General features: G+C 72.0%; 95 protein-coding genes, 1 tRNA gene and 1 pseudogene (1 of these 97 running past the window's edge). 46 read left to right on the forward strand and 51 right to left on the reverse strand.

Annotated elements, in window-relative coordinates; genetic code table 11:
* A partial coding sequence (locus IH00_RS39490) for a class E sortase (RefSeq protein ID WP_031071988.1) occupies positions 1–436 on the forward strand: 436 nt, incomplete at its 5' end.
* 156 nt (positions 437–592) lie between these two features.
* On the opposite strand, the gene pknB is transcribed toward IH00_RS39490, so the two are convergent.
* The 6 genes from pknB to IH00_RS0110495 form a co-directional block, all read right to left on the reverse strand.
* Positions 593–2,611: a Stk1 family PASTA domain-containing Ser/Thr kinase gene (pknB, locus tag IH00_RS0110470; RefSeq protein WP_031071989.1), complete on the reverse strand. Its 2,019-nt coding sequence runs from the start codon at positions 2,609–2,611 to the stop codon at positions 593–595.
* A 145-nt stretch (positions 2,612–2,756) separates the two neighbouring features.
* Positions 2,757–4,217, reverse strand: a complete 1,461-nt coding sequence (locus IH00_RS0110475; RefSeq protein ID WP_031071990.1) for a peptidoglycan D,D-transpeptidase FtsI family protein — start codon at positions 4,215–4,217, stop codon at positions 2,757–2,759.
* Positions 4,214–5,644, reverse strand: a complete 1,431-nt coding sequence (locus IH00_RS0110480) for an FtsW/RodA/SpoVE family cell cycle protein (RefSeq protein WP_031071991.1) — start codon at positions 5,642–5,644, stop codon at positions 4,214–4,216. The genes IH00_RS0110475 and IH00_RS0110480 overlap by 4 nt, the downstream gene beginning before the upstream one ends.
* A 27-nt stretch (positions 5,645–5,671) precedes the next feature.
* Entirely contained in the window at positions 5,672–7,162 is a 1,491-nt protein-coding gene (locus IH00_RS0110485; RefSeq protein WP_031071992.1) for a Stp1/IreP family PP2C-type Ser/Thr phosphatase, read from the reverse strand.
* A 138-nt stretch (positions 7,163–7,300) separates the two neighbouring features.
* Complete coding sequence (locus tag IH00_RS0110490; protein WP_031071993.1) at positions 7,301–7,819, reverse strand: FHA domain-containing protein FhaB/FipA; 519 nt, start codon at positions 7,817–7,819, stop codon at positions 7,301–7,303.
* A 10-nt stretch (positions 7,820–7,829) separates the two neighbouring features.
* A complete protein-coding gene (locus IH00_RS0110495; RefSeq protein ID WP_031071995.1) occupies positions 7,830–8,645 on the reverse strand; it encodes an FhaA domain-containing protein in 816 nt (271 codons plus the stop codon).
* Positions 8,646–9,335: 690 nt separating this feature from the next.
* On the opposite strand from IH00_RS0110495, the gene IH00_RS0110500 reads away from it, so the two are divergent.
* A tRNA-Leu gene (locus IH00_RS0110500) sits at positions 9,336–9,419 on the forward strand.
* A gap of 159 nt (positions 9,420–9,578) precedes the next feature.
* Here the strand turns inward: IH00_RS0110500 and IH00_RS0110505 are convergent.
* The gene (locus IH00_RS0110505) at positions 9,579–10,028 is read right to left on the reverse strand and encodes a MarR family winged helix-turn-helix transcriptional regulator (RefSeq protein ID WP_031071998.1); all 450 of its coding nucleotides are present in this window, start codon (positions 10,026–10,028) and stop codon (positions 9,579–9,581) included.
* Between the two features lie 192 nt (positions 10,029–10,220).
* On the opposite strand from IH00_RS0110505, the gene IH00_RS0110510 reads away from it, so the two are divergent.
* The 3 genes from IH00_RS0110510 to IH00_RS0110520 all read left to right on the forward strand — a co-directional run bounded on the left by IH00_RS0110510 (position 10,221) and on the right by IH00_RS0110520 (position 13,176).
* Positions 10,221–11,774, forward strand: coding sequence for a DUF2252 domain-containing protein (locus IH00_RS0110510; protein ID WP_078887675.1), 1,554 nt, complete (start codon positions 10,221–10,223; stop codon positions 11,772–11,774).
* Between the two features lie 253 nt (positions 11,775–12,027).
* Positions 12,028–12,792: a J domain-containing protein gene (locus tag IH00_RS0110515; protein ID WP_107064443.1), complete on the forward strand. Its 765-nt coding sequence runs from the start codon at positions 12,028–12,030 to the stop codon at positions 12,790–12,792.
* Positions 12,793–12,831: 39 nt separating this feature from the next.
* Complete coding sequence (locus IH00_RS0110520; RefSeq protein ID WP_031072005.1) at positions 12,832–13,176, forward strand: rhodanese-like domain-containing protein; 345 nt, start codon at positions 12,832–12,834, stop codon at positions 13,174–13,176.
* Between the two features lie 288 nt (positions 13,177–13,464).
* Here the strand turns inward: IH00_RS0110520 and IH00_RS0110525 are convergent, their stop codons facing one another.
* The 6 genes from IH00_RS0110525 to paaA all read right to left on the reverse strand — a co-directional run bounded on the left by IH00_RS0110525 (position 13,465) and on the right by paaA (position 18,350).
* On the reverse strand, positions 13,465–14,646 hold the full coding sequence (locus tag IH00_RS0110525) for an acyl-CoA dehydrogenase family protein (RefSeq protein WP_031072007.1): 1,182 nt from the start codon (positions 14,644–14,646) through the stop codon (positions 13,465–13,467).
* Positions 14,647–14,732: 86 nt separating this feature from the next.
* Positions 14,733–15,794: a 2Fe-2S iron-sulfur cluster-binding protein gene (locus IH00_RS0110530; protein WP_031072008.1), complete on the reverse strand. Its 1,062-nt coding sequence runs from the start codon at positions 15,792–15,794 to the stop codon at positions 14,733–14,735.
* The gene (gene paaD / locus IH00_RS0110535) at positions 15,795–16,295 is read right to left on the reverse strand and encodes a 1,2-phenylacetyl-CoA epoxidase subunit PaaD (protein ID WP_031072010.1); all 501 of its coding nucleotides are present in this window, start codon (positions 16,293–16,295) and stop codon (positions 15,795–15,797) included.
* Positions 16,296–16,318: 23 nt separating this feature from the next.
* Entirely contained in the window at positions 16,319–17,053 is a 735-nt protein-coding gene (gene paaC / locus IH00_RS0110540; RefSeq protein ID WP_031072012.1) for a 1,2-phenylacetyl-CoA epoxidase subunit PaaC, read from the reverse strand.
* A complete protein-coding gene (gene paaB / locus IH00_RS0110545; RefSeq protein ID WP_031072014.1) occupies positions 17,050–17,337 on the reverse strand; it encodes a 1,2-phenylacetyl-CoA epoxidase subunit PaaB in 288 nt (95 codons plus the stop codon). The genes paaC and paaB overlap by 4 nt, the downstream gene beginning before the upstream one ends.
* Positions 17,334–18,350, reverse strand: a complete 1,017-nt coding sequence (paaA, locus tag IH00_RS0110550; RefSeq protein ID WP_052411304.1) for a 1,2-phenylacetyl-CoA epoxidase subunit PaaA — start codon at positions 18,348–18,350, stop codon at positions 17,334–17,336. The genes paaB and paaA overlap by 4 nt, the downstream gene beginning before the upstream one ends.
* 128 nt (positions 18,351–18,478) lie before the next feature.
* On the opposite strand from paaA, the gene IH00_RS43940 reads away from it, so the two are divergent.
* The 3 genes from IH00_RS43940 to IH00_RS0110565 are packed head-to-tail and all read left to right on the forward strand — an operon-like array spanning position 18,479 to position 21,293.
* Positions 18,479–19,393 carry a DUF5819 family protein gene (locus IH00_RS43940; protein WP_031072018.1) on the forward strand — a complete coding sequence of 305 codons (915 nt, stop codon included), beginning with the start codon at positions 18,479–18,481 and terminating at the stop codon, positions 19,391–19,393.
* A complete protein-coding gene (locus tag IH00_RS0110560) occupies positions 19,390–20,619 on the forward strand; it encodes an HTTM domain-containing protein (protein ID WP_031072020.1) in 1,230 nt (409 codons plus the stop codon). The genes IH00_RS43940 and IH00_RS0110560 overlap by 4 nt, the downstream gene beginning before the upstream one ends.
* Positions 20,616–21,293 (forward strand): TrmH family RNA methyltransferase, encoded by a 678-nt coding sequence (locus tag IH00_RS0110565; RefSeq protein ID WP_031072021.1) that lies wholly within the window; start codon positions 20,616–20,618, stop codon positions 21,291–21,293. Before IH00_RS0110560 ends, IH00_RS0110565 begins: the two co-directional genes overlap by 4 nt.
* A 56-nt stretch (positions 21,294–21,349) precedes the next feature.
* Here IH00_RS0110565 and paaN read toward each other — a convergent pair whose 3' ends face one another.
* Positions 21,350–23,044, reverse strand: a complete 1,695-nt coding sequence (gene paaN, locus IH00_RS0110570; RefSeq protein ID WP_031072024.1) for a phenylacetic acid degradation protein PaaN — start codon at positions 23,042–23,044, stop codon at positions 21,350–21,352.
* A gap of 123 nt (positions 23,045–23,167) precedes the next feature.
* On the opposite strand from paaN, the gene IH00_RS0110575 reads away from it, so the two are divergent.
* Together IH00_RS0110575 and IH00_RS0110580 are read left to right on the forward strand one after the other, a co-directional pair.
* Positions 23,168–24,700 carry a 3-hydroxyacyl-CoA dehydrogenase gene (locus IH00_RS0110575; RefSeq protein ID WP_234334813.1) on the forward strand — a complete coding sequence of 511 codons (1,533 nt, stop codon included), beginning with the start codon at positions 23,168–23,170 and terminating at the stop codon, positions 24,698–24,700.
* Positions 24,697–25,290, forward strand: a complete 594-nt coding sequence (locus tag IH00_RS0110580; protein ID WP_031072028.1) for a TetR/AcrR family transcriptional regulator — start codon at positions 24,697–24,699, stop codon at positions 25,288–25,290. The genes IH00_RS0110575 and IH00_RS0110580 overlap by 4 nt, the downstream gene beginning before the upstream one ends.
* A 120-nt stretch (positions 25,291–25,410) precedes the next feature.
* On the opposite strand, the gene IH00_RS0110585 is transcribed toward IH00_RS0110580, so the two are convergent.
* On the reverse strand, positions 25,411–25,923 hold the full coding sequence (locus IH00_RS0110585) for an Lrp/AsnC family transcriptional regulator (RefSeq protein WP_031072032.1): 513 nt from the start codon (positions 25,921–25,923) through the stop codon (positions 25,411–25,413).
* Positions 25,924–26,120: 197 nt separating this feature from the next.
* Between IH00_RS0110585 and pdhA (IH00_RS0110590) the strand changes: the two genes are divergently transcribed.
* From pdhA (IH00_RS0110590) to IH00_RS0110620, 7 genes are all read left to right on the forward strand, one after another.
* Positions 26,121–27,254, forward strand: coding sequence for a pyruvate dehydrogenase (acetyl-transferring) E1 component subunit alpha (gene pdhA / locus IH00_RS0110590; RefSeq protein WP_031072033.1), 1,134 nt, complete (start codon positions 26,121–26,123; stop codon positions 27,252–27,254).
* Positions 27,254–28,282 carry an alpha-ketoacid dehydrogenase subunit beta gene (locus IH00_RS0110595; RefSeq protein ID WP_031072036.1) on the forward strand — a complete coding sequence of 343 codons (1,029 nt, stop codon included), beginning with the start codon at positions 27,254–27,256 and terminating at the stop codon, positions 28,280–28,282. Before pdhA (IH00_RS0110590) ends, IH00_RS0110595 begins: the two co-directional genes overlap by 1 nt.
* On the forward strand, positions 28,282–29,769 hold the full coding sequence (locus IH00_RS0110600) for a dihydrolipoamide acetyltransferase family protein (RefSeq protein WP_031072037.1): 1,488 nt from the start codon (positions 28,282–28,284) through the stop codon (positions 29,767–29,769). The genes IH00_RS0110595 and IH00_RS0110600 overlap by 1 nt, the downstream gene beginning before the upstream one ends.
* A gap of 65 nt (positions 29,770–29,834) precedes the next feature.
* Complete coding sequence (locus IH00_RS0110605) at positions 29,835–30,677, forward strand: NTP transferase domain-containing protein (RefSeq protein ID WP_031072039.1); 843 nt, start codon at positions 29,835–29,837, stop codon at positions 30,675–30,677.
* Positions 30,650–31,987: a molybdopterin molybdotransferase MoeA gene (locus tag IH00_RS0110610; RefSeq protein WP_078887689.1), complete on the forward strand. Its 1,338-nt coding sequence runs from the start codon at positions 30,650–30,652 to the stop codon at positions 31,985–31,987. Before IH00_RS0110605 ends, IH00_RS0110610 begins: the two co-directional genes overlap by 28 nt.
* Entirely contained in the window at positions 31,984–33,066 is a 1,083-nt protein-coding gene (locus tag IH00_RS0110615; RefSeq protein WP_234334814.1) for a potassium channel family protein, read from the forward strand. The genes IH00_RS0110610 and IH00_RS0110615 overlap by 4 nt, the downstream gene beginning before the upstream one ends.
* 92 nt (positions 33,067–33,158) lie before the next feature.
* Positions 33,159–34,139 carry an NAD(P)H-quinone oxidoreductase gene (locus IH00_RS0110620; protein WP_031072045.1) on the forward strand — a complete coding sequence of 327 codons (981 nt, stop codon included), beginning with the start codon at positions 33,159–33,161 and terminating at the stop codon, positions 34,137–34,139.
* Positions 34,140–34,366: 227 nt separating this feature from the next.
* Here the strand turns inward: IH00_RS0110620 and IH00_RS0110625 are convergent, their stop codons facing one another.
* The 5 genes from IH00_RS0110625 to IH00_RS0110645 form a co-directional block, all read right to left on the reverse strand.
* Positions 34,367–34,909 carry a bacterial proteasome activator family protein gene (locus tag IH00_RS0110625; RefSeq protein ID WP_031072046.1) on the reverse strand — a complete coding sequence of 181 codons (543 nt, stop codon included), beginning with the start codon at positions 34,907–34,909 and terminating at the stop codon, positions 34,367–34,369.
* Positions 34,910–34,999: 90 nt separating this feature from the next.
* Positions 35,000–37,855, reverse strand: a complete 2,856-nt coding sequence (locus tag IH00_RS0110630) for an FtsX-like permease family protein (protein WP_031072048.1) — start codon at positions 37,853–37,855, stop codon at positions 35,000–35,002.
* A complete protein-coding gene (locus IH00_RS0110635) occupies positions 37,852–38,637 on the reverse strand; it encodes an ABC transporter ATP-binding protein (protein ID WP_063835348.1) in 786 nt (261 codons plus the stop codon). The genes IH00_RS0110630 and IH00_RS0110635 overlap by 4 nt, the downstream gene beginning before the upstream one ends.
* Positions 38,638–38,822: 185 nt before the next feature.
* Positions 38,823–39,518, reverse strand: a complete 696-nt coding sequence (locus IH00_RS0110640; protein ID WP_052411307.1) for a PadR family transcriptional regulator — start codon at positions 39,516–39,518, stop codon at positions 38,823–38,825.
* Between the two features lie 1,138 nt (positions 39,519–40,656).
* The gene (locus IH00_RS0110645) at positions 40,657–42,279 is read right to left on the reverse strand and encodes a protein kinase domain-containing protein (RefSeq protein ID WP_031072054.1); all 1,623 of its coding nucleotides are present in this window, start codon (positions 42,277–42,279) and stop codon (positions 40,657–40,659) included.
* Between the two features lie 435 nt (positions 42,280–42,714).
* Between IH00_RS0110645 and IH00_RS0110650 the strand changes: the two genes are divergently transcribed.
* A complete protein-coding gene (locus IH00_RS0110650; RefSeq protein ID WP_052411328.1) occupies positions 42,715–44,367 on the forward strand; it encodes a protein kinase domain-containing protein in 1,653 nt (550 codons plus the stop codon).
* A gap of 233 nt (positions 44,368–44,600) precedes the next feature.
* Here the strand turns inward: IH00_RS0110650 and IH00_RS0110655 are convergent, their stop codons facing one another.
* Positions 44,601–45,617, reverse strand: a complete 1,017-nt coding sequence (locus tag IH00_RS0110655) for a phosphotransferase (protein ID WP_031072058.1) — start codon at positions 45,615–45,617, stop codon at positions 44,601–44,603.
* A gap of 108 nt (positions 45,618–45,725) precedes the next feature.
* A pseudogene (locus IH00_RS40095) lies at positions 45,726–46,023 on the reverse strand (response regulator); the annotation flags it as partial.
* Between the two features lie 388 nt (positions 46,024–46,411).
* On the opposite strand from IH00_RS40095, the gene pdhA (IH00_RS0110665) reads away from it, so the two are divergent.
* From pdhA (IH00_RS0110665) to IH00_RS0110685, 5 genes are all read left to right on the forward strand, one after another.
* Complete coding sequence (gene pdhA, locus IH00_RS0110665) at positions 46,412–47,563, forward strand: pyruvate dehydrogenase (acetyl-transferring) E1 component subunit alpha (protein WP_031072061.1); 1,152 nt, start codon at positions 46,412–46,414, stop codon at positions 47,561–47,563.
* A gap of 2 nt (positions 47,564–47,565) precedes the next feature.
* Positions 47,566–48,546 carry an alpha-ketoacid dehydrogenase subunit beta gene (locus IH00_RS0110670; RefSeq protein WP_031072063.1) on the forward strand — a complete coding sequence of 327 codons (981 nt, stop codon included), beginning with the start codon at positions 47,566–47,568 and terminating at the stop codon, positions 48,544–48,546.
* Between the two features lie 29 nt (positions 48,547–48,575).
* Positions 48,576–49,997 (forward strand): dihydrolipoamide acetyltransferase family protein, encoded by a 1,422-nt coding sequence (locus IH00_RS0110675; RefSeq protein ID WP_052411329.1) that lies wholly within the window; start codon positions 48,576–48,578, stop codon positions 49,995–49,997.
* 78 nt (positions 49,998–50,075) lie between these two features.
* Entirely contained in the window at positions 50,076–50,717 is a 642-nt protein-coding gene (locus IH00_RS0110680; protein ID WP_031072067.1) for a GntR family transcriptional regulator, read from the forward strand.
* Positions 50,714–52,036: an MFS transporter gene (locus IH00_RS0110685; RefSeq protein ID WP_039946713.1), complete on the forward strand. Its 1,323-nt coding sequence runs from the start codon at positions 50,714–50,716 to the stop codon at positions 52,034–52,036. The genes IH00_RS0110680 and IH00_RS0110685 overlap by 4 nt, the downstream gene beginning before the upstream one ends.
* A gap of 117 nt (positions 52,037–52,153) precedes the next feature.
* On the opposite strand, the gene IH00_RS0110690 is transcribed toward IH00_RS0110685, so the two are convergent.
* The gene (locus tag IH00_RS0110690; protein WP_031072072.1) at positions 52,154–52,978 is read right to left on the reverse strand and encodes a maleylpyruvate isomerase family mycothiol-dependent enzyme; all 825 of its coding nucleotides are present in this window, start codon (positions 52,976–52,978) and stop codon (positions 52,154–52,156) included.
* A gap of 140 nt (positions 52,979–53,118) precedes the next feature.
* Here IH00_RS0110690 and IH00_RS0110695 point away from each other — a divergent pair, with 140 nt between their 5' ends.
* Entirely contained in the window at positions 53,119–53,919 is an 801-nt protein-coding gene (locus tag IH00_RS0110695; RefSeq protein WP_031072075.1) for a carbon-nitrogen family hydrolase, read from the forward strand.
* Here the strand turns inward: IH00_RS0110695 and IH00_RS40100 are convergent.
* Complete coding sequence (locus tag IH00_RS40100) at positions 53,822–54,907, reverse strand: helix-turn-helix domain-containing protein (protein WP_078887677.1); 1,086 nt, start codon at positions 54,905–54,907, stop codon at positions 53,822–53,824. The two genes, IH00_RS0110695 and IH00_RS40100, sit on opposite strands and share 98 nt — an antisense overlap.
* Before the next feature lie 106 nt (positions 54,908–55,013).
* On the opposite strand from IH00_RS40100, the gene IH00_RS0110705 reads away from it, so the two are divergent.
* The 4 genes from IH00_RS0110705 to IH00_RS0110720 all read left to right on the forward strand — a co-directional run bounded on the left by IH00_RS0110705 (position 55,014) and on the right by IH00_RS0110720 (position 59,873).
* Positions 55,014–56,042, forward strand: coding sequence for a saccharopine dehydrogenase family protein (locus IH00_RS0110705; protein WP_031072079.1), 1,029 nt, complete (start codon positions 55,014–55,016; stop codon positions 56,040–56,042).
* Positions 56,043–56,116: 74 nt separating this feature from the next.
* Entirely contained in the window at positions 56,117–56,278 is a 162-nt protein-coding gene (locus tag IH00_RS42705) for a thioredoxin domain-containing protein (protein WP_158827767.1), read from the forward strand.
* Between the two features lie 42 nt (positions 56,279–56,320).
* The gene (locus IH00_RS0110715) at positions 56,321–57,961 is read left to right on the forward strand and encodes a recombinase family protein (RefSeq protein ID WP_031072080.1); all 1,641 of its coding nucleotides are present in this window, start codon (positions 56,321–56,323) and stop codon (positions 57,959–57,961) included.
* A 34-nt stretch (positions 57,962–57,995) separates the two neighbouring features.
* Entirely contained in the window at positions 57,996–59,873 is a 1,878-nt protein-coding gene (locus tag IH00_RS0110720; protein WP_031072083.1) for an NHL domain-containing thioredoxin family protein, read from the forward strand.
* A 106-nt stretch (positions 59,874–59,979) separates the two neighbouring features.
* Here IH00_RS0110720 and IH00_RS0110725 read toward each other — a convergent pair whose 3' ends face one another.
* The 5 genes from IH00_RS0110725 to IH00_RS0110745 all read right to left on the reverse strand — a co-directional run bounded on the left by IH00_RS0110725 (position 59,980) and on the right by IH00_RS0110745 (position 65,550).
* Positions 59,980–60,351 (reverse strand): hypothetical protein, encoded by a 372-nt coding sequence (locus tag IH00_RS0110725; protein WP_031072085.1) that lies wholly within the window; start codon positions 60,349–60,351, stop codon positions 59,980–59,982.
* 70 nt (positions 60,352–60,421) lie between these two features.
* The gene (locus IH00_RS0110730) at positions 60,422–60,649 is read right to left on the reverse strand and encodes a DUF6458 family protein (RefSeq protein WP_031072088.1); all 228 of its coding nucleotides are present in this window, start codon (positions 60,647–60,649) and stop codon (positions 60,422–60,424) included.
* A gap of 81 nt (positions 60,650–60,730) precedes the next feature.
* The gene (locus IH00_RS0110735) at positions 60,731–62,329 is read right to left on the reverse strand and encodes a hypothetical protein (protein ID WP_158827769.1); all 1,599 of its coding nucleotides are present in this window, start codon (positions 62,327–62,329) and stop codon (positions 60,731–60,733) included.
* Positions 62,330–62,520: 191 nt separating this feature from the next.
* A complete protein-coding gene (locus IH00_RS0110740) occupies positions 62,521–64,119 on the reverse strand; it encodes a hypothetical protein (RefSeq protein WP_158827771.1) in 1,599 nt (532 codons plus the stop codon).
* Positions 64,120–64,254: 135 nt separating this feature from the next.
* Complete coding sequence (locus tag IH00_RS0110745) at positions 64,255–65,550, reverse strand: M18 family aminopeptidase (protein ID WP_031072094.1); 1,296 nt, start codon at positions 65,548–65,550, stop codon at positions 64,255–64,257.
* Between the two features lie 101 nt (positions 65,551–65,651).
* Between IH00_RS0110745 and IH00_RS0110750 the strand changes: the two genes are divergently transcribed.
* Positions 65,652–65,903 carry a hypothetical protein gene (locus tag IH00_RS0110750; RefSeq protein WP_052411308.1) on the forward strand — a complete coding sequence of 84 codons (252 nt, stop codon included), beginning with the start codon at positions 65,652–65,654 and terminating at the stop codon, positions 65,901–65,903.
* Positions 65,904–66,050: 147 nt separating this feature from the next.
* On the opposite strand, the gene IH00_RS0110755 is transcribed toward IH00_RS0110750, so the two are convergent.
* Positions 66,051–67,877 carry an acyl-CoA dehydrogenase gene (locus IH00_RS0110755; protein ID WP_031072099.1) on the reverse strand — a complete coding sequence of 609 codons (1,827 nt, stop codon included), beginning with the start codon at positions 67,875–67,877 and terminating at the stop codon, positions 66,051–66,053.
* A gap of 356 nt (positions 67,878–68,233) precedes the next feature.
* Here IH00_RS0110755 and IH00_RS0110760 point away from each other — a divergent pair, with 356 nt between their 5' ends.
* The 4 genes from IH00_RS0110760 to IH00_RS0110775 all read left to right on the forward strand — a co-directional run bounded on the left by IH00_RS0110760 (position 68,234) and on the right by IH00_RS0110775 (position 71,923).
* Complete coding sequence (locus IH00_RS0110760; protein ID WP_031072101.1) at positions 68,234–68,686, forward strand: SseB family protein; 453 nt, start codon at positions 68,234–68,236, stop codon at positions 68,684–68,686.
* A gap of 61 nt (positions 68,687–68,747) precedes the next feature.
* The gene (locus tag IH00_RS0110765; protein ID WP_031072102.1) at positions 68,748–69,218 is read left to right on the forward strand and encodes a GNAT family N-acetyltransferase; all 471 of its coding nucleotides are present in this window, start codon (positions 68,748–68,750) and stop codon (positions 69,216–69,218) included.
* A gap of 609 nt (positions 69,219–69,827) precedes the next feature.
* Entirely contained in the window at positions 69,828–70,808 is a 981-nt protein-coding gene (locus IH00_RS0110770) for a pirin family protein (RefSeq protein ID WP_031072104.1), read from the forward strand.
* A gap of 65 nt (positions 70,809–70,873) precedes the next feature.
* Positions 70,874–71,923 (forward strand): AI-2E family transporter, encoded by a 1,050-nt coding sequence (locus IH00_RS0110775; RefSeq protein WP_031072106.1) that lies wholly within the window; start codon positions 70,874–70,876, stop codon positions 71,921–71,923.
* A 161-nt stretch (positions 71,924–72,084) separates the two neighbouring features.
* Here the strand turns inward: IH00_RS0110775 and IH00_RS0110780 are convergent, their stop codons facing one another.
* Entirely contained in the window at positions 72,085–74,247 is a 2,163-nt protein-coding gene (locus IH00_RS0110780; protein ID WP_052411309.1) for a SpoIIE family protein phosphatase, read from the reverse strand.
* A 124-nt stretch (positions 74,248–74,371) separates the two neighbouring features.
* Here IH00_RS0110780 and aspS point away from each other — a divergent pair, with 124 nt between their 5' ends.
* A complete protein-coding gene (aspS, locus tag IH00_RS0110785; RefSeq protein WP_031072110.1) occupies positions 74,372–76,192 on the forward strand; it encodes an aspartate--tRNA ligase in 1,821 nt (606 codons plus the stop codon).
* 62 nt (positions 76,193–76,254) lie between these two features.
* Here the strand turns inward: aspS and IH00_RS0110790 are convergent, their stop codons facing one another.
* Together IH00_RS0110790 and IH00_RS0110795 are read right to left on the reverse strand one after the other, a co-directional pair.
* Positions 76,255–77,115 carry a DNA-binding protein gene (locus IH00_RS0110790; RefSeq protein WP_031072112.1) on the reverse strand — a complete coding sequence of 287 codons (861 nt, stop codon included), beginning with the start codon at positions 77,113–77,115 and terminating at the stop codon, positions 76,255–76,257.
* A 293-nt stretch (positions 77,116–77,408) separates the two neighbouring features.
* Positions 77,409–77,843: an ATP-binding protein gene (locus IH00_RS0110795; RefSeq protein ID WP_031072114.1), complete on the reverse strand. Its 435-nt coding sequence runs from the start codon at positions 77,841–77,843 to the stop codon at positions 77,409–77,411.
* 156 nt (positions 77,844–77,999) lie between these two features.
* Between IH00_RS0110795 and IH00_RS0110800 the strand changes: the two genes are divergently transcribed.
* Both IH00_RS0110800 and IH00_RS0110805 read left to right on the forward strand, forming a co-directional pair.
* Positions 78,000–78,878, forward strand: a complete 879-nt coding sequence (locus tag IH00_RS0110800; RefSeq protein ID WP_031072115.1) for a helix-turn-helix domain-containing protein — start codon at positions 78,000–78,002, stop codon at positions 78,876–78,878.
* Positions 78,875–79,084 (forward strand): DUF397 domain-containing protein, encoded by a 210-nt coding sequence (locus IH00_RS0110805; RefSeq protein WP_031072118.1) that lies wholly within the window; start codon positions 78,875–78,877, stop codon positions 79,082–79,084. The genes IH00_RS0110800 and IH00_RS0110805 overlap by 4 nt, the downstream gene beginning before the upstream one ends.
* 1,070 nt (positions 79,085–80,154) lie before the next feature.
* Here the strand turns inward: IH00_RS0110805 and IH00_RS0110810 are convergent.
* Together IH00_RS0110810 and IH00_RS0110815 are read right to left on the reverse strand one after the other, a co-directional pair.
* Positions 80,155–80,784: a hypothetical protein gene (locus tag IH00_RS0110810; RefSeq protein WP_031072119.1), complete on the reverse strand. Its 630-nt coding sequence runs from the start codon at positions 80,782–80,784 to the stop codon at positions 80,155–80,157.
* A 17-nt stretch (positions 80,785–80,801) separates the two neighbouring features.
* On the reverse strand, positions 80,802–81,923 hold the full coding sequence (locus tag IH00_RS0110815) for an alkene reductase (RefSeq protein WP_031072121.1): 1,122 nt from the start codon (positions 81,921–81,923) through the stop codon (positions 80,802–80,804).
* A 66-nt stretch (positions 81,924–81,989) separates the two neighbouring features.
* Here IH00_RS0110815 and IH00_RS0110820 point away from each other — a divergent pair, with 66 nt between their 5' ends.
* Positions 81,990–82,379, forward strand: coding sequence for a MerR family transcriptional regulator (locus IH00_RS0110820; protein WP_031072122.1), 390 nt, complete (start codon positions 81,990–81,992; stop codon positions 82,377–82,379).
* 797 nt (positions 82,380–83,176) lie between these two features.
* Here the strand turns inward: IH00_RS0110820 and IH00_RS40110 are convergent.
* The 5 genes from IH00_RS40110 to metG all read right to left on the reverse strand — a co-directional run bounded on the left by IH00_RS40110 (position 83,177) and on the right by metG (position 91,130).
* Positions 83,177–83,647 (reverse strand): barstar family protein, encoded by a 471-nt coding sequence (locus IH00_RS40110; RefSeq protein ID WP_158827773.1) that lies wholly within the window; start codon positions 83,645–83,647, stop codon positions 83,177–83,179.
* Positions 83,644–88,239, reverse strand: coding sequence for a putative T7SS-secreted protein (locus tag IH00_RS0110830; RefSeq protein ID WP_031072126.1), 4,596 nt, complete (start codon positions 88,237–88,239; stop codon positions 83,644–83,646). The genes IH00_RS40110 and IH00_RS0110830 overlap by 4 nt, the downstream gene beginning before the upstream one ends.
* Complete coding sequence (locus IH00_RS0110835) at positions 88,240–88,884, reverse strand: hypothetical protein (RefSeq protein ID WP_031072128.1); 645 nt, start codon at positions 88,882–88,884, stop codon at positions 88,240–88,242. It abuts the gene before it with no gap.
* Complete coding sequence (locus IH00_RS37215) at positions 88,881–89,369, reverse strand: SseB family protein (RefSeq protein ID WP_234334815.1); 489 nt, start codon at positions 89,367–89,369, stop codon at positions 88,881–88,883. Before IH00_RS37215 ends, IH00_RS0110835 begins: the two co-directional genes overlap by 4 nt.
* A gap of 144 nt (positions 89,370–89,513) precedes the next feature.
* On the reverse strand, positions 89,514–91,130 hold the full coding sequence (metG, locus tag IH00_RS0110845; protein ID WP_031072132.1) for a methionine--tRNA ligase: 1,617 nt from the start codon (positions 91,128–91,130) through the stop codon (positions 89,514–89,516).
* Positions 91,131–91,252: 122 nt separating this feature from the next.
* Between metG and IH00_RS0110850 the strand changes: the two genes are divergently transcribed.
* Positions 91,253–91,906, forward strand: coding sequence for a response regulator transcription factor (locus tag IH00_RS0110850; protein WP_031072134.1), 654 nt, complete (start codon positions 91,253–91,255; stop codon positions 91,904–91,906).
* A gap of 173 nt (positions 91,907–92,079) precedes the next feature.
* A complete protein-coding gene (locus tag IH00_RS0110855; RefSeq protein ID WP_234334816.1) occupies positions 92,080–93,168 on the forward strand; it encodes a sensor histidine kinase in 1,089 nt (362 codons plus the stop codon).
* Here IH00_RS0110855 and IH00_RS0110860 read toward each other — a convergent pair.
* Positions 93,165–94,811, reverse strand: a complete 1,647-nt coding sequence (locus tag IH00_RS0110860) for a VWA domain-containing protein (RefSeq protein ID WP_031072137.1) — start codon at positions 94,809–94,811, stop codon at positions 93,165–93,167. The genes IH00_RS0110855 and IH00_RS0110860 overlap by 4 nt on opposite strands.
* Positions 94,812–95,044: 233 nt before the next feature.
* On the opposite strand from IH00_RS0110860, the gene IH00_RS0110865 reads away from it, so the two are divergent.
* The gene (locus IH00_RS0110865) at positions 95,045–97,099 is read left to right on the forward strand and encodes a PhoX family protein (protein WP_031072139.1); all 2,055 of its coding nucleotides are present in this window, start codon (positions 95,045–95,047) and stop codon (positions 97,097–97,099) included.
* A gap of 12 nt (positions 97,100–97,111) precedes the next feature.
* Here IH00_RS0110865 and IH00_RS0110870 read toward each other — a convergent pair whose 3' ends face one another.
* From IH00_RS0110870 to IH00_RS0110890, 4 genes are all read right to left on the reverse strand, one after another.
* A complete protein-coding gene (locus IH00_RS0110870; RefSeq protein WP_031072141.1) occupies positions 97,112–98,089 on the reverse strand; it encodes a hypothetical protein in 978 nt (325 codons plus the stop codon).
* The gene (locus IH00_RS0110875; protein ID WP_031072143.1) at positions 98,089–99,564 is read right to left on the reverse strand and encodes an APC family permease; all 1,476 of its coding nucleotides are present in this window, start codon (positions 99,562–99,564) and stop codon (positions 98,089–98,091) included. Before IH00_RS0110875 ends, IH00_RS0110870 begins: the two co-directional genes overlap by 1 nt.
* A 143-nt stretch (positions 99,565–99,707) precedes the next feature.
* Entirely contained in the window at positions 99,708–101,621 is a 1,914-nt protein-coding gene (locus IH00_RS0110880) for an FUSC family protein (RefSeq protein WP_031072144.1), read from the reverse strand.
* Positions 101,622–102,108: 487 nt separating this feature from the next.
* The gene (locus tag IH00_RS0110890; protein WP_052411311.1) at positions 102,109–103,065 is read right to left on the reverse strand and encodes an endonuclease/exonuclease/phosphatase family protein; all 957 of its coding nucleotides are present in this window, start codon (positions 103,063–103,065) and stop codon (positions 102,109–102,111) included.
* Positions 103,066–103,202: 137 nt separating this feature from the next.
* Between IH00_RS0110890 and IH00_RS0110895 the strand changes: the two genes are divergently transcribed.
* Complete coding sequence (locus IH00_RS0110895; protein WP_031072149.1) at positions 103,203–103,616, forward strand: hypothetical protein; 414 nt, start codon at positions 103,203–103,205, stop codon at positions 103,614–103,616.
* 207 nt (positions 103,617–103,823) lie between these two features.
* On the opposite strand, the gene IH00_RS0110900 is transcribed toward IH00_RS0110895, so the two are convergent.
* Positions 103,824–104,909 (reverse strand): LLM class flavin-dependent oxidoreductase, encoded by a 1,086-nt coding sequence (locus tag IH00_RS0110900; protein ID WP_031072151.1) that lies wholly within the window; start codon positions 104,907–104,909, stop codon positions 103,824–103,826.
* Positions 104,910–105,110: 201 nt separating this feature from the next.
* On the opposite strand from IH00_RS0110900, the gene IH00_RS0110905 reads away from it, so the two are divergent.
* Positions 105,111–106,370 carry a bifunctional cobalt-precorrin-7 (C(5))-methyltransferase/cobalt-precorrin-6B (C(15))-methyltransferase gene (locus IH00_RS0110905; RefSeq protein WP_052411312.1) on the forward strand — a complete coding sequence of 420 codons (1,260 nt, stop codon included), beginning with the start codon at positions 105,111–105,113 and terminating at the stop codon, positions 106,368–106,370.
* Positions 106,367–107,116: a precorrin-4 C(11)-methyltransferase gene (cobM, locus tag IH00_RS0110910; protein WP_031072155.1), complete on the forward strand. Its 750-nt coding sequence runs from the start codon at positions 106,367–106,369 to the stop codon at positions 107,114–107,116. The genes IH00_RS0110905 and cobM overlap by 4 nt, the downstream gene beginning before the upstream one ends.
* A 339-nt stretch (positions 107,117–107,455) precedes the next feature.
* Here cobM and IH00_RS0110915 read toward each other — a convergent pair whose 3' ends face one another.
* On the reverse strand, positions 107,456–108,571 hold the full coding sequence (locus tag IH00_RS0110915; RefSeq protein ID WP_031072157.1) for a cobalt-precorrin-5B (C(1))-methyltransferase: 1,116 nt from the start codon (positions 108,569–108,571) through the stop codon (positions 107,456–107,458).
* Between the two features lie 11 nt (positions 108,572–108,582).
* Here IH00_RS0110915 and IH00_RS0110920 point away from each other — a divergent pair, with 11 nt between their 5' ends.
* Complete coding sequence (locus IH00_RS0110920; RefSeq protein ID WP_031072159.1) at positions 108,583–109,320, forward strand: cobalt-precorrin-6A reductase; 738 nt, start codon at positions 108,583–108,585, stop codon at positions 109,318–109,320.
* A 259-nt stretch (positions 109,321–109,579) separates the two neighbouring features.
* On the opposite strand, the gene IH00_RS0110925 is transcribed toward IH00_RS0110920, so the two are convergent.
* On the reverse strand, positions 109,580–110,311 hold the full coding sequence (locus IH00_RS0110925) for an SDR family oxidoreductase (RefSeq protein ID WP_031072161.1): 732 nt from the start codon (positions 110,309–110,311) through the stop codon (positions 109,580–109,582).
* Between the two features lie 85 nt (positions 110,312–110,396).
* Between IH00_RS0110925 and IH00_RS0110930 the strand changes: the two genes are divergently transcribed.
* Together IH00_RS0110930 and IH00_RS0110935 are read left to right on the forward strand one after the other, a co-directional pair.
* Entirely contained in the window at positions 110,397–111,350 is a 954-nt protein-coding gene (locus IH00_RS0110930; protein WP_324615782.1) for a helix-turn-helix transcriptional regulator, read from the forward strand.
* A gap of 467 nt (positions 111,351–111,817) precedes the next feature.
* The gene (locus IH00_RS0110935; protein WP_031072165.1) at positions 111,818–112,498 is read left to right on the forward strand and encodes a hypothetical protein; all 681 of its coding nucleotides are present in this window, start codon (positions 111,818–111,820) and stop codon (positions 112,496–112,498) included.
* 343 nt (positions 112,499–112,841) lie between these two features.
* Here the strand turns inward: IH00_RS0110935 and IH00_RS0110940 are convergent, their stop codons facing one another.
* The 3 genes in view from IH00_RS0110940 to IH00_RS0110950 are tightly spaced (each overlapping or abutting the next) and all read right to left on the reverse strand, a layout consistent with a single transcriptional unit that may run on beyond the window.
* Entirely contained in the window at positions 112,842–114,347 is a 1,506-nt protein-coding gene (locus IH00_RS0110940) for a precorrin-2 C(20)-methyltransferase (RefSeq protein ID WP_031072167.1), read from the reverse strand.
* Entirely contained in the window at positions 114,344–114,991 is a 648-nt protein-coding gene (locus IH00_RS0110945) for a precorrin-8X methylmutase (RefSeq protein ID WP_031072169.1), read from the reverse strand. The genes IH00_RS0110940 and IH00_RS0110945 overlap by 4 nt, the downstream gene beginning before the upstream one ends.
* On the reverse strand, positions 114,988–115,343 hold the 3' end of the coding sequence (locus tag IH00_RS0110950; RefSeq protein ID WP_234334817.1) for a cobalamin biosynthesis protein CobG. The gene runs 859 nt beyond the window's last position; the window shows 356 of its 1,215 coding nt (coding positions 860–1,215); its start codon lies beyond the right edge, outside the window; its stop codon occupies positions 114,988–114,990. The genes IH00_RS0110945 and IH00_RS0110950 overlap by 4 nt, the downstream gene beginning before the upstream one ends.

Genomic DNA, 115,343 nt, shown 5'->3' on the forward strand with positions numbered 1-115,343 from the left:
CGAGGTGCTGGTCAAGCAGGGCACCGACCCCAAGACCCTGAACAACGGCGTCGCCGGCTACTACACGGACCCGATCAAGTCCGCGCTCCCGGCGGACAAGCAGGGCAACTTCACGCTGGCCGCGCACCGCGACGGACACGGCGCGAAGTTCCACAACATCCACAAGCTGAAGAACGGCGACGCGATCGTCTTCGAGACCAAGGACACCTGGTACGTCTACAAGGTCTACAAGACCCTCCCGGAGACGTCGAAGTACAACGTCCGCGTCCTCGACCCGGTCCCCAAGGAGTCCGGCAGGACCAAGCCGGGCCGCTTCATCACGCTGACGACGTGCACCCCGGTCTACACCTCGGACTATCGCTACATCGTGTGGGGCGAGCTGGAGCGGACGGAGAAGGTCGACCAGGACCGCACGCCCCCGGCCGAGCTGCGCTGATCACCGACCGCTCACCGCTCACCGCTCACCGCTGATCGCGGATCTCCGACCGGCGACCGGTCACCGAAGCCGAAAGAGCCCCGGCACCCTGTGGAGGGTGCCGGGGCTCCGTGCTTCGTGTCCCGGGCTTCCTGACCCGTGCTCTGCGCGCGGGGGTCAGTCCTGGCGGAAGACCACGCCGGAGGGGCCTCCGAAGAAGCCGCCGCCGTCGTTGTCCCCGTCGTTGTCGCCGTTGTTCCCGTTCCCGTTGCCGGCGATGGTCTGCACGTTGACCGCCTGGTTGGGCTGCGCCGGGGTGTTCGGCTGCGGGTCCTGGGCCACCACACGCGCGTTGTCGTCGTTCGGGCCGTTGACGTTGCCGAGCTGGAGACCGGCCTGGGCGAGGGACTGCTTCGCCTGTCCGAGCGTCTGCCCGAACAGCCCCGGGACCTGGACCTGCTGCTGCGGGCCCTTGGAGACCTTCAGCGTGATCTCGCTGCCCTTGGGCGCCTGGGCGTTGCCCTCCGGATTCTGCCCGACGACGGTGTTGGCGGGCTGGTCGGAGTCGACGTCCTCCCGCTTGACCGTGAAGCCGAGCGTCTCCAGCTGGGCCTTGGCGGCGTCGAACTGCTGGCCCGTGACCGGCGGCACGTTGCGCTCGGCCTGCTTGGACACCGTGATGGTGACCTCGGAGTTCTTCTCGGCCTGCGTGCCGCCCTGCGGGTCCTGCCGGATGACCTCGCCCGGGTCCTGCTCGGACTCCTCGTACTTGACCTCGACCTTGAAGCCCTTCTCGTCGAGCGCCTGCTTGGCGTTCTCCTCGGACTTCTCGGTGACGTCGGGGACCTCGATCTTCGGCGCGCCCTCCGAGACCCAGACCTGGACGGTCTCGCCCTCGTTCATCTTGGCGCCCTCGGTGGCCTCGGGCGACTGACGGCAGATGGCGCCCTTGGGCTGCTCGCAGCGCTCCACCCCGGCCTGCGACAGCTGGACCCCGGCGTTCGTCGCCATGCCCTGCGCTTCCGACAGGGGCTTGCCGACCAGGTTGGGCACCGGGAGCTTGCTCGTGTTCTCGCCAGTGTTGTCGAAGACCGCGCGGCCGATCAGGATCGCGCCGACCAGCACCAGGATGCCCGCCAGGATCAGCAGGATCGTCGAGGTGTTCGACTTCTTCTGGCGGCGGCGGTCCGGGCGGTCGTCGTAGCCGTAACCGCCGTCGTCCGGGCTCAGGGGCGGCATCATCGACGTCTGGCCGGCCGGGTCGGTCTGGCGCAGGGCCGTCGTGGGCTGGTCGTCGGGGCCGCCGTAGCCGCCGCCGTACCCGGCCGCGCCCATCGCGGCGGTCGCGGCGACCGGCTGCCCGTCCAGGCACGCCTCGATGTCGGCGCGCATCTCGTCGGCCGACTGGTAGCGGTAGTCCGGGTCCTTGACCAGCGCCTTCAGGACGATCGCGTCCATCTCGGGCGTGATCTCGGGGTCGAAGTTGCTGGGCGGCTGCGGCTCCTCGCGGACGTGCTGGTACGCGACCGCGACCGGGGAGTCGCCCACGAACGGCGGGCGGACGGTGAGCAGCTCGTACAGCAGGCAGCCGGTGGAGTACAGGTCCGACCGGGCGTCGACCTGCTCGCCCTTGGCCTGCTCCGGGGAGAGGTACTGGGCGGTGCCGATCACGGCCGCGGTCTGCGTCATGGTCATCCCGGCGTCGCCCATGGCGCGGGCGATGCCGAAGTCCATGACCTTGACCTGGCCGGTACGGGTCAGCATGACGTTGGCCGGCTTGATGTCGCGGTGGACGATGCCGGCGCGGTGCGAGTACTCCAGGGCCTGGAGGATGCCGACCGTCATCTCCAGCGTGCGCTCGGGCAGCAGCTTGCGGCCCGAGTGCAGCAGCTCACGCAGGGTGGAGCCGTCGACGTACTCCATCACGATGTACGGGATGGAGATGTTGTCGACGTAGTCCTCGCCGGTGTCGTAGACAGCGACGATCGCCGGGTGGTTGAGCGAGGCGGCCGACTGGGCCTCACGGCGGAACCGGGCCTGGAAGGACGGGTCACGGGCGAGGTCGGCCCGCAGCGTCTTCACGGCGACGGTGCGGCCGAGCCGGGTGTCGTGGGCGAGGTAGACCTCCGCCATGCCACCGCGGCCGAGCACCGAGCCCAGCTCGTACCGGCCGCCGAGGCGACGCGGCTCTTCCATAACTGTTCCAGCCCTCTCCGTCAGTCCCGACCGCACCCCTCTGTGTGGTCCGGCGGTGTGCTGTTCGCGCATACGCTACCGGCCACGGGGAGCCGATCAGACCGCGACCGCCACCTGATACGCGACCGGTACACAGCCACAGCCGTCACTTCCTGCTGTCCACGACCGCCTTCATGACATCGCGCGCGATGGGTCCGGCCAGACCGCCACCGCTGATGTCGTCACGGGTGGCGTCGGAGTCCTCGACGATAACCGCTACGGCGACCGGGGAGCCGCTGTCCGTCTTCGCGTATGAGATGAACCACGCGTAGGGGCGGGCCTTGTTCTTCTCGCCGTGCTGGGCCGTACCGGTCTTGCCACCGACGGTGACGCCGTCGATGGCGGCCTTGCCGCCGGTGCCGTTCTTGACGACGTTCTCCATCATCCGCTGGACCAGCTGCGCGGTCTCCGCCGACATCGGCCGGCTCATCTCCTCGGGCTCGTTCTTCTCCAGAACGTCGAGGTTGGGCGCGGTGACGTGGTCGATCATGTACGGCTTCATCAGCTTGCCGTCGTTGGCGATCGCCGCGGCGACCATGGCCATCTGGAGCGGGGTTGCCGCGGTGTTGAACTGGCCGATCGAGGAGAGCGCGTTGCCCGGGCGGTCCATCTGCTTGTCGTACACGGACTTCGCGGCGCGGACGGGGGTGTCGATCTCCCCGTTGTTGAAGCCGAACTTCTCCGCCATCTTCACCATCTCGTCCCGGCCCACCTGGTCACCGAGCTTGGCGAAGACCGAGTTGCAGGAGACCTCCATGGCCCGGTTCAGGCTGGCGTTCTCGCACCCCTGGGCGTGGTTCTTCATCGGCGTGGTGGTGTGCGGGAGGATGTACGGCTCCGGCGTGTCCGTCGGCGCGTCGATGTCGGTGACCTTGCCGGTCTCCAGCGCCGCCGCGGCCGTCAGCACCTTGAAGGTGGAGCCGGGGGGGTAGACCTCGCGCAGCGCACGGTTCAGCTTCGGCTTGTTCTTGTCGTTCTCCAGCGCGACCCAGGCCTTCTCGTCCTTGCCGCTGTACCCGGCGAAGGAGGAGGGGTCGTACGACGGGGTCGAGGCGAGCGCGAGGATCCTGCCCGTCTGCGGGTCGATGGCGGCGACGGCGCCCTTCTTCTTCCCCAGGCCCTCGAAGGCGGCCCGCTGGGCGGCGCCGTTCAGGGTGGTGATCACGTTGCCGCCCTTCTTCTTGTCGCCGGTGAACATCGACAGGGTGCGGTCGAAGAAGAGCCGGTCGTCGTTGCCGGTGAGGATGCCGTCCTCGAGCTTCTCGATCTGGTTGGCGTCGTACGCCTGCGACGCGTACCCGGTGACCGGCGCCCACATGGGGCCGTCGATGTAGGTGCGCTTGTACCGGTAGAAGGGGTCCTTCGAGTCGACGGAGCCGGTGATCGGCTTGCCGTCGACGATGATGTTGCCGCGCGGGTTGGCGTACCGCTCGATGGTGACCCGCTTGTTCCGCTCGTGCGTGCTCAGCTCGCCGGCCCGGACGTACTGGATCCAGTTGTCGCGGATGAGCAGGGCGAGCACCAGCAGGCCGCAGAAGATCGCGATATGGCGCAGGGGCTTGTTCACGGTCGGACCACCTGGGTCATCTCGGCATCGGGGGACGGGGCGGGGGCCGGCGCGGGACGGCGCGCGGTGTCGCTGATCCGCAGCAGGATGGCGATGAGGGCCCAGTTCGCGATCACGGAGGAACCGCCGTACGCGAGGAACGGCATGGTCATACCGGTCAGCGGGATCAGGCCCATGACGCCGCCGGCGACGACGAAGATCTGCAGGCCGAACGCGCCGGACAGGCCGGTCGCGAGCAGCTTGCCGAACGGGTCGCGGGCGGCGAGGGCGGTGCGCATGCCGCGCTCGACGATCAGGGCGTACATCAGGAGGAACGCCATGACGCCGGCCAGGCCCAGCTCCTCGCCGACGGTCGCGAAGATGAAGTCGGAGTTGGCGGCGAAGCCGATCAGGTCGGAGTTGCCCTGCCCGAGCCCGGTGCCGAGGGTGCCGCCGGACCCGAACGACATCAGCACCTGGGTCATCTGGTCACAGGCCTGGGCCATGTTGGAGCCCTCGGGGGCCGTCTTCAGGCACCCGAAGGGGTCGAGCCAGGCGGCCACGCGGGACTTGACGTGGGTGGCGGTCGAGCCGACGACGACCGCGCCGCCCACCGCCATCAGCAGACCCATGATGATCCAGCTGGTCCGCTCGGTCGCCACGTACAGCATGATCACGAACATGCCGAAGAACAGCAGCGAGGTGCCGAGGTCGTTCTCGAAGACCAGGATCAGCAGGCTGACGGCCCAGATGGTGAGGATCGGGCCGAGGTCCCGGCCGCGCGGCAGGTAGAGCCCCATGAAGCGGCGGCTGGCGAGGGCGAGCGCGTCGCGCTTCACCATCAGGTAGCCGGAGAAGAACACCGCGATCACGATCTTGGCGAACTCACCGGGCTGGATGGAGAACGGGCCGATCCGGATCCAGATCTTGGCACCGAAGACGTCCGCGCCGAGGCCCGGGACGAGCGGCAGCAGCAGCAGGATGATCGCCACCACCATGGAGATGTACGTGTAGCGCTGCAGGACGCGGTGGTCCTTCAGGAACATCAGCACCAGCAGGAACAGCGCGACGCCGATCGCCGAGTACATCAGCTGCTTGGGCGCGTCCGGCGTGAAGGTGTCGTACCGCGCGATGATGCGTGGCGACTGGTCCAGCCGCCAGATCAGCACCAGGCCCAGGCCGTTGAGCAGTGTCGCCAGGGGGAGCAGCAGCGGGTCGGCGTACTTGGCGAACTTCCGCACCAGCAGGTGCGCGATGCCCGCGAGCAGAGCGAGCCCGACGCCGTACCCGAGCATGCCGGCCGGGATCTCGCCGTCCAGGGCCAGGCCCACGTTCAGGTACGCGAACACCGGGATGGCGACGGCGAAGCCGAGCAGCGCCAGCTCGGTGTTGCGGCGGCTCGGCAGGTCGATCGCGCCGATGGTGGTCGTGTTGGTGACAACGCTCATGGTGGTGAAAGGCCCCCCTACGGGTCCTTACTGCTTGCCGCAGTTCGAGGCCAGCTTCTGCTCCTCCTCCGAGAGGCTGGGGCCCGGGGAAGGAGTGGCTGCGGTGGCGGTGGGCGTGGGTGCGGTCGGGAGTCCGGTCGTGCCGCCGGCCTCGCCCTCACCGGGCGGTGCCGCGGGCGCCTGGTCGGTCGCCTTCCGGCGTTCCTCCTGCTTCTTGCAGGCGGAGGCCTGGACGGCGAGCTCCTCGATCTTGTTCTGCGCCTTCGCGAGGCTGCCACCGGTGATGGTGTCCTCGACCTGCTTGCGCTGGTAGTCGGGGAGGTACTTGAGTTCGATCTCGGGGTGGTCCTTCTCGACCTTCGAGAGGGAGACCCAGGCCAGGTCCTGGCTGATGCCGCGGTACAGCGCGACGTGCTCGTCGTTGGCCCCGACGTAGTACTGCGTCTGCGTCCAGCGGTACCCGCCGTACAGCCCGCCGCCGACCACGGCCAGCGCGAGCACGATGTAGAACGACCGCTTCAGCCAGGAGCCGCCCTTGCGGGGCTTGGTGAAGTCGTCCTCGGAGTACGCCCCGAAGGAGCCCTCGGGCGGCATGCCGCCGTAGCCCAGGTCACCGCCGCTGCCGGGAGGGCCGAAGCCCCCCTGGGGCTGCTGCGGCGCCGGGCGGCCGAGACCGGACGCGCGGCCGGCCGGGGTCTCCATGGCGCCGCCGTCGTTGAGCTGCGTCTGGTTCTCGGCGACCGCGCCGACGATGACCGGCGTGTCGCTGAGCTGCCCGGCGAGGGTGTCGCCGCCGTCGACGTCCAGGACGTCGGCGACGATCACGGTGATGTTGTCCGGGCCGCCGCCGCGCAGCGCGAGCTGGATCAGCTCCTGGACGGTCTCCTGGGGGCCCTGGTAGCTGGCGAGGGCCTCCTCCATCGTCTGGTGGGAGACGACGCCCGACAGGCCGTCGGAGCAGATCAGGTACCGGTCCCCGGCCCGCACCTCACGGATGGACAGGTCCGGCTCGACGTGGTCCCCGCTGCCGAGCGCGCGCATGAGCAGGGCGCGCTGCGGGTGGGTGGTGGCTTCTTCCTCGGTGATGCGGCCCTCGTCGACCAGCCGCTGCACCCAGGTGTGGTCCTGGGTGATCTGGGTGAGGACGCCGTCGCGCAGCAGGTACGCGCGGGAGTCGCCGACGTGGACCAGGCCGAGGCGCTGCCCGGTCCACAGCAGTGCCGTCAGGGTGGTCCCCATGCCTTCCAGCTGGGGGTCCTCCTCGACCATCATCCGCAGCTGCTCGTTCGCGCGCTGGACCGCCGTGCCGAGCGAGGTGAGGATGTCGGAGCCGGGCACGTCGTCGTCGAGGGTGACGAGCGTGGAGATCACCTCGGAGGAGGCGACCTCGCCGGCGGCCTGGCCGCCCATGCCGTCGGCGATCGCGAGCAGGCGGGGGCCGGCGTAACCCGAGTCCTCGTTGCCCTCGCGGATCATGCCCTTGTGCGATCCGGCGGCGAAGCGCAGTGAAAGGCTCATGCGCACCTGCCCGGTCGACTCTGCCTCGGGGTACAGCCGGTCTCGAGCCACACTGCCCACCCTCCGGTCGGGAGCCGGTGCAGTTCGCCTGTGGGCGCCACCGCTGCGGCTCGCTCGCTCCGCTCGCTCATTGTCGTACTACTTCCGCAGCTCGATGACGGTCTTGCCGATGCGGATCGGCGCGCCCAGCGGAATCGGTGTCGGGGTGGTGAGTCGGGTCCGGTCGAGATACGTGCCGTTGGTGGACCCGAGATCCTCGACGATCCACTGGCCGTCACGGTCCGGGTAGATCCTGGCATGCCTGCTGGACGCGTAGTCGTCGTCCAGCACGATCGTGGAGTCGTGCGCACGGCCCAGCGTGATGGTCTGGCCCTGGAGCGCGACCGTGGTGCCGGTCAGGCTGCCCTCGGACACGACCAGCTTGGTCGGCGCGCCCCGCCGCTGACGGCCGGACTGCTGCTGCTGCTGGCGCTGCTGCGGCGGGGCCGAGGCCTGCCGTGCCGCCTGCTGCGGCCGTGCGGCGTCGCGGCGCGAACCGCGCTGCGTGACGCGCGTTCCGAACAGGTCGCTACGGATGACCTGGACGGCCACGATGACGAACAGCCACAGTACGGCGAGGAAACCCAACCGCATGACCGTGAGGGTCAGCTCTGACATTGCCCCCGCTTCACCCTTCGGCTTGCCGGTAAACGATGGTGGTGCTGCCCACGACGATCCGCGAGCCGTCGCGGAGCGTAGCGCGGGTGGTGTGCTGCCCGTCCACCACGATGCCGTTGGTGGACCCGAGATCCTGGATCGTCGAGGGCGTTCCGGTCCGGATCTCGCAGTGTCGGCGCGATACGCCGGGGTCGTCGATCCGCACGTCGGCGTCGGTGCTGCGGCCCAGCACGAGCGTCGGGCGGGAGATCTGGTGGCGGGTGCCGTTGATCTCGATCCAGCGGCGCACCTGGGCGCCGGGCATGGGTCCCGGGACGGCCGGCGGACGGCCGGCGGCGGGCGGACGGTTCATGCCGGGCGGCGGCGCCGCCGGCATGGGAGGAGCGCCGGCCGGGGGGTACCCGTAACCGCCGGGGCGGGCGCCCTGCGACGGCTCGGCCGACTGTGACGTACTCGACGCGAGGGTGCGGCTGCGCACCCGGTACAGCCCGGTGTCGAGGTCGTCGGCCTTCTCCAGGTGGACCTTGATCGGTCCCATGAAGGTGTACCGCTGCTGCTTGGCGTAGTCGCGGACCAGGCCGGACAGCTCGTCGCCGAGCTGGCCCGAGTACGGGCTGAGGCGTTCGTAGTCCGGGGCGCTCAGCTCGACGATGAAGTCGTTGGGGACGACCGTCCGCTCGCGGTTCCAGATCGTCGCGTTGTTGTCGCACTCGCGCTGGAGGGCGCCCGCGATCTCGACGGGCTGCACCTCGGACTTGAAGACCTTGGCGAAGGTGCCGTTGACCAGGCCTTCGAGTCGCTGCTCGAACCGCTTCAGGACTCCCATGGGGCACCTCCTCCGTCGTTGCCGTCCTGGTACTGCTTACTGATCGTATCCACGCGTCGGGAAATCGGCTGGTTCCCCTTCTCTGGCCTGTGGACGAGTGTCACCTCTCACAGGATCGTAGAGGTGGCCTCCTGACAGTGTCCCGTATGCGGGGTGCACCGTGGAGGAGTGGGTACGGCCGGGTCCGGTTCGCCGTGTTCCCCCTCGACTTCCGGCCCGTCGGGGCGCGGGGCGGGTGCTCCGCGGTGCGGCCCGGCGGAAATCGGGTGCGGGGGCCCGGCGCGGACGGGGCGCGGGGCCGGTGCCGGGGCTGGTGTGGACGGGGTGCCTGGACGGGGCGGTCGGGGTGCCCGGACAGCGCGGTGGCCGGTGCGGGTGCGGGTGGGACGGGGCTGCGGTGGGGGTGCCGGCTTCGGCTGCGGCTTCGGGTGCGGCGCTGTGGCCGGTGCGGTGGTGCCGGAGCCGTCCCGGGAGTGTGGCCGGAGCGGACCCTGGCTGCGCTGTGGTCATGCCGGGGCTGTCCTCCGTCCCTTGCCCTGCGGGGCTTCGCCGCGTTCCTCACCCTCTCTCTGTTCGCGGTCCGGGGCCTCGAAACAAGGGATGTGAATCCCCCCTCGGCGACGTGCTAATCTTCTGATGTCGCCAGGCGCTCCGGCCGAAAAGCCGGGGAGGACAGCGGCAACACCCAATGCGCGGGTGGCGGAATAGGCAGACGCGCTGGATTCAGGTTCCAGTGCCCGCAAGGGCGTGGGGGTTCAACTCCCCCCTCGCGCACAGGAGAACGGGTCTCCGTCAGGACGAAAGTTCTGACGGGGGCCCGTTCCTCGTTGTGCGTCCGTCGTCGTTCGTTCGCCGGAGTGCGTTCCTCGGCGTGGGGTGTGTCTCTCGGAGCGGGGTGTGTCTCTCGGTCTGTGCGCGTTCCGGCTCGGTGCCTCAGCGGTGCGTGTGCCCGGGGCCGTCGTGGCCGGCGTTGTAGCGCAGCAGGTACGCGGCGAAGCGGTCGAGGTCCTCGGTGGTCCAGTCGGCGAGGCGCGCCTGATAGGCGGCTCGGCGGCTGGCGTGCGTGGAAGAGAGCAGCCGGCTGCCCGCCTCGGTGGGATGCAGGACGTGGACGCGGTGATCGCTGACGTCCAGGCGGCGCTCGACCAGGCCCAGCTTCTCGAGGACCGCGATCTGACGGCTGACCGTCGACTTGTCGAGCATGTAGTGGGCCGCGAGGTCGGTGGCGCGGCAGCCCTGGCGATGGTCGATGTGCGCGAGAAGCGTGTACGAGACGAGGGGCAGCTCGGGGTGGAGCCGGGCGGCCGCCGCTCGGGCCCGGCGGGCGAACGCGGTGAGCTCTCGCTGGATGATCTCGACGGCCTCGTCGCGCGCCCCGGGCATCGGTTCGCCTTCCTCGTGCGATTCCTGCGGCTGTGGGCATCGGGTGTCCGGTGGTGGACTGGGTCCGCAGGGCGAGTACCGCGAGGTGCGCGAGTTATCCACAGTGCGTCGTCCACAGGGGAAGACGCTCGTGCGGGGGCGGCGGTACCTTCTTGGCAGTTGCCAGCGGGGCGGTTGCGGACGGGGGGCTTCATGTACGAGGACGAGGCGGTGGCGGTGTCCGCGGGGGCGGGTGTCGGCGCCGGGGCGGACGCCGTGGTGGATCCCGTCCTGGCTGCCCGGGTGGATCCCGTGGTGGATGCCGGTGATGCTGGGGGCGGTGCCGGTGGCGCCGGTACCGGCGGCGGGCGGATTCCGAGGGTGCCGGGGTTCGCTCAGCGGGCGCCCGGTGCGGCGGGTGCGGCGGCTCAGTCCCTCAAGGCGCGTGGCAAGGCGCTGCGCGACCGGGTGCCGAGGAGCGCGCACGGTGCGCTGGTCCTGTCCGACGGGCGGCCGGACGCGGTCCTCGCGGTGGAGGAGTCCAGCCGCGGCCGGGTGCCTTCGCTGACGCCGATACGCGTGGGCCGGATGGCCGCGACACCTTTCGCCTTCCTGCGCGGGGCCGCCGGCCTCATGGCCCATGACCTGGCCGGTACGCCGGTCACCGGGATCGGTGCGCAGATATGCGGGGACGCGCACGCGGCGAACTTCGGTCTCTACGGCGATGCGCGCGGCCGTCTCGTCATCGACCTGAACGACTTCGACGAGACAGTGGTCGGCCCCTGGGAGTGGGACGTCAAGCGGCTGGCGACGTCGCTGATCCTGGCCGGGCGGGTGGCGGGCGCCGACGAGGACGTGTGCCGGGCGGCCGCGTACGACGCGGTCGGGGCCTACCGGCGGACCATGCGCCTGCTCGCCAGGCTGCCGGTGCTGGACGCGTGGAACGCCATCGCCGATGAGGAGCTCGTCTCGCACACGGACGCGCGGGACCTGCTGGGCACCCTGGAGCGGGTGGCGGAGAAGGCGAGGGCCAACACCAGTGCTCGCTTCGCCGCCAAGTCGACGGAGGTGTGCGAGGACGGCAGCCGTCGTTTCGTGGACGCGCCGCCCGTGCTGAGCCGGGTGCCGGACGCGGAGGCGGCGGCGGTCGCCACGTCGCTGGGGGCGTACCTGCGCACGCTTCCGGAGGACCGGCTGCCGCTGCTCGCGCGGTACGCGATCCACGACGTGGCGTTCCGGGTGGTCGGCACCGGGAGCGTGGGGACCCGTTCGTACGTGGTGCTGCTGCTCGACCACCGTGGCGAGCCGCTGGTGCTGCAGGTGAAGGAGGCCAGGCCGTCGGCGCTGCTGCCCCACCTCACCCGGGTGGGGTTCGGGGCGCCGGGCGTGGAGCACGAGGGGCGGCGCGTGGTCCTCGGGCAGAAGCGCATGCAGGTCGTCAGCGACAACCTGCTGGGCTGGACGACCGTCGACGGCAGGCCCTACCAGGTGCGCCAGTTCCGCAACCGGAAGGGCAGCGTGGACCCCGCGGCGCTCTCGGCCGACCAGCTCGACGACTACGGGCGGATGACCGGGGCCCTGCTGGCCCGGGCGCACGCGCACAGCGCCGATCCGCGGCTGATCGCGGGGTACTGCGGCAAGGGCGACGAGCTGGACGAGGCGATGGCGCGGTTCGCCGTGGCGTACGCGGACCGTACGGAGGCGGACCACGCCGATCTGGTCGCCGCGGTCGGGAGCGGGCGGATAGCCGCCGAAACGGGGGTGTGACCGGCTGGGCCGCTTCCGCCCGTACGCTGGTCGGGTGACGACCCCGAGCGACGACCTGACCGGCGAGCAGAGCACCGGGCACGGCACCGACCAGACCACCGGCGAGGCCGCAGCCGGCGAGACCATCGCCCAGGCCGGCGGTGCCCCCGGCGACGAGCAGGCCGGTGGGCCCGGCGGTGCCGAGGCCGGTGAGCCAGCCGGTGAGCCCGGCGGCGCCCAGGCCGGTGAGCAGGCCGAGCGGCCGGAGGCTCGGCTGGAGCGGGCGGTGCGGGCGGCCGAGCAGGCGCTGATCGAGTTCGAGATCGCGGTGGAGACCTTCCGGGTCGAGGTGGAGAACTTCTCCCGGCTGCACCACCAGAAGCTCGGCCCGATGTACGCGCGCCTGGACGAGCTGGACGCCCTGATCGCGGAGGCCCGCGCGGCGCGGTCCGGGGATCCGGAGGATCTGCGCCGGGCGCAGGAGGCCCGCGCGATGGTGCTGCCGATGCCGGGGGTCGACGAGCTGTTCCACAGCTGGATCGACTCCGACGGCCTGTCCCCGGAGGCCGCCGCGATGCTCAACAACCAGGCCGTGCAGCCGCCGAAGCGGGTGCGGGTCGGGGACGCGGTCCGCAAGCTCTACCGTGAGCTCGCCCGCAAGGCCCATCCGGACCTCGCCCGGGACGAGGCGGAGCGGCAGCGGCGCGAGGAGTTCATCACGCGGGTGAACGCCGCCTACGGGCGCGGGGACGAGGCGCTGCTGCGAGAGCTGTCGGAGGAGTGGGAGCGCGGCCCGGTGCCCGCGGCGGACGAGCTGAGCGAAAGCGAGGAGCTCTATGCCCGGCTGGACTGGTTGGCCCGGCGCAAGGAACTGCTGACCGTCGTCGCGCGGGACCTGGAGGACAGCGCGATCGGCGCGATGCTCCGGATGGCGCCCGACGACCCGGACCGGCTGCTGGACGAGATCGCCGAGCAACTGCTGGCGCAGGTCGCCGAGCGCGAGGCTGAGCTGGCCGCGTTGGCGCAAGGGGTGCAGTAGGTTCGAGATGTTCGCTACGACGAGAGAAGGCGTGACCCCATGAACTTCGCACCGCTGCCCACGGTGGACGCAGCTTCGGTGCCGGCCGACGGGCTGGTGCTCGACGTCCGCGAAGCCGACGAGTGGGCGGCCGGGCATGTCGACGGTGCGCTGCACGTGCCGATGAGCGACTTCGTGGCGCGCTTCGGCGAGGTGACGGAGGCGGTGGCCGACGGGCGGCGCGCCTATGTGATGTGCCGGGTCGGCGGCCGGTCCGCGCAGGTCACCCAGTACCTGGTGCAGCAGGGCATCGACGCCGTGAACATCGACGGCGGCATGCTCGCCTGGGAGAGCGCGGGACGCCCGATGGTCACCGACACCGGAGCCCCCGCCGTCGTCCTGTAGCTCCGAGGTTCGGTGGTTGTCGGCCTGGCCTGCCTGTAGTGGCGCGCGATCCGCGCGTGGCCCGGCCGAGGCGCGGGCAGCCGGGCAGCCGGGCATGCGGGCAGCAGCGTGCACCGGTCGCGGCGGCTCGGGGCCGGGCCCGGGGCGAAGGCAGGCGAACAGCGCCGCCAGGTGCAGCGCCGGCCAGGTGTGCGTACCGGCTGCGGCGGCTCAGCGAGCGGAGCTCGTGGGGTGGGGCAGCCGTCCGGACCCATCCCAGCGGGCCGGACCCATCCCAGCGGGCCGGACTCATCCCAGCGGGTGAGCGGCCAGCAGGTCGCCGAGGGCCTCCTCGTGCGCAGCGGCCGGGCCGAGCGAGAGCTCCAGTTGCTTGGCCCAGGCGTGGAAGCGGTGCAGCGGATAGCCGGTGTCCGCGCCGAAGCCGCCGTGCAGATGCTGCGCGGTCTGGACGACGCGCCGCACGCCTTCCGAGGCCCAGATCTTCGCCACCGCGATGTCCGCCGACGCGGGCAGCGGCCCTCCGGCGCCCGTGGTGATGCGCCACGCGGCCTGCCACAGGGTGGCCTCCATGGCGCGCAGGTCGATATACCGGTCGGCGGCCTGGACGGCGACGGCCTGGAACGTCGCGACGGGGAAGCCGAACTGCTCCCGCTTGCCGGTGTACGCGCTCGTCATGGTCAGCACCTGCTCGCCCAGGCCGAGTGCCAGCGCGCAGGTGCCCGTGGTGAGCAGCCCGCGCAGCCATTCCCAGGCACCCTCCGTGTCGATCACCTCATGGGCGGTGAGGCGTACGGAGACGAGCCGGACCTCGGCGAAGAGCTCACCGTTCGTGGAGACCTGCTCGGCGAGCGTCACGCCCCCGTGGCCGGCGGGCACCAGGGCGAGGACCGCCCGCCCGTCGGGCGTGTGCGCCGGAACGGCGATGCGGTCGGCGCCCTGGGCCCACGGCACGCCCGTCTGCGTCCCGTCGAGCACCCAGCCGTCGCCCCAGCCTCCGGTTGCGCCGTCCCCGGTCGCGCTGCCGCCCCGGTCGCCGTCGCGTCGGGCGGTCACGGCCAGCTCGGCCGGGTCGTGCCCGGTGCGGCCGTGCGCGCCCACGGTCAGCACCAGCTCGCCGCGGCCCACCCGGGGCAGCAGCTCGACGGCCAGGGCGGGGCTGCCGTAGCGCTCGACGGCCATCGCGACCGCGCAGGTTTCCAGCAACGGCACACGGGCCAGCACCTTGGCCGCCTCGCGCAGCACCAGGCACAGCGCGACGGGGTCCAGCCCCGCGCCGCCGTGCTCGGGGGAGAGCACCAGGCTCAGCAGGTCGGCGTCCGCGAGGCGGGACCAGAGCGTGCGGTCGAAGTCGTCCGCCACGGCGCCCTCGGTGAGTGCGGGGCTCGGTACCCCGTCGGGAGCGACGCCCGAGAACACCGCCCTCGCCGCCTCGACGGCCGCCTGCTGCTCCTCGCTGAAGGTGAAGTCCACAGCCCTGCCCCTCCTGTCCGACGACCGCCCTGCCTGACGGAGCGTCAAGATAGAACAGGTTCTAGGGGAAGGGAATGGGCACGGACTCAGCGGTCGAAGTCGAGCACCACCTCGGGCGTGACGGGATGCGACTGGCAGGCCAGCACATAGCCCGCCTCGGTCTCCTCGTTCTCCAGCGCGTAGTTGCGGTCCATTCGCACCTCGCCACTGACGAGGAACGCCCGGCAGGTCCCGCAGACCCCACCCTTGCAGGCGTACGGAGCGTCCGCGCGGGCCCGCAGCACCGTCTCCAGCAGCGACTCCGCCTCGCGGACCGGCCAGGTGCCGGACCGGCCGTCCAGGGTGGCCGTGAGCGTGGCGTGCGCGGCCACCGCGGCAGCTCGTGCGGCGACCGCTGCGGAACCGTCGTCCACATGGAAGATCTCCTGGTGGATGCGCCCGCGCTCCACCCCGAGGTCCCGCAGCGTGCGCTCGGCGCCCTGCACGAGCCCGAACGGTCCGCACAGGTACCACCCGTCCACCTCGCCGACGGGCAGCAGGCGGGGCAGCAGCGCGGTCAGCCGCTCCCGGTCCAGCCGCCCGGACGGCAGGCCCGCCTGCTGCTCCTCGCGCGACAGCACGGTGATCAGCTGGAAGCGGCCGGGGAAGCGGTCCTTGAGGTCGGCGACCTCGTCGACGAACATCGTCGAGGCGGCGGTGCGGTCACTGCGTATCAGGCAGAACTGTGCGTCCGGCTCCCTTTCCAGCACCGTCGCCGCCATCGACAGCACCGGCGTGATGCCACTGCCGCCCACGATCGCCGCGAAGCGGCCCGGACGGGGCGCCAGCAGGAACCTGCCCATCGGCTCCATGACGTCGACGGTGTCGCCGACGGCGAGCTCCTTGAGCGCGTACGTCGAGAACTCGCCGCCGTCCACCAGCCGGATGGCCACCTTCAGGACCGGGTCCGCACCGGCGGGAGCGGCGGGGGAGCAGATCGAGTACGTGCGCCGGATCTCCTCACCGACAGCCGTGCTCCGGCGCAGTGTGACGTGCTGGCCGGGGGTGTGGCGGAAGGTCTCGCGCAGGGCGGGCGGAACGGCGAAGGTGACGGCCACCGAATCGTCCGTGAGCCGCTCGACCTCGCTCACCCGGAGCGGGTGGAACATCTACAACTCCTTGAAGTGGTCGAACGGTTCGCGGCATGCGGTGCAGCGGCGCAGCGCCTTGCAGGCGGTGGAGGAGAACCGGCTCAGCAGTTCCGTCGCGGTCGAGCCGCAGTGCGGGCACCGGATGGCGAGCGCCACCGGGACGGGTCCGCCGCCGGCGCCGTCCACCGCGCCCCGCGGGCGGGGCGGGGCTATGCCGAACTCGGCCAGCTTGCGCCGGCCCTCCGCGCTGATGTCGTCCGTCGTCCAGGCCGGGGACAGCACCGTCACCACGGTGACGTCCGGTATCCCGTGCTCGTTCAGCACCCGCTCTATGTCGGAGGACATGGCCTCGATCGCGGGGCAGCCGGTGTAGGTGGGGGTGAGCCGCACCTCGACCCTGCCGGGGGCGATGACGTGCACACCGCGCATCACCCCCAGCTCCTCCAGAGTCAGCACGGGCAGCTCCGGGTCGGGCACCGAACCGGCCAGCCGGTTCAGTTCCTCCTCCAGGGCCGTCATGCCCGTCGGGGCCGCGGTGCCGGTCACCACGTCGCCCCCGGGTGGCTGCGGTGCAGGTGCTGCATCTCCGCGAGCATCCGCCCGAACGACTCCGTGTGCAGGCCCTGGCGTCCCGCGCCCGCGCTCCACGCCCCGCTGCGCGGCCCGTCGGGGACGGTGAGCGTGGCCCGCTCCAGCAGCGCCGTCACCGACGTCAGCCAGTCGGCCTCCAGCTCGTGCCAGTCGATGTCCAGGCCCTCGACCGGCTGGAACAGCTCGCCGGTGAAGCGCCACAGCGCCTGACAGGCCCGCTGCATCCGCTCATGGCTCTCGGCGGTGCCGTCGCCCAGCCGCAGCGTCCACTGCTCGGCGTGGTCCTGGTGGTAGGCGACCTCCTTGACCGCCTTCGCGGCGAGTCCGGACAGGTCACCGGCGTCCGCCGCGGCCAGCCGGCCGTACATCAGGCGCTGATAGGTGGAGAAGTACAGCTGTCGCGCGATGGTGTGGGCGAAGTCGCCGTTGGGCTGCTCCACCAGCTGGACGTTGCGGAACGCACGCTCCTCGCGCAGATAGGCGAGCTCGTCCTCGTCCCCGGCCAGGGACAGCAGCACCCGGGCCTGGCCGAGCAGGTCCAGCGCGATGTTGGCGAGCGCGACCTCCTCCTCCAGGACGGGAGCGTGGCCGGCCCACTCCCCGAGCCGGTGCGACAGCACCAGTGCGTCGTCGCCGAGGGCGATCGCTGCGGCGATCGCCGTGGGAGTCGTCTCCGGAGCCGTCACAGGTGCTGCACCCCTTCCGGGATCTCGTAGAAGGTCGGGTGCCGGTAGGGCTTGTCCGCGGCCGGCTCGAAGAAGGGGTCCTTCTCGTCCGGCGAGGAAGCGGTGATCGCCGCGGAGGGCACGACCCAGATCGACACGCCTTCGTTCCGGCGGGTGTAGAGGTCCCGGGCGTTGCGCAGGGCCAGCTCGGCGTCCGGCGCGTGCAGGCTTCCCGCATGCGTGTGGGACAGCCCGCGGCGTGAGCGCACGAACACCTCCCACAGCGGCCAGTCGGTGTTCGTCATGCCGTCGCCTCCCCGTGCTCCGCCTGCCGGTCGTGCTCTTCGCGCTGTCCGTGCTCTTCGCGCCGGCCGCGCTGCTCGTGCTTCGCGGCGTACGCCGCTGCCGCTTCCCTGACCCAGGCGCCCTCTTCGTGCGCGCGCCGCCGCTGGGAGATCCGCTGCTCGTTGCAGGGCCCGTTGCCCTTGAGGACCTCCCAGAACTCGGTCCAGTCGATCGCGCCGAAGTCGTAGTGCCCGCGCTCCTCGTTCCACCGCAGGTCCGGGTCCGGGAGCGTGAGCCCCAGTGCCTCGGCCTGCGGAACGCAGATGTCGACGAAGCGCTGGCGCAGCTCGTCGTTGGAGTGCCGCTTGATCTTCCAGGCCATCGACTGCGCCGAGTGCGCCGACTCGTCGTCCGGCGGGCCGAACATCATCAGCGAGGGCCACCACCAGCGGTTCACCGCGTCCTGAGCCATCGCGTGCTGCTCCGGCGTCCCGCGGGAGAGAGCGAGCAGGGCCTCGTACCCCTGGCGCTGGTGGAAGGACTCCTCCTTGCACACGCGCACCATCGCGCGGGCGTAGGGGCCGTACGAGCAGCGGCACAGCGGCACCTGGTTGGTGATCGCGGCGCCGTCGACGAGCCAGCCGATGGCGCCGACGTCGGCCCAGGTCAGCGTCGGGTAGTTGAAGATCGAGGAGTACTTCTGGCGGCCGGAGTGAAGCTTGTCGAGCAGCTCGTCCCGGCTGACGCCCAGCGTCTCGGCGGCGCTGTACAGGTACAGGCCGTGCCCTGCCTCGTCCTGGACCTTGGCCATCAGGATCGCCTTGCGCCGCAGCGAGGGCGCGCGGGTGATCCAGTTGGCCTCCGGCTGCATGCCGATGATCTCGGAGTGGGCGTGCTGCGCGATCTGCCGGACGAGCGAGGCGCGGTACGCCTCGGGCATCCAGTCGCGCGGCTCGATCCGCTCGTCGGCGGCCACCGCGGCGTCGAACACCGCCTGGTACGCCTCCTGCGTATCCGCAGTCACTGCCGTCATCGGGCCCCCTACCGACCGATCGTTCGGTTGAATGACTTCAATGGTGAGTCGGCGGGCCGTATGGTGTCAACCCTGTGGATAACTGCGGTGGATCGATGCGGCCGCGGACCGAGGCGGATCGGGGCGGGATGGACTCGTACGACAAGGAGGGCGGGCGCGCCGAGCTCGCCGCGAACCTCCGGGGCACCGCCCCGCACCCCTCCCCACCCGGTGCACGCGCCGCCGCGTCCCGTCCCGCCGGCGCATCCCCCACCACGTCGTCCGGATCGGGCGGCGACCCGGGGGCGAACACGGCTGCGGGCGAGGGTGCGGACGCCGGCCCGGGCGCGGATGCCGGCCCGGATGCCGATGGGGTGCCGGTCCCCCGCACCGGGGGCATAGCCGGGCTCTCGCTGCCGTATCAAGTGGTGGCCTCCGTCGCTCTCGCCGTCGTCACGGTCTTCACCTGCTACCACCTGGCCATGGTGTTCCTGCACGTCGCGCCGTCGAACACGCTGACCAAGCAGCACGGCAAGGCCGTCGACGAATGGGTCTTCCCGGAGTTCGAGCAGAACTGGAAGCTCTTCGCGCCGAACCCGCTCCAGCAGAACATCGCCGTCCACGCCCGGGCTGAGATCACCGCCGCCGACGGCGGGCGCCGGACCACCCGGTGGATCGACCTCACGGCCGACGACGGGGAAGCCATCCGCGGCAACCTGCTGCCGAGCCACGTGAACCAGAACGAGCTGCGGCGCGGCTGGGACTTCTTCGTCAATTCGCACACCACCGACAACCGCCCCAACGGCCTGCGCGGCCGGCTCTCCGAGCGCTACATCCGCCGCATCGCGATGCTCCGTCTGGACGCCCACGACCTGGGCGGTCGCGTCGAACGGATCCAGCTGCGCTCCGCCACCCGGGGGATCCAGGCCCCGGTCTGGAGCAAGGAGGAGACGGACACCCGGACCTACTACCGGACGCTCCCGTGGTGGACGGTGACCGCTGCCGACCTCCCGGGAGGCGTGGAACGCGGCGAGGACGCCAGCCGTACGGAGGCGCACCAGTGAACCCCACCAGCACCAGCGGCACCGCCCCGTCCGCCGGGACCCGGCGCGAGCCGGCCGACCGCCGGCTCGCCCGCGCCGTCCAGCGCGTCACGGCCACGGCCCTCGGCCCGTACCAGACCGCGATCGTGCGCATCGGGTTCGCCGGCGCCTGGCTGCTCTTCCTGCTGCGTGAATTCCCGCACCGCCGCGAGCTGTACGGCCCCGAGGGCCCGTGGTCCTGGGAGATGGGCCAGCAGCTGATCGCGAACAACCACTCGTTCACCGTCCTGATGTGGTCGGACAGCTTCGTCTGGTTCGAGATCGTGTACGCGGTCGCCATGCTCTCCAGCGTGGGCCTGCTGATCGGCTGGCGCACCCGCACCATGTCCGTGCTGTTCATGATCGGTGTGCTGTCGCTGCAGAACCGCTCCATCTTCATGGGGGACGGCGGTGACAACGTCGTCCACCTGATGGCGATCTACCTGGTGCTCACCCGCTGCGGCCAGGTCTGGTCCCTGGACGCCCGCCGCGGCGCGCGCGCCGGTTCCCGCGGTGACGCGATCGGCGTCGCCCTGTGGACGGCCCTCGGTTCCGGGATGGTGGCCGCGACCCTGCTCGGCGACCGGAGCGGCGAGACATGGCTGCTGTGGTTCCTGTGGCTGCTGTGGGCGGCGCAAGGGTTGTGGTGGGTGGTGTGCCGGTACGCGCCCGGCGAGCCGCGCGTCCTGCTGGACGTCCTCGCCAACCTCGCCCACAACGCCGCACTCTTCGTGATCATGGCGGAGGTGTGCCTCATCTACGCCACAGCCGGCTGGTACAAGATCCAGGGCTCACGCTGGCAGGACGGCACCGCGCTGTACTACCCGCTGAAGCTGGACTACTTCACACCCTGGCCGTTCTTCTCGGACCTCCTCGCCAACAGCGGCGTGGTCGTGCTGCTGCTGACGTACGGCACGGTCGTCGTGCAGGTCGCGTTCCCCTTCACGCTCTTCAACCGGCGTGTGAAGAACGTCCTGCTCGTGGCGATGATGCTGGAGCACGCGGGCATCGCGGTGCTGCTGGGACTGCCGTTCTTCTCCCTCGCGATGATCGCCGCGGACGCCGTCTTCCTCCCGACGGTCTTCCTGGTCTGGCTCGGTGCCCGTGTCCGGCTCGGCCGTGACCGGCTGCTGCCCGGACTCAGAAGGCCGGCACCGGACGATCGGCCTGCCACCGACGCGCGGGCCCCCCGTACCCTCGTGGGGTGAGCAGCGAGACCCCCCTCCAGTACGACGACGGTTACGGCCCCGAGATCGGTGTCGGCCCGCACCCCCTGCCCTGGCCGGAGGGCGAGCGGTACGACCCCGAGCTGCTCGCCGGGGGCGACCGGCGCAACGTCGTGGACCGCTACCGGTACTGGACGCGCGAGGCGATCGTCGCCGACCTGGACACCCGGCGCCACGACTTCCATGTGGCCGTGGAGAACTGGGGCCACGACTTCAACATCGGTTCCGTCGTCCGCACGGCCAACGCCTTCCTCGCCAAGGAGGTCCACATCGTGGGCCGCCGCCGCTGGAACCGGCGCGGTGCGATGGTCACCGACCGGTACCAGCACGTGCGCCACCACCCGGACACCGAGTCGCTGACCGCGTGGGCCGCCGCCGAGGGGCTGCCCGTCATCGGCATCGACAACCTCCCCGGGGCGGTACCGCTGGAGCGCACCGAGCTGCCGCGCCGCTGCGTGCTGCTGTTCGGGCAGGAGGGGCCGGGCCTCACGGAGGAGGCCCGCAAGCACACGGCGATGGTCTGCTCGATCGCCCAGTTCGGCTCGACGCGCTCGATCAACGCGGGCGCGGCCGCGGCGATCGCCATGCACGCGTGGGTGCAGCGGTACGCGGAGATCTCCCCCGAGGTGCCGGGCGCGGCCGCGGTCGGCACCTGACCGGTGGAGGTCACGCCCGGCGGGCGGACCTCCTCACGGCGAGCCGGCGGGTGACATCACGCCTGGCGGCGGACCTCCACCACGCGGAAGCGGTTCGACACGAAGGCGCCGTCGCACAGTGCGGCGTTCGCCGCCGGGTTGCCGCCGGAGCCGTGGAAGTCGGAGAACGCCGCCGTCTGGTTGACGTACACCCCGCCCGTCAGGTTCAGCGACAGCTGCGCCGACTCCTCCAGGCAGACCTCCTCGACCGCGCGCTCGACATCCGCCGACGTCGTGTACGCGCCGACCGTCATGGCGCCCTTCTCGCGCACCGTGCGCCGCAGCAGCTCCAGCGCGTCGGCGGTCGAGTCGACCGAGACGGCGAAGGCGACCGGGCCGAAGCACTCCGACATGTACGCCGCTTCCGCGTCCGGCTTGGAGCCGTCGAGCTTGACGAGCACGGGCGTCCGGACGACGGCGTCCGGGAAGTCGGGGTTGGCGATCTCGCGCGAGGCGAGGGCGACCTCGCCCAGGCCGGCCGCCGCCTCCAGGCGGGCCTTCACGTCCGGGTTGACGATGGCGCCCAGCAGGGCGTTCGCCCGGGCGTCGTCGCCGAGCAGGCCGTCGACCGCCGCGGCCAGGTCGGCCACGACCTCGTCGTACGACTTGGGGCCGGCGTCGGTGGAGATCCCGTCGCGCGGGATGAGCAGGTTCTGCGGGGTGGTGCACATCTGGCCGCTGTACAGGGACAGGGAGAACGCCAGGTTGGACAGCATCCCCTTGTAGTCGTCGGTGGAGTCGATGACGACGGTGTTGACGCCGGCCTTCTCCGTGTACACCTGCGCCTGCCGGGCGTTGGTCTCCAGCCAGTCGCCGAAGGAGGTCGACCCGGTGTAGTCGATGATCCGGATCTCGGGCCGGAGCGCCAGATCCTTGGCGATGCCCTCGCCCGGCCGCTCCGCGGCCAGCGCCACCAGGTTCGGGTCGAAACCGGCCTCGGCGAGCACCTCGCGGGCCACCCTGACCGTGAGCGCCAGGGGCAGCACGGCGCGCGGGTGCGGCTTGACCAGGACCGGGTTGCCGGTGGCCAGGGAGGCGAACAGGCCCGGGTAGCCGTTCCACGTCGGGAAGGTGTTGCAGCCGATCAGCAGCGAGATGCCGCGTCCCACCGGCGTGAACGCCTTGCGCAGCTCCAGCGGGTCGCGCTTCCCCTGCGGCTTGGACCAGTCCGCCACCAGCGGTGTGCGGACCTGCTCCGCGTACGCGTACGCCACCGCCTCCAGGCCGCGGTCCTGCGCGTGCGGTCCGCCCGCCTGGAAGGCCATCATGAACGCCTGCCCGCTGGTGTGCATGACCGCGTGCGCGAACTCGTGCGTCCGGGCGCTGATCCGGGCCAGGATCTCCAGGCACACCAGCGCGCGGGTCTCCGGACCGGCGTCCCGCCAGGCGGCCGTGCCGGCGCGCATCGCGGGCAGCAGGACGTCCAGGTCGGCGTGCGGGTACTCCACGCCCAGCTCCGGCCCGTACGGGGACACTTCGCCGCCCGTCCAGCCGTCCGTGCCCGGCTGGTCCAGCTCGAAGCGGGCGCCGAGGACGGCCTTGTGGGCGGCGAGGCCGTCGGCCGCGCTCAACGAGCCGTTCTCCCCGTACGCCTTGGGGTGCTCGGGATGCGGGGACCAGTAGGCCCGGGTACGGATCGCCTCGAGGGCCTGGTCCAGCGTGGGCCGGTGCCTCTCGGACAGGTGGTCGGTGGTGAGCTGAGCGGCGGCCATGACGGACCAACTCCTCGTCGAGCTGGGCAGGGACAGGCGGACAGAGCTAGAGTAACCGAACGATCGGTCGGGACAAGGGGGCCTCCCGAACCTGTGGACAGCTCATCGGGGAGGATCACTGTCATGACCGACAACATGGCCATCGAGCGCAGCCGCACCGTCGCGGTCGTCGGCACCGGCACGATGGGACAGGGCATCGCCCAGGTCGCGCTGGTCGCCGGCCACCCCGTACGCCTCTACGACGCGGGCCCCGGCCGAGCCGCACAGGCCGCCGCGGCCATCACCGCGCGACTGGACCGATTGGCGGAAAAGGGCCGTCTCACCGCGGACGAGCGCGCCGCGGCGGCCGGGCGGCTGCACGTGGCGGACACCCTCGAGGACCTCGCCGACGCCGCACTCGTGATCGAGGCGATCGTCGAGCGGCTCGCGGTCAAGCAGGAGCTCTTCACCGCCCTGGAGAAGATCGTCCCCGACGACTGCCTGCTCGCCACCAACACCTCGTCGCTCTCCGTCACCGCCATCGCCGGGGCGCTGCGGCTGCCGGGCCGCTTCGTGGGCATGCACTTCTTCAACCCCGCCCCCCTGCTCCCGCTCGTCGAGATCGTCAGCGGCTTCGCCACCGACGACACCGCGGCCACGCGCGCGTACGACACCGCCGGGGCCTGGGGGAAGACGCCGGTCCGCTGCGCCGACACCCCCGGCTTCATCGTCAACCGCATCGCCCGCCCCTTCTACGCCGAGGCGCTGCGCCTGTACGAGGAGCGGGCCGCCGACCCGGCCACCATCGACGCGGTCCTGCGCGAGTGCGGCGGCTTCAGGATGGGCCCCTTCGAGCTGACCGACCTCATCGGGCAGGACGTGAACGAGGCCGTCACCCGGTCCGTGTGGGAGTCCTTCCACCAGGACCCCAAGTTCACCCCGTCCCTCGCCCAGCGCCGCCTGGTCGAGTCGGGGCGCCTCGGCCGCAAGGCGGGCCAGGGCTGGTACCCGTACGCCGAGGGCAGCGAGCGGCCCGTCCCGCGCACCGAGGAGCCCGCTCCCGCACCCACGGCCGTCACCGTCCACGGCCACCTGGGTCACGCCGAACCGCTCGTCGCCATGATGGAGCAGGCCGGCATCAGGGTCCGGCGCAAGAAGCACGGCAAGCACCTCGTCCTCCCGGGCGGCGGACAGCTCGGCCTCGCCGACGGCGAGACCGTCTTCGAGTACGACGGCGACGAGATCATCTACTTCGACCTCGCCCACGACTACACGACCGCCACCCGCATCGCCCTGTCCACCGCACCCTCCACCTCGGAGGGGACACTGCGGGAGGCCGTGGGGCTCTTCCAGGCGCTCGGCAAGGACGTCTCGGTGATCGGCGACGTGCCCGGCATGATCGTCGCCCGTACGGTCGCGATGCTGGTCGATCTCGCCGTGGACGCCGTCGACCGCGGCGTCGCCTCCGCCGAGGACATCGACACCGCGATGCGCCTGGGGGTCAATTACCCGGTAGGGCCCTTCGAGTGGGCTGCCCTGCTCGGCTACGAGCACGTGGCGGAGCTGCTCGGCGCGCTGCACGAGCGCTACCCGACCGGCCGTTACGCCCCCTGCCTCGGCGTCCTGCGCATGGAGCACGAGGAGCGGGCCGCCACGAAGGACCAGGACAGCCGATGACCACCGCCAAGCGTGACACCTACACCCCCGAGACGCTGCTCTCGGTCGCCGTCCGCGTCTTCAACGAGCGCGGCTACGACGGCACCTCCATGGAGCACCTCTCCAAGGCGGCCGGGATCTCCAAGTCCTCGATCTACCACCACGTCACGGGCAAGGAGGAGCTGCTGCGGCGCGCGGTCAGCCGGGCGCTCGACGGGCTCTTCGCGGTCCTCGACGAGCCGGGCGCCGTGCGGGGGCGGGCCATCGAGCGGGTCGAGTACGTGACCCGGCGCACCGTCGAGGTGCTCATGGACGAATTGCCGTACGTGACGCTGCTGCTGCGGGTGCGCGGCAACACCAAGACCGAGCGGTGGGCGCTGGAGCGGCGCCGCGAGTTCGACCACCGTGTCGCCGAGCTGCTGAAGGCCGCGGCCGCGGACGGCGACCTGCGGGCGGACGTGGACATACGGCTCGCCACCCGGCTGCTCTTCGGCATGATCAACTCGCTCGTGGAGTGGTACCGCCCGCAGCCGGGCGGCGGGGCCGAGCGCCAGCAGCTGGTCGACACCGTCGTCCACCTGGCCTTCGACGGGCTGCGCACCACCTCCTGACCCGCACCGCACCTCGAGGCGCGCCGGACCCCGTCCGGCGTGCCTCGTCGTGTTTGCGGCCCGGTCGTGGCCCGGTGCCGGTCGGCTTCGGGAGCACCTCCGGCCCTCGGCGGCCTCCGGTCAGCTCTCGTCCGTCAGGATCCGCCGGTTCAGATCCGTCTCCTCGAAGACCAGCAGGGTCCGTGTCGACAGCACTTCCGGGATGGACTGGAGCTTGGTCAGGACCAGTTCGCGCAGGGTGCGGTTGTCCGGCGTGTGGACCAGCAGCAGAACGTCGAAGTCCCCGCTGACCAGTGCGATGTGTGCCGCTCCCGGCAGCGCCTGGAGCTTCTCGCGCACCGTGCGCCACGAATTCTGAACGATCTTGAGGGTGATGTAGGCGGAGGCCCCCTGGCCGGCCCGCTCGTGGTTCACCCGTGCGCTGAAGCCGCGGATCACGCCGTCCTCGATGAGCCGGTTGATCCGCGCGTACGCGTTGGCACGCGACACGTGGACCCGCTCGGCCACGGAGCGTATCGAGGCCCGGCCATCCGTTTGGAGGATCCGGAGGATGTCGCGGTCGATCGCGTCGAGCGGCCGCGGCGCGTGTTCGGGCTCGCCACCCGCCGGCCTGAGCTCCCCGCCGTCGGCCATTTGTTCAGCTGCCATGTCCCCCCGCCTCTCTCGCATGGACGACCTGCTTCCATCCCAGGCTGTGGAGAACCGTTTGTCCACAGGCTGGAGGCGCCTGTAGCCAAAATGCCGCCACGACCGAACAATCGGTAGGTGAGGCGCGTCACAGTCGTGCCCCCCTTCGGGTCTTATGCCCGCTCCCACGAGGAGGTGCTGTCATGACGGTCCAAGAGCTGCCCGGTGCCGCCCCTTACCGGCCCACCCCGCCCCCGGCGTGGAAGCCGCGCACCGATCCCGCACCGCTGCTCCCGGACCCCGAGCCGTACCGGGTGCTCGGTACGGACGCCGCGACCGGCTTCGCCCCCGAGCTGTTGCGCCGGCTCTATGCCGAGCTGGTGCGCGGCCGCCGGTACAACGCGCAGGCGACGGCCCTCACCAAGCAGGGCAGGCTCGCGGTGTACCCGTCGACCACCGGCCAGGAGGCCTGCGAGGTCGCCGCCGCCCTCGTGCTGGAGGAGCAGGACTGGCTCTTCCCGTCGTACCGCGACACGCTCGCCGCCGTGGCGCGGGGCCTGGACCCCGTCCAGGCGCTGACCCTCCTGCGCGGCGACTGGCACACCGGGTACGACCCGCGGGAGCACCGCATCGCGCCCCTCTCCACCCCGCTCGCCACCCAGCTCCCGCACGCCGTGGGACTGGCGCACGCCGCGCGGCTGAAGGGCGACGACGTGGTGGCCCTGGCCATGGTCGGCGACGGCGGCACCAGCGAAGGCGACTTCCACGAGGCGCTGAACTTCGCCGCGGTCTGGCAGGCGCCCGTGGTCTTCCTCGTGCAGAACAACGGCTTCGCCATCTCCGTCCCGCTGGCCAAGCAGACGGCCGCGCCCTCGCTGGCCCACAAGGCCGTCGGCTACGGCATGCCGGGCCGGCTCGTCGACGGCAACGACGCGGCCGCGGTGCACCAGGTCCTCTCCGAGGCGGTGGCCCGCGCCCGGCGCGGCGGCGGCCCCACCCTCGTGGAAGCCGTCACGTACCGCATCGACGCCCACACCAACGCCGACGACGCCACCCGCTACCGCGGCGACGGCGAGGTCGAGGCGTGGCGCGCGCACGATCCGATCCGGCTGCTGGAGCGGGAGTTGACCGAGAGGGGCCTCCTCGACGAGGAGGGGATACGGCAGGCGGCGGAGGACGCCGAGGTGATGGCGGCGCGGCTGCGCGAGCGGATGAACGCCGACGCGGAGCTGGAGCCCATGGACCTGTTCGCGCATGTCTTCGCCGAGCAGACGGCACAACTGCGTGAGCAGGCAGCACAGTTGCGTGCCGAGCTCGACGCCGAAGGTGAGGCGTGATGACGACCGTGGCAACCACGTCCGCGGCCAGGGCGGCGGCCAAGCCGGCCACCATGGCGCAGGCCCTCCAGCGGGCGATGCGCGACGCGATGGCCGAGGACCCGTCGGTCCACGTCATGGGGGAGGACGTCGGCACGCTCGGCGGTGTCTTCCGGGTGACGGACGGGCTCGCCAAGGAGTTCGGCGAGGACCGCTGCACGGACACCCCGCTCGCCGAGGCGGGCATCCTCGGCACGGCGGTCGGCATGGCGATGTACGGGCTGCGGCCGGTCGTCGAGATGCAGTTCGACGCCTTCGCCTACCCGGCGTTCGAGCAGTTGATCAGCCATGTCGCGCGGATGCGCAACCGGACGCGGGGCGCGATGCCGCTCCCGATCGTGGTGCGCGTGCCGTACGGCGGCGGGATCGGCGGCGTCGAGCACCACAGCGACTCGTCCGAGGCGTACTACATGGCGACTCCGGGGCTCCATGTCGTCACGCCCGCCACGGTCGCCGACGCGTACGGGTTGCTCAGGGCGGCGATCGCCTCCGACGACCCGGTCGTCTTCCTGGAGCCGAAGCGGCTCTACTGGTCGAAGTCCGACTGGTCGCCGGAGGCCCCGGCGGCGGTGGAGCCGATCGGGCGCGCGGTGGTGCGGCGCACCGGTCGCAGCGCGACGCTCATCACCTACGGGCCCTCCGTGCCGGTCTGCCTGGAGGCAGCCGAGGCGGCCCGGGCCGAGGGCTGGGACCTGGAGGTCGTCGACCTGCGCTCACTGGTGCCGTTCGATGACGAGACGGTGTGCGCGTCCGTACGGCGCACCGGCCGGGCGGTCGTCGTGCACGAGTCCAACGGATTCGGCGGACCGGGCGGCGAGATCGCCGCTCGTGTCACGGAGCGGTGCTTCCACCACCTGGAGGCGCCGGTGCTGCGCGTGGCCGGGTTCGACATTCCCTACCCGCCGCCGATGCTGGAGCGGCACCATCTGCCCGGCGTGGACCGGATCCTCGACGCGGTGGCGCGACTGCAGTGGGAGGCGGACAGCTGATGGCCCAGGTGCTGGAGTTCAAACTGCCGGACCTCGGCGAGGGCCTCACCGAGGCGGAGATCGTGCGCTGGCTGGTGGACGTCGGCGACGTCGTCGCCATAGACCAGCCGGTCGTCGAGGTGGAGACGGCCAAGGCGATGGTGGAGGTGCCGTGCCCGTACGGGGGCGTGGTGACCGCACGGTTCGGTGAGGAAGGGACGGAGCTGCCGGTCGGGGCGCCGCTGCTGACGGTGGCCGTCGGCGCGACGTCGGTGCCGTCGGACTCCTCCCCGGATGCCCCGGGCCGGCCTTCCCAGGCCCCGTCCGGATCCGCAACCGCCTCCGGATCCGCGACCACCTCCGGATCCGCGTCCTCCGCTGCGGAGGAGACGTCCGGGAACGTCCTCGTCGGGTACGGCACGGGGGCGCCGGTGGCGCGCAGGCGCCGGGTGCGGGCGGCGTCCGCCGCCGCTCCGTCCGGATCGGCGCAGGCGGACGCCCGTACGGCTCCCGCCGCTCCGGCCGCGACCGCACCCGGTGCCGATTCCGCCGCTTCTATCGCTGCCGCCGCTTCTGTCGCTGCACCCGCGGCCGCACCGGCTCCGGCGGCCGTGCCCGGGGACGGTCCCGTGCCGGTGATCTCACCGCTCGTGCGGAAGCTGGCCCGGGAGCAGGGCATCGACCTGCGTGCGCTGCGCGGGTCCGGCCCCGACGGGCTGATCCTGCGCGCCGACGTCGAGCGGGCGATCGCCACGCCGGTGCAGCCGGTCACCGCCCCGGCCCCCGCTCCCGCCACCCCCGCCGCCACCGCACCCGCGGTCGCGGAGCGAGTGCCGCTGCGCGGCGTGCGCGGCGCGGTCGCCGACAAGATGTCCCGCAGCCGCCGTGAGATCCCCGAGGCCACCTGCTGGGTCGACGCCGACGCGACCGAACTCATGGCCGCGCGGACCGCCATGAACGCGGCCGGGGGGCCGAAGATCTCCCTCCTGGCGCTCCTGGCCCGTATCTGCACGGCCGCACTGGCCCGCTACCCGGAGCTCAACGCCACGGTCGACACCGAGGCGCGGGAGATCGTGCGGCTCCCGGAGGTGCATCTGGGCTTCGCCGCCCAGACCGACCGGGGCCTGGTCGTGCCCGTCGTCCGTGACGCCCACCGCCGCACGGCGGAGTCGCTGACGGCGGAGTTCGCCCGCCTGACGGAGGCGGCGCGGGCCGGGAAGCTGACCCCGGCGGACCTGACGGGCGGCACGTTCACCCTGAACAACTACGGGGTGTTCGGGGTCGACGGCTCGACGCCGATCATCAACCACCCCGAGGCGGCCATGCTGGGGGTGGGCAGGATCATCCCCAAGCCCTGGGTGCACCAGGGCGAACTCGCCGTCCGCCAGGTCGTGCAGCTCTCGCTCACCTTCGACCACCGGGTCTGCGACGGAGGCACGGCAGGCGGATTCCTCCGGTACGTGGCGGACTGCGTGGAGGCTCCGGCGGTGCTGCTGCGCACGCTCTGAGGTCCCGCTCCCCGGGGTGCTCCCCCGGGGACCGGGGGCTCCGGCGGGTTCGGGATACTGGTCGCGTGACCCGAACTGACGTCGTCGTGCTTGCCGGGGGAGCCGCCAAGCGACTCGGCGGAGCGGACAAGCCCGGACTGAGCGTGGGCGGGCGTGCCCTGCTCGACCGGGTGCTCGCGGCCTGCCGGGAAGCGACCCGCGTCGTGGTGGTCGGCGACCGGCGCCCCACCGTGCGGCCCGTGGTGTGGGCGCGGGAGGAACCTCCCGGAGGCGGACCGGTGGCCGCGCTCGCGGCCGGACTGCGGCACGTGGAGGCCGGCCACGTGGTCGTCCTCAGCGGCGACCTGCCGTTCCTGGGGGAGGACAGCGTGCGGACGTTGACCGATGCCCTGGAGGCCGGCGACAACGAAGGTGCGCTGACCGTGGACGCCGAGGGCCGCGACCAGCCGCTCGTCGCGGCGTACCGCACCGAGCCGCTGCGGCGGGAAATCGCGCTGCTGGCAACGGAATACGGCAGTCTGTCCGGATTGCCGCTGCGGCTGCTCGTCCAGGAACTCGACGTCGCACGGGTCCCCCTCGGACCGTTCGCCTCCTTCGACTGCGACACCTGGGAAGACCTCGCCACGGCACGCGCCCGGATCAGGGAGCATGGGAACGTGCTGGAGGAATGGATCACCGCAGTCAAGGCCGAACTCGGCATCGAACTCGACGTCGACACCGGCGTCCTGCTCGATCTCGCCCGGGACGCCGCGCACGGCGTCGCCCGGCCCGCCGCGCCGCTCACCACCTTCCTGGTCGGGTACGCGGCCGCCAAGGCCGGCGGCGACGGCCCCGAAGCCGTGGCCGAGGCGGCGCGCAAGGCCGCCGCACTCGCCGACCGCTGGGCGAACGAGGCCGGCCGGGAATGACATCACCAGGAGGCGGAGGCGAGGAGCGGCACCGGGCCACGCCCTGGGCCGAGGCCCGCGCGCTCGCGGCGGGGGCCGGCCGGACACGGTCCGTGCGGTCCCGGCGAGTGTCCCTGGCGGAAGCCCTCGGCCGCGTACTGGCCGAGCCGCTCGTCGCGCTCACCGACCTCCCGTCCTTCGACACCTCCGCCATGGACGGCTGGGCCGTCGCCGGCCCCGGCCCCTGGAGGGTGTCCGAGGGCGGGTCCGTGCTGGCCGGTCACGCCCGGGCGGCCGAGCTGCCCGACGGTGAGGCGGTACGGATCGCCACCGGCGCCCGCGTTCCGCCCGGCACCACCGCGGTCATCCGCACCGAGCACGCGCGTACCGAGCCGGTACGCACAGAGCCCGCACGCCCAGAGCCCGCGCGTACCGATTCCGCACGCACCGAGCCCTCCCGCGCTCCGGCGGTCGTCGCCCGGCTGTACGCCGAGCGCGAGGTGCTGCCGGGGCAGGACATCCGGCCGCGCGGCCAGGAGTGCGGCTCCGGTGACGAGCTGCTGCCGGCCGGCGGGCCCGTCACCCCCGCCGTGCTCGGCCTCGCCGCGGCCGCCGGCTACGACGAGCTGGTGACGGTGGAGCGCCCGCGTGTGGACGTCCTGGTGCTCGGCGATGAGCTGCTGACGGCCGGCCTTCCGCACGACGGCCTGATCCGGGACGCCCTCGGGCCCCTGCTCGGGCCCTGGCTGGCCGCCCTGGGCGCGGACGTCGTCGCCACCCGGCGTATCGAGGACGACGCGGACGCGCTGTACGCGGCCGTCACGGGCTCCGAGGCGGACCTGGTGATCACCACCGGCGGCACTGCGGCGGGACCGGTCGACCATGTGCACCCCGTCCTGCGCAAGGCCGGCGCGGAGCTGCTCGTCGACGGGGTGAAGGTGCGCCCGGGCCACCCGATGCTGCTGGCACGCCTCACCTCCGAGCGCCATCTGGTCGGCCTGCCCGGCAATCCCCTGGCGGCCGTCTCCGGACTGCTCACCCTTGCCGAGCCGCTGCTGCGCGGGCTCTGCGGGCGTCGGCCGGTCACGGAGCCGTACCGGCTTCCCGTGGGCAACGCGGTGCACGGCCATCCGCACGACACGCGCCTGGTGCCGGTGGGGCACCGGGCCGGCCGGGCGGTGCCGCTGCACTACAACGGGCCGGCCATGCTGCGCGGCATAGCCGAGGCCGATGGCCTGGCGGTCGTCCCTCCCGGCGGCGCCAAGGCCGGCGATGTCCTGGAAATCCTCGGCCTGCCGTGGCCGTCGCCCACCGAAGGGTGTTTCACGTGAAACTTCCCGGCCAGGACGCGATGGCCCGTCGTGCCGAGGAGCACCTGGACATCTCCCGGGTGCAGATGCCGCGCCAGGTCGTGGAGAGTCCCCTGCGGCAGGTGGCCAAGCGGCTGCTGATGGCGCTGTGCGTACTCGCGCTGACCGTCTTCATCGTCGTGGTGGACAGGGCCGGCTACCACGACAACGCCGACGGGGACGTCGACGTGCTCGACGCCATCTACTACGCCACCGTGACGCTGTCGACCACCGGATACGGCGACATCGTCCCCCACAGCGACAGCGCAAGGACCGTCAACGTGCTGCTGGTGACCCCGCTGCGCGTGCTGTTCCTGATCATTCTCGTCGGTACCACTCTGGAGGTGCTCACCGAGCGCACTCGTGACGAGTGGCGGCTGAACCGCTGGAGGTCCACCTTGCGCGACCACACCGTCGTCGTCGGTTTCGGTACGAAGGGCCGCTCGGCCGTCCAGACGCTCATCGCGACCGGCCTGAAGAAGGAGCGGATCGTCGTCGTCGACCCGAGCGACAAGGTCATCGAGGCGGCCAACAGCGATGGGTTCGTCGGCGTCGTGGGCGACGCCACGCGCAGCGATGTGCTGCTCCGGGCGGAGGTCCAGCGAGCACGTCAGATCGTGATCGCGACGCAGCGCGATGACACGGCCGTCCTGGTCACCCTGACGGCACGCCAGCTCAATCGCGGAGCCAAGATCGTCGCAACGGTGCGGGAGGAGGAGAACGCCCCGCTGCTGCGGCAGTCGGGTGCGGACGCGGTCATCACGAGCGCGAGCGCGGCCGGCCGGCTGCTCGGGTTGTCGGTGCTGAGCCCGAGCGCGGGCACGGTGATGGAGGATCTGATCCAGTCGGGCAGCGGGCTCGACCTGGTCGAACGGCCGGTGATAAAGGCCGAGGTGGGCAAGAGCGTGCGGGAGACCGACGATCTGGTGGTGAGCGTGCTGCGCGGCCACCGGCTGCTGGGGTACGACGATCCTGCTGCGAGCCCGCTGCAGTTGACGGACCGGCTGATCACGATCGTCCGCGCCAAGCCGGTCGCACCGCTGAGCTCGCCGCCGGAGTGACCCGCGGACGGCGTCGCACCGCTGAGCTCGCCGCCGGAGTGACCCGCGGACGGCACGTCCGTAGCGGGCGTCGCCGGAGTAGCCTCGCCGCCATGCATGCGATCACGATTCCGGAACCAGGTGGACCCGAGGCGCTCGTCTGGGCCGAGGTGCCCGATCCCGTGCCGGCCGAGGGCGAGATCCTCATCGAGGTGGCCGCCGGCGCGGTCAACCGTGCCGACCTGCTGCAGCGGCAGGGCTTCTACGACCCGCCGCCCGGGGCGTCCCCGTACCCCGGCCTCGAATGCTCCGGCCGGGTGGCGGCGCTGGGGCCGGGCGTCGTGGGCTGGTCCGTCGGGGACGAGGTGTGCGCCCTGCTCAGCGGCGGAGGATACGCGGAGAAGGTCGCCGTGCCGGCGGGGCAGGTGCTGCCCGTGCCGCAGGGGCTCGACCTCGTCACGGCGGCGGCGCTTCCCGAGGTCACCGCGACGGTCTGGTCGAACGTGTTCATGGTGGCGCACCTGCGGCAGGGCGAGACGCTGCTCGTCCACGGGGGCGCGAGCGGCATCGGCACGATGGCCATCCAGCTGGGGAAGGCCGTGGGCGCACGGGTCGCGGTCACGGCGGGCGGCCCCGAGAAGCTGGAGCGCTGCGCCGAGCTGGGCGCCGACATCCTCATCGACTACCGGGAGCAGGACTTCGTCGAGGAGCTGAAGAAGGCGACGGACGGAGCCGGGGCGGACGTCATCCTCGACATCATGGGCGCCAAGTACCTGGACCGGAACATCAGGGCCCTCGCGGTGAACGGGCGGCTCGCGGTCATCGGCCTCCAGGGCGGCGTCAAGGGCGAACTGAACCTCGGTGCCCTGCTGGCGAAGCGCGCGGCGGTGACGGCGACGTCGCTGCGGATGCGGCCGCTGGAGGAGAAGGCGGCGATCATGGCGGCGGTCCGCGAGCACGTATGGCCGCTGATCGCCTCGGGCACGGTGCGGCCGGTGGTGGACAGTACGTTCCCGCTCCCGGATGCGGCGGAGGCCCACCGCGCGCTGGAAAGCGGCACGCACGTGGGCAAGATGCTGCTGGTCAGGCCCTGACCCCTGCCTTGCTTTGAGCCTTGCCCTGAGCTCCGCACGCCACGTCCCGTCCGGGACACCCCGTATACGGACCGCACCGGACCAGACAGGACTGGACGGGACCTGACCTGATCCGACACGACCGGACCGGATCCGGTCCAGCGCAGAGGCCCGGCACCCGCGTGTGCGGGTGCCGGGCCTCGACGACGGCACGGCGCGGCACCGGTGCCTGCCGGGCCGGTGTGCCCTTACAGGTACGGCCCCGAGCGGATGGCGCCGTGGGCGTGCTCCTCGTCGTCGTGGTGCGCGGCGGCGGGAAGCGCGCGACGCATCTGCTCCAGCTGTGCGCGGGCCGCCATCTGCTGGGCGAACAGCGCCGTCTGGATGCCGTGGAACAGCCCCTCCAGCCAGCCCACCAACTGCGCCTGCGCGATCCGCAGTTCGGCCTCGGAAGGAACGGCCTCGTCCGTGAAGGGCAGGGAGAGGCGTTCCAGCTCCTCGACGAGCTCCGGCGCCAGGCCGTCCTCCAGCTCCTTCACCGAGCTCGCGTGGATGTCCTTGAGACGGACCCGGCTGGCCTCGTCCAGAGGAGCCGCGCGTACTTCTTCCAGAAGCTGCTTGATCATGCTTCCGATGCGCATGACCTTCGCAGGCTGTTCGACCATCTCCGTCACCGGGACCTCGCGCGACTCGTCGTCACCGTCACCGCCGCCGAGAGCCATCCCGTCCTGTCCCACGACGAGGACGTGGGGGTTGCTCTCCTGCGACCGTTCATTCCTCGGCATCTCCATGCCGCCCATTCTCTCGTACAGGTGCGTCATCACACGGTCTGCCCCTGGAGGAGGGTGATCCACCCTCCTCCAGGGGCACATCCGTCCGGCTTACGTCGCCGCGCGGCGGGCCAGAGCCCCACGGGAGCGGGTGACGAGCGCCGCCAGCAGCGCCGCACCCAGCGGAACGGCGATCAGCAGGGCGGCCAGCGTGCTCCAGGGAACGATGATCGGAACGTGCGGGGCGTCACCCATCATTCCGTACCCCTGGTCCAGGGCTTCCTGGTACCACTTCATCTGCTCGCGCCGCTCGGTCAGCCGGAGCCCGATCGCGGGCAGGACGCCCGCCGCGGACCCCAGCACCACACCCATCACGGCGACCACCCCGCACTGGAACCCGCTGAGCGTCCGGCGCACCCGCGGCGGCGCCCCCACCGCGGCCAGCGTCTTCAGGTCGGCCTCGGCGTCGGCCTGGGCGAGACCGGTCGCGATACCGGCCGCGCCGATCGTGATCAGGCCCGCGAAGACGGTCAGGGTCAGCAGCACGATGCTGTTCTCGCTGACGAAGCCTTCCTCCACGTGCAGGTCGATGCCGACGCCCGTCCTGGCCAGCTCGTCGTCGAGCTTCTGGCGCTGCTCGGTGGTCGGCATGCGCCCGGTCGAGTAGTACGCGCCCAGCGGGACCGTGGTCATGCCCGCCGCCTTGGCCGCGGCCGGCGGCACGATGCCCGACAGCCCGTACGCATTGGTGCCCTCGGGCGCCTGGTACGCGGGAAGCGCCTTCACCTCGCCCGGTATCTCCTTGCCCGCGCTGGCGGCGGCGTCGGCCTTCTCCGTGTCGGTGACCAGCCGGATCGAGATCTTGCCGTCCTTGTCCAGCAGCGGTCGCCAGAAGGTGACGACCTTGCCGTCCGCGAGGGCCTTCTCGGCCGCCGGGTCCTCGATGCCCAGGATCTTCAGGATCTTGGCGTCGCCGACGACCAGCCCGCTCTCGGTGAAGGACATGCCCTGACCATCACGGCAGCGCCAGTCCTTCGCGAGCTTGCGGCGTTCGGCCTTGCTGAACTTCTCGGCAGGGTCGGACCCGTCCGGCGTGGAGGCCCACAGGGGGCACTCGTTGGCCTTCGGAATGACCACCTCGTGGCGGCCGCAGCCCTCGCCGCCGCTGTACAGGTCGCAGGTGGGCTTGCCGACGGCGATCCGGTCCACGTCCGCCCGCAGCTCGACGGGCAGATTCTTCTGCACGGCGTCGCGGACCGCGGGAACATCACGGCCGCCGCCTTCGGTGACCATCGCGTAGACCGCTCCGTGGGGCAGCCGTGCCTCGTACGCCGCCCGGGCCTGGGCGTCGTCGCTCGCCGCGTACGTCGCGACGGCGACGGTTCCGGCGACGGCGGCCAGCACCGCGGCGACCGCCGGAGCCGTACGGCCCCGGTTGCGCACCGCGTCGCGCAGGGCCAGCCGGGGCGACAGCGGCAGCCAGCGCCCGGCGCGCCCGAACAGGCCCACCAGGGCCGGGGTCATCGCCACCGCGCCCAGCTCGGCGAGGGCACTGCCGCCGGCGACGATGATGAACTGGTCGGAGAACACTGAACCGTAAAGTGCGATGGCCGCACCCAGCACCACGGCGACCAGACCGATCATCGGCAGGACGCGGTTGCTGCGGCGTACCCCTCGCCGCCCGGTGAGCGACGCCAGCACGGTCTGCCGGGAGGCGGTGACGGCCGGGACGATCGCGGCGAGCAGGCCGGTCAGCACGGCCAGCAACCCGATGCCCAGCAGCTCCAGCGGCCGGACGTCGAAGCTGCCGAAGCGCTGGCCGATGTAGTCCTCCAGCACCGGCCGCAGCACGAAGGTGAGGACGATGCCGAGCACCGTGCCGACCACGGCGGCCGCGGCACCGATCACCAGGCCACCGGCCAGCACGATCGCCCGGATGTGACGGCGGTCGCCGCCGTTGGCGCCCACCAGCCCCAGCTGGCGGCGCGAGCGGCGGGCGCCGACCGCGAACGCGGGACCGGCCAGCAGACAGATCTCCAGCATCGCCAGGCCCACGACCGTGCCGACGGCCGCGAGTGCGGCGGCCTCGGCGCCCTCACTGAGCCCGTAGTCGGTGTAGTCCGCGCGCTGGTACAGCGGCACCTCGGACTTCGCGGGCGGGTTCAGCATGACGGCGCGCGACACGACGGTCACGCCCTTGGTGTTGGCGTCCTTGACCATGTTCCACGTGAAACCACCGGGGACGTGGATCAGGTACGTGGTGCTCTTGTCCTGCTCCGGCATCCCGGCCGCCGTGAGCGCCTTGCCCAGCGGCTCCAGGAACGCGCCCGGCAGGGCGTTGACCTGGTCGGCCTTGAGGTCATTGGGGAGCTCGTACGCGCCGACGATCCGGTACTCGCGGTCCAGGCCGCGCGCGGCGAGCGACGAGCCCACCCTCAGCCCGCTGACCTCCAGGAAGTGGGCGCTCGCGGCGACCTCGTCGGCCTTCTGCGGGAAGCGCCCCTCCAGCAGGGCCATGATGCCGTGCGTCATCGGGTCGCTGGTCCTGAGCTCGCGGATCTCGGTGTGCAGCAGACCGTGCGCGGTGCGCAGCTTGCCGTACCCGGTCGAGTCCTCCAGGACCGTGGCGCCCTTCGGCAGAGCCTTGGCGATGTCCGCCTTGCCCTGGGGGAAGGGCTTGTTGTCGTAGTTCTCCACCGGAGGGGACGTCTCGGCGTCCGGGCTCTGGTGCACCGCCGCGCCGCCGTATCCGGCGTCGGACATACGGGCGTCGGCGGCGCCCAGCGTACGGGCGAGGTTCTCCTCGGTGGACAGCTCCGCGGAGCGCATGGTCAGGTCGGCGGCGCTGACGCCGAGGATCGGCAGGGCGATCATCGCCAGGACGAGGAAGCTGCGCCCCTTGAAGCGCCAGGCGTCACGGCGGGCGATCCGCACGGCCGCGCGCCACGAATGGAACCAGTTGTTCACCGCTCGGCCGCCCGCCCTGTCAGCAGGGAATCGGCGTCGCTGCGCACGGTCTGGTCGACGACCGCGCCGTCCCGCAGGAACACCACGCGGTCCGCCCACGCGGCGAAGCGCGGTTCATGGGTGACCAGGACGCCGGCCGCGCCCGCGTCGCAGCGGGCCCGCAGCAGGGCCAGTACCGACTCACCGGTCTCGGAGTCCAGGGCGCCGGTCGGTTCGTCGGCGAGGACGAGCCTGCGGTCGCCGACCAGCGCACGGGCGATCGCCACACGCTGCTGCTGACCGCCGGACATCTCGTCGGGGAACCGGTCGGCGAGGTGGCCGAGGCCCATCTCCTCCAGCGCGGCGAGCGCTTCCCCGCGCGCCTTGCGGGCCGAGGTGCCGTCCAGCTCGCGCGGCAGGGCGACGTTCTCGGCGGCGGTGAGCGCCGGGATGAGGTTGTAGTCCTGGAAGACGTAACCGATGCTGCGGCGGCGCAGCGCGGCGAGCGTCTTGCGGTCGGCGGTGGTGATGTCGGTGTTCTCGACGACGACCCGGCCCGAGGTGGGGGTGTCGAGGCCGCCCGCGATGGTCAGCAGGGTCGACTTGCCGGAGCCGGACGGGCCCATGACGGCGACCAGTTCGCCCGGGAAGACGTCCAGGTCTATCCCGCGCAGGGCATGGACCTCGGTGGCACCGGTGCCGTGGACGCGGGTGAGCTGCTGGAGGCTCAGCACCGGCTGCTGGTGCGAGAGATGAGCCTGCTGATGGGGTTGCTGTGACTGGTGGGGCTGAGGCGTTGGCATGGAGAGGTCCCCCCTTGGCGCACGCGCACAGGTGCGGGCGTACGAAGCGGATTACGGAGCGGATGACGAAGCGGACGTACGTGATGGAGGTACGGGTGGTCAGGTCGGTCGGGCCCCCGGCCCGGCCTGCTGCGAGGTCAGCGCCGCGGCCGGTCAGGGCGACGTCGGTCGGGGCCGCGGGTCGGTCAGTGCCGCGGCCCGCGGCTCCGGCCGGTCACGCGCTCGGACGAGGAGGCCGGGACGCGCGGGGGTGCGGCCGCAGCGGCCGCGCCACCGGGGGCCGCGGCCGTACCACCGGCGGCACGGCCGGCACCGGCGGCAGTGGTGGCACCGGCGGCCGCCGAGATCCGGATGAGCCGGGCCTCGCAGTGGTCGAGCCACCGGGCCTCGGCCTCCGTCTGGAAGATGAGCTGTTCCAGCACCAGCAGCCAGGCCACGTCGTCGCGTTCCTGCGAGGCCCCGCTCTCCAGAGCGGTGATCGCCTGGGCCTTGAGCCGGGTGTAGTCCTGCATCGCCTTGACGGTGTGGCGGCGCTGCGACTGGATGACGGCACGGATGTCCACACCGGGCGCGCCGACGGCCATGGCCAGCTTGATCGCCAGCTCGTCCCGCGCGGGACTGGTGCGGTCGACCGGCTTCTCGAACCAGGTGCGGAGCTCGCCGCGGCCGGCCTCGGTGATCGCGTAGAGCGCATGGCCCGCATCGTCCTCACCGCTCTGCTCCACCATGCCGTCGCGCTCCAGACGGCTGAGGGTGGTGTACACCTGACCGACGTTCAGCGGCCAGGTGGACCCGGTGCGGGACTCGAACTCCGTACGGAGCTGGGAGCCGTAACGCGGGCCGTGTTCGAGCAGGGCGAGGAGCCCGTGGCGGATCGACATACTGAGTATGTATACCGAGTATGTCGGCACGGGCAACCGCCCTCGGACGGACGCGCGGCGTCCCCCTCAAGGAGGACCCGGCCGTTTCCCGGGGTGCTCAGCGGCGGCGCATCCGGAGGCCGAGGAAGCCCAGTCCCAGCCCCATCATCGCGAGTCCCACGCCGAGTGTGAGGACCGGAATCTGCCGGTCAGCGGCGGTCTCGGCGGCCCGTGCCGCCGGTTCGTACGCGGCGGCGGGTGGTGTGCGGGACGGGACGGCGGCCCCTGGGGAGTCCGCCTCCGGTACGCCTTCCGGCCGCGACTCCTGCCCGCCGGACGCGTCCGGCGCTGTTGCAGTTTTGGTACGCGCGGGGTCTCCCGCGTCCGTGCCCGAGTCGGTGCCCGTGCCGGAGTCAGAGGCGGAGGGGCTCGTCGAGGGCGACGGCGGAACGGATCTCCCCGGCCGCTCCCGGCCCGCCCCCGCGGGGCGCCCGGCGAGCGACGGCGACGGAGGGACCGACACGCGCCCCGGACGGAGCGCCCCCTCGGCCCCGCCGGACACCCGTCCCGGCCGGACCTCGCCGGGAGCCTTGCCGGGAGTTCTGCCGGGCACCCTGCCGGAGGGGCGGCCGAAATCGTGGCCAGGATCGCGGCGGTAATCGCGGCCGGGATCGCGGCCGGGATCAGGGCCGGGATAGCGGCCGGGAGCCGCACCGAAGCCCCCGCCCGTGTGCCCCGCAGCGGCGCCCGCCCCGCTGCCGGCCGCCCCGGCCGGACCACCGCCGGCATGGGCAGCGGTATCGGTGGCGGGCGCGCTCGGGACAGGGGTTGCGGTCCGCGGGGCCGGCCGGGCGGGAGGGGAGGAGCTGCGGGGGCCGGCCTGCCGCGCGGGCGCCTGCGACTCGTCCGCGTGCGCACCCACGGGCAGCGCCCACATCAACGAGCCGAGCGCGAGTGCGAGCGCCCGTCGCGAGCCGAGTCCTGGAGTCACCACGTGACCCCCTCCCGTGCCGAACCGCCGAGGTAGCCGTTGTCACGGTCTTCGCCGTGACAACGCGCTCAGCGTCACATGCCCGCGACGGAGCGGCATCTCGACAGCTGCGAAGGGCCCGTCGCGCAGGTGCGCGACGGGCCCGTTCGGGTGGTGCCGGGTGTCTCGTCAGGAGGCGGGGTCACCCGTGGAGATCTCGAGGGTGAACTCGGCCTCGTCCTCGGAGATCTCCGTGCCGTCCGTCGGGAACTGGGTGAGGATCGTTCCCTCGCCGTAGACGTTCTCGTTGACCGGCGTCTCCTTCTTGATCTTCCAGCCGGCCGCCTGGATGCAGGCCTTCACCGACTCGATGTTCTTGTACCGGAAGTCCGGCACCTCGAACTTCTCCGGGTCGTCGCCCTCGCGGGGCGCCGTGCACTTCTTCGTGTCGATCGTCGCGCCGAGGTTCGGCCCCTTGTGGTCCGGGTCGACCGACTCGCTCGTACCGCCGGTGCCCGCCTCGGTGCCCGGGTCCTCGTCGTCGACGTTCATCGCCACGATCACACCGCCGATGGCGAGCAGCGTGACGACGATCGCGCTCACGATCGCCGGCATGTTCCCCTTCACGCCGCCGGTGGGGGCCGGGCCCGTCTGCGGCCGGGCCGTGTACGGCGTGGGAGTCGGGGTCGGCCGGTACGGCGCCGACGCCGTGGCCGGGCCGGGCGGCGGGGTGTGCTGCGGGTATCCGTAAGTGGGGGTGGGCGCCGGCGTCGGCGGGCCGTAGGGGGCCGGGGTCGGCTGGTACGGGGTCTGCACGTGGTGCGGGCCCGGCGCCGGGGTCGAGTGGTCGACGGGCGGGAAGACCGCCGAGCCGACGGCCGAGCCGCTGTTCCCGGGGCCGCTGCCCGCGACGATCACCGGTGCGCCGGTGTGACCGGCGGACAGCAGCCGCAGGCACTCGTCGCGCATGGCCGCCGCGCTCGGGAAACGCTCGTTCGGGTTCTTCTTCAGCGCCCGCGCGACGAGCGCGTCCATCGCCGGTGTGATCGACCGGTTGATGGTGGACGGCGCGACCGGCTCCTCCTGTACATGGGCGTACGCGATGGCCAGCGGCGAGTCCGCGTCGAAGGGGATGCGGCCGGTCAGCAGCTGGAAGAGCATGATGCCGACCGAGTACAGGTCGGAGCGCGCGTCGACGCCGCGTCCGAGAGCCTGCTCCGGCGACAGGTACTGCGGGGTGCCGACGACCATGCCGGTCTGCGTCATCGACGTGACGCCCGACTGCATGGCGCGCGCGATGCCGAAGTCCATCACCTTGACCACGCCGCGCTTGGTCATCATCACGTTGCCGGGCTTGATGTCCCGGTGGACCAGGCCCATCTCGTGGCTGGTCTCCAGGGCGGCCAGGACGTCGGCCGTCACCTTGAGCGCCTTGTCGGCCGGCATCGCGCCGTGCTGCTGGATGTCCGCCTGCAGGACGGAGCCGAGGGGCTGGCCCTCCACGTACTCCATGACGATGTACGGCATGAGGGAGCCGTCCAGCTCGTCCTCGCCCGTGTCGAACACCGAGACGATGTTGGTGTGCTGCAGTTTGGCGACGGCCTGTGCCTCGCGCCGGAAGCGCTCACGGAAGGACTGCTCGCGCCCGAGCTCCGTGTGGAGCGTCTTGATGGCGACCTGGCGGTCCAGTGCCGTGTCGTACGCCAGATACACGGACGCCATGCCGCCTTCGCCGAGCAGATCGCGAAGCTGGTACCGGCCGCCCGCTACCGAACCGCCCGCATAGCGGCCCTGTGCGCCGTCCTGGCTCATCGTCTTGCTCCCCCGTGCGCGCGCGTGGCCGCGGTGATCCGGTTTTACGGGCCCAGTCTGCCCCAGGGCCGGGACACGTCAAGCCGGGTGCCCGTTCCGTGACCGTACGCACAAGAAGCGTCTCGGAAGCGTTACACGCCGGGCATGCAATTTGCACAGGTGTACGTGGAAGCGATTGGATGGCCGGTCCATCCCGACCGGCCAGGCGCGCGGAGGCTGTAGCGTGACTGGGCGTAGTACCCCTTGAGAACACGGCGGCACACCGCAGGCGCACCCAGCACGCGGGCACAGAAACGACGGCGAGGACTGATGGCACCCGGATCCGAAGCAGGCGGCGGCGGAGGAGTGTCGGATGGCGGCGGAGTGCCGGACGGCCGCGACACGCGGGATGCGCGGGATGCACAGGGCGGCCAGGACGCCCGCGACACGCCTGGCGTGCGCGACGGAGGGACGGCGACGGGCCGCACGGCGCAGGACGAGGCCTCGGAGTGGGGTGCCGGCGGGCTGGTCGGCGACGGCCGCTACCGGCTGACGCACCGTCTGGGCCGCGGCGGCATGGCCGAGGTGTTCGCCGCCGAGGACGTCCGCCTCGGGCGCACGGTCGCCGTCAAGCTGCTGCGCGCGGACCTCGCCGAGGACCCCGTGTCCAAGGCCCGCTTCACCCGCGAGGCGCAGTCCGTGGCCGGGCTGAACCACCACGCGATCGTGGCCGTGTACGACTCCGGCGAGGACGTCGTCAACGGCCAGTCGGTGCCGTACATCGTGATGGAGCTGGTCGAGGGCCGCACCATCCGGGACCTGCTGATCAACGCGGAGGCGCCGCCGCCCGAGCAGGCGCTGATCATCGTCTCCGGTGTGCTGGAGGCGCTCGCGTACTCGCACCAGCACGGCATCGTGCACCGTGACATCAAGCCGGCGAACGTCATCATCACCCACAGCGGCGCCGTGAAGGTGATGGACTTCGGCATCGCCCGCGCCCTGCACGGCGCGTCCACGACGATGACCCAGACCGGCATGGTCATGGGCACCCCGCAGTACCTCTCGCCCGAGCAGGCGCTCGGCAAGGCCGTCGACCACCGCTCCGACCTGTACGCCACCGGCTGCCTGCTGTACGAACTGCTGGCGCTGCGCCCGCCCTTCACCGGCGAGACACCGTTGTCCGTGGTGTACCAGCACGTGCAGGACATGCCGGTGCCCCCGTCGGAGGTCTCCGACGTCGCGCCGCCGGAGCTCGACGGCCTCGCCATGCGCGCGCTCGCCAAGGACCCGGACGACCGGTTCCAGAGCGCCGAGGAGATGCGCGGGCTGGTGCAGTACGGGCTGCAGATGCTGCAGCAGCAGGGCAGCCACACCGGCACCTGGAACACCGGCCCCGTCGAGATGCACGAGGGCGGCCTCGCCGCGGTCGGCGGCGTCGCCGCGACGACCGCCATGGGTCACCCGCCGCACGGCGACACGTCGCAGGGCGCGATCCTGCCGCCGGCGAACCCGAACGACGGCGCGTACGCGTACGACGGCGGGCACGGCGGCAGCGGCGGCGGCCGCGGCAAGCTGTGGCTGTTCGTCGCCTTCGCGCTGATCGCGATCGTGGCCGGAGCCGTGTACGCCTTCGACAAGGCCGGCACCGGCAAGAACGACCAGAAGCAGCAGCCGCCGAAGAGCACCGCGCCGTCCACGCCCGGCGAGGACAAGAGCCCGACGCCGAGCGACGAGCCGTCGGACCCGACCCAGGAGCCGGACACCTCAACGGGCGGCGGCAACAACTGGGACAACAACTGGCCCTCGCAGAAGCCGCCGACGCAGCCGTCGCCGGACCAGCCGTCCCCGTCCGGTGACACGCCCTCCCCGGGCACCACCGACGGCAGCACGGACGGGACCACCGAGGGCAACACCTCCGACGGCAGCACGACCGAGGGCGGCACCGAGGGGTCCACCGAGGGCAACACGACCGAGGGCAACACCACGGAGGGCAACACCACGGAGGGCGGCACCGAGGGGTCCACCGAGGGCGGCGGCTCCGTGGGCAGCACGACCGAGGGCACCAGCCAGGGGACGATCACCGGCACCTCGCAGGGAGGCGGCGCGTAGGGCCGGTCCTCCGCCCGCCGGTCCTGCGTCCGGACCCTGCCGGGCCGGTCAGCCGAACAGGCCTGCACCAGGACCCTTGTCGGGCCGGTCCTCCGCCCGCCGGTCCTGCGTCCGGGCCCCTGCCCGGCCTGTCACCTGCTCCCCCGCCGGGCCTGTCCTCCCGCCCCCCGCGGCTCGCGGGGCCCGGCCCCGGGCAGGCCCCGGCCGGATCCCCCGCCGCGGGGCGGCGCGCGTCAGCCGGTGAAGGCGTCGCGGACCGCCTCGTACTCCCGTGTCCACCACACCGCCAGGGCCGACACCGCGGGGAACTGCGGGTCGGCCCTGCCGTCGTGCAGCTGGTAGCGCCAGCGCAGTATCCAGAAGTCGTTCAGCCGTTCCCACCACACTCGGTGCACCGCCGCCGCCAGTTCGGCCGCGTCCGCGCCGGCCGCCCGCCGGTACGCCCGCGCGTACGCCCGCACCTTCGCCAGGTCCAGCTCCCCGGCCGGCCGTACGAAGAAGATGACGGCCGCCCGCACCGCCTCCTCGGCCCGCGGCTGCACGCCCAGCCGGTCCCAGTCGAGGATGGCGGCGGGCTCGGCGCCCCGGTAGAGCAGGTTCAGCGGGTGGAAGTCCCCGTGCACCCAGCCGCCGGCGCCGGCCTGCAAGGGGCGGCGGTGCGCATGGTCGGCGAGGAGCCGGCGGCGCTCCAGCAGCCGGTGCTCGGCGAGTTCGTCGAAGGCGTCGCGGGGGCGGCGGCCGCGGGAGAGGGCCAGCAGCTGGTCGATGAGCCGCAGGGTCTCCTCCGGGTCGGCGCTGCGGTGCCCGCGGTCCGTGTGCGGCTCCATGACCTGCTCCAGGCACGTGTGGACGAGCCCGAGGAGGGCGCCGAGGCGGCGGGAGCCGGCCGTCGTCAGCTGGTCGCCGCCCCGGTGGCGCCCCTCGACCCAGGGGTGCAGGGCGTAGCACCGGCCGCCGATCTCCGCGACGGTGTCGCCCCCGGCGTCGGGCAGCGGCGGGGCCACGGGGACGCCGAGCTGGTGCAGCCGCTGCGTGGCGCGGTGCTGGCGGACGATGGTGGCCCGGTCGGCGGTGGGGGAGTCCAGGTGCTGTTTCAGGAAGTACGCGCCACGGGTGGTGGCGAGGCGGTAGCCGCGGTTGAGCAGGCCCTGGGTCACCGGGACGCAGGAGAGCGGCTCGCCGGGGTCGTCGTAGCGGCGCAACAGCGCACTCACGGGTGGGGCGGGGGGTGTTGCAGATGAGCGCGGCACTCCGCATATGTTAGATCACTCAGTGTGTCCGTCACGCCCGCCCCTGGAGCCTCACGGGCTCCGACCGGAGGCGCGGCGACAGAGGCCGCCACCAGGCTGCGGCGTTCCATGCCCCGACGCGCCCGCCGTGATCGTGTCGAAGAGCGCTTCGTCGTCCGCGTACGAGGGGGCATGGACATTTGATGGAATCGTCCAGGGGCCGGACGTCCCGGCAGACCTCCACCCCGCTGCCGTCGGGCGGACGGACGTCCAGGACGGCGACGTCCGGACGCGTCGCAGGGATCCTGACCAGCGCATCTGCCGCCGTGCCCGCCTCGCCGACGATCTCGATCCCGGGCTCGACGGAGAGCAGCTCGTGCACTCCGCGGCGCACGACTTCATGGCCATCCGGGAGAAATAAGGTGATTTTTCAGTCTTCGCGCACGGAATGAGTCTGACATACGAAGTCTTCCCGTGTGCCGGGTCAGCGGGATAACGTGCCGGTGTTCCGGCGGCCCACAAGGCTGTGACCAGTGCAGTTCCGTTCGTCGTCCCCGCATTTCTCGATTTACTTGGAAATCCAAGCAAAATCGCAGGTCAAATGGGGTTTCGCAGTAATGCGGCGCACTGGGTAACGTGCCTTTGACGGGGTGCTCGCCGGGGCACCTGTCACGCCTGTTCCCGGCCGAGGGCACCCACCCCGTGCACGCGTACGGAGACAGGCGGAGCCGCTCTCCCGCGCTCGGACGAAACGAGCAGGGGGAACCCCAGCGCCCGGCGGACCCCGGGGGCCGGACAGACGGAGGAGCACGCACGTGACCGTGGAAGGCACTGCCGCGCGCAAGCCGCGTCGCAGCAGTAAGCGCACCAGCGCGAGCGCGAGCGCCAAGGAGCCTCAGCTCGTACAGCTGCTGACGCCCGAGGGTGAGCGCGTCCAGCACCCCGAGTACGACATCGACCTCAGCCCCGAAGAGCTCCGCGGCCTGTACCGCGACATGGTGCTGACCCGGCGCTTCGACGCGGAGGCCACGTCCCTCCAGCGTCAGGGCGAGCTCGGCCTGTGGGCCTCGCTCCTCGGCCAGGAGGCCGCGCAGATCGGCTCGGGCCGCGCACTGCGCGACGACGACTATGTTTTCCCCACGTACCGTGAGCACGGCGTTGCCTGGTGCCGCGGGGTGGACCCGGCCAATTTGCTCGGAATGTTCCGTGGTGTGAACCACGGCGGCTGGGATCCGAACAGCAACAATTTCCACCTGTACACGATCGTCATCGGCTCGCAGACCCTGCACGCCACCGGGTACGCCATGGGCGTGGCCAAGGACGGCGCGGACAGCGCGGTGATCGCCTACTTCGGTGACGGCGCGTCCAGCCAGGGCGACGTCGCCGAGGCGTTCACCTTCTCCGCGGTCTACAACGCCCCCGTCGTCTTCTTCTGCCAGAACAACCAATGGGCGATCAGCGAGCCCACCGAGCGCCAGACCCGCGTCCCGCTCTACCAGCGCGCGCAGGGCTACGGCTTCCCCGGCATCCGCGTCGACGGCAACGACGTCCTCGCCTGCCTCGCCGTCACCCGGTCGGCCCTGGAGCGGGCCCGGCGCGGCGAGGGCCCGACGCTCGTCGAGGCGTTCACGTACCGCATGGGCGCGCACACCACCTCCGACGACCCCACCCGCTACCGCCACGACGACGAGCGCGCGGCGTGGGAGGCCAAGGACCCGATCCTGCGGCTGCGGACGCACCTGGAGAAGCAGGGGCACGCCGACGCCGCGTGGTTCGAGGAGGTGGAGACGGAGAGCGAGGCCCTCGGCAAGCGCGTCCGCGAGGCGGTCCGGTCCATGCCCGACCCCGACCACCTGGCGATCTTCGAGAATGTCTACGCCGACGGGCACGCGCTCGTCGATGAGGAGCGCGCGCAGTTCGCCGCCTACCAGGCGTCGTTCGCCGACGCGGATGGCGAGGTCAAGTAACCATGGCTGTTCAGAAACTCCCCCTCGCCAAGGCGCTCAACGAGTCGCTGCGCACGGCGCTCGAGAACGACCCCAAGGTCGTCATCATGGGTGAGGACGTCGGCAAGCTCGGCGGCGTCTTCCGCGTCACCGACGGACTGCAGAAGGACTTCGGCGAGGAGCGGGTCATCGACACCCCGCTGGCCGAGTCGGGCATCATCGGCACCGCCATCGGCCTCGCCCTGCGCGGCTACCGCCCGGTCGCCGAGATCCAGTTCGACGGCTTCGTCTTCCCGGCGTACGACCAGATCGTCACGCAGCTCGCCAAGATGCACGCCCGCGCGCTCGGCAAGATCAAGCTGCCGGTCGTCATCCGCATCCCGTACGGCGGCGGCATCGGCGCCGTCGAGCACCACAGCGAGTCCCCCGAGTCGCTCTTCGCGCACGTCGCCGGCCTGAAGATCGTCTCGCCGTCGGACGCGTCCGACGCGTACTGGATGCTCCAGCAGGCCATCCAGAGCGACGACCCGGTGATCTTCTTCGAGCCGAAGCGGCGTTACTGGGACAAGGGCGAGGTCGACACGGAGGCCATCCCGGGCGAGCTGCACCGCGCCCGCACGGTGCGCGCGGGCACCGACCTGACGCTCGTCGCGTACGGGCCGATGGTGAAGGTCTGCCTGGAGGCGGCCGCGGTCGCCGCCGAGGAGGGCCGGTCGGTCGAGGTCGTGGACCTGCGGTCGATCTCCCCGATCGACTTCGACACCGTGCAGGCATCGGTGGAGAAGACGGGCCGGCTCGTGGTCGTCCACGAGGCGCCGGTCTTCTTCGGCTCGGGTGCCGAGATCGCCGCTCGCATCACGGAGCGGTGCTTCTACCACCTGGAGGCGCCGGTCCTGCGGGTGGGCGGTTACCACGCGCCGTATCCGCCGGCCCGGCTCGAAGAGGAGTACCTGCCGGGCCTCGACCGGGTGCTCGACGCCGTCGACCGCTCGCTCGCGTACTGAGGAGGCCCGCTGTGATCCGCGATTTCAAGATGCCGGACGTGGGGGAAGGCCTCACCGAGGCCGAGATCCTCAAGTGGTACGTCCAGCCGGGCGACACCGTCACCGACGGGCAGGTCGTCTGTGAGGTGGAGACCGCCAAGGCGGCCGTCGAACTGCCCATCCCGTACGACGGGGTCGTCCACGAGCTGCGTTTCCCCGAGGGCACGACCGTCGACGTCGGCGAAGTGATCATCTCGGTGGACGTGGCCCCCGGGGCTGCCGCCGAGCAGCCGCAGACCGCGCAGCCCGCGGCCGAGGAGCCCGCCGCCAAGGACTCCGCCGGTGAGGCCGAGCCGCAGGGACGCCAGCCCGTCCTGGTGGGCTACGGCGTGGCGGCGACGTCCACCAAGCGCCGCCCGCGCAAGCAGCCGGCCGCCGCCCCCGAGGCGCAGCCGGCCGCCGCCGCCCTCCAGGGCGAGCTGAACGGCAGCGCGGGCACGGTCACGGCCGCCCCCACGGCCCCCGCCCCCGCCGGCCCGCGCCCGCTCGCCAAGCCGCCGGTGCGCAAGCTGGCGAAGGACCTCGGGGTCGACCTGGCGACGGTGACGCCGACCGGGCCCGACGGGATCATCAGCCGCGAGGACGTCCACGCGGCCGTGTCCCTCGCCGCCGCGTCGATCGCCGCCCCCGCCGCCGTACCGGTACCGGCGCAGGCACCGCAGCCCGAGCCGCAGCAGCAGCCGCAGCCCGAGGCCGTCGTGGCGGGCGGGGCGCGCGAGACCCGCATCCCCATCAAGGGCGTCCGCAAGGCCACCGCCCAGGCGATGGTCGGGTCCGCCTTCACCGCACCGCACGTCACCGAGTTCGTCACGGTCGACGTCACCCGCACCATGCGGCTCGTCGAGGAGCTCAAGTCCGACAAGGACATGGCCGGGCTCCGGGTGAACCCGCTGCTCCTCGTCGCCAAGGCGCTGCTGGTGGCGATCCGGCGGAACCCGGGGATCAACGCCTCCTGGGACGAGGCCGCTCAGGAGATCGTGGTCAAGCACTACGTGAACCTCGGCATCGCGGCCGCCACGCCGCGCGGTCTGATCGTGCCGAACATCAAGGACGCGCACGCCAAGACCCTGCCCGAGCTCTCCCAGGCCCTGTCGGAGCTGGTGTCCACGGCCCGTGAGGGGAAGACGACCCCCGCGGCCATGCAGGGCGGCACGGTGACCATCACCAACGTCGGCGTCTTCGGCGTCGACACCGGTACGCCGATCCTCAACCCGGGCGAGTCCGCGATCCTGGCGGTCGGAGCGATCAAGCTCCAGCCGTGGGTCCACAAGGGCAAGGTGAAGCCCCGTCAGGTGACCACGCTGGCCCTCTCCTTCGACCACCGCCTGGTCGACGGGGAGCTCGGCTCCAAGGTCCTCGCGGACGTCGCCGCGGTCCTGGAGCAGCCGAAGAGGCTCATCACCTGGGCGTGACGCCCCGCTGAGCGAGGCCCGTCCCACATGCCGGGACGGGCCTCTCTCCGGCCCCCCTGTTGTATCTATGCTGTGTTCATGCCTTCCGCCCCCGCCGCAGCCGACCGCGTCTACACCCACGTCAAACAGGCCGTCCTCGACCGCCGCTACCAGGGCGGCACCCTCCTCACCGAGGGCGAGCTCGCCGAGGCCGTCGGAGTCTCCCGCACGCCCGTGCGCGAGGCGCTGCTGAAGCTGGAGATGGAAGGGCTGCTGAAGCTCTACCCCAAGAAGGGCGCCCTCGTGCTCGCCGTCTCCGCGCAGGAGATCGCCGACGTCGTCGAAACCCGCCTGCTCGTCGAGGAGTTCGCGGTCCGCAGGGCCGTACCGGCGTCGGCGCGGCTCATCGAGCGGCTGGAGGCGCTGCTGGAGGAGCAGCGCCGGCACGCCGAGAACGGCGATCTGGCGGCCGTCGCCGTCACCGACCGCGGTTTCCACGCCGAGATCGTGCGCCACGCCGGCAACGAGATCCTGTCGCGCCTGTACGACCAGATGCGCGACCGCCAGCTGCGGATGGGCGTCGCCGTCATGGAGGCCCACCCGGACCGCATCGCCAAGAACATCGCCGAGCACGCCGAGATCCTCGGCGCCCTGCGCGCCGGTGACGCGGAGGGCGCCGCGCAGTGCGTGCACCGGCACGTCAGCCGGGTGAAGGTGCTGGTCCGGGGCGAGGACCGGTGAGCGGGGCCGCCCTGCCGTCCGGCCCTCCCCCCGCCTCCGGCGGGGAAGCCCCCGGCGGGCGCCGCGCCGTCCTCGTGTGGGGCGTCGGCGTCAGCGTCTACTTCGTCGCCGTCATCTTCCGCACGTCCCTGGGCGTCGCCGGGCTCGACGCCGCCGACCGCTTCGGCATCAACGCCTCCGCGCTGTCCACGTTCTCCATACTCCAGCTGCTCGTCTACGCGGGCATGCAGATACCCGTCGGCCTGATGGTCGACCGGCTCGGCACCAAGAAGGTCCTCACCCTCGGCGTCGTGCTGTTCACCGCGGGCCAGCTCGGCTTCGCCCTCTCCCCCTCGTACGGCATGGCCCTCGCCTCGCGCGCGCTGCTCGGCTGCGGCGACGCGATGACGTTCATCTCCGTCCTGCGGCTGGGCACCCGCTGGTTCCCCGCCCGCCGGGGACCGCTGGTCGCGCAGATCGCCGGGCTGTTCGGGGTCCTCGGCAACCTCGTCTCCACGATCGTCGTGGCCCGGATGCTGGACGGGCTGGGCTGGACGTGGACCTTCGCCGGCAGCGCGGCGGCCGGCGCCGTCGTCCTGGTGGTGCTCCTCCTGTTCCTGAAGGACCACCCCGAGGGGTGCGCACCGGAGCCCGTGCGCCACGCCGGCGCGGCGTTCGTCCGCCGCCAGATCGTCCGGTCGTGGCGCGAGCCCGGCACCCGGCTCGGCATGTGGGTGCACTTCACCACCCAGTTCCCCGCGATGGTGTTCCTGCTGCTGTGGGGCCTGCCGTTCCTCGTCGAGGACCAGGGTCTGTCCCGGGGCACGGCCGGTGACCTGCTGACACTGGTGGTGCTCGCCAACCTGGTCTTCGGTCTGGCCTTCGGACAGGTCATCGCCCGCCACCACGGGGCGCGCGCGCCGCTCGCCCTCGGCACGGTCGCCGCGACGGCCGTCCTGTGGGCGGCCACCCTCGCCCACCCGGGCGCACGGGCCCCGATGTGGCTGCTGGCCGCCCTGTGCGTCGTCCTGGGCGCGTGCGGTCCCGCCTCGATGATCGGCTTCGACTTCGCCCGGCCGGCGAACCCGCCGGAGCGCCAGGGCACGGCCTCCGGGATCGTCAACATGGGCGGCTTCACCGCCTCGATGGCCACCCTGCTGGCCGTCGGGGTGCTGCTGGACGCGACGGGCGACGACTACCGGATCGCCTTCTCGTCGGTCTTCGTGCTCCAGGCGCTGGGCATCACCCAGATCCTCCGGCTGCGTGCGCGCACGGCGCGGCGGGAACGCGAGCGGCTGGTGGCGAGCAGGGTCGAGGCCGTGCACGTACCGGTGGTGTGACCCGGCGGTGTGACCGGGCCGTGGTGCCCAGGCCGTGGGGCCCCGGCGTCGCACGCCGGACCCTGCCGCGGGGGTCACCGGGCCCCAGGGCCGCTCCCGCGGCGGGACCCGCGGCGGCTACGGCGTCACCGCGAAGTTCGCGAGGATCGCGTCCGCCAGCTCCTGGTCGCCCTCGACCTTCAGGCGGTCGGCCACCGCCGCCGGCCGCACCCGGCCGCACGCCAGGCGCACGTACGTCTCCCAGTCCACGGCGATGGTCACCGCGGGGCCCAGGGACGGCGCGCCGTCGATCGTGCCGTGCCCGTTCGCGTCGACCCGTACCGTGCGCAGGAACTCCACCGGCCCGTGCACGTCGAAGACGACCGCCGTGTTCGGCGGGGCGCCCGCGTCCTTGGCGACGACCTTGGGCAGGACGTACAGGAAGTTGTCGCGGGCGACGTACGCGCCGGGCGAGTCGAGGTTGCCGGGCCTGCCGAGCGCGGTGCGCAGGTCCTGCTCGTGCACCCACACGTCGAAGGCGCGCATCCGGTAGGCCAGTTCGAGCGACTGCTCGGCGCCGAGCGGCGCGCGGATCAGGGTGTCGGGGGAGCGGTTCTCGTTGCGCAGCTGGCGGGCGCGGCGGATCAGGACGTACTCCAGCTCTGCGGTCATCTCCGGACCGGTGTGGTGGCGCCGCGCGTCGACCTGCACCTCCATGTAGCGCGCGAACTCGCCGCGCACGTGGAACAGGTCCCGGGGGAGGGTGTGGATCGGGCGGGGGTCGCCCAGCATCTCGCACTCCATGCCGATGACGTGCGACACGATGTCGCGCACCGACCAGCCGGGGCAGGGCGTGGCGCGATTCCACTCCCCCTCGACGAGCGGCTGCACCAGCTCGGATATCGCTTCGATGGAGTGGGTCCAGGCGTCGGCGTAAGTCTGGAGGCTGGGATGGACGGTCACGGGACCCCTCGGACGGTCGGTACGCGGGCGGGCTGGGTGCTGTGGCAGTTAAGTTACGCTGCCGTGAGGCACCCCGGCAGTGCTTTCGTATGACGATCGTAGGCCCGTGTTGACGACTCGAATGCCAGGGCGGTGGTAGTGTGCGCGCCTCACTGATCCAGATCGCAGTAGACCCGGACGAATCCCCCGATTCCCGCCGTGCGCGCGTCGCTTCCCTGGTGGCCGGGCAGCGGGGGGTCGCCGACCTGGTCGTCCTGCCCGAACTGTGGCCCGTGGGCGCCTTCGCGTACGACGCGTACGAGACCGAGGCGGAGCAGGTGCCCGGCGGTACGACCTGCGAGGCGATGGCCAAGGCCGCGGCGGAGGCGGGCGTGTGGCTGCACGCGGGCTCGGTCGTGGAACGCGCCCCCGACGGGCTCCTCTACAACACCGCGCTGGTCTTCTCCCCCTCCGGCGAGCTCGTCGCGACCTACCGCAAGATCCACCGCTTCGGCTTCGACAAGGGCGAGGCCGTGATGATGGCGGCGGGCGCCGACCTCGTCACCGTCCCGGTCCCGGACCTCCCCCTCGGCATCGCCACCTGCTACGACCTGCGGTTCCCCGAGCTCTTCCGCGGCCTGGTCGACGCCGGCGCGCTCGCCCTGGTCGTCCCGGCCGGCTGGCCCGCCCGGCGCCGCGACCACTGGACGCTGCTGACCCGCGCGCGTGCCGTCGAGAACCAGGCGTACGTCCTCGGCTGCGGCACCGCGGGCACCCACGCGGGCGTGGAGCAGGCCGGCCACAGCATCGTGGTCGACCCGTGGGGCGAGATCCTCGCGGAGGCGGGCCCGGCGGAGGAGGTCCTCACCGTCGAGCTGGACCCGCGGAAGGTCGCCACGACCCGCGAGCAGTTCCCGGTGCTGAAGGACCGTCTCCTGGGGATGCCACCGCCGCGCCGCTGACGGCGGTCCGCGCCGGGCGGCCGTCCGGGCCGCTGTCCGGGCCGGGCACGTTCCGCGAGCGGAACGTGCGGCGGTAGGTGTCGGGCGGCACGCCGACCGTGCGGTTGAAGTGGCGGCGCAGCGTCGTGGCGGTGCCCATGCCGGTGGCCGCCGCGATGGTGTCCACGCTGTCGCCGGTCGTCTCCAGCAACTCCTGGGCGTGGCGGATCCGCTGGGTCAGCAGCCACTGCAGCGGGGTGGTGCCGGTCACCGACCTGAAGTGGCGGCCCAGGTGGCGCGAGCTCATGCCTGCCCGCCGGGCCAGGTCCTCCACGGTGAGCGGCTGGTCGAGCCGTTCGAGCACCCACGGGAACAGCGCGGCGAGCGGATGGTTGTCCGGGGCGGGCACCGGGGTGGTGACGAACTGCGCCTGGCCGCCGTCCCGGTGGGGCGGCACGACCAGGCGGCGGGCCACGGCGTTGGCGACCGACGACCCGCGGTCGAGGCGGACCAGGTGCAGGCACAGGTCCATGGCGGCGGCCTTGCCGGCGGAGGTGAGCACGCTGCCCTCGTCGACGTAGAGCACGTCCGGGTCCACCCGCACCCCGGGGTGGCGGGCGGCCAGTTCCCCGGTGTGCGCCCAGTGCGTGGTCGCGCGCCTGCCGTCCAGCAGACCGGCGGCGGCCAGCACGAACGCACCCGTGCACAGCGAGGCCACGCGCGCGCCGGCCGCGTGGGCCGCGCGCACCGCGTCGACCAGATCGGCGGGCGGGTCCCGGTCGATGTCGGCCCAGCCCGGAACGATCACGGTGCCGGCGTCCCGGAGCCGGTCGAGGCCGTGGTCGGGCTCCAGGAGGAACCGGTCGACCCGCACGGCGTCCGGCCCGCAGACCGCGACGTCGTACCAGGGTCCGGGCACGCCCGCCGGGGCGGACCCGAAGACCTCGCAGGCCAGGGACAGCTCGAAGTGCAGCATGCCGTCGGTGACGGCCAGCGCGACGGAAGCCACGTCCGGAATTGTACGGGTCACGTCGTTCCGGACACTCGTGGTCGGTACCGGTCCTCGACAGGATGTTCATGACAGCGCGACGGACATCGAGTACGGGGGAGAACCCATGGGAACAGGACCGACGGTGGCGGTGTACGGCGCGTACGGGCACACCGGGCGCTTCGTGGTGGCGCGGCTGCGCGAGCGCGGGTTCGTCCCGCTCCTCTCCGGCCGCGACGCCGGAACGCTGGCCGCCCTGGCGTCCGGATCCGGACTCGACGCCCGCCCGGCGGCGGTCGACGACCCGGCCGCACTCGACCGCGCGCTGGCCGGTGCGGCGGCCGTGGTCAACTGCGCCGGGCCCTTCGCCACGACGGCCGCCCCCGTGATCGAGGCGGCACTGCGCGCCGGGATCCCGTACGTGGACGTGGCGGCCGAGATCGAGGCCAACCTGGACACGTTCACGCACTTCACGGACCGCGCCCGCGCCGCCGGAGCGGTCATCGTCCCGGCGATGGCCTTCTACGGCGGCCTCGGCGACCTGCTGGTCACCGCCGCGATGGGCGACTGGACGGCGGCGGACGAGGCGCACGTCGCCTACGGGCTGAACGGCTGGCACCCCACCCCCGGCACGCGCGTCGCTGGCGCCGTGTCCCGGCAGCGGCGGGACGGCCGGCGCGTCCGCTACGCGAACGGGCGGCTGGAGTACCGCGACGACGCCATGCCCGGCCTCACCTGGCCCTTCCCCGAGCCGATGGGCCCCCGTGACGTCCTCGGCGAGTTCACCATGGCCGACGTCGTCACCGTGCCCAGCCACCTGGCCATCCCCGACGTGCGCACCTACATGACGGTCGAGGCCGCCAGGGACCTGTCGGCACCCGACACCCCCGCGCCCACCGCGGCCGACGAGCACGGGCGGTCCGCGCAGACCTTCCTCGTCGACGCCGTCGTGCGCTCCGGCGGCGCGGAACGGCGCGCCGTGGCGAGGGGGCGGGACATCTACGCCGTCACCGCACCGCTCGCGGTGGAAGCGGTCGACCGCATCCTCACCGGACGGACCAGGACGACCGGAGTCGCCTCCGCCGGCGAGATCTTCGACGCGGCGGACTTCCTCCGCGCGCTCTCCTCCCACCTGTCCGTGGAGCTGCGCCCGTAACCCGCCCGCCTTTCCGGCCCGCCCGGCTTCCCGCCCGTGGTCCGGTGCTCAGGGCGGGACGGCAAGCCTGAACCATGAACGATGCCGCCCCGGCGCCCACCCCCGCGCCCGAGCCCCGCCGCCGTGCCCGTGTCCGTGCCCCCGAGCTGATCGGCAAGGGCGGATGGCTCAACACCGGCGGCAAGGACCCGAAGGTCGCCGACTTCCGCGGCCGCGTACTGATCCTCGATTTCTGAAAATCGACAACGGACCACCCAACTTGCGGCAACACTGAGGGTGTGCACCAAGACGCAATCTGTGACCTCTATCTGCGCCTGTCCCTCGACCGGGACGGCAAGACCGCGATCGAACGGCAGGAATCCGACTGCCGTGCCTGGGCCGAACGCAACGGACTGACCGTCCGCAAGGTCCACATAGACAGAGGGCGCTCCGGCTACAAGACCGTTGAGCGCAAGGGCTTCGACGCCGCGCTGGCGGCAGTCACGGCGGGTGTCGTCGGCACACTGATCGTCTGGAAACTGGACCGGCTCTCCCGCAAGGGCATCGGCCAAGTGGGCAAGGTGCTGGACGACATCGAGAAGGCCGGCGGCCGTCTCGTCTCAGTTCTGGACGGTCTCGACACTTCGAATGACTCGGCGCGCATGGTCGTCGCGATGCTGGCTGAGCTTGCCCGGTCCGAGTCCAGGAATCTCGGTACACGCGTCGGCCACGCCAAGCGCTACCTGCGTAGCAAAGGTCAGTGGATCGGCGGCCAGCCCCCGTACGGGCTGCTCATCGACCCGAAGAGCAAGAAGCTCATCCACGACCCGGAACACGTCGTCTACGCCCGCCTGATCGCGGATGAAGCGCTTGCCGGTACATCGCTGGTCAAGATCGCCCGACTCCTCAACGAGTACGAGATCCTCTCGCCCCGGGGTGGGCAGTGGAATGCGGCCAGCATCATGCAGCTCCTGCGCTCCCCTGCGTTCGCCGGCCTGATGCCGGAGACCGAAACCGTTGAGACGGACGACGGTGAGCGGAAGTACACGGGCAGGGTCCTTCCGTATCGCGATCCCGAGACGCTCGACACGGTCGAGGTCGGTGAGGGGGTCATCACGGTCGGGGAGCGTGAGCAGATCATCCGCACGCTGGAATCCAGGACGTTCGTACACGTAGGAAAGCGGCGGCCGAAGCCCGACGGGACGGCGCTGCTCACGGGACTCGTCTACTGCGCGGTTCCTGACTGCGGTCGCCGGATGCACCGTGTGGGCGTCAGCTATCAGTGCATGGCACGCCGTGCAGGTAACCAGTGCATCGGAGCGTCGGCGCTGGCTGATGCGGTTGACCAGTATGTGACGGAACAGTTCCTCACGAAGCTTCCGGCGCTCGAACCGGACGATCCGCTGCTTGTCGCGATCGCAGATCGCTGGGTGCACCGCGTGGACCCGGAGACCTTCGCTAAACGTGATGCTCTCACTGCGGAGATTCAGGATGAGGAAGCCCGCCTGGCTGATCTGGAGGATGCACGCTACGTGCGTGGTGAGTTCAGTGGCGCGGCTGCCGTGGAGCGCTACAACCGGCTTTCAGAGCGCCTGAGGGGACGAATCGACGGCCTCCGCGGCGATCTCCGGAGGCTTCCCGTGCCGTCCGTGGACGTGTCTCCGATGCTCGACGGCGTCACCCTGCGAGAGGCGTGGGCGGATGCGACGAACGAGGACAGGCGCGAACGGCTGTCGCTCGCCATAGACCGCGTTGAGGTGAGCAAGGGAGTGCGCGGACAGCGGATCATCCCCGAGCAGCGCATCCAGATCCATTGGGCGATCCTGCCGACCCGCCGGGCGAGCATCGTAAACGAGCCGTGGCGTTTCTGTGGCCCGAGGGCGGAGGTAGGGAGTGGCTCACCTTCACCCACGGAGGTCACCCGCGTCGCACGGCCGTGATCGGTCGTTCATGGGCGAATGGCAAGCTTGAACCATGAACGATGCCGCCCCGGCGCCCACCCCCGCGCCCGAGCCCCGCCGCCGTGCCCGTGTCCGTGCCCCCGAGCTGATCGGCAAGGGCGGATGGCTCAACACCGGGGGCAAAGAGCTCACCCTCGCCGACCTGCGAGGTAAGTGCATTGTTGTTGATTTTTGGACGTTCTGCTGCATCAACTGCCTGCACGTCCTGGACGAGCTGCGCGAGCTGGAGGAGAAGCACCGCGACACCGTGGTGATCGTCGGCGTGCACTCGCCGAAGTTCGTCCACGAGGCCGACCACCAGGCCGTCGTCGACGCCGTCGAGCGGTACGGGGTCCACCACCCCGTCCTCGACGACCCGGAGCTCGCCACGTGGAAGCAGTACGCCGTGCGGGCCTGGCCGACGCTCGTCGTCATCGACCCCGAGGGGTACGTCGTCGCCCAGCACGCGGGCGAGGGCCACGCCACGGCCATCGCGACGCTCGTCGAGGAACTGGAGGCCGAGCACGAGGCCAAGGGCACCCTGCGGCGTGGCGACGGCCCCTACGTCCCGCCCGAGCCCGTCGCCACCCACCTGCGCTTCCCGGGCAAGGCGCTCCTGCTGGACAGCGGCAACCTCCTGGTCTCCGACACCACCCGCCACCAGCTGGTCGAGCTGGCCGCGGACGGCGAGACCGTCGTACGCCGCTACGGTTCCGGGGAGCGCGGTCTCGCCGACGGCAAGGCCGACGAGGCGCGCTTCAACGAGCCCCAGGGCCTCGCGCTCCTGCCCGGGGACGCCCCCGGGGCCGGAGGCTCAGCGCGGGTCGTCGTCGCCGACACCGTCAACCACGCCCTGCGCGCCCTGGACCTCTCCACCGGTGAGGTCTCCACCCTCGCCGGCACCGGCACGCAGTGGTGGCAGGGCTCCCCCACCTCCGGGCCCGCCCGCGAGGTGGCGCTCTCGTCCCCCTGGGACGTCGCCTGGTGGCAGGGCGAGGTGTGGATCGCCATGGCGGGCGTCCACCAGCTGTGGGCGTACGACCCCGATCGGGACACCGTGCGCGTGGCCGCCGGAACCACCAACGAGGGACTGGTCGACGGGCCCGCCGGCGACGCCTGGTTCGCCCAGCCGTCCGGGCTCGCGGCGGCCGGGGACCGGTTGTGGATCGCGGACTCCGAGACCAGCGCCGTGCGCTGGATCGACGCCGGCGGCACCGTGCACACGGCGGTCGGCACCGGCCTGTTCGACTTCGGCCACCGCGACGGCGATGCGGGGCAGGCGCTGCTCCAGCACCCGCTGGGCGTCACCGCCCTGCCCGACGGCTCCGTCGCCGTCTCGGACACCTACAACCACGCCCTGCGCCGCTACGATCCCGCCTCCGGCCAGGTCACGACCCTCGCCACCGATCTGCGCGAGCCGAGCGACGCGGTGCTCGCCGGCGACGACATCGTCGTGGTCGAGTCCGCCCGCCACCGGCTGACGCGGCTGCGGCTGCCCGAGGAGGCCGTGCAGGTGGAGGCGGTGGCCCACCGTACGCGGCGCGAGGCCACCGAGATCGCGCCCGGCACGCTGCGGCTGGACGTGGTCTTCCACGCGCCGACCGGCCAGAAGCTGGACGAGCGCTACGGCCCGTCGACCCGCCTGCTGGTCTCCTCCACGCCGCCGGAGCTGCTCGCCGCCGGCTCCGGCACCGGCACGGACCTGTCGCGGGAGCTGACGCTCGGCCCGGACGTCACCGAGGGCGTGCTGCATGTCTCGGCGATGGCCGCCTCCTGCGACGACGACCCGGCCAACGAGTACCCGGCCTGCCACGTGCACCAGCAGGACTGGGGCGTGCCGGTGAGGATCACGGAGGGCGGGGCCGCGCGGCTGCCGCTCATCCTGGCGGGGCTCGACGCCGACGGCGCGTAGGGAGCAGGGAGCAGGGAGCAGGGAGCAGGGAGCAGGGAGCCGACAGCCGGAAGCAGGCAGCCGGAGGCCGGGAGCCGGGCACGGGCCCGCCGGAGGGCGTCACGGTTCAGTACGCGAGGCCCTGGTGCGCGGACGGCCGGCCCGCCGCGCCGTCCAGGCACCCGGCCACCCACAGCGCGGGGTCGTGGGTGGCCTTCCGGCCGCCGAGGCCCTGGGCCTCCATCCGTGCACAGCCCCCGTCGAGCAGCGCGCGCACGCGCTCCCCGCTCACGTCGTGGTGGCGCGCCCGGGAACCCAGGACGTACCCGGCCTCGTACGCGATGTCCGAGCCCCAGGGCGGGCGGTCGTGGTACGCGTCGATCGCGTACGCGGCCGCGCCCAGCAGCACCGCCAGGGCCGCGGCCCCGGCGGTGAGCAGGGTCCGCCGGCCCGGCCCGCGGTGCCGTACGAGGGCGTCGTCCTGTCCCAGGAGAACCATGCCGGACACCGTGTCAGGTCCGGCCTTTCGCCGATGTTTCGCAACCGTCGATCAGGGGTGTACCGGACGATCAGAGTGCGCGCCGGTCGTCCCGGGGATCGACCATGGGGTCGGCCACCGGTGCCACGATCGCCCGGCGGCGGCGGTAGATGCTGGTGAACGCCACGACGCCGAGGATGCCGACGGCCATGAGGATCAGCCCCACGACGTCCAGGTTGACGCCCTGGGCCTCCCAGTCGGTCGCGAAGGTGAGGATCGCACCCACCCCGATGAGCAAGATGCAGCCACCCAGGCCCATGATTTCCGCCTCCTCGTCCATTCCGTAGGCGTTCCGGGTACCCGCCCCCGGAACGCCTACGCAACGATCAGGCGGTCGGCGTCACTTGACGTCGACGTGGTCCTCGGCGGACGCGCTCACCAGGTGCTTGCTGTTCGGGTAGGCGTGCACGGCCACCCATGAACCGTCCCCGACCTCGCGGAAGTTCTTCCGGAAGGTGCCGTTGGCGGCGGACTTCACCTCGGTCATCAGGTACCACTGCTCGTCGCCCTTGGGCCGGAACAGGATCAGCACCGGCTTGCCGGCGTACGCCTTCCAGCTCGGCGTGCGGTGCAGCAGCGTCCCGGTGACGGTGATCGTGCCGCCCTTGCGGACCGGCTCCGGAGAGGCGTTGAAGTCCTTGATGCGGGTCTCGGCGCGGCCGGCGTACAGCACCGGGCCGACGGCTCCGGTGACGAAGGCGGTGTTCTTGTAGACCGCGCGGTAGTAGCCGGTCGGCGGGGCCGGGACCGTGGCCTTGAAGCCGCTGCTGCCGTCGAGCCGGAGGGTGGTGACCTTCATCCACCCGTCGCGGCCGGTGCGGGACCACTGCAGGTCGACGTTGCGGTGCGGCGGCGCCGCGTCCCGGACGGCGACCCGGCCGTGGACCGTCAGCTGCGCGTACTCGTCCAGCGAGACGGAGAAGTCGTGGATCGAGGCCACGCCCACCCTGCGGTAGGTGATGTCGCCGGTCGGCCTGTTGGTGAGCCATTCGCCGTAGTACAGGTGCACCTGGTCGGACGTGACGCTGCCGCCCGGGATGGTCTGCTTGAAGGCGAAGGAGCCGTCGGCGGCCGTGTACGCCCTGACCGGAGTGCTGGTGCCGGTCATGTGGACGCGAGCGTCGCGGAGCGGCTTCCAGGTGCCGTCCGCGCCGAGGTACTCGGCGGTGCCGCGCACGGTGACCCGGTCGCCCACCTTGCCGGTGAGGACGGGAGTCGCGGGCGTCAGCGTGATGCGGCCGGAGGTCGGCACGGGGGCGACCGTCCTGACCTCGCTGGGCTCCGCGCCCTGGGAGAAGGCCCTGACCGCCAGCTCGGCGCCGGATCCGCTCGCGGTGAACGCGTACCGGAACTCGCCCTTGGCGTTCGTGTCGCCGAAGACGCCGTACGTGTCGCCGTACTTGACGGTGACGCCCGCTCCGGCGACCGGCGTGCGCTCGTGGGTGACCGGCTGCCACTCCACGACCCGGCCGGACGCGGTGAACCCCCGGTGGTCCAGTGTCGGGTTGGGGTTGTCGACGTCGAAGCCCTCGATGGCCTTCTTCGCGGTGTAGTCGTAGGTGCCGGCGTCCTTGAAGGTCGTCTCGTCGCCGTCCGCCTCCGTGACGACGAGGTCCACGGAGAACAGGCCGGTGATCTCCAGCTTGACCTCGCGCTCGGTGCGCCAGTCGCCGGCCTTCCGGTCGCCCTCGACGAGCGCGAAGTCGTGGACCGTCTCGACGGCGACGTCCTCGCCGGCGCGGTGGACGACCGCGCGGATGGCCGACACGTCGCTGTCGGTCCTCAGGTCATCGACGAAGAGGCGGCCCAGGCCGCCCCGGTGGCCCTCGACCGCACCGAGGGCCGCCTCTCCGGCGGCGGCGAAAGCGGTGCCCGCCGGCACCGAAAGAGCGCCCAGTACGACGGAGGTGCACAGGGCGATGGAAATGCTGCGTCTCAAGTGAATGTCCCCCGGACAGGATGAAAAGGGGCGCGCGGACGGCCAGAGCCATGCGGAGGTCGTGCGATGCTCACGTGAAGGCGGTGAAAAGGCGACGCGCGCCGAACTCCCGCATCATACGGGGATCGGCGCGCGTCGCGCACGGGTTCTTCCGGCTGGATTACCGCAGGTTATGGGTTACTTGAGCGGTGTCACTTCACGTCCACGAGGCCCGCGACCTCCTGGTTCACGAGGTGATTGTCGTCGGCGTCCTGGTGCAGGGCGAAGAACCAGCCGTCACCGCGTTCCTTCACGGTCGTCGTGAAGGTTCCGTTGGCCGCGGATTTCACCATGGTCACGTGGAACGACTGCTTCGGGTGGGCCTTCGGGCGGAAGTAGATGGTGACGTTCTTGCCGCCGTACGCCTTCCAGCTCGGCGTGCGGTGCAGCAGGGTGCCCGTGATCTTGACCGAGCCGCCCTTCTTCACCGCGGCCGGCGCGACCTTGTAGTCCTTGATGCGGGTCTCCGCGCGTCCCGCGTACAGCACCGTGGAGGTGGCCGCCGGGACGTTCGGGCCGCCGGTGTAGTGCGCCCGGTAGTAACCGGTCGGCGGCGCCTTCACGGTGTTCAGGAACTGCGTGCCCCAGGTGCCCATGGAGACCGTGCTGAGCTTCTTCCAGCCGTCCTTGCCGTTCGGCGACACGTGGATGTCGACCGTCCGGTGCGGCAGCGGCGCGCCCTCGATGTCCACCCGGCCGTTCACGGTGAGCTCGTGGAAGGCGTTGAGCTTGATCTCGAAGTCCTCGACGGCGGTGGTCGCGAGGGTGCGGACGGTCAGCGGGACGGTCGGCTCGTTGGCGAACCAGTTACCGTAACTGGCGCGTACCCGCAGCTTCGTGCCGCTGTAGGGCACTCGGGCGTCGACGCTGAAGCGGCCGTCGCCATCGGTCGTGTCGAGGCCGTTGAACCGGCCCTCGTCGTCCTCGACGTTCACGTCGGCGTAGTCGGTGGTCTTCCAGGTGCCGTCCTCGGACTGGTACTCGACCTTGCCCGTCACCTTCAGCGGCGCGCCGTAGGCGCCGCTGAAGGACCGCTGGTCGACGGTGATGCGGGCGGGCAGCGCCTTGGGCGTCACCGTGACGGTCCCGCTGCGGACGCCCCCCTGGTACGCGTACACGGGGACCGGCCCCGGCCCCGCGACGAACCAGTGGGAGAAGCGCCCGTCGGCGTCCGTCGTGACGGTGCGGGTCCAGTCGGAGAAGGTGGTGTCGCGGATGGTGACCTGGACGTCCGCCACCGGGGTGCGCTCGTGCGTGACGGGCTGCCACGTCAGGAGCCGACCCTGGGCGGTGACCTTCTGGTCGTCCAGGGTGGGGTGCGGCTTGTCGACACCGAACTCCGCGAAGTACCGCTTGGCGGTGTAGTCGTACGTGCCGGCGTTCTTCAGGGTCGTTTCGTCGCCGTCGGCCTCCTTGACGACCAGGTCGACGGAGTACGCGCCGGCGGCGTCGAGCCGGACCTCGTCCTTGGTGGTCCAGTCGCCCCACTTCCTGCTGCCCGAGGCGAGCTGGAAGTCCACGGCGGTGGCGAGGGCCGTGTCGTCACCGCTCCTGTGGACGACGGCGCTGATGGCGGTCACGTCGCTGTCGGTCGTGAGGTCGTCGACGAAGAGGTGACCGAACTCGGTGGTGTGCCCGCCGACCCGCTTGGCGGCCGGCCCGGCGGCGGGTGCGGCGAACGCGGTGCCCGGCACCGCGAGGACGCCCAGTGCCACGGACGTGGACAGGGCGAGAGAAATATTGCGCTTCACGTGTGTGCGTCCCCCCGGACGATGAATGGGGCGCATACGAGAGAAATGTGCGTGTGGTCGAAGAGAGGCGCCCCGGCCTGTGCATCCTAAACAGGCCGGGGCGTACCGCATAATCCTTTTTCCGGGGCGCTCTCGTCAGTCGCGCAGGAATGCCGTCAGCGCGTTCGCGAGGAGGAACGGGTCGTCCGCACCGCACAGTTCACGTGCGCTGTGCATGGAAAGGATCGCCACACCGATGTCGACGGTACGGATTCCGTGGCGCGCGGCGGTGATGGGACCGATCGTCGTGCCGCACGGCATGTCGTTGTTGGAGACGAAGGTCTGCCACGGCACGCCCGCCTTTTCGCAGGCCGCCGCGAATACGGCCCGCCCGCTGCCGTCCGTCGCGTACCGCTGGTTGACGTTCACCTTGAGGATCGGGCCGCCGTTGGCGCGCGGGTGGTGCGTCGGGTCGTGGCGCTCCGCGTAATTCGGGTGCACCGCGTGGCCGGTGTCGGAGGAGAGGCACACCGTGCCCGCGAAGGCGCGCGCCCGGTCCTCGTACCCGCCGCCTCGCGCGAACACCGACCGCTCCAGGACCGTGCCGAGGAGCGGGCCCTGGGCGCCGGTGTCGGACTCGGAGCCGTTCTCCTCGTGGTCGAAGGCGGCCAGGACGGGGATGTACGCCAGGTCGTCCAGGGCCGCCACGGCGGCCAGCGCGGCGGCGCCCGCGTGCACGGACAGCAGGTTGTCCATGCGCGGCCCGGCGACCAGCTCGCGGTCCCGGCCCAGGTAGGCGGGCGCCTCGACGGAATGCACCATCAGGTCCCAGCCCGCCACGTCGTCGGCGGCCACACCCGCCTCGCCCGCGACGAACGCGATCAGGTCGCCCTCGCGGACGTCGTCGCCCAGGCCCCAGATCGGCTGCATGTGCCGCTGCCGGTCCAGCTTGAGTCCCTCGTTGGCCTGCCGGTCCAGGTGGATGGCGAGCTGCGGCACGCGCAGCAGCGGCCGGTCCACGTTCACCAGCCGGTGGGTGCCGTCGCGCAGGGTCAGCCGGCCGGCCAGGCCCAGGTCGCGGTCGAGCCACGTGTTGAGCAGCGTGCCGCCGTAGGTCTCCACGGCGACCTGGCGCCAGCCGTGCGCGCCGCTGTCCGGGCGGGGCTTGACACGCAGGTTCGGCGAGTCGGTGTGCGCCCCGATGATGCGGAACGGGGTGTGCGGGGCCGCGCCCTCCGGCACGTACCAGGCGATGATCGCACCGGCGCGGATCACGTACTTGCCCCCGGCCGTCCCGTCCCAGGCCGCGGTCTCGTCGAGCTGCTCGAAACCGGCCTTCTCCAGCCGGTCCGCGGTGTTCGCGACGGCGTGGTACGGGGACGGCGAGGCCGCCAGGAAGGTCATCAGGTCGTCGGTGTGGCCGCGGTCGAAGCGGGCGGGAGAGCTGCGCATGACGTCACCTTACGGCCGGGGCCCGGACGGACCCAGGCCGATTGTCAGTGGTGGCTGCGACGATCGGAACCAGTCAGCCGAATGCGACCGGAGGTGTCCTGGTGACCACGACGACCGGCTCCACCCGCACCCGCACGCTCGCCCCCGCTCCCGAATGCGCCGCGTGCGCGGCCCCCGGCGCCGAATGGACCGCCGCGCTCATGATGCTGCTGTGCGGCGCGTGCGCGGCCGCGGCGACGGGGTCCCCCGACCGGGACCCCGTGCGCCTCGGCGACATCCTGCCGGTGACGGCTGCGGCTCTGCTCACGCGCGCCGCGATACCGGCCCGGCCCCGGCGGTGCGCCGCCCGGTGAGACCGGGCGGGCCCGCGGTGACGTCGGCCGCGTGACCGTGCCGGCGCGGCGGCCGGCGCGGTCGCTCCGTGCCCCGTGGGGCACAGGGGGCGGCCCGCCCTCCGGGAACCTCGGGGGCGGGCCGCCGTGGGACCAGGGCGCGTCCTGTTAGAACGCGGCCTCGTCCAGCTCCATGAGGGAGTTGTCCACGCCCTCGGCGATGGCGCGCTCGATCGAGACGCCCGGCAGGATGTTGGCGGCGAAGAACTTCGCGGCCGCGATCTTGCCCCGGTAGAACGCCTTGTCCTTGGCGGAGGCGGTCTCCAGCTTCTCGGCCGCGACGGCGGCACCGCGCAGCAGCAGGTAACCGACGACCACGTCACCGGAGGCCATGAGGAGGCGGGTGGTGTTGAGGCCGACCTTGTAGATGTTCTTGACGTCCTCGCCGGTGGCGGTGAGGTCGGTCAGCATCGTGCCGACGATCCCCTCCAGGTCGACGGCCGCCTTGGCGAGCGCGTCGCGCGCCGGGGCGAGCTCGTCGCCGCCGGTGCCCAGCGCGAGGAACTTCTTGATCTCCTCGGCCAGCGTGTTCAGCGAGGCGCCCTGGTCGCGGACGATCTTCCGGAAGAAGTAGTCCTGCCCCTGGATCGCCGTGGTGCCCTCGTAGAGGGTGTCGATCTTGGCGTCCCGGATGTACTGCTCGACCGGGTACTCCTGCAGGTAGCCGGAGCCGCCGAAGGTCTGGAGCGACTGGGCCAGCTGCTCGTAGGACTTCTCGGAGCCGTAGCCCTTGACGATCGGCAGCAGCAGGTCGTTCAGGCCGTGCAGCGCCTTGGCGTCCTCGCCGGCCGCCTCCTTGATCTGGATCTCGTCCTGGATTGCGGCGGTGTACATGACCAGGGCGCGCATGCCCTCCGCGTACGCCTTCTGCGTCATCAGCGAGCGGCGCACGTCGGGGTGGTGCGTGATGGTGACCTTCGGGGCGGTCTTGTCCATGAAGTTCGCCAGGTCCGGGCCCTGCACGCGCTCCTTGGCGTACTCCAGCGCGTTGAGGTAGCCGGTGGACAGGGTGGCGATGGCCTTCGTGCCGACCATCATGCGGGCGAACTCGATGATGCGGAACATCTGGCGGATGCCGTCGTGCTTGTCGCCGATCAGCCAGCCCTTGGCGGGGTGCTTGTCGCCGAAGGTCATCTCGCACGTGTTGGACGCCTTGAGGCCCATCTTGTGCTCGACGTTCGTGGCGTACACGCCGTTGCGCTCGCCCAGCTCGCCGGTCTCCCAGTCGAAGTGGTACTTCGGCACGAGGAACAGCGACAGGCCCTTGGTGCCGGGGCCGTGGCCCTCGGGGCGGGCCAGCACGTAGTGGAGGATGTTCTCCGACATGTCGTGCTCACCGGACGTGATGAAGCGCTTCACGCCCTCGATGTGCCAGGAGCCGTCCTCCTGCTGGACGGCCTTGGTGCGGCCGGCGCCGACGTCCGAGCCGGCGTCCGGCTCGGTGAGGACCATGGTGGAGCCCCACTGCTTCTCGACGGCTATCCGGGCGATCTGCTTCTGGATCTCGTTGCCCTCCTCGAAGAGGACACCCGCGAAGGCGGGGCCGGAGGAGTACATCCAGACGGCCGGGTTCGAGCCGAGGATCAGCTCCGCGTAGGCCCAGATCAGGGAGCGGGGCGAGGTCGTGCCGCCGATCTCCTCGGGCAGGCCGAGGCGCCAGTACTCCGAGTCCATGAAGGCCTTGTAGGACTTCTTGAAGGAAGCGGGGATCGGTGCGGTGTTCGTCTCCGGGTCGAAGACCGGCGGGTTGCGGTCGGCGTCCGCGAAGGACTCGGCGAAGTCGTTCTCGGCGAGACGGCGCATCTCGTCCAGGACGCTCTTCGCGGTCTCGACGTCCATCTCCTCGAACGGACCGGTGCCGTACACCTTGTCGCGCCCGAGGACTTCGAAGAGGTTGAACTCGATGTCGCGGAGATTCGACTTGTAGTGCCCCATGGCGACGGCTCCGTAAGGCTCGGGGAGGCAGGATCCTCGTACACGTACCAGCAAGTAGCTACGATGATGCTACCCGTCGGTAATAAGAGCAACCCCTATCGGGCGATCTGTGACGCGTCACGCCCCGGGCAGCGGCGGCCGGCCGGGCCGCGGGCACCTCTCCGCATCGGCCGTGAGGACCGCGGCGGGTCGGGGGCACGGCCCCGGGGCGGCGCCAGGCTTCCGGCGCCCGGGCGGGCAAAGCGTTCCGCCGGACCCGCGGGCGGTGCTGCCCGCTGTCCGAAAGGAGCCGCCGGGGCGGCGCGGGCCGGTGGTGGGGCCCACGACCCCGGTTCGTACTCAGTACCCTGGTGGCCATGTACGGCTACGACCAGAACCAGGGCGCCCAGCAGCAGTACGCCCCGCCCCAGCAGGGGTACGCGCAGCAGCCGCCGCTGTACCCCGAGCCGTCGCCGCCCTCGCTCGCCGACGCCGTGCGGGCCTTCACCACCGGATCGCTGTCCGCGGAGGACTTCCAGCAGATCTTCGCGACGTCGAAGGTCTACTGCCCGCGCGGTGACAACCCCGGCTTCCTCGCGCTGCACAACACGCAGCAGCCGGTGATCCCCATGTTCACCTCCCTCAAGGAGCTGCGCCGGTACGCGGGCAAGGAGTCCAAGTACTTCGTCATCACCGGTGCCGAGGTGATCGACCTGCTGCCCACCGGGTACGGCTTCGTCCTCGACATGGAGGGCGACCACCGGATCGTCTTCGACGCCAAGGCCGTCGAGCAGATGGTCGACTTCGCCATGCGCCGGATGTACGGCTGAGAACGGCCGCCCGCGGGAAATCCGGGAGACGGTCGTCCGCCGCGCTCCTAGGGTGCGCCGCATGACAACATCGCTCCGGCTGGAGAAGATCACCCCCGACAACGTCCTCGCCGCCTGCCGCCTCACCGTCCGCCCCGGCCAGGAGCGCTTCGTCGCTCCGGTCGCGCAGTCGCTGGCCGAGGCGTACGCGCAGCCCGACATCGCCTGGCCGCGGCTCGTCTTCGACGGCGACCGGCTCGTGGGGTTCGTGATGGGCTTCTTCGACGTCCGCTTCGACCCCAAGGACCCGCAGGACCGGCCGCGCTCCGGGCTGTGGCGTCTCGCCGTCGCCGCCGACGAGCAGGGCAAGGGGTACGGCCGCTTCGCGGTGCAGGCCGTGGCCGGCGAAGTCCGCCGGCGCGGCGGGACGCGCGTGACGGTGACGTGGACGGAGGGGGAGGGCGGACCCGAGGAGTTCTACCTCCGCCTCGGCTTCCGGCCCACCGGTGAGAAGAGCGAGGACGAGATCGTCGCCGAGCTGGAGCTGGCCTGACCCGTCCTGCCCTGAGCGCCGTGCCGGCCGGTCACCCCCACGCGGGGTGCCCGGCCGCGCTGCGTGCCCGGCCGCGCTGCGTGCCGGGCCGGGGCGGGTGTCAGGCCGGGCTGGTTGTCGGGCCGCGGTGCGTGTCATGCCGCTTCGGCCTCGATGACCGAGGAGAGGGACCGGGTCGGCATGACGCGGTTCGGGCGGAACGGCTGTTGAGGTCCAGCGGCTGGGTTCCGGGGACGGTCGCCAAGGGTTCGCTCCTGTCGTCGTGCGCGTGCGTACCTTTCTCAGCACCGGCTATATGCCCAGGTCAGGGCGGTTTCGCGGCGTCCGTCGGCCGTCTGTGCGGGCGTCGGAGCGCCTGCGGTGAAGGGCTCGGCCGGAGCCCGTGGGAACCCTTCCGCCCGGGAGCGAGGGCCTCCTTCGGGCCGCCTCGCGGCACCACCGGCGCGCGCGGCGCGGTCATGGATTCGCCGCGGATCCGCGGAGGTGCTGGGGGAGGCGCGAGGGGGGCGCGAGGGAAGGGAATGCGGAGGCACACGGCCGTGTTCCAGTAGCCAGAAGTTCATCATTCAACTAATCTGGTGGCAGCACCGGCTCCGAGGAGGACCTGTCATGCCTGCCGTAACCGTCGAGAACCCGCTCACCCTGCCTCGTGTCGGCGCGCCCGCCGACGCCGCGGCACGGCCCGTGCTGGCCGTGACCACCGCGCCCAGCGGGTTCGAAGGGGAGGGCTTCCCGGTGCGCCGCGCGTTCGCCGGCATCAACTACCGCTACCTCGACCCGTTCATCATGATGGACCAGATGGGCGAGGTGGAGTACCAGCCCGGGGAGCCGAAGGGGACCCCGTGGCACCCGCACCGCGGCTTCGAGACCGTCACGTACATCCTGGACGGGATCTTCGACCACCAGGACAGCCAGGGCGGCGGCGGCACCATCACCAACGGCGACACCCAGTGGATGACCGCGGGCTCGGGCCTCCTCCACATCGAGGCGCCGCCCGAGCACCTCGTCGTCTCCGGCGGCCTCTTCCACGGCCTGCAGCTGTGGGTGAACCTGCCGGCCAAGGACAAGATGATGGCCCCCCGCTACCAGGACATCCGCGGCGGCAACGTCCAGCTGCTCGCCTCCCAGGACGGCGGCGCGCTGCTGCGCGTCATCGCCGGTGAGCTCGACGGCCACCAGGGGCCGGGCATCACCCACACCCCGATCACCATGATCCACGCCACGCTGGCGCCGGGCGCGGAGATCACCCTGCCCTGGCGGGAGGACTTCAACGGTCTCGCGTACGTCCTGGCGGGCAAGGGTACGGCCGGTGCAGAACGCCGTCCGGTCCACCTGGGCCAGACCGCGGTCTTCGGCGCCGGGTCCTCGCTCACCCTCCGGGCGGACGAGAAGCAGGACTCCCACACCCCCGACCTGGAGGTCGTCCTCCTGGGCGGGCAGCCGATCCGTGAGCCGATGGCCCACTACGGCCCGTTCGTCATGAACACCAGGGAAGAGCTCCAGCAGGCCTTCGACGACTTCCAGAAGGGCCGGCTGGGCACCATCCCGGCCGTGCACGGCATGAAGCCCGGCGGCCCGCAGGCCGGCTGACGCCGGCTCACCCCTCCGGGGCCCGCCCACGGGCGGGCCCCGACCGGGCATGGTGCGGTGGGGGCGTGCACACGCTGCTGCCCGAGCCCGTCCGGCGCCTCGCCGCCTGGTGCGCCGTCGCGCTGCTCGTGACCGGCGTCGCGGCCGTCGGCGTATGGCTGTGCGTCACCTTCAGGACCGCCGTCACGCCGGTCCTGCTCGCCCTGCTCGGTACGGCACTCCTCGGACCGCTGTACCGGCGGCTCCTCGCCATGAAGGTCAACCGCTCGCTCGCCGCCGGACTGACCTGCGCCGCCGTCCTCGTCGTGGTCGGCGGAGTGACGTACGTGATCGTCAAGGCCCTCATGGACACCGGCGACCAGATCGTCACCTCACTGCGCCGTGCGGCGACCGACCTCACCCGGCACCTGGGCGCCGCCGGCACCTCGCTGGACGACCTCGCCGCCAACGCCAGGGAACTGCTGGGCAAGTTCGGCGGCACGGCGGCGTCCGGCGTCATCAGCGGGCTGAGCGTCGTCGGCGAGGTGATCGCCATGGCGGTCCTCGCGCTGCTGCTCGTCTTCTTCTTCCTGCGCGACTCCGCCCGCGCCGTGCCCACCCTGCGCTCCCTCGTGCCGCACGACAGCGCCGACCACGCCGAAGCCATGGCGCGCCGCGCCTTCGGCGCCGTGGAGGGCTTCATGCGCGGCACCACGTTCATCGCGCTGATCGACGCCGTCCTCATCACCGCCGGGCTGCTGATCCTGCGCGTCCCCGGCGCCGTCGGACTCGGCGCGCTCGTCTTCGTCGGCGCGTACCTCCCCTACCTCGGCGCCTTCCTCTCGGGCACGGTGGCGATCCTCGTGGCGCTCGCCGAGCGCGGGTGGGTGATCGCGCTGTGGGCCGTCGGCGTCGTCCTCGCCGTACAGCTCCTCGAAGGGCACGTGCTCCAGCCCATGGTCCAGTCCCGCACGGTCCAGATGCACCCGGCCGCCGTGATGCTCTCCATCACCGCCGGGGCGTCCGTCGCGGGCATCCTCGGCATGCTGCTGGCGGTGCCGCTCACGGCCGCCGCGTTCGGGGTCCTCGGCGAGCTGCGCAGGCGTTACGCGACCGGCGTGTCGGCGCCGTCGTAGGCGCCGCCGCCGCCGGGCCCGTCCGTCCCGCCGGGCCCGTCCGTCCCGGTGGTCCCGGTGGTCCTGTCGGGCCCGTCCGTCCCGGTGGTCCCGGTGGCGGTGGTCCTGNCGGGCCCGTCCGTCCNGGTGGTCCCGGTGGTCCCGGTGGTCCTGTCGGGCCCCTACGTCCCGTCGGCCCCGTCAGCCCCGGTGGTCCCGGTGGCACCGAGCGCGTCAGGAGCCGCGCCCGCGTCGGCGGCCCCGTCCGCGCCCGCCTCCTCGTACAGCTCGAACCAGATCGACTTGCCCTCGCCCCGCGGGTCCACGCCCCACGCGTGCGCCAGCACCTCCATCAGGACCAGGCCGCGTCCCGACGAAGCCATCTCGCCCGGGCGGCGCCGGTGCGGCAGCTCGTCGCTGGCGTCCGCCACCTCCACGCGCAGCCGGCGCGTCCCGTGCTCGCCGGTCGCCTCGGCGACGAGCAGGGCGTTGCCGTCGGTGTGCACGAGCACGTTCGTGAGCATCTCGGAGACCATCAGGACCGCCGCGTCGACCTGCTCCTCGTCCGCCCAGTCGTGCAGCAGCTCCCGCAGCTGATGCCGGGCCGCCGCGATCCGCTCCGGCTCCGCCTGCGCGACGGTCAGCGCCGTGCGGCGGGCCACCCGCCGCTGCGCCACGCCGCCCGTCCGGGACAGCAGCAGCACCGCTATGTCGTCCTCGCGCCGGTCGGCGAACGGCCCGGTCGTGTGGTGCGAACCCGGCCCGTGGACCGCCTGCACCAGACTGTCGGCCAGCACCTCCAGCGGATCGGTGGACACGTGCTGCTCCAGCAGCTTGCGGATCCGGGCCCAGCCGGACTCCAGGTCGTGTCCGCCGGTCTCCAGCAGCCCGTCCGTGCAGATCATCAGCGTCTCGCCGGGCTCCAGCGTGAACCGTGTCGTCGGGTAGTCGGTGTCCGGGACGATGCCGAGCGGCAGCCCGCCGGCGGTCGGCCGCAGCACCACCGTGCCGTCGGCCATCCGGATCGCCGGGTCCGGGTGCCCCGCCCGCGCGATGTCCACCGAGCCCGTCGCCGGGTCGACCTCCAGGTACAGGCAGGTCGCGAAGCGCCCCCCGTGGTCGCCGTGGTCGCCCGCGGCCCCGTCCGTGATGCCGTACAGGAAGCGGGACGCCCGCGACAGCACCGCGTCCGGGCGGTGGCCCTCGGAGGCGTACGCACGCAGGGCGATCCGCAGCTGCCCCATCAGCCCGGCCGCCCGTACGTCGTGCCCCTGCACATCGCCGATGACCAGGGCGATGCGCCCGCCGGGGAGCTGGATCATGTCGTACCAGTCGCCGCCGACCTGGAGGCCGCCGCCCGTCGGCACGTACCGCGCGGCCACTTCCATGCCCGGGATCGCCGGGCCGAGGACCGGCATCATCGTGCGCTGCAGCCCCAGTGACAGCTCGCGCTCCGACTCCGCCACCCCCGCCCGGGCCAGCGCCTGCGCCAGCATCCGGGCCACGGTCGACAGCACGGACCGTTCGTCCGGCGTGAAGGCGACCGTGTGCTTGAAGGCCGCCATCCAGGCGCCCATCGTGCGCCCGGCGACGATGAGGGGCAGGAACGCCCACGACTCCCTGCCGAAACGCTGCGCCAGGGGCCAGGTCGCCGGGAAGCGGGTGCGGTACTCCTCCGGCGACGGCAGGTAGATCGCCCGGCCGGTCCGTACGACCTCGGCCGCCGGGTAGTCCGTGTCCAGCGGCATGTCCGTGAAGGGGCCGTCGTCGCCCGGGTCGTGCCCGTGGTGCCCGATGATCGTCAGCCGGTCCCCCGCGACGCCGAACACGGCGAGGCCGTCCGGTGAGAACCCCGGCATCGACAGCGACGCGGCCACCCGCAGCACCTCCGCCGTCGACCGCGCCTCCGCCAGCGCCCGCCCCGCGTCCAGCAGGAACGCCTCCCGCGAGCGGCGCCAGTCACCGGTGACGGGCGTGCGCGCGGCGGTGCCGGGCTGCGGTTCGGCCACCTCCTGGATCATGCCGACGAGCTGGTAATCGGTACCGTCGATGAAGGGCTTGGAGCGGCTGCGCACCGTACGGATCACCCGGCCGCTCCCGTCCATGATCCGCAGCCGCGCCTCGGCGAGGGTGCCCTCGGCGACGGCGAGGTTCACGATCCCGTCGATCTCGTTCCAGTCGACCGGGTGGAAGCGGGACCGCACGGCCGCCTCCGACAGCTCCACCGGCTCGGCGGGCAGGCCGAGCAGCCGGGCCGCCTCCGCGTCGAGCGTGACGATCCCGGTCGCGTTGTCCCAGCGCCACACGCCGGTCGCGATGGCGGCCAGGACGTCCTCGGTACGCATTGCCCCACTCTAGGAAGACGAGCCGACCCGTCGCCACCGTTCGATCTTGGAACCCCGCCGTGACACGGCCGGTACCCTTGACGGGTCGAGTTGTACCCCTATCCCGAAGACTGGATGAACGACGATGCATCGGTACAGGTCCCACACCTGCGGCGAGCTCCGCGCCTCTGACGTCGGCACCGACGTCCGGCTGAGCGGCTGGCTGCACAATCGGCGCGACCTGGGCGGCATCCTCTTCATCGATCTGCGCGACCACTACGGCATCACGCAGCTGGTCGCCCGGCCCGGCACCGCCGCGTACGAGGCGCTGGACAAGCAGACCAAGGAGTCCGTGGTACGCGTCGACGGCAAGGTCGTCTCGCGCGGAGCGGAGAACATCAACGCCGACCTGCCGACCGGTGAGGTCGAGGTCGAGGTCTCCGACGTCGAGGTCCTCGGCGCGTCCGCCCCGCTGCCGTTCACGATCAACACGGACGACGGCGTCAACGAGGAGCGCCGCCTGGAGTACCGCTTCCTCGACCTGCGCCGCGAGCGCATGCACCGCAACATCATGCTGCGCACCGCGGTCATCTCCGCCATGCGCCAGAAGATGACGGCGCTCGGCTTCAACGAGATGGCGACCCCGATCCTCACCGCGACCTCGCCCGAGGGCGCGCGCGACTTCGTCGTCCCGTCCCGCCTGAACCCCGGCAAGTTCTACGCGCTGCCGCAGGCGCCGCAGCAGTTCAAGCAGCTGCTGATGATCTCGGGCTTCGACCGGTACTTCCAGATCGCGCCCTGCTTCCGCGACGAGGACGCCCGCGCCGACCGCTCGCCGGGCGAGTTCTACCAGCTCGACATCGAGATGAGCTTCGTCGAGCAGGAGGACGTCTTCCAGCCGGTCGAGAAGCTCATGACCGAGCTGTTCGAGGAGTTCGGCGGCGGCCGCCACGTCACCTCGCCGTTCCCGCGGATCCCGTTCCGCGAGGCGATGTTGAAGTACGGCTCCGACAAGCCGGACCTGCGCGCGCGGCTGGAGCTCGTCGACATCACGGACGTGTTCGCCGACTCCGGGTTCAAGGCGTTCGCGGGCAAGCACGTGCGGGCGCTGCCGGTCCCGGACGTGGCCGACCAGACCCGTAAGTTCTTCGACTCCCTCGGCGACTTCGCCGTCGAGCACGGCGCCAAGGGCCTGGCCTGGATCCGCGTCGGCGAGGACATGGCCCTCACCGGTCCGATCGCCAAGTTCCTCACCGAGGACGACGTCACGACGCTGGTGGAGCGCCTCGGCCTCAAGCCGGGCCACGCGGTGTTCTTCGGCGCCGGCGAGTTCGACGAGGTCTCCAAGATCATGGGCGCGGTCCGCGTCGAGGCCGCCAAGCGGGCCGGCCACTTCGAGGAGAACGTCTTCCGCTTCTGCTGGATCGTCGACTTCCCGATGTACGAGAAGGACGAGGAGACCGGCCGGATCGACTTCTCGCACAACCCCTTCTCGATGCCGCAGGGCGGCCTGGAGGCCCTGGAGACCCAGGACCCGCTGGACATCCTGGGCTGGCAGTACGACATCGTGTGCAACGGCGTCGAGCTGTCCTCCGGCGCGATCCGGAACCACGAGCCGGACATCATGTTCAAGGCGTTCGAGATCGCGGGCTACGACCGCGAGACGGTCGAGCGCGAGTTCACCGGCATGCTCAAGGCCTTCCAGTACGGCGCCCCGCCGCACGGCGGCATCGCCCCGGGCGTGGACCGCATCGTCATGCTCCTCGCGGACGAGCCGAACATCCGCGAGACGATCGCCTTCCCGCTGAACGGCAACGCCCAGGACCTGATGATGGGCGCCCCGACGGAGCTGGACGAGGCCCGCCTGCGCGAGCTGAACATCCAGCTGCGCAAGCCGGTGGCGAAGGAGAAGCCGTCCGACGCCCGCCCGGTGACGGACGCGGTGCACCCGGACGCGGCGCGGTAGGCACGCGCACGGAGTGTCCGAAGGCCCGGGATCCTCGGATCCCGGGCTTCTTCGTTCCCGGGTCACGGTCCTGAAGCGCATGGCCCGCAGGTGCCTGGCTCAGGGCCGCGGAAGGCGCGGTCGCAGGTGTCGCAGTTCTGGAGCGGATGCCGGACGGCCGCGGGTGCTTCCGGGGCGCGGAAGGGCGGCAGGGGCGGGAGCAGGGCGGCGAGGCGGTGGGCCAGGAGGGCGGCCGGGCGGTGCAGCGGCTCCGGTGGCAGGCCGGTGGTCAGAGCGCGCTGGACGGCCTCGGGTGTGAGGTCGCGTTCGAGCCAGGCGGCGACGCCCGGGACGAGATGCTCGGCGTCCGTGGCGGAGAGCAGGAGGCGGGGATCCTCGCGGCGGAGGCCGGAGAGCACCCCCAGGGCGGTCCGGAGCAGGTCGGGGGCGGGGTACGCGGGCCGCGGTACGGCGGGCAGCGCGCGGCGGCGGGCCTGCTCGTCGGCGCTCCGCCGGGGCCGGGGCTTCGGCGCCTCGGTGGCGCTGGACCGGCCGGGCTGGTTGCAGGAGACCGTGCGGGTGACGATCCTGCCCCCATCGGTGCGCATGCGGGTGCGACGCAGATAGCCGTGGGCCTCCAGCTCGCGCAGGGCGCCCGCGATCCGGGTCTTTCCTTCGGGGAAGCGGCCGGTGAGGGTGCCGATGTCGACCTGGGCGCCGCCGGGGAGCGACTGGATGTGGACGGCCAGGCCGATCGCGAGGAGCGACAGTTCGGCGTGCTGGGCGAGGTGGTTGCCGATCACCGTGAAGCGGCTGGTGTGACGGGAGTTGTCGTGGATGACGCCGCCGCAGTGCGTGGCCTTGCGGGCTCGCCGGGAGGGGTGGTTTTTCCCGTCGCTACGGGACTGGGCGTGCGCGCGCACGCTAGTGTTTTGGGTATCCATCGGGAAGCCCTTAACTTCCTCGGTGGTCAGGCCCTCGCCTTGGGATTCGCACTCCCGGCGGGGGCCGACGCATGTCAGTGGTGATGTGGTGTGTCGCGCTGAGCGTAGATCAAGCAACCCGCCCCAAAGATAGCCAAGTTGCCATTTTTCACCCGAGTGAGTGAGCGGCTCATCGAACGGGAGGAGGGGTGGGGTTTGGTGAGGTTCTTTCCCTCTCTTCGTTCCTGGGGGAGACCGGCGGCCCCACCGGAGTCCACGATCCCGGACTCCGGTGACTGAGCCGTTCTCGCACATCAGAGGGGCGTGAGGTCGACTTCCGCCCAGACGGTCTTCTGGGGGGCGGGGCCGAGCCCGACGCCCCAGCGGTCGGCGAGCGCCTCGACGAGGAGCAGCCCGCGGCCGGAGTCCCCGTCGGGCGACGGCAGCCGCCGGCGCGGCAGAGCGTCGGCCCGGGTGTCCGTGACCTCGATCCGCAGGGCGTCCTCGTGGACGAGCAGTACGAGCCGGAAGTCACGGCCGGCCACGCGGCCGTGCGTGGCGGCGTTGGCCGTGAGCTCCGCGACAAGCTGCACGGCGGCCTCGGTCACGCGATGCGGCAGTTCCTCCCTGGTGCGCATCCACTCGGCGGCGAGCAGCCGGGCGAGCCGCGCACCGCGTGGTGTGGGGGACAGCAGCACGCGGAAGTGGGCGGAGGGCGAGAGGAGTTGAGCGACGTCGATCTGGTTCACGTCACTGAGCGTGGCCACCTTCGCCTACCGTGAACAGTGACAAGGTCGATACGTAGGGTGACTGTCCGGAGCTTGTCCACTGCTGTCCGGGCTGTCCGAATCCGCCCGTGGGGTAGGGACGTCGCGGCACGAGAGCGCGGACAGAGGGGTGCGGGTATGTCGGTGGACGGCGAGACCGGGGTGCGGCTCAGGAGCGAGGCGGACGAGCCGGGTTGGGAGGTGGACCCGGACGACGACTGGGGCGTGGCCGTCATCGCCACGGTGGGCCGGCAGGTGAAGCTGCGGAGGGAGGCGGTGGGGATGCGCGCCGCCGACTTCGGTGTGGCCGTCGGCTACGGCGAGGACCTCATCTACAAGATCGAGGCCGGAAAGCGGATCCCCCGGCCCGAGTTCCTGGACAAGGCGGACGAGGTCCTGGGGGCGGGTGGTCTGCTCTCGGCCATGAAGGAGGACGTGGCGAAGGTCCGGTACCCGAAGAAGGTGCGGGAGTTGGCGAAGCTGGAGGCGCGGGCGGTCGAGTTCCAGCTGTACGACCCGCTGAACATTCACGGCCTGTTGCAGACACCGGAGTACGCACGCGGGCTGCTGCTCATGCGAAGGCCCGCGTACTCGCAGGACGAGGTGGAGCGGATGGTGGCCGGTCGTGTCGCCCGTAAGTCCGTTTTCGAGCGGGACCCTGTACCCGAACTCGGCTTCGTCCTGGAGGAGTGGACGCTTCGGCGTCCTCTGGGCGGAAGGGCGCTGCTGCGTGCCCAGCTCGGACACCTGCTGGAGGTGGCAGGGCTGAGGAACGTCGAGCTTCAGGTGATGCCGATGAGCCGCGAGGAGCATGCCGGACTGGCAGGCGGTATCGAGGTGCTGAAGTTCGGCGACGGGTCGGCCGTCGGGCGCTCACCTGCCGTGGCCAACGGCCGACCCGTGACCGAGCGGAAACAGCTCCATATCCTGGAGTTGCGCTACGGCATCATCCGGGCCCAGGCTCTCACTCCCCGTGAGTCGACAGCCTTCATCGAGCAACTGCTGGGAGAGACATGATCCGCAACACCTCGGCCGGGGACGCCTCCGGACTGGCGTGGTTCAAGAGCAGCTACAGCAGCAGCAGCGAGGGCGACTCGTGCGTCGAGGTCGCCACTTCCCCGGGCACGGTCCACGTCCGCGACTCCAAGTGCCTCGGCGGCCCCCAGCTCGCGCTCACCCCGACCGCCTGGGCGGGCTTCGTGTCGTACGCGTCGGGCAACTGACGGCACCGACCGCACGTGCCACACCCGGTCCGCTGCCGCTCGACCAGGTCCGGGTTTGCCAGGAGCGCCCGGGATATCCGGATCCCGGGCCCGTCGCACCGACGACCCCGAACTCCTTGATCGGGCGGACGCCCCGCTGGTCGCCCTGGCCGCCGCCGGTCATTCTCCCCCTGGCCCTCGCTTCGTTTCCCGGACGAGGCTTCGGATCCTCTCCCGCAGCTCACTGTCCGTCAGGTTACCGGGCTCTCTGAGTTCAGGGTCGGGCGTGTAGTCCTAAAGCACCATGAACACTCGATCGAGAAGATCGGTCAAGTGCCCGCTTGCCCGTTCACCCTGAGAATATGCGGACCTCCGGGCTTCCCACCATCCGTCCGCGAATTCCGCCGCGGTGCATGTGCCCTGAGTAAAGCTGGTAAGGAGCGACATAAGGCGAGCTGAAGCAGTTCCCGGTGTGACATCGCCGGGGCGGGACCACGCTCTGTGGACAGACGGGTAGGTTGTGGCGATCCTCTGGAGATATGGCCAATGCCTCTCCAACGCCCGTGCGTAGCGCCCGAAGCTAGCCCGGGCCGCATCGATTCCTTCAGGCACTGCGGCGGTCAGGAACACCTCAGTCCCGGCAATCAGCGTGTATCCCGGTGCGGGAAACAGCACGGCTCCTTGCAGGTCCGGGGTGTACAGAATCGCAGGAGGCGTAGTACCAGCGAGGCCGGTCTCGGTGGGTCGACGCGGTACTGCCCTGGCCGAGGTGCCGTGGGTGACGGCCGTAGGCGGGGCGTCGAGAATGTGCTGCGTGCCCACAGCCCGGCACCCTGCTTCGATGCGGCGAATCATGGCGGCGTCCAGGTGGGTGCTTGCGGGGACAGGGGCCACGCTCTTGCCGGACAGCCATGCCTGCGCGAAGACTCCGTCCGGTCCGAGCAACAGGCTTTGCTGCTCGAGCCGGCTGTCATGGGGAGGTGGTGTCACCACAAGAACCCCTTATGAATGATTCCGTCGAGCTGCACTCGGCGCCCTCCACGGAGACGATCCCCAGTCGGGGTACGGGTTCGGCGTCGGCGTGCATGCGGTCAGTCCCTCGCATCGAGGATGTGCGCGAACGTCCTGAAGCGCTGCTTGATCGCCGCAGGAGTGGTCGAGGAGGGCATCAGGACACCAGGGAGATACGCCACGCGCCACATGCGGAAGACGTCCCGGACGGCAGTCGCGTGACCGAGTCCGACCAGGGCGGCCGCGATGTCGATGACCGCGACGATGAGCGGCACGAGGTCTTCCGGGTCACGGTGAGGGATTCTCTGCGCGGCCGCTCCCACGAGTGCGTGCATGAGGTTCACCAGTTGGATGTCGGCTCCGGCGCGGAGCATTCTCCGTACGCTCTCGGGCTGTTCGAGGAGTGGTGAGTACGCTTCGACGCCACCGGACCACAGCAGCAGTGAGGCCGCGGTGATGGCGTGATCGCGATGCCAGCCCAGGTCATCGACGATGCGCATCGTTTCGGGCGGAAAGCCCCCGATATCCCGCACGGCCGCCAGGATCCGGTTCAACTCGTCGCGATGACGGGCGGTGAAGTCACTCACCGAGATGGTCGACAGCGGCCGGCCACCGCCCGCGTCGACGACCGATCCGATTTCCACGATGCCGCCCAGCGGGCCGAAGACTTCCCGCCCGAGCCTTTCGGTTTTCCCGCGCCCTTTCGTCACTCCATATGCTTACCGGATCAGGCCGTGACCGTCGTGCCCGCTTCGGTGAGCGAGGGGTAGTCGGTGTAGCCGGTCTCGCCGCCCTCGTACATCCAGCCGTTGTCGCGCAGCGGGTTGAGCGGTGCGCCGGTCCGCAGCCGTTGGACCAGGTCGGGGTTGGCCATGAAGGCCCGGCCGAGCGCGATCAGGTCGGCACCGGCGGCCAGCAGCCGCTCGCCCGCCTGCCTGCCACCATCGGCGGGCAGCGGACCACCCCATCCCAGGGCCGGGTTTGCGACCAGTGTGCCGGTCCACCTCTTGCGGATCTCCTGCCACAGCGGGTCATCGGGGTCGGCGAACACGGTGTGCAGGTAGGCGAGACGGTCATCGGCGAGAGCGTCGACGAGCGCCGGATAGAGCTGCTTCGTCTCGCCCTCCTCAATGCCGTTGATGGTGTTTCCGGGAGAGATGCGCAGGCCGACCCGCTCGGGTCCGATGGCCGCGGCGACCGCCCGCACCACCTCGACGACGAACCGGATGCGGCCGGTGATCGAGCTGCCGTAGGCGTCGGTGCGGTGGTTGGTGTTCCGTGCCATGAACTGGTGCAGGAGGTGGCCGTTGGCGGCGTGCACCTCCACCCCGGCGAAGCCGGCATCGACGGCGTTGCGGGCGGCAGTGGCGAAGTCGGCCACGGTCGACCGGATGTCGGCGACGGTCATTTCCCGGGGCACGACGGCGTCCTTGCGCCCGCTCGGCGTGTGGATGGTTTCCGGGAGCGGGACGGGGGAGGGCGCCACCGGCACCAGACCGCTGTTGTCGGGGTGGCCGACCCGGCCGCCGTGCTGGAGCTGGAGGAACATCCGGCCGCCCGCGGCGTGGACCGCGCCGGTGACCAGCCGCCAGCCGGCCACCTGGGCGTCATCGTGGATCCCGGGGATGTTGGGGTACGTCTGCCCCACCGCGTTGGGCGTGGTCGCCTCGGCGATGATCAGTCCGGCGGAGGCGCGCTGCGCGTAGTACGTGGCCATGAGCGGCTGCGGGACGCCGTCGGCACCGGCGCGGTTGCGGGTCAACGGCGCCATGACGAGCCGGTTGGGCAGGCGCAGGGCACCGAGGCGGGCGGGCTGGAACAGGCGGGATTTCTCCGGTGCGTTTGTCATGCCGGTACGGTAGAAGTTGACATCAGTGTCAGGCTCAAGTCCTCGGACCGACAGGCGAGGTGTGTGATGCGGATCGGCGAACTGGCCCGGCGTACCGGAGTGAGCGAGCGGTCGCTGCGCTACTACGAGACACAGGGCCTGCTGACCGCCGAGCGCACCCCGGGCGGCCAGCGAATCTACGGCGACTGGGCCGTCGACCGGGTCATCCGTATCCAGGTTCTCTACGCGGCCGGCCTCCACAGCAGGAAGATCGCCCAGCTCCTCCCCTGTATGCGCGACACGGACGGCGGCCCCTCCGAGATCGCCACCGCGCGCCTGGTCGCCGACCTCACCACGGAACGGGACCGCATCGACCGCGTGATCACCGATCTGCTCCGCTCCCGCGAGGTCCTGGACGAGGTGATCACGGCGGCGTCGGGTGCGTCCGCCCCCACATCGCCTCTTCCGGCGCGTTAGCGCGCCACTTGGCGCCCCGGGGCCGGCAAGGCGGACGACGGCGCGGTGTACCGCGCCCTCACGGCCGGTCTTGGGAAACAACCGGATACCCGTGCAATACCGAGCTCAAGACGTCCCGCCTGCACAACCTATCCGCGCCAGCCCCGGTCAGCGTGACCTTGCCGGAGTGGACGGTATCCAGCTGGTCGGCCTGCCTGCCGTACCACTCGATGGAAGACAGTCGGAGTCTGGCGGTGGTCCTGGGGTGCTGGAACACCATGCCCAGCCGGGCTGTGCCTTCGATGCACCGAACCACACACACGGCGACGTCATCTGCTGCGCCGGCATGACCTGGGGTCAGGGACTCGATGAATTCGATGCTGAGAGTCGCCCCCTCGGCCCGGCTATCCAGCACGTCAGTGCGCCTCCTCGGCGAAGCGGGCGATCTGTTCCGCAGTAGGTTTGCTACGTCGTATTCATGGACGGGGTCGATGTCCCCGCTGCCAAGCAGCCCGCCGGCCATTCGGCTTCGCGGCAACGTTCCTGACGCGGATCCCGTCCACGGCAGTGCCTCCCGCCCTCCGGGAGGGGGTCGGTGCCAGTGTCCTTCCGGTGCTGGAGCGCAAGCGAAACCGCCGAATGTTCGGGATCTTTCCATAGAGCTTTACGAGGTCTCCGGCATTCGACAGCTTCAGATCATCGGTCGTAGCAGTAGTGCTGGGTTCTGTCTGGGGGAGGGCGGAGCGCGTGGTCCCAAGTCATGGTGACGTTCGATGACCGGCTCGCCAGTGTGCCCTTGCCGGCTTCCGGGAGGCGAACTAATCCTGAAAACTTTGAAGCAGATTCGTAAGGTCTGATTCGGAATCCTTGGAGCAGGAGAGGACGACTGTGAATCTGCTGAGTGTCGATCCCTCGGGCCGCTTCACGTAAGACCATCGTCGACCCGCACGCCAGAGTGTCCTGAAAAATTCGTCGCGGGCAGCGTTGTCTTCGCGCAGAGCACGGTCTGCGGATCTTACGATCACGACATGGTGGTCTACTGAGAGCCATTGAAGATCCCGAAGGCAATCGTAGACGGCGTTCCAATTCCAGCCGAAATATTCGGGGAACTTCAATGACTCCTGGAGGTTTTGAAACGCCGAGAACTCGTCGGGAATTTCTTGCCCTTCCAGGTGTGCCACATAAAAGCGGCCCTGTATCGGGAGGAGCTCGTCGATCGGCACGCCGCCGCCCGTCGTGATGATATGCATCCATGGATCGATATGGATGGCGATTGCCTCTTCTTTCATTGCTCTGCCCATCTAGGACTTTCCGCAACAATGTACGTCTGATAGTGGGTTGGAGTATAGTATGAGGACCCATCGCTGCCGAACACCCATCGCTCGCCACCTGGTTCGGGGTTATCCGGAGACGGATAGGTCCCATATTCTTGGTATGTTATCGGATTGCCTGATGGGTCGTGAGTGGGGAGTCGGTATCCGTCGTTTTTCCCGTTGTTCTCAAACGGCTCCACCCACCACTTCGGTCCATGGAATCCCGGCCCACCCCACCATCCAAGATTAAAATTCTTCATGTCCTGGAGGACTATCATGGCCTCTTTCGGGATTGAGTCAGGCACCCAGCCCTTAAGTTTGCTGACGTTCCCCAAAGTTTTCCCTGGAGCGAACTCCTTGCAGCCTGACAGCCCGATGGGGTCAGCCCACGTGTGTGGATTGCGAACGTACGTCGCGGGGTTCGGGGCCGGGCTCAGCCCCAGCGGATCCGGGCTCAGGTAGCGAGCCGATTCCGGGTCGTAGTAGCGGAAGTAGTTGTAGTGGAGGCCCGACTCCGGGTCGAAGTACTGGCCGGGGAAGCGGAGCGGGGTGTACGCCGTGGCGTCGCGGTTCCAGGTCGTCGTGCCCCAGAGGGTCGTGCGGGTGCGCCAGGCCAGGTCGCCCGACTCGTCGACGAGTTCCGTCGGGGTGCCGATCAGGTCGGTGACGATGGCGAAGAAGCGTTCGTCGTCCGTGTCCGTGCGGCGTTCCGTCTGGGTGAGGGGGCGCAGCCCTGCGTGGTCCCAGGTCAGGACGATGTTCGCGGTCGTCTGCTCGCAGAGGGTCGCGCCGTCCCAGGTGAAGTGGATTGTTTCCAGATCCGAGTGCTTGGATGTCCGGCGGCCCAGCGGGTCGTACGCGTAGCGCCAGACCGTGCCGTCGGGTGTCGTCACCGACGTCAGCCGGTCCTCCGCGTCCCACTCGTAGCGCCAGGTGTCCGGCTTGCGGGACAGGCGGGTCCTCTGCCGCAGGACGATCCGGCCCTGGGCGTCATGTTCGTAGCGGACGGCGCCCGCGCGGGTGATGCGGGTGCCCTCATAGGCACGCGGGCCCGTCACGTCGTGGGCCGGGTGGGCGGACGGCCAGTCCGCCTCCGTCTGGTTGCCCGCCTCGTCGTACGCGTACCGCTCCGTCCACCGGTCCGCCCGCACCGCCGTGACCCGGCCGGCACCGTCGAGGTCGAAGCTGCGTGTGCCCGAGAGGCCGTCCGTGACGGAGACGAGCCCTCCGTCGGGACGGTAGTCGTACGCCCGATGCTGTAGACGGCCACCCCGGGACGTGACCTCCTGGGCCGTCAGCCGGCTCACCGCGTCGTACGACGACGTCAGCGACACGACGTCCGAGACCGTGCGCTCCACCTCCCGCCCCAGCGCGTCGAAGGCGAAGGCGAGTTCCCGGCCGGACGTGGTAAGCCCCCTCCTGCGGCCCGCCGCGTCGTAGGACCACGTGCTGACCGAACCGCCCGGCGTCGTCCTCCCCACCCTGCGGCCGAGCTCGTCGTACGCGTACGACAGCGTCCGGCCGTTGACGGTTTCCGACTTCAGACGGCCGTGGCGGTCCCGGAGGCGCTCCAGCCTCGCGTCCGGGTTCGTTGCCACCGCCAGTTCGTCGAAGACGTCGTACTCGTAGGTGCTGACCGCCCCTTCGGCGTCCTTGCGTACGATCCGGCCGAAAACGTCACGCTCCAACCGGACCGTCTGCCCCAGGCCGTTCGTGCGGGAGATCAGGCGGCCCGCCGCGTCATGCGCGTAGGTCAGGGCGCGGCCGTCGAAGTCCGTTTCGGAGGTGAGACGGCCCGCCGGGTCGTAGGCGTAGTCCCACGTGAGGCCCTGCGGGTTCGTCACCCGTGTCAGCCGCAGGTTCGTGTCGTGTGAGAACTCGTAGCGCACGCCGTCCGGGCCGGTCCGGGCCGTCAGCAGGTCGAAGTCCGTGTACTCGAACCGGGTCACCGAGCCCATGGCGTCCGTGTGGGACAGGCAGTTGCCCTCGCCGTCGTACGTCCACGACTGCTCTGTGCCGTCCGGTTCCGTGCGCCGGGCCGGTTTGCCCTCGACGGTCCATTCGAGGCGGGTCACCGAGCCCAGCGGATCGGTGATGGTGACCGGACGGCCGAAGCCGTCGCGTTCGTAGTGGACGGTCGCCCCGAGCGGGTCGGTGATCGTGACCGGCAGGCCGGCGCCGTCGCAGCGCAGGGCGGTCGAGTGGCCGAGCACGTCGGTGATCGTCGTCAGGTGGCCCTGCGCGTCGTACGCGAAGCGGGTCGTCGCCCCGGCGGAGTCGGTGACCGAGGTGCGGTTGCCCTTCTCGTCGTACGTCTGGCGTACCACCGTGCCGTCCGCGCCGCGCACCCGGACCGGCAGGCCCAGCGCGTCGTACTCGGCGGATATCTCGCGGCCGTCCGGTCTCACCACTGCACTCAGCCGACCGCCGTCGTCGTAGGTGAAGCGGGTGACGTGGCCGAGCGGGTCCGTGCGGGACAGGAGCCGGTTGTACCGGTCGTACTCGGAGCGGACGACCGCCCCGAGGGGGTCGATCTCGCCGACGACCTGCATCCGTTCGTTGACGAGGAAGCGGGTCGTGTGGCCCAGGCCGTCGGTGACGGACGTCTGCCGCAGACCGGTGTCCGCGTCCATGTCGTCCCAGGTGAAGTGGGATTCGAGGTGGCCGTTCGAGCCCGACTGGTACACACAGCGGTGGCGGTCGTCGTAGACGTAGTCGAAGTGGCTTCCGTTGGTGTCCGTCCAGGACGTGATGCGGCCCAGTTCGTCGTAGCCGAAGCACAGGGGCCGGCCCGAGGAGTTGGTGACCTCGGTCAGATGGCCGTCCGTGTAGCCGTAGCGGAGGATCTCCTGGTCGGTGCCGTCGGGGGCGGCGCCCGCGAGGTGGAGGGCGGTGACGCGGCCTTCGGAGGTGGTGAGCCTCAGGTGGTAGCCGCCGTGGTGGACGATCGAGGACGGGGCGCCGGCTTGGTCGTACTCGAAGGTGGTCCAGCGGCCGTTGCGGTCGTCCAGCTGGGTCAGCAGGGCAAGGCCGGCGCCCTGCTCGGTGAAGTGCCGGACGAGGCCGGTACCGGGATCGGTGACGGTGTAAGTGTCCCCCGCGCGGTCCAGGGGCCAGCGGCGGCCGTGGGTGGGCATGACCGGCACCCCGGGCGCGGGGTGCGGGTAGGCCAGGAGGCTGCCGTCCTCGCAGACGAACACGACCCCTTCGGAGTCGATCTCCAGGCGCTGATCGATGGTGCTCGACCACGTCGGGCCGAACCATCGGCCCGCGCGGTAGGACGACTCGAAGGTTCGGGTGAAGCCCAGCGGTAAGGAGCCCGGCAGAGTGACGTCCGTCTGCGGCAGGATCATCCTGCCCGTCGCCATGTCGACGGGGTCTCCCTTGCACTGCCGGTCAGTGCACTGGCGTGACCTGTCGTGCGGATCCTCGCTGTGCCCGGCACGCCCCTTGCCGACGCCGTCCGGGGTGTTGTCCGCGCCCTTGCGGGCGAGGGACTTCAGCCCACCGGCGCCCCTGGTGCCGACGGCCTCCGGGGCCAGCCGGCCCCAGAACTCGCTCGGGTCCTCCTGGAACGCGTCCCATGCGCCCTTCACCGCCCGGTCGGGGTGGGCCGCGCTGGTCACCGCCCCGGCCAGCGTCATGTTGACGTTCTCGTAGTACTCGGCCGGGTGCGTGCGGTTGTACCCGTCGAGAGGGTGGAGCGAGCGGACGAAGTTGGTGAGACCGACCGTGCCTTTGACCGCTCCGCCCACGAAGTGCACCGTCTCGATGCCGTTGCCCATCGCGCGGTCCAGCAGGTCGAGCTTGGCGCGCTCCATGGCGGATTTCTCGGCGGGGGCGTGGGCGAGGGCCGCGGTGACGACCTGGTTGGCCCTCTCGGCGGCCGCGTCGCGCTGGCGGCGGGCGTTGTCGAGGATTTCCTGGGCCTGGTCGCGCAGCGCCTGGCCCGGGTCGGTGAAGGGAGCCGGTTCCGGCAGTGGCGCGTCGCTGGTGCGTGCCGTGTTGTAGGCGTCGACCTTCTCGTTGTGCGCGTCGACGGCCTTCCGCGAGGTTTCGTTGCCCTGCTTGAACAGGGCGATCGCTTCCCTGGCCATCCCCTGTGCCGCGGTCACCGTCGCGGCGTACGCGGTGAGCGCTGCGGCCGCGGCCTCGAAGGCGTCCGCCGCGTGCAGCCAGTCGGTGGGCAGGAGCTGGAACTTATCCCGGAAGGTGTCGGCGGCCTCGCCCTTCCAGTGGGCGGAGTCCAGTCCCTTCATGCCGGCGCCGACCATGTTGAAGGCCGCGCTGAAGTCGCGCAGGTTCTTCGCACTCGCGGTGATTTTGGACGCCTGGCCGTGGACCAGCTCACCGGCCTCCTCGCTCTGGCCGAGCTGCTTCTCACCGACTTCCGCTCCCAGCGCGGAGGCCGCGCTGTCGCCCCAGTCGGTGACCGACTCGGCGATGCCTTCCGCGCCGACGTGGTCCAGGACCTCCCCCAGGGCATCGGTGCCCTTGTCGATACCCACGCCGACGACCTTCTCGCCGGCCTCCCAGGCGTCCCCCAGCTTCCCGAGCCAGTCCGTCATCTACTCGCTCCCCCAAGCCGGCCGCTCGCCTCGCTCGATCGCCTCCCGGGTGGGGCCGAACGTCTCGCGCATGCGCTCGTCCACGGCCTCACGCAGCGCCGGGTCCAAGGCACCGCTGTTCTCCATCGAGTCCAGAGCGGCGTCCTCGAGGTCGTAGCCGGTGTCCTTCCACGTCTGCTCGACGTTCCGGTGCGCCGCCGCCATCGACTCCGGGCTGTAGTCCGCGTTGTCGCCCGTCCTCTGGGACTTGATGTCGTCCCAGTCCTTGGCCTTGACCTCGTCCTCGCTGAGGTGCGGATTGCCGTTCAGCCCATTCACGGCGATCTTGACGGTGTCCTTGACGTACTGCTCCTGCTCGTGGAAGGCCCCCGCGGACAACCCGATGGCCGAGACGAAGCCGTTGCCGCGCTGCATCAGCTCCCGGACACCCCACTCCCAGCGCTCGCAGAATGTCTTGAACCCGGCGGTCAGTCCCGCATGACCCAACTCCAGGCTGGTCAAGGTCAGGTCGGAGAACCCGCGACCGGTGGTCGCCTCGCCGATCATGCCGAGGTCCTTGAGTTCCCCGTGCGCCTTGTCGATGCCTGCCGCGATCAGCCGGAAGCCGGCATTCGACGCCGCGAGATCGGGATCCGTACCGCTCACTGCTTCCCCCCGAGTTCCACCACCGCCGCGTCCGGCACGATGCCCTCCACCGGCGGGAACACCACGCCGTCCTCGCTGCCCGCGTCCAGCGCCACACCCGCCGGTACCCCCAGCTTCGGCACCAGCACATCCAGCAGCCGCGCCCCCAGCACCGCCCGGTACTCCCACTCCCGCCCGGCCTCACCACGTGCATGTGCGAACCGTGCCAGCGTCTCCTCGTTCGAGAACGCGCAGATCCACCGGACCCCGCCGTGTTCGGCGATCCAGGGACCCCCGTGCGGATCGACCGGTACCAGCACGGCCGTACGCCGGAACTCGCCCAGCAGGGCGGCGAACTCCCGCCGCGCTGACGTGAGGGAAGGCGGTTCGAGTGGTGTGGAAGGCGCCGGCGCCGGACACCTCGGTCCGTCCAGCAGATCCGCCAGCCGCGAGGGCCGGCCGGATGGCGACTCGTCCGCTGTGGTCATGTCCCCGTTCACGGTCACGACGGGGATCATCACACGGTCGGATTTTCGATTGCAATGAGTTGTCTCGGAAACGGCTGGATGCAGTACCGCCGCACTGCCGCACACGACAAGACCGCCGCCCTCCGGGGAGGGCGGCGGTCGTGGTGGTGGGGCGGGGGGACGTCAGTCCTTCTTCGGGTCCTCCAGGCGCGGGAAGAGCACCGCGCCCTTCGTCACCGTCGCGCCGGCGGGCAACTGCCCCCACGTGGCGGCGTCCTGCACCCGCTGCCCGGCCAGGGCGCCCAGGGCCGGTTCGGCGCCGAGCGAGTCCCAGAGCTTCTGGGAGGTGTCCGGCATGATCGGGTTCAGCAGGACGGCGACCGCGCGCAGGGACTCCGCGGCGGTGTAGAGGATCGTCGCCAGGCGGGCGCGGCCCTCGTCGGACGTGTCCTTGGCGACCTTCCAGGGCTCCTGCTCCGTGATGTAGCCGTTGACCTGCTTCACGAAGTCGAAGATCGCCAGGATGCCGCCCTGGAAGTCCAGCTCCTCGCCGATCTTCCGGTCCGCCTCGGCGACCGCCTTGGCCAGGCCCTCCCGGACCGCCTGCTCGGCGTCACCGGAGGCCGTGGCCTCCGGCAGCGCGCCCTCGAAGTACTTGCCGACCATCGCCGCCACGCGCGAGGCGAGGTTGCCGTAGTCGTTGGCCAGCTCGGAGGTGTAGCGGGCGGTGAAGTCCTCCCACGAGAAGGAACCGTCGCTGCCGAACGCGATCGCCCGCAGGAAGTACCAGCGGTACGCGTCCACGCCGAAGTGCGAGGTCAGGTCCTGCGGCTTGATGCCCGTCAGGTTCGACTTCGACATCTTCTCGCCGCCGACCATCAGCCAGCCGTTCGCCGCGACCTTGCCCGGCACCGGCAGACCCTGCGCCATCAGCATCGCGGGCCAGATCACCGCGTGGAAGCGCAGGATGTCCTTGCCGACCAGGTGCACGTTCGCCGGGAACGTCTCGTCGAACTTCGCCTGGTTCGAGCCGTAGCCGACGGCCGTCGCGTAGTTCAGGAGCGCGTCGACCCACACGTAGATGACGTGCTTGTCGTCCCACGGGATCGGGATGCCCCAGTCGAAGGTCGACCGGGAGATGGACAGGTCCTGGAGTCCCTGCTTCACGAAGTTCACGACCTCGTTGCGGGCCGACTCCGGCTGGATGAAGTCCGGGTTCGCCTCGTAGAACTCCAGCAGCTTCGGGCCGTACTCGCTCAGCTTGAAGAAGTAGTTCTCCTCCTTGAGGATCTCCACCGGCTTCTTGTGGACCGGGCACAGCTTCGTGCCGTCCTCCGCCTCGATGAGATCGCCGGGGAGCTTGTACTCCTCGCAGCCCACGCAGTACGGGCCCTCGTACCCGCCCTTGTAGATCTCGTCCTTGTCGTACAGGTCCTGCACGAATTCCTGCACGCGGTCCGTGTGCCGCTTCTCGGTGGTGCGGATGAAGTCGTCGTTCGCGATCTCCAGGTGCTCCCAGAGGGGCTTCCACGCCTCCTCGACGAGCTTGTCGCACCACTCCTGCGGAGTGACGTCGTTCGCTTCGGCCGTGCGCATGATCTTCTGACCGTGCTCGTCCGTGCCGGTGAGGTACCACACCTTCTCGCCACGCTGACGGTGCCAGCGCGTGAGCACGTCGCCTGCGACGGTCGTGTAGGCGTGGCCCAGGTGAGGAGCGTCGTTGACGTAGTAAATGGGGGTCGATACGTAGAAAGCCTTCACGCCTTCGTCCCCCTGCTTCTCGGATCCAGTGGCCGCCATGGTCGAAATCCTATCCGCCGCCGCACGCTGTCCTCACCTTCGTATCGAGGGGGGAGACGCCCGTGGACGCCCCTGGAGGCCCGGAGAGATCCGCGAAACACCGGCCGGGGGAGAGTGGGGGGATGCGCGTATTGGTTGCCGAGGACGAGCGGGTCCTCGCCGAGCTCGTCGCCACCGGGCTGCGCCGGGCCGGCTTCGCCGTCGACACCGTCCACAGCGGGGACGCCGCCCTCCAACACCTCGGGCTGTACGACTACGACGTCGTGGTCCTCGACCGGGACCTGCCCCGCGTCCACGGCGACGAGGTGGCGCGGCGGACGGTCGCCGCGGGCGCCCGCACCCGGATCCTCATGCTGACCGCCGCTGCCGGGACGGAGGACCGGGTCGCGGGCCTGGACCTCGGCGCGGACGACTACCTCGGCAAGCCCTTCGAGTTCCCCGAGCTGGTGTCGCGGGTGCGTGCCCTGCGGCGGCGCAGCGCCCGGCCCCTGCCGCCCGTCCTGGAGCGGCACGGGATCCGTCTGGACACCGTGCGCCGCACCGCGGAGCGCGACGGGCGGGACCTGGAACTGTCACCGAAGGAGTTCGCCGTGCTGCAGATCCTGCTGGAGGCGGACGGCGCCACGGTGTCGGCCGAGGAGCTGCTGGAACGGGCGTGGGACGCGCACGCCGACCCGTTCACGGGGGCCGTACGGGTGTGCATGAGCAAGCTGCGCGCGAAGCTGGACGGGCCGCCCCTGATCCGCACCGTGCAGGGCGTGGGGTACGCGCTGTGAGCCGGCCCGGGAGCGGGACCGGGAGCGGGACCGGGGCTGGGGCTGGGGCTGGGAGTGGGACCGGGGCCTGGGCCGGGGCTGGGAGTGGGACCGGGGCCGGGAGCGGCATCGGGATCGGGGCGGGGTCCACGATCCGGACCCGTATCGCGCTGGTCTACGGTGCCGTCTTCCTGGTGCTCGGCGGCCTGCTGCTCGGCGTCGTGAACCTCCTCTCCCGTGCCGGGACGCGGGACGAGGCCCACGCCATCGCCGAGGCCCAGACCGGCGGCGGAGCCTTCGAGGTGCACCGGCTCACCGACACCGTCAGCCGCGCCGCGTCCGAGCAGCTGCTGATCTGGTCCGGCGGGGCGCTGCTCGTCATCGCGCTGTGCGCGGTGGCCGTCGGCTGGTGGACCGCCGGGCGCGTGCTCCGGCCGGTGCATGAGATGACGGCCCGGGCGCGGCGGCTGTCCGAGCGCACCCTCCACGAGAGGCTCGCCGTACGCGGCCCCGACGACGAGCTGAAGGAGCTGGGCGACACGATCGACGCGCTGCTGGGGCGGCTGGAGGCGGCGTTCGAGAGCCAGCGGAGGTTCATCGCCAACGCGTCGCACGAGCTGCGCACCCCCCTGGCCACGCAGCGCGCCGCGATCCAGGTGGGCCTGGACGACTCGGTCGGCGTGAAGCAGGTGCTGCTCGACAGCAACCGCGGCAGCGAGCGGCTCATCGAGGGCCTGCTGCTCCTCGCACGCAGCGAGCGGGGGCTGGAGCAGCGGGAGGACGTGCCGCTGGGAGAGGTGGTGGCGGAGGAGTGCGAGGCGTACGGCGTGACCGCTCGCGTGTCCGCACGCGTCGTCGCCGGGGCCGGGGCCGGGGCCGGCGCCGGCGGTGGGGGTGGTCGCGGTGGCGGGGAGGTCGTCGTCCGGGGCAGCCGGGTGCTGCTCGCGCAGCTGACACGCAACCTGGTCGCGAACGCGGTCACGTACAACGTGCCGGGCGGCCTCGTGGACGTGGCCGTGGACGTGGACGCGGCCGGCGGCGTGCTGACGGTCGCCAATACGGGACCGGTCATCGCGGACGCGGACGTACCGGGGCTCTTCGAGCCGTTCCGGCGGGGTGAGGGTCGGGACCGGACGGGGCCGGGGGCGGGCCTCGGTCTGTCCATCGTGCGGTCGGTCGCCGTGGCGCACGGCGGGACGGCGACGGCCGTGGGCCGGGACGGCGGGGGCCTGGTCGTGACGGTGCGACTGCCCGTCGCCGACCAGGCCCCGGTGGCGTCCTAGGCGGACCAGTCCGCGAGCAGCGCGCGGTAGAAGGTCGCGTGCGGTACGTCGCGGGGAGCCGGGCCCGCGTGGAAGAAGCCGGCGTTCTCCGCCTGGAGCTTGCGGAGGTAGTCGAACGCCTTCGAGTCCTCCTCGCCGAACGCCACGAACTGCCACTGGATCCGGCCGTTGCGGGCGGCGGCGTCGGCGAGGGCCTGGGTGGCGGCCGTCTTCGACTCCGGGGCGCCGTCCGTCTGGAAGACGACGAGCGCCGGGCGGTCGGACGCACCCGACTTCTCGTGCAGGTCCAGCACCTCGTTGATCGCCCGGTCGTAGTTGGTCCGGCCCATCCGGCCGAGGCTGCTGTGCAGGGCCTCGATCCTGCCCTCGACGTCGTCCAGGGTGACCTCGCCGGTGCCGTCGACCTCGGTCGAGAAGAACACGACCGGGACGGTCGGGGTCTCGCTCCCGTCGAGGTGCGCGGCGAGCGCGAGTGCCTGCTCGGCGAGGTGCTGGGCGCTGCCGTCCTTGTAGTACGGGCGCATGGACCCGGACCGGTCGAGCACCAGGTACACGGCTGCGCGCGCCCCGGTGAGCCCGCGCTTCTTGAGGGCGGCACCGGCAGCCTTGTACGCCTCGACGACCACGCCGCCCTGCGGCGCCCGCGCCTTGACCCGCGCCAGACTGTGCGCCGGCTTGCCCTGCGGGGCGTCGCCAGTGGGGGCCTGCTCTTCGGCCGTGATCTGCTCGTCGGTGGTGGCCGACTCTTCGGTGCCGGCGGGTGCGGCTGCCGCTACGGCTGCAGGTGTCGGCTTCTCGGCGGATGCCGGTTCCTCGGCCGCTGCCGGCTTCTCCGTGGATGCCGGTTCCGCCGCCTGCGGGGCCTCTTCGGCGGGGGCGGGGGTTGCTGCCGGTGCCTCTGCCGCGGGCTTTTCCTCCGCAGGCTCTTGGGCCTTCGGAGCCAGGGCGGGCTCCTCCACCTCGACAGCGACGGGCTCGGCGTCGGCAGGGGCCTCGCTTTCCGGGGCTCCGGCCTGGGGGGCTTCCGCCGGGGCGGGCTTCTCGGCCTGCGGCTCTTCGGCTACGGCGGGCGTCTCAGCCTCGGTGGGTGTCTCCGCCTCAGGGGCCTTCTCGGGCTCCGGCTCCTCCGCGTCAGCGGATGCTTCCGCCGGGGCGGCCTTCTCGGCCTGCGGCTCCTCGGCGAGAGCTGACGCCTTCGCCTCAGGGGCATTCTCGGGCTCCGGCTCCTCGGCTACGGCGGGCGTCTCAGCCTCGGTGGGTGCCTCCGCATCAGGGGCCTTCTCGGCCTCCGGCTCCTCCGCGACAGCGGGCGCCTCCGCCGACGCCGCCGCCTCGGCGGGCTTCTCCGCAGCAACCGCCTCCGCCTCCGGCCCCGCGGGCTTCTCCGCCGTGGCCGCGTCCGCGGCCGAGGAGGCGTCGCGGGCCGCGGGGACCGTGGTGCGGCGCGGGCGGGGGGCGTCGAACGCGGCAGCCACCAGGTCCGCGGCCGCCTGTTCCGCCGAGGAAGGAGGTGTCTGGGACGGGACCGTCGCCGAGGGCACCGCCCGCTCCGTCTGGGGCGGGACGGAGGGGGTGGCCGCCGACTCGTTTCGCTCCGCACGGTCGCGTCCAAACACCTTGCGCAGCAAGCTCCGAATGCCCATGGGCGAGGCCTTTCGCATGTTGGGTGCCGTGTATGTCCGTACTGCGGGAATCATCCCCGGCCAGGGCGGACACGTAAGGTTAGCCGCCCCGTGTGGCGCCGAAAGGCAAGGGGCGATCGCGTCAACCCCGCCCCGGACGACCCACATTCATGCATCGTTCATCTTTTCGCCGCCGGTCTGCTCATATGCGCACCTAACGTCCTCGCCGGACCACATTCCACCAGGAGGACGACGTGCGCAGACTGCTGCCGCTGCTGAGCCCCAACTCGCACGGGGGCGGCCGGTCCGCCCTCACCTGCCGCTACCGCTGCGGCGACGCCTGCTTCCACGAGGTGCCGAACACCAGCGACAACGAGTACGTCGGTGACGTCATAGCCGGGGCGCTGTCGCGCCGTTCCGTGATGCGCACCGCTGCCGCCGTGACCGTCGCCGCCACCGCCGGGACGGCCGTCGCCGTGCAGGGCGGGCAGGAGGCGGTCGCCGCCGAGCCCCGCGCGACCGGCCGCACCACCAGCCCGACCGGCGGCGCCCGAGGGCTGCGCTTCGCGCCCGTCGCGCCCAACAAGGACGACAAGGTCACCGTGCCCGAGGGCTACGCGCAGAGCGTCGTCATCCGCTGGGGCGAGCCCATCCTGCGCGGTGCGCCCGCCTTCGACGCGGACAAGCAGACCGCGAAGGCGCAGGCGGGACAGTTCGGTTACAACAACGACTTCCTGAGCCTGCTGCCGCTCCGCGGCGAGTACGGTCGCCAGCTGCTCGTCGCCAACCACGAGTACACGGACGAAATGCTGATGTTCAAGGGGTACGACCCCGAGAACCCGACCCGCGAGCAGGTCGAGATCGCCTGGGCCGCGCACGGCCTGTCCGTGGTCGTCGTGCAGGAGGAGCACCGCTCCGGCAAGCTGTCGCCGGTCACGCGGCACCCGCTCAACCGCCGCCTCACCGCCACCAGCGAGTTCGAGCTCACCGGCCCCGCCGCGGGCAGCGACCTGCTGAAGACCGGCGCCGACCCGGCCGGCCGCACGGTCCTCGGCACCCTCAACAACTGTGCCGGCGGCACCACCCCGTGGGGCACCACGCTGCACGGCGAGGAGAACTTCAACCAGTACTTCGCCAATGGCTCGTCCGCCACCGACAAGCGGTACGGGATCGGCTCCGGCGCCACCGAGCGCAAGTGGGAGCGGTTCGACCCGCGCTTCGACGTCCGGCAGGAGCCCAACGAGCCGCACCGCTTCGGGTGGGTCGTCGAGCTCGACCCGTACGACCCGGACTCGACGCCCCGCAAGCGCACCGCGCTCGGCCGCTTCAAGCACGAGGCCGCCCAGCCGCGCCTGACCGCCGACGGCCGGCCGGTCGTCTACATGGGCGACGACGAGCGGTTCGACTACTTCTACAAGTTCGTCTCGTCGAAGCGGATGATGAAGGGCAGCTCCCGGCGGGCGCGCGAGCACAACCTGACGCTGCTCGACGAGGGGACGCTGTACGTCGCCAAGCTGACCGGTGACAGCCCGCAGGACATCGACGGCACCGGCAAGCTGCCGAACGACGGCGAGTTCGACGGCTCCGGCGTGTGGATCCCGCTCGCCACCGGTGACGTCAGCCACGTCCCCGGCATGACGGCCGACGAGGTGTACGTCTTCACGCGCCTGGCGGGCGACAAGGTCGGCGCCACCAAGATGGACCGCCCGGAGGACGTCGAGCCGTCCCCGCGCACCGGCCGTGTGTACGTCGCGCTGACCAACAACTCCAACCGGGGCAAGCCGGGCCAGCCCGGCGCCGACGAGGCCAACCCCCGCAACCTCAACAAGCACGGCCAGGTCCTGGAGCTGGCCGAGCACTGGGACGACCCGGCTTCGGACGGGTTCGCGTGGCGGCTGTTCCTCGTCGCGGGCGACCCGGACGACCCGGCCACCTACTTCGCGGGCTACCCGAAGGACGCCGTCAGCCCCATCTCCTGCCCGGACAACGTCGCCTTCGACCCGTACGGCAACCTGTGGATCTCCACCGACGGCAATCAGCTCGGCTCGCACGACGGCCTTTTCGCCGTCGCGACCCAGGGCGAGCGGCGCGGTGAGCTCAAGCAGTTCCTGACCGTGCCGGCCGGCGCCGAGACGTGCGGGCCGATCATCCAGGAGCGGCGCGTCGTCGTCGCCGTGCAGCACCCGGGCGAGATCGACGGCGCGTCCGTCGAGAAGCCCGCCTCGGTGTGGCCCGACGGCCCGGGCAGGATCGTCCGCCCGGCGGTCGTCACCGTGTACCGCAAGGACGGCCGGAACATCGGCGTCTGAATCAGGGGGGAGTCACGAGGTGGCGCGGGCCGTTCCCCCGCGCCACCTCGTGTACTGCTCCGCCGGGTCACCGGTGTACGCCCACGGGACCCACGACGCCCGCGCCCCGAGCAGCCCGAACAGCTCGCCGTACACCTCGGGCAGCCCGGCGTGGACGGCCGCGTGCGTCAGGTAGTTGAGCGGTTCGACCTCCTCCGGCCGCACCGGGCCGGGCTGCCGCCCGCCGATCCACCGTTCGCGCGTGCGGCGCACCTCGGTGGCCGCCAGCTCGTGCTTCCAGTGCTGGTCGAAGCCGCGCACCGGACCCTGCCCCTGTGCCCCTTCGGCGACGTACCGGTACTCCTCCACCCGCGCGACCTGCACCAGCACCGGCAGGTGCGAACCGGGGGGCGCCGCGCCCGCCGCGTCCCGCGCGAAGTCGTACATCGCGCCGTGCGTGCCGTGCCACCGCGCCGACCAGTAGCGCAGCAGCTGGATGTGGCCCTCCAGGTTGTCCGGGTCGCGCGCCCGCAACTCGTCCCACCAGCCCCGCAGCCGGCGCCGCCCGACGCCTCCCTCGTACAGCCGTGCCACCGTCAGCAGGGACACCCACGGCATGGGGTCGGCGGGCCGCGCGTCGGCGGCCGTCAGACAGGCCATGACCGTGGCGTCGAGCCGTCCCCGGTCCACCGCCGCGCCCCGGCCCGCGGCGATCGCCGCCGTGAAGAGCCGTACCACCTCGGTGGCGGCCCGCAGCACCGCCGCGTCCGGATGGTCCGGCTCGGCCGCCCGCCACGCCTCGGCCACCGCGCTGCCGGCCGCGGCGTGGGCCAGCAGCCGCAGCCGGTGCGTCCGCCGGGGCCAGTCCTCGCCCGTCGCCGCCAGCAGGTCCCGCACCCCCTGCCAGCGGCCGATAACGATGTCGTGGCGGGCGTCGGTCAGCGCCCGGTCGCCGAAGTCGGGGTCGAAGTCCGGCCGGAACCGCGGCGGGCGGCGGCGTGCGGCCCCCATCAGAAGTCCGTCGCCAGCGGCTCGCCCGGGGCGGCCCCGCCCCGCCGCCCCGGCACGGCGTACGGGTCGGCCGCCGCCATCGCCCGCGCCGCGTCCAGCCGGGCCGGGCGGTAGTACGTGCTGCCCCTGCGCCAGTACCAGAGCATCGGGACGAGCCCGGCCCCCAGCCCGCCGAGCCCCACCGCGACCGACGCGCCGCTCAGCTCGCCCAGCGACTCGAAGAAGATCCAGAACATGAACGCCGCGCCCAGCACCGGCCACACCCCGCCGAGCAGGAACTCCCGCACCGAGCCGAGCAGCACTCCGCGGTACGCCACCACCGCCGCGACCCCCGCCAGCCCGTAGTAGAACGCGATCTGCAGGCCCATCGCGTGGACCGCCGCGCGCAGGATGTCGCCCACGGACCCGAGCGCCGTCGCCGCCGCGAACAGCGCCAGCGCCACCGCCCCGACCACCGCGATCGCCACCCACGGCGTGTTCCAGCGGCGGTGCACGGTGCCGAGCGCGGCGGGCATCGTACGGTCGCGGCCCATCGCGAACAGCGACCGGGTGACCTGGATCAGCGTGGTCTCCAGGGTCGCCACGGTCGACAGCAGCACCGCCAGGACCAGCAGCTTCCCACCACCGCCCGGCCAGATCGCGTCACCGAGCAGGGCGAGCACGTTCGCCCCGCCCGAGGCGGCCTCGCCGGCTCCGAGGATGATGTTGACGGAGATCGTGAACGCCTCGAAGAGGAGGAAGACCACGCCGAGACCGACGAGCGCCGCGAACCCCGCGGTGCGGCGGCTGTCGCGGGTCTCCTCGCTGAGGTTGCTGGTGACGTCCCATCCCCAGTAGTAGAAGGCGGCGATCAGCGCGCCGGACGCGAACCCGGACACGCCGTCGAAGTGCCCGAGGCCCAGCCACGACCAGTCGAAGGCGGCCGCGGCGCCCCGGTGCAGCAGCGCGCCGAACAGGAACATCAGCAGGATCAGCAGCTCCACGGCGGTCAGCAGGAGCTGCGCCCGTACGGTGAGCCGGGCACCGGCCAGCACCACCGACAGCATCAGCAGGAACCAGCCCGCGCCGACGGCGGTGGCCGGCCCGATGGCGGCGGCGAGGGCGGGGTCGAACAGCGCGAGCGTCAGCTGACCGGCGGGGAGGGAGCCGGCCACCATGAAGAGGGTGGCGGCGACCACCAGCGCCCAGCCGCACAGGAAGCCCAGGAACGGGTGGAGCGTACGACCCACCCAGGAGTAGCCGGCGCCCGCGTTGACGTCGATCCGGCCCAGGCGCCCGAAGGCCAGCACGATGCCGAGCATCGGGACCGCGCAGTACAGCAGCGCCGCGGGCGCGGCGTGGCCGACCGCGCCGGCCAGCACGGCGGTGGTCGCGGCCAGCGAATAGGCGGGGGCGCTCCCGGCCACGGCCATCACGATGGTGTCGCCCGTGCCCAGGACATTGGGCTGGAGCCCCCGGGGAGTGCTGCTGCGCATGGCGAATGTCCTTGGATGGCATGGCATATGGCGGTAGATCAGGAGCAGTTCTGCACGCGTGGATCGTGCGCATCGTAGTCGGGCGGGGGCGGAAGGGTGAGGGCGCCCGGAGGGCTCTCCTCGGGCGTCCCGGTCCCCGCAGTTCAGGGCTGTGGGGAGGCGATCGCGCGGGCCGCCCGCACCTCCTGGCGCAGGGGTGCGAGGACCCCTTCGTCATCGCCCTCCAGCTCCGCCCGCACCTCCACCAGGACGTGGCTCGTGCGCAGTCCGGCGGCCAGCTCGCGCAGCTGCCCCTCGATGTCGGAGACCTCGACGGGGGCGGGCGGCGCCGCGCCGTGGTCGACGCGGACCCGGGCCGCCGTCGTGGCGTCCACGATCCTTTCCACGGCCACCACCAGGGGCCACCAGGCGGCCGCACGGGTGCCGGTGGGCGGTGGTTCGGTCAGCGCGCGCTGGAACTCCGTGCGGACCGCCGACAGGTCCCGGTACAGGCGGCGCCGGGCCCGCAGCCGTGCGGACCGGTCCTGGCCGGCGTCCGGGCCGAAGGCGCGGACCACGTAGCGGGCGGTGTCGGCGACCGTGTCCGCGAGGCGGTCGCCGATCCGGGTGCGCCAGCTCTCCGGCCACAGCAGGTAGCCCGCGAGGAGGGTGATGGCGCAGCCGAGGAGGGAGTCGTACAGGCGCGGCAGGACGAGGTCGAAGCCCTCCCGGTTCAGCCAGTCGGACAGGAGCAGGATGACGGGCGTGATGGCGGCCGTCTGGAAGGCGTAGCCCTTCGCGGAGAACGCCGGGATCAGCGCGGCCAGCACCATCATCACCGGCACGTCCCACCACCCGCGCGGCACCTCGGCGAGCACGACGGCCGCGATGGCCAGGCCGCCCACGGTGCCGAGCGCGCGCAGCACGGCCCGGGAGAAGACGGACCCGAAATCGGGCTTCAGGACGAAGGTGACGGTCAGGGCCACCCAGTACGAACGCGGAACGGCGATCAGCGAGACGAGGGACTGGGCCGTCCCGATGCACAGCGCGAGGCGCAGCCCGTACCGCCACGACGCACCCGAGAACAACACGTTGCGGGTGGTGCGCCGGATCCGGACGACCAGCCCGGCGGGGCGGCCGAGCCGGTCGTCGACGTTGTACGGGCCGGGCTCGGCGCTGTGGACGACGGTCGCGGCGTGGCGCAGGGCGTGGTCGACCGCCCGCTCGGAGGGGCCGGAGGGGTGGGGCAGGCCGTGGGGCAGGCCGGGTGGCGCCGCCGCGGTGGCCCCGTCCGTCTCGACGGCCGTGGCGAGGTCCCGTACCGCCGCCGGGACCGCGGCGGGGAGCGGGCGGCCGCGCTGGTGCGCCGCCGGCGCCGCCTCGACGATCGGGATCACCGCGTTGAGCTGCGCGAGCTGGCGCACGAGCGTCGGGTTGCGGCCGTGGTCGCGGGCGCGGCGCGCCAGGACCAGGTCGTACGCGGTGTTCAGGGCCCCGGTGACCGCGGGGCGCAGGTCGTCGTACGCCGGTGTGCCCGCCGCCGCGAGCAGGTCGGCGACCGCCCGGTAGGTGGCGGCGACGGCCCGCCGCTCGGGCACGCCGCCGCGCAGCGGCCACCCGAGGAGGGTGAGCACGAGGACCACCGCGCCGCCGAGCGTCAGCAGCAGCGGCGCCGTCCACCACGGGCTGGGCATCGGCAGTCCGGCGCCGACGACGGCGTTGAGGAGGAGCAGCAGCCCGGACACGGACGCCACGGCACCGATCGAGGAGATCATGCCGGAGGCGAGCGCGATCAGGGTGAGGACCGCGACGGCGAGCAGGCCCTCGCCGTGGACCAGCGTGCCGAGGGTCACGCCCAGGGCACCGAAGAGCTGCGGCACGGCGATGTTGAAGACGCGCATCCGGTACGCGTCGGCGGTGTCGCCGATCACGCCGGACAGCGCCCCCATGGACACCAGGGCGCCGTACAGGGGCCGGCCGATCGCGATGCCGACCGCGAGGGGCGCGGCGAGCGCCACCGAGGCGCGGGCGACGGCCGCCCACGGGACGGGCGCGGACTCGGGCCGCAGCCCGCGCATCAGCCACTCGGGCGGCGCGAGCCGTACGGTGCCGGGCCGTGCGGTGTCGGGCCGTGCGGTGTCGGGCCGTGCGGTGTCGGGCCGTGCGGTGTCGCGCGCGCCTGCCGCGCCACCGGTCGGCGGCTCGGCAGGCCGCGTCACCGGCGCATCCGGTGGCGGCGGGTCGTGTGCGGACGGGCCCCGCTCCGGGGGTTCCGGTGCGGGTGGGCCCTGTGCCGGCGGTTCCGGTGGCGGCGGGTCGTGTGCGGGCGGATCCTGTGCCGGCGGGTCGTGTGCCGGTGGGTCCGGTGTCGTGGGGTCCGGTGTCATGGGTAGCGGTGCCGGGGGATCAGGTGCCGGGATCAGTACGCCTCGGCACGGGGCGGGCGGACCGTCGCGCCGTCCGGGCCCTCGCCGGCCCGGTGCCCGGCGACGGGCGCTCCGCCGCGGCCGGGGACCTGCTCGTCGTCCATGGCCTCCCCTTGTCCATGCCCTCCACCTTCCCGGATCAGCGGTGGGCGTGCAGGTCGAGTTCGACGAGCAGGGCGCGGTGGTCCGTGCGCGGCACGTCGAGGAAGCGGGCGCCGCGCACCGAGAGGTCGTCCCCGCCGACCAGCACGTGGTCGATCTGCGCGTACGGCGGCAGGGGCCCGGCCCCCTGCGGCCACGACGGGGTGCGGAAGGCCCCGGCCAGGCGCGCGGCATCGTGCAGGGCGCCCGCGTCGAGGACGGCGCGGAAGGCGGCGTGGTCCTGGGTGGCGTTGAAGTCCCCGGCGACGAGGAGCGGCCCGCCGTGCGCGTGCCGGGCGGCGTCGTCGCGCAGCAGCCCCAGCTCCCGCTTCCAGACGGCGACCTGGCCGGGCAGCGGAGGCATCGGGTGGGCGAGCCGCAGCCGCACGTCGCGGCCGGCGACGCGTGCGACGGCGCCCGGCATGCCCATCACCGAGGGCAGGGCGGGCCCGGACGTGAGCGGGTGGGCGCTGAGGATCAGGGACCCGGTGGAGCCCTCGCCCGCCACCTGCGCGCGATGCGGGTACGCCGCGCTCAGGGTCCGGGCGCAGGCCGGGTCGCACTCCGTGACGAAGACCAGGTCGGGCCGTTCGCGCCGGATCACCCGCAGCAGTTCGTGCGTCGCACCGCCGAACTCGACGTTGGCGGCGAGGACGCGCAGCGGCGCCGCGACCGGGCGGCCCTCCGCAGGGGTCGAGGCCGGCCCGTACGGCCGGCTGTACCAGGCGGTGACGGCGAGCAGGACGGCCGCCCAGCCGGCCAGGACCCGGCACCGGGCCGCGAGGGCCACGAGGAGGCCGAGCACCGTGGGGAGGGCGAGCCAGGGCAGGAAGGACAGGAGCTGCGGCACGGGCGTCACGGCGTCGATCCCGACCACGCGGCACCCCACGACAGCGGTGATGCCGATGAGCACCGCGCCGACCGTCCGGGCGGCGGCGTGGCGGTGGCGGAGCACCCGGGAATTCTGGCACGCCCGGCTCCCCGCGCGACCGCCGGCTGATCCACTTGCCGGACCGCGGCGGCGGGTGTGCCCTGGGGTGATGGGGAGGGGATGAGCGCGGCCGAGGGGGGAGGAGCGGGAAGGAGCTCGCCATGTCCGCACACACCACGCTGCCGGGCCGGCATCGCCGTTCGGTGGAAGGCCCCCCGGGACGCACGCGCGGTCACAGCCGCGCCGGCTGGATCGTGCCCCTCGTCCTCGCGGTGCTCTACGGCTTCTACGCCCAGAACATCGAGCGCGAGGGCTCCATGGTCACCGTGGGGCAGGCGATGCTCGGTGTCGTGAGCGGCCTGGTGTTCGGCGTCCTGTGCCACCTCCTGTGGCGCTACCGCGGCCGGCTGCCCCGCGAACTGCGGGCGGTGGCGTTCGGCTCGCTCGCGGGCCTCGCCGTCGGGTGGCTCTACAGCCTGAGCGGCAACAGCGTCCTGACGGTGGCGGTGGTGTCCCTGATCGTCGGTGCGGGGGTGGGGTGCGCGGCGTTCTACGTGTTCTACACGCACGAATAGCGACCGCGCGGCGGCTTCGGCGGACGCGACGGCCCCGGAGGTCCGGCGGGCGCGGTTCCTCGGCGGGCCCGGTGGGCGCGGCAGCTCCGCGGTCCGGCGGCTCGGCAGGTCCGGCGGCTTCGACGGACGCGGCGGCTTCGACGGACGCGGCGGCTCCGGCGGACGCGGCGGACGCGGCGGGCGCCGGTCGGCAGACCCCCGGAGCGGTCAGGCACCGTCGGGGCCGCGGCGGAGAGTGGCCGGGTGCGGCGGGGCCGTCTCCGGGACCCCCGCGGGCCGCAGGGCCGCGAACTCCGCGCGCAGCACGGGCACGACCTCCTCGCCGAGCATGTCGAGCTGTTCGAGGACGGTCTTCAGCGGCAGCCCTGCGTGATCCATCAGGAACAGCTGGCGCTGGTAGTCGCCCGCCACCTCCCGGAAGCCGAGGGTGCGTTCGACGACCTGCTGCGGCGAACCGACCGTCAGCGGGGTCCGGGCCGTGTACTCCTCCAGGGTCGGCCCGTGCCCGTACACCGGTGCGTTGTCGAAGTACGGCCGGAATTCGCGGACCGCGTCCTGCGAGCGGCGGCGCATGAAGACCTGGCCGCCCAGGCCCACGATGGCCTGCTCGGGTGCGCCGTGCCCGTAGTGGGCGTACCGCTCGCGGTAGAGCGTGACCATCTGCCGGGTGTGCTCGGAGGGCCAGAAGATGTTGTTGTGGAAGAAGCCGTCCCCGTAGTACGCGGCCTGCTCGGCGATCTCCCGGGACCGGATGGAGCCGTGCCAGACGAACGGCGGCACCCCGTCCAGCGGCCGCGGTGTGGCGGTGAAACCCTCCAGCGGCGTACGGAAGTGCCCCTTCCAGTCGACCACCTCGTCCCTCCACAGCTTGTGGAGGAGTCCGTAGTTCTCGACGGTGAGCGGGATGCCCTGGCTGATGTCCTGTCCGAACCACGGGTACACCGGCGGGGTGTTGCCGCGCCCCAGCATCAGGTCGACGCGCCCGTCCGCGAGGTGCTGGAGCATCGAGTAGTCCTCGGCGATCTTCACCGGGTCGTTGGTGGTGATCAGGGTCGTGGACGTCGACAGCACGAGCCGGCGGGTGCGGGCGGCGACGTACCCGAGCAGCGTCGTCGGGGAGGACGGCACGAACGGCGGGTTGTGGTGCTCACCGGTGGCGAAGACGTCCAGCCCGACCTCCTCCGCCTTGAGGGCGAGGGTGACCATCGATCTGATCCGCTCGTGCTCGGTCGGGGCACGGCCGGTGGCCGGGTCGGGTGTCACGTCGCCGACCGTGAAGATCCCGAACTCCATCGCGCTCACACCTCTCGCTTCCCGGACGCGGGCGCGTTCCCCCGGCGATCCGCCTGTTCGCGCCCCGCACCCGCGCGGGCTCCGGCGCAGCTTCGCCGGCTGCTCCTCCACCTTGGCGAACCCGCGCCGAAGCAGCCACCGGAACGCCACCGGAAAGCCACTGGTGGGACCCCCGGACACCACCGGGTAGGGTTCCGGCCCGTGAGCAGCCCCATACCCCCCGTCGCCCCGGGCACCGTCCCCGTGACCGTCGTCGGCATCGGCGCGGATGGCTGGGCCGGGCTCGCCGACGCCTCCCGCGACGCCCTGCGCACCGCCGAGGTCGTCATCGGCGGTGACCGGCAGCTCGCCCTCCTTCCCCACGACGCGTGCCGCGCCGAGCGCGTCGCCTGGCCCTCGCCGCTGCGCCCCGCCGTGCCCCGGCTGCTCGACGAGCACGCCGGGCGCACCGTCGCGGTACTGGCCAGCGGCGACCCCATGTTCTACGGGATCGGCCGCGCGCTCGCCGAGACCGTCGGCCCCGAGCGGCTGCACGTCCTGCCGCACCCGTCGTCCGTCTCGTACGCCTGCGCCCGCCTCGGCTGGCCGCAGGAGGACACCACGACGGTCACGCTGGTCGGCCGGCCGCTCGCGTCGCTGGCCGCCGCACTGCACGACGGCCGGCGGCTGCTGGTCCTCGCCGCGGGCGCGCGGACGCCCGGCGAGGTGGCGGAGCTGCTGCGCGAGCGCGGGTTCGGGCCCAGCCGCCTGGACGTGCTGGAGCAGCTCGGCTCGGAGCGCGAGAACCGGCTGTCCGGCACTGCGGACACCTGGCAGCACCCGCCCGGCGACCCCCTGAACGTCATCGCCGTCACCTGCGTGCGGGCCGGCGGCGCGCTGCGGCTGGGAGCCGTGCCCGGCCTGCCGGACGCGGCCTACGACCACGACGGCCAGCTCACCAAGCGGCACGTGCGCGCCGCGACGCTCGCCGCGCTCGCGCCCGCGCCGGGCGAGCTGCTGTGGGACGTGGGCGGCGGCTCCGGCTCGATCGGCATCGAGTGGATGCGCACCCACCCCTCCTGCCGCGCGATCACGGTGGAGCGCTCCGCCGGACGCGCCGACCGCATCGCCCACAACGCGGAGGTGCTGGGCGTGCCCGCACTGCGGGTGGTCACCGGGGCCGCACCTGGGGCCCTGGCCGGTCTGCCCGCGCCCGACGCGGTGTTCATCGGCGGCGGCCTGACCGCACCCGGGCTGCTGGACGCCTGCTGGGACGCCCTGCGCCCGGGCGGGCGGCTGGTCGCCAACACCGTGACCCTCGAGTCCGAGGCGGTGCTCGCCGATCGCCACCGGCGGTACGGCGGCGAGCTCGTACGGCTCTCCGTCGCGCACGCCGTCCCGGTGGGCGGTTTCACCGGCTGGCGCCAGGCCATGCCGGTCACGCAATGGTCCGTAACCAAGCCTGGAGAAGTTCCACGATGACCGTCTACTTCATCGGGGCGGGCCCCGGCGCCGCCGACCTCATCACCGTGCGCGGCGCCCGTACCCTCGCCTCCTGCCAGGTGTGCCTGTACGCGGGCTCCCTGGTGCCGCGCGAGCTGCTCGCCGAGTGCCCGCCGGACGCCCGGCTCGTCGACACCGCCCGGCTCGACCTGGACGCGATCACCGCCGAGCTGGTCCGCGCCCATGAGGAGGGCCACGACGTCGCCCGGCTCCACTCCGGCGACCCGTCCGTCTTCAGCGCCGTGGCCGAGCAGATGCGGCGGCTCGACGCGGCCGGCATCCCCTACGAGGTCGTCCCGGGCGTACCGGCCTTCGCCGCCGCGGCGGCCGCGCTGAAGCGGGAGCTCACCGTGCCGACCGTTGGCCAGACCGTGATCCTGACGCGGATCGCCGAGCAGGCCACGCCGATGCCGCAGGGCGAGGACCTCGCGACGCTGGGCCGCAGCGGCGCGCTGCTGGTGCTGCACCTGGCGGCCCGCTACGTCGACCGGGTCGTCGCCGAGCTGGTGCCGCACTACGGCGAGGACTGCCCCGCCGCCGTCGTCGCCATGGCCAGCCGCCCGGACGAGGTCGTCCTGCGGGGCACGCTCGCCGACATCGCTGCCGCCACGAAGGAGGCCGGCATCACGCGCACGGCGGTCATCCTCGTGGGCCGCACGCTGGGCGCGACCCAGTTCCGGGACAGCCACCTGTACTCGCCGGAGCGCGACCGGCACGTCTGCTGACCACGGTCGACCCCGCACACCTCGCCGACCTCGGCGCCGTCCCGGTCCCGGCCGGGGTGGGTGAGCTCCTGCCGCCCCGGTCGAACGTCACCACGGAGCCGAGACCGGGTGGTCGCTTCCCGCCGACGTCACCCGACCTACGGTGGGTGCGACCGGAGGTATCGGCCGGGTGCGACCGGAGGTATCGGCCGGGTGCGACCGGAGGTATCGGCCGGGTGCGACCGGAGGTATCGGCCGGGTGCGACCGGATGCATCGGCCGGGGGTGGACGGGATCCAGGCCGGGAGGGGCCGAGAGGGTCCGGGAGGGCCCGGGAGGTCCCGGCCGGAAGGGCGGAGCCTCAGCCGACGGCGCTGCGGCCCACCACGTTCCCGGCGCGGTCGATGCAGACCACGTCCACCCGGACCGGGGCGCCGCGCAGGACGTCCAGTGCCTGGTCGCGGGCCGCGGCCGCGACCAGGTCGCCCAGCGGTACGCCGCGGGCCGTGCACAGCTGGAGCGCGGCGAGCCCGGTGTTGGCCCCGGCCACCTCCGCCGCCAGCTCCTCGTCGGCGCCGCCCGCGCGGGCCAGCCCGGCCAGGAACCCCTTGTCGACCTGGGAGCGTGCCGAGTGCAGGTCCAGGTGCCCGGCGGCCAGCTTGGACAGTTTGGCGAAGCCGCCGCAGATGGTGAGCCGCTCGACGGGGTGCCTGCGCACGTACTTGAGCACCGCCCCCGCGAAGTCGCCCATGTCCAGCAGCGCGTCCTCGGGCAGCCCGTACAGCGACACGACCGTCTTCTCGGACGTCGACCCCGTGCAGCCGGCGACGTGCGTGCGGCCCGCCGCCCGGGCCACGTCCACACCGCGCCGGATGGAGTCGATCCAGGCCGAGCACGAGTACGGCACCACGATCCCGGTCGTCCCCAGGATCGACAGCCCGCCCAGGATCCCCAGGCGGGGGTTCCACGTGGAACGGGCGATCTCCTCGCCGTGATCCACCGAGACGGTGACCTCGACATCCCCGGTGCCGCCGTGCGCGGCGGCGACCCGCGCGATGTGCTCACGCATCATCTGCCGCGGGACGGGGTTGATGGCCGGTTCGCCGACCTCCAGCGGCAGCCCGGGCCGGGTCACCGTCCCGACGCCGGACCCCGCCCGGAAGACCACCCCCGCGCCCGGCGGGAGCTTCCTGACCGTGACCCTGACCAGCGCGCCGTGCGTCACATCGGGGTCGTCCCCGGCGTCCTTCACGATCCCGGCCATGGCGGACGTGCCGGTGAGCTCCTCGGCCGCGAGCGCGAAGGCCGGCGTCTGCCCCTTGGGCAGCGCGATGCTCACCGGGTCGGGGAACTCCCCGGTCAGCAGCGCCGTGTACGCGGCGGTCGTGGCCGCCGTGGCGCAGGCCCCGGTGGTCCAGCCGGCCCGGAGCCCGGTGTGCTTGAGTTGCGCACTACGCCCACCCGTCGCCTCACCCATGGACCGTCACCGTGCACATACTCCTCCTCGGCGGCACGACCGAGGCCCGCCGCCTGGCCGAGTCCCTCCACGGCACCGCGCGGGTGACGACCTCGCTCGCGGGCCGCGTCGCCGCTCCCAGGCTGCCGCCGGGCGAGGTGCGGATCGGCGGCTTCGGCGGCGCCGAGGGCCTCGCCCGCTGGCTGCGCGAGCACCAGGTGGACGCGGTCATCGACGCCACTCATCCTTTCGCGGACACCATCAGTTCCAACGCGGCCCGGGCGGCCGCCGAAGCCCATGTTCCCCTGCTCGCGCTCCGCCGTCCCGGGTGGGCCCCGGTCGACGGCGACGACTGGCACCCGGTGGACACCCTGGCGCAGGCCGCGGAGGCGGCTCGCGCCCTGGGCCGCCGCATCTTCCTCACCACCGGCCGCATGGGCCTGGCGTCCTTCGCCCACGTGACGGACGCCTGGTTCCTCCTCCGCTCGGTCGACCCCCCGGAGCCCCCGTTCCCGCCCCGCCTGGAGGTCCTCCTCGACCGCGGGCCCTTCACCCTGCCCGGCGAGCGGGAGGTGTTGCGCCGCCACGCGATCGACGTCCTGGTCACCAAGGACAGCGGCGCCGCGGCGACCGCCCCGAAGCTCCGGGCCGCCCGCGAGGCCGGGCTCCCGGTGGTCCTGATCCGCCGGCCCCCGGCCCCGGAGGGGGTCCCGGTGGCCGGGACGGTGGAGGAGGCGGCGGCGTGGGCGGCGACGCTGGCGACTCGCTGAGCCCTGAGCCCCGGGTGCTGCGCCGCGCCCCTGCCGTCGCACCCGGCGTGGTCCGGCTCCTCGGTGACAGGTCCACGCCCCCTGAGGCCAGGCCGGCGATGCCTATGCGTCGAAGTCGTACTCCAGGACGTACGAGCCGGAGTCCAGCGTCCTCCCGTTGAGCTCCACCGGACGGCTCCGACCGCCATCACCTGCACCATCGACTGCTACCGCCGACCTGTGCGATGTCTGCCCAGAGCACCACAGGCTCCGCCCCATGTCACACCAGGCCCCCGTCGGCCACGAGGTTCTGACCGGTCAGCCACCCAGCATCGGGGGTGAGCAGCAGCGCGACAACGGCGGCGATGTCGGCGGGAGTGCCCACCCGGCCCAGAGCCGTCATGTGCGCCACTCCGGCTACCGCTTCCGGCGGGGTGTTGGCGCGCAGCATGTCCGTATCGGTGGGGCCGGGCGATACCGCGTTGACCGTGATCCCGCGCCGCCCCAGTTCCCGGGAGGTGACCCGGGTGAGCTGCTCGATCGCCGCCTTGCTCGCGGCGTACACCGACTCGCCCGCGCTGGGCCAGGCGGTGCCGGTGGAGGAGATCGTGACGATCCGGCCGCCGTCGGCCATCCGGCGGGCTGCCGCCTGCACTGCGAAGAACGCGCCGCGTACGTTGACCGCCATCACCCGCTCGAACCTCTCCGGGGTCAGTTCGTCGATCGGCGAATGATCGATGACACCCGCGTTGTTCACCAGTGCAGTGAGCGGACCCGCGGCTCTGTCGGCAAACACCTTGTCCGCCGTAGCGAACAGTCGTTCCATCTGGTCGAGGTCGGCCGCGTCCGCGCGCACGGCGACGGCCCGCCCCCCGCACGCCTCTTCCACCTGCAGAGCCGCCTGCTCGTCGGCGGCGTAGCTGAACACCACCGTGGCGCCGTCGCCCACGAGCCGTTCGACCACGGCCCGCCCGATCCCGCGTGACCCGCCCGTCACCACTGTCGCTTGCATGGATGTCCCCTTCTGTTCGAGGAGCCCTCACCATGGCGGCCGTTGCGGCAGCCGGACTTCCGCGATGGCAGAAAGACTGAACGACATGACCACGAGAGACCCTGCGGCGCGCCTGCTGCGGCTGTTGTCGCTACTCCAGTCCCGCACCGACTGGCCAGGGCCAGAGCTGGCCGACCGGCTCGGCGTCAGCACCAGGACCATCCGCTCCGACATCGAACGGCTCCGCAACCTCGGCTACCCGGTGGCGGCTACCTCCGGCACCGCGGGTGGCTACCGGTTGGGTTCCGGCGCCCGGCTGCCACCCCTGCTGCTGGACGACGAGGAGGCGGTTGCGGTGGCGATCGGCCTGCGTACGGCCACGGCCCAGGCGGTGGGCGGCATCGAGGAGACGTCTCTACGTGCGCTGGCCAAGCTCGAACAGGTGCTGCCGGCCCGACTGCGCCCCCGTGTGGCCGCGCTCGCGGCCTCCACGGTGCCCCTGCCCGGGAAAGGCCCGGCCGTCGACGGCGACGTGCTGACCACGCTGGCCGGCGCCTGCCGGGACCGGCGGCGGGTGCGGTTCGACTACTGCGATCACGAGGGGAATGCCACCGTGCGCGACGCCGAACCGCACCGCCTCGTGTCGACCGGGCGACGCTGGTATCTGGTGGCGTGGGATGTCGATCGCAACGACTGGCGGATGTTCCGCATCGACCGGCTCAGGCCACGTACGCCCCTGGGGCCCTCCTTTCCCGGCCGGTCTCTGCCGCCGGGGGACGCCATCGACTTCGTGACCAAAGGCGTGGCCTCGACACTGGGACCCTGTCGCACGGTCGCGACCGTGCAGGCGCCGGCCGCGGCAGTCAGCGAGCGGGTACCGCCAGTAGCCCGGGTCGAGCCTCTCGACGACCAGCGGTGCCTGCTGCACATGGGCGCCGCCACGCCGCTGACACTGGCCGTCTACCTCGCCGCGCTCGGCCTGCCGTTCACCGTGGACCGTCCCCCTGCGTTGCTGGAAGCGTTGCGGCAGGTGTCGCGGCACTGCGCGGGCGCCATATGAACAGACGCCCCCTCTCAGCCGATGGCACCAACCGCTCGACAGAACCTGCGGTGTCCGTGACGCATGCCGGTTCAGGCCGTCGGCGGGCGGATCGCAGGGTCTCCCGTCGAGCGCGCGCGGCGGGGTACGGCCCGGTGGTGCGGGCGGGGCGTGTGGTGCGGCGGTCGCCACCGGTGCGGCGACCGTGAGCAGTGGCGTGGCGAGCGCGGCGATCGGCAGGGCGGGGCGGGTCGTGGTTCGCGTCATGGGAAAAGCGTCGCGGAGCCGCCGGCCAGGTCCCATCCGGCAGGCTCCCCGATCTCGGGTGGGGCTTCCCCCCGTAGTGCATTTCCGGCCAACTCCGGTGACTGAGGAGGGTCATTGGGGTGGGCCGTCGGCAACAATCGGCGCCGCACCAGGCGGCGTCCCGGGCGCGGGCAGTGCCCGTTCCGTACGCCGGCCCCCCATGCACGTGAAAGGTACGGAGAATGACGAAGAACCGCGTCACGCGGTACGGCGGCCGAGCGCTCGCCACGGCGGTGGCGGTCTGCGGGATCACGGCCGCGGGCACGATGCCCGCGGCGGCCGCCGGGGCCGAGCCCACCCGGCAGGAACTCATGGCGGACTGCGCGTCCGGCCTGGGCAAGTGCACGTTCAACGAGCCGAGGATCGGCGAGGCGTACCTGGGCGAGTTCCGCCAGGTGTCCGACTCCCTCTACAACTGCAGCACTTCGGACACCACGCAGACCATGTCCTGGGACGACACCGTCGGCTCCACCGACTCCCTCGGCGTCTCGGTCACCGCGGGTGGCAAGATCGCCGGCATGGTGGACCTCAGCGTGACGGCGAGTTACAGCCACAGTTGGTCCAGCACGCACTCCGAGAGCAGCTCACTCACCATGACGGTCAAGCCCGGCGAGGTGGGCTGGATCTCCCGCGCCCAGGTGATGCAGAAGGTCTCCGGCACCTGGCAGACCCACTACGACAGCCCCAAGTGGGGGCACTACTACTGGTTCTGGCAGGACACCATCACCGGTCCCGCCAAGAACGGCACGGACGGCAGGAACAACGCGGTCGTCGTGAAGTCCCGCAAGATGACGGACGCGGAGAAGCGGTCCTGCTCCGCCGACGCCGGCCACCGGGGCCGGGCGTTCGTCCAGCAGCACTGACGCGGGCGGGTCCGGCCCGGCGGGGCCGCCGGCCGGGTGCACCGTCACGTGGGCGTGACGGTGCGCACCGGGCCGGCGGCCTGCCGGGCCCCGGATGCTCCGGGAGCACCGGAAGGGCCTGCCCGCCCGGGCGTACCGCACGCGGGCGCATGCGCCGCGTCCGCACGCCCCGCGCGCGGTACGCCCTGCGCGACACGCGGCCCACGCGGACGCGGCGCCCGCCCCGCACGCGCCGCGCGCGGTACGCCCTACCCGCCCTGCACTCCGCGTGCCCGCGTCCCGCACCCCCCGCGCCCCGCGGACCGCGCCGGCGCGGCGCACCCGCCCGCGCGGTCCGCAGCCGTCACGCCTCCGGGTACCTCCGCGGTGTCCACGCCACCACGCGGTCGTCACCCTCGCCGCCCCGCCGGACCGCCTGCGTCTGCGAGGAGCCGATCAGGAGCAGGGTGCGCATGTCGACCTCGGCCGGGTCGAGGTCCACGAGGGGCAGGACGCGGACCGACTCCTCCGGGCCGCCGACGTCGCGGGCCACGACCACCGGGGTGTCGGGGGCACGGTGCTCCAGGAGGAGTTCGCGGGCCTTGGCGACCTGCCAGGTGCGGCTGCGCGAGCCGGGGTTGTAGAGCGCGAGGACCAGGTCGGCCGCGGCCGCCGCGGCCAGCCGCCCGGCGATGACCTCCCAGGGCTTGAGCCGGTCCGAGAGGGAGATCGTCGCGTAGTCGTGGCCCAGCGGGGCGCCGGCCTTCGCCGCGGCCGCGTTCGCCGCGGTCACGCCCGGCAGGACACGCACCGGCACGTCCAGGTACGGGTCCTGGGAGGCGACCTCCAGGACGGCCGTCGCCATGGCGAAGACGCCCGGGTCGCCGCCCGACACCACCGCGACCCGCCGCCCGCGCCGGGCCAGGTCCAGGGCGAACTCGGCGCGCTCCGACTCGACCTTGTTGTCCGAGCCGTGCCGCCGCTGCCCGGGCCGGAGCACCGGCACCCGGTCGAGGTAGGTGGTGTAGCCGACGAGGTCGTCGGCGTTCACCAGGGCGCCGCGCGACTCGGGCGTCAGCCACGGCGCGCCCGCCGGGCCGGTGCCGACCACCACGACCTCGCCGCCGGTCTCCCGGGCCTCCGGGGCCTCCGCGTCGATGCGGGACGGCAGGACGGCCACCGAGAAGTACGGCACCGTCCCCGGATCGACGGTGGCCAGCGCACCGGTGCGTTCGCCGGACATGAACGCCCGCTCCACGTACCGGGCGTCCTCCAGCCGGCCCGCCCGCTCCAGCGCGCGCCGGACCGTCGGGAACGTCCGGCCGAGCTTCATCACGACCGCCGAGTCGGTGGCCGCGAGCCGTGCCGTCAGCTCGTCCTCCGGCAGGGTGCCGGGGATGATCGTGAGGACCTCCTCGGCCTCGCACAGCGGCTCGCCGAGCCGGGCCGCCGCCGCGCTCACCGAGGTGACACCGGGGATCACCTCGGTCTCGTAGCGAGGGGCCAGACGCTTGTGCATGTGCTGGTACGAGCCGTAGAAGAGCGGGTCGCCCTCGGCCAGGACCGCGACCGTGCGGCCCGCGTCCAGGTGGGCCGCCAGGCGGGCGGACGCCTCCTCGTAGAAGTCGTTCAGCGCACCCCGGTAGCCGCCCGGGTGGTCGGTGGTCTCCACCGTCAGCGGGTACATCAGGCGCTCTTCGACGTGGTCCTCGCGGATGTGCTCCGCCGCGATGGAGCGGGCGATCGACCGGCCGTGGCGCGCGCAGTGGTACGCGATCACGTCGGCGGCCGCGATGGCCTTCACCGCCGCGACCGTCATCAGGTCCGGGTCGCCGGGGCCGAGCCCCACGCCGTACAGCTTGCCGCTCATGCCTGGATCTCCGCCTCGTGCGCGATCGCGTTGATCGCGGCCGCCGCCATCGCGCTGCCGCCCCGCCGGCCGCGCACCACCAGGTGGTCCAGGTCCGGGCGGGCCGCCAGCGCGTCCTTCGACTCGGCCGCGCCGATGAAGCCGACCGGGATGCCGAGCACCGCCGCAGGGCGCGGGGCGCCCGCGTCGATCATCTCCAGGAGCCGGAAGAGGGCGGTCGGCGCGTTGCCTATCGCGACCACGGCCCCTTCGAGGCGGTCGCGCCACAGCTCCAGGGCGGCCGCGCTGCGCGTGGTGCCCAGCTCGGCGGCGAGCGCGGGCACGGCGGGGTCGGAGAGCGTGCAGACCACGTCGTTGCCGGCGGGCAGCCGCTTGCGGGTGACGCCGCTGGCGACCATCTGCGCGTCGCACAGGATCGGCGCCCCGGCGCGCAGAGCCTCGCGGGCGCGGACGACCACGTCCGGCGTCCAGGCGAGGTCCTGGACGAGGTCGACCATGCCGCAGGCGTGGATCATCCGCACGGCGACCTGGCTGACGTCGGCGGGCAGGCCCGCGAGATCCGCCTCGGAGCGGATCGTGGCAAAGGACTGGCGGTAGATCTCCGCCCCGTCCTTCTCGTAGTCGAACACTCTGCTCTCGCTCATTTCGTCGATCCTTGTACGGTCACCACGGTCACCTGGTACGCGCCTTCGCCGGTCGCCACCATGTCGGTCCACGCGCCCTGCGGATGGCCGCACCGGCGGGCGCAGCCCGACCAGTGCACGGGCAGCGCACCCTCGCGGGGCCGCGCGTCCGCCCGCACGTCGGACAGGGACTTGGCGCAGCCCGGCCGTCCGGTGCAGGCGCTGACGCCGGCCCAGGGGGAGTCGGCACGGGTGATGAAACCGGCCGCGTCGAGGGCGCGCAGCCGCTCCCGCGCGGCCGCCGGGCCGGCGAAGCCCGGCAGGACGAAACCCCGCCACGGGGTGACCCGTACCTCCCGGGCCGGCAGCAGTG

The sequence above is a fragment of the Streptomyces sp. NRRL S-118 genome (assembly GCF_000716335.1).
Classification (GTDB): domain Bacteria; phylum Actinomycetota; class Actinomycetes; order Streptomycetales; family Streptomycetaceae; genus Streptomyces.

Coding starts and splice junctions, on each gene's coding strand:
- pknB (WP_031071989.1), bottom strand. CDS start 2,611: ATGGAAGAGCCGCGTCGCCTCGGCGGCCGGTACGAGCTGGGCTCGGTG.
- IH00_RS0110480 (WP_031071991.1), bottom strand. CDS start 5,644: ATGAGCGTTGTCACCAACACGACCACCATCGGCGCGATCGACCTGCCG.
- IH00_RS0110485 (WP_031071992.1), bottom strand. CDS start 7,162: ATGAGCCTTTCACTGCGCTTCGCCGCCGGATCGCACAAGGGCATGATC.
- IH00_RS0110490 (WP_031071993.1), bottom strand. CDS start 7,819: ATGTCAGAGCTGACCCTCACGGTCATGCGGTTGGGTTTCCTCGCCGTA.
- IH00_RS0110495 (WP_031071995.1), bottom strand. CDS start 8,645: ATGGGAGTCCTGAAGCGGTTCGAGCAGCGACTCGAAGGCCTGGTCAAC.
- IH00_RS0110505 (WP_031071998.1), bottom strand. CDS start 10,028: ATGCCCGGGGCGCGCGACGAGGCCGTCGAGATCATCCAGCGAGAGCTC.
- IH00_RS0110510 (WP_078887675.1), top strand. CDS start 10,221: ATGTACGAGGACGAGGCGGTGGCGGTGTCCGCGGGGGCGGGTGTCGGC.
- IH00_RS0110520 (WP_031072005.1), top strand. CDS start 12,832: ATGAACTTCGCACCGCTGCCCACGGTGGACGCAGCTTCGGTGCCGGCC.
- IH00_RS0110530 (WP_031072008.1), bottom strand. CDS start 15,794: ATGTTCCACCCGCTCCGGGTGAGCGAGGTCGAGCGGCTCACGGACGAT.
- paaD (WP_031072010.1), bottom strand. CDS start 16,295: ATGACGGCCCTGGAGGAGGAACTGAACCGGCTGGCCGGTTCGGTGCCC.
- paaB (WP_031072014.1), bottom strand. CDS start 17,337: ATGACGAACACCGACTGGCCGCTGTGGGAGGTGTTCGTGCGCTCACGC.
- paaA (WP_052411304.1), bottom strand. CDS start 18,350: ATGACGGCAGTGACTGCGGATACGCAGGAGGCGTACCAGGCGGTGTTC.
- IH00_RS43940 (WP_031072018.1), top strand. CDS start 18,479: ATGGACTCGTACGACAAGGAGGGCGGGCGCGCCGAGCTCGCCGCGAAC.
- paaN (WP_031072024.1), bottom strand. CDS start 23,044: ATGGCCGCCGCTCAGCTCACCACCGACCACCTGTCCGAGAGGCACCGG.
- IH00_RS0110575 (WP_234334813.1), top strand. CDS start 23,168: ATGACCGACAACATGGCCATCGAGCGCAGCCGCACCGTCGCGGTCGTC.
- IH00_RS0110580 (WP_031072028.1), top strand. CDS start 24,697: ATGACCACCGCCAAGCGTGACACCTACACCCCCGAGACGCTGCTCTCG.
- IH00_RS0110585 (WP_031072032.1), bottom strand. CDS start 25,923: ATGGCCGACGGCGGGGAGCTCAGGCCGGCGGGTGGCGAGCCCGAACAC.
- pdhA (WP_031072033.1), top strand. CDS start 26,121: ATGACGGTCCAAGAGCTGCCCGGTGCCGCCCCTTACCGGCCCACCCCG.
- IH00_RS0110595 (WP_031072036.1), top strand. CDS start 27,254: ATGACGACCGTGGCAACCACGTCCGCGGCCAGGGCGGCGGCCAAGCCG.
- IH00_RS0110600 (WP_031072037.1), top strand. CDS start 28,282: ATGGCCCAGGTGCTGGAGTTCAAACTGCCGGACCTCGGCGAGGGCCTC.
- IH00_RS0110620 (WP_031072045.1), top strand. CDS start 33,159: ATGCATGCGATCACGATTCCGGAACCAGGTGGACCCGAGGCGCTCGTC.
- IH00_RS0110625 (WP_031072046.1), bottom strand. CDS start 34,909: ATGGAGATGCCGAGGAATGAACGGTCGCAGGAGAGCAACCCCCACGTC.
- IH00_RS0110635 (WP_063835348.1), bottom strand. CDS start 38,637: ATGCCAACGCCTCAGCCCCACCAGTCACAGCAACCCCATCAGCAGGCT.
- IH00_RS0110640 (WP_052411307.1), bottom strand. CDS start 39,518: ATGTCGATCCGCCACGGGCTCCTCGCCCTGCTCGAACACGGCCCGCGT.
- IH00_RS0110645 (WP_031072054.1), bottom strand. CDS start 42,279: ATGAGCCAGGACGGCGCACAGGGCCGCTATGCGGGCGGTTCGGTAGCG.
- IH00_RS0110670 (WP_031072063.1), top strand. CDS start 47,566: ATGGCTGTTCAGAAACTCCCCCTCGCCAAGGCGCTCAACGAGTCGCTG.
- IH00_RS0110675 (WP_052411329.1), top strand. CDS start 48,576: ATGCCGGACGTGGGGGAAGGCCTCACCGAGGCCGAGATCCTCAAGTGG.
- IH00_RS0110680 (WP_031072067.1), top strand. CDS start 50,076: ATGCCTTCCGCCCCCGCCGCAGCCGACCGCGTCTACACCCACGTCAAA.
- IH00_RS0110705 (WP_031072079.1), top strand. CDS start 55,014: ATGGGAACAGGACCGACGGTGGCGGTGTACGGCGCGTACGGGCACACC.
- IH00_RS42705 (WP_158827767.1), top strand. CDS start 56,117: ATGAACGATGCCGCCCCGGCGCCCACCCCCGCGCCCGAGCCCCGCCGC.
- IH00_RS0110720 (WP_031072083.1), top strand. CDS start 57,996: ATGAACGATGCCGCCCCGGCGCCCACCCCCGCGCCCGAGCCCCGCCGC.
- IH00_RS0110725 (WP_031072085.1), bottom strand. CDS start 60,351: ATGGTTCTCCTGGGACAGGACGACGCCCTCGTACGGCACCGCGGGCCG.
- IH00_RS0110730 (WP_031072088.1), bottom strand. CDS start 60,649: ATGGGCCTGGGTGGCTGCATCTTGCTCATCGGGGTGGGTGCGATCCTC.
- IH00_RS0110745 (WP_031072094.1), bottom strand. CDS start 65,550: ATGCGCAGCTCTCCCGCCCGCTTCGACCGCGGCCACACCGACGACCTG.
- IH00_RS0110755 (WP_031072099.1), bottom strand. CDS start 67,877: ATGGGGCACTACAAGTCGAATCTCCGCGACATCGAGTTCAACCTCTTC.
- IH00_RS0110760 (WP_031072101.1), top strand. CDS start 68,234: ATGTACGGCTACGACCAGAACCAGGGCGCCCAGCAGCAGTACGCCCCG.
- IH00_RS0110765 (WP_031072102.1), top strand. CDS start 68,748: ATGACAACATCGCTCCGGCTGGAGAAGATCACCCCCGACAACGTCCTC.
- IH00_RS0110770 (WP_031072104.1), top strand. CDS start 69,828: ATGCCTGCCGTAACCGTCGAGAACCCGCTCACCCTGCCTCGTGTCGGC.
- IH00_RS0110780 (WP_052411309.1), bottom strand. CDS start 74,247: ATGCGTACCGAGGACGTCCTGGCCGCCATCGCGACCGGCGTGTGGCGC.
- aspS (WP_031072110.1), top strand. CDS start 74,372: ATGCATCGGTACAGGTCCCACACCTGCGGCGAGCTCCGCGCCTCTGAC.
- IH00_RS0110790 (WP_031072112.1), bottom strand. CDS start 77,115: ATGGATACCCAAAACACTAGCGTGCGCGCGCACGCCCAGTCCCGTAGC.
- IH00_RS0110800 (WP_031072115.1), top strand. CDS start 78,000: ATGTCGGTGGACGGCGAGACCGGGGTGCGGCTCAGGAGCGAGGCGGAC.
- IH00_RS0110805 (WP_031072118.1), top strand. CDS start 78,875: ATGATCCGCAACACCTCGGCCGGGGACGCCTCCGGACTGGCGTGGTTC.
- IH00_RS0110815 (WP_031072121.1), bottom strand. CDS start 81,923: ATGACAAACGCACCGGAGAAATCCCGCCTGTTCCAGCCCGCCCGCCTC.
- IH00_RS0110820 (WP_031072122.1), top strand. CDS start 81,990: ATGCGGATCGGCGAACTGGCCCGGCGTACCGGAGTGAGCGAGCGGTCG.
- IH00_RS40110 (WP_158827773.1), bottom strand. CDS start 83,647: ATGAAAGAAGAGGCAATCGCCATCCATATCGATCCATGGATGCATATC.
- IH00_RS0110830 (WP_031072126.1), bottom strand. CDS start 88,239: ATGACGGACTGGCTCGGGAAGCTGGGGGACGCCTGGGAGGCCGGCGAG.
- metG (WP_031072132.1), bottom strand. CDS start 91,130: ATGGCGGCCACTGGATCCGAGAAGCAGGGGGACGAAGGCGTGAAGGCT.
- IH00_RS0110850 (WP_031072134.1), top strand. CDS start 91,253: ATGCGCGTATTGGTTGCCGAGGACGAGCGGGTCCTCGCCGAGCTCGTC.
- IH00_RS0110860 (WP_031072137.1), bottom strand. CDS start 94,811: ATGGGCATTCGGAGCTTGCTGCGCAAGGTGTTTGGACGCGACCGTGCG.
- IH00_RS0110870 (WP_031072141.1), bottom strand. CDS start 98,089: ATGGGGGCCGCACGCCGCCGCCCGCCGCGGTTCCGGCCGGACTTCGAC.
- IH00_RS0110875 (WP_031072143.1), bottom strand. CDS start 99,564: ATGCGCAGCAGCACTCCCCGGGGGCTCCAGCCCAATGTCCTGGGCACG.
- IH00_RS0110880 (WP_031072144.1), bottom strand. CDS start 101,621: ATGCGCGGGCTGCGGCCCGAGTCCGCGCCCGTCCCGTGGGCGGCCGTC.
- IH00_RS0110895 (WP_031072149.1), top strand. CDS start 103,203: ATGTCCGCACACACCACGCTGCCGGGCCGGCATCGCCGTTCGGTGGAA.
- IH00_RS0110900 (WP_031072151.1), bottom strand. CDS start 104,909: ATGGAGTTCGGGATCTTCACGGTCGGCGACGTGACACCCGACCCGGCC.
- cobM (WP_031072155.1), top strand. CDS start 106,367: ATGACCGTCTACTTCATCGGGGCGGGCCCCGGCGCCGCCGACCTCATC.
- IH00_RS0110915 (WP_031072157.1), bottom strand. CDS start 108,571: ATGGGTGAGGCGACGGGTGGGCGTAGTGCGCAACTCAAGCACACCGGG.
- IH00_RS0110925 (WP_031072161.1), bottom strand. CDS start 110,311: ATGCAAGCGACAGTGGTGACGGGCGGGTCACGCGGGATCGGGCGGGCC.
- IH00_RS0110930 (WP_324615782.1), top strand. CDS start 110,397: ATGACCACGAGAGACCCTGCGGCGCGCCTGCTGCGGCTGTTGTCGCTA.
- IH00_RS0110935 (WP_031072165.1), top strand. CDS start 111,818: ATGACGAAGAACCGCGTCACGCGGTACGGCGGCCGAGCGCTCGCCACG.
- IH00_RS0110940 (WP_031072167.1), bottom strand. CDS start 114,347: ATGAGCGGCAAGCTGTACGGCGTGGGGCTCGGCCCCGGCGACCCGGAC.
- IH00_RS0110945 (WP_031072169.1), bottom strand. CDS start 114,991: ATGAGCGAGAGCAGAGTGTTCGACTACGAGAAGGACGGGGCGGAGATC.